Source organism: Corynebacterium lactis RW2-5 (genome assembly GCF_001274895.1).
Classification (GTDB): domain Bacteria; phylum Actinomycetota; class Actinomycetes; order Mycobacteriales; family Mycobacteriaceae; genus Corynebacterium; species Corynebacterium lactis.
Map to the genome: position 1 here is coordinate 288,358 of NZ_CP006841.1, position 115,343 is coordinate 403,700.

The window sequence follows — 115,343 nt, forward strand, 5'->3', positions numbered from 1 at the left end:
AGCTCCCGGTCGAAGGTAACGCGCAGCTTGCGCCCCGAATGCCGCCAGCGCTTCACATCAATCGGATGCGCCTGCGAATCCGACACCGCGTCGACCGAATCCACCCCGAGCGCATCAGCGAAGTCCAGCGTGATCTGGGTGCCCCATGCGTTGATCTCCATGAAGATCGTCGCCGTGGCCTTCAGCCTGTTCGGTCCGACCCGATAATCCAGGTCGAGGGCGTACTTATTCACCCGGAACCCCAGGTTGAAGGCAATGTCCGTGTACGGATTGGTCAAATCAGCGCTAGTCACGGCAATTACCTTACTTGCCCGCCCGGATTACTCGGCTCGTTCGGCCAACTTCTCCCACAACCACATCGAAATCAGCGACTCCACGAACGCCACCTGCCCGTTGTCCGCCGCGCCCGCGTGGCCACCCTCGGTGTTCTCGTAGTAGTCGACATCCTGGCCCGCCTCCTCAAGCAGCCACGCCAGGCTGCGCGCGTGCGCCGGATGCACCCGGTCATCTCGGGTGGAGGTGGTCACCAGCGCTGGCGGGTAGGCTCGCTGCTCACGCCTTACGACGCGCTGGACCGGCGAATACTGCTCAATCGCGGCGCGCTCGACCGGATCGTCCGGGTTACCGTACTCCGCCATCCACGAGGCTCCCGCGGAAAGTCGGTGGTAGCGCAGCATATCCGCAAGCGGCACCTGCGAGACCACGGCCCCGACCAGCTCCGGGTACAGAGTCAGGCACACTGCCGTGAGCAATCCGCCGTTGGAGCCGCCGCGAACCGCCAGCTGCTCAGTGGTGCAGTAGCCTCTCGCGACAATGTCGCGCAGCACCGCCTGATGATCCTCGTAGACACGCATGCGCTGGGTCTTCGCCACGGAGGAATGCCAGGCGGGGCCGAACTCCCCGCCGCCGCGCAGATTCGCCTCGACGAAGTGTCCTCCGCGCTCCAGCCACGCCAGACCGCGGGCAGGAGAGTACTGCGGCACCAGCGAGACCTCGAAGCCGCCGTAGGCGTGCACCAGCGTCGGGCGTGCCTGGTCGCCAGTGTCGAAACGGCCGGTGATCCGGTAGGGAATCTTGGTGCCGTCCGCGGAGGTCGCCCAGTGCTGGCGGGTCTCCATGCCTGCGCTGTCGAACAGCGCGGGCGCCTGACGCACCGGTTGCAGTCTCTGTCCAGCCTGCCCGTACCACAGCGTCGCCGGTTCCAGAGCCGAGGTGCTGACCAGCCAAATCTCGTCATCGCGGGTGGACGACGTGCCGATCACGCTGACCGTCGACTGTCCCGGCAGCTCGCCGAACATCTCGACCGTCTCCCAGGAGCCCTTGCGCAGCGCAGTCAGACGCGTGGCGACGTCATCAAGCAGCGTCAGCACAAGGTAATTCTCAGTCCACGCGAGCGACTGGAAGGAGGTGTGCGCGCCGGGCGTGAAGACGACCTCCACGTCGCGCTCGCCGGCCAGCCAGCCCTCAAGATCGGCCACTGCGACGCCGCCGGCGGGGATCCCGGCGAAGTCCGTGCGCGGCATCAAAACGAGCCACTGACGGTGCACGCTGGTGCGGCAATCCTCCGGGACCTCGAGGATCTGCAGCGAGAAGCTGCCCCCGAACTGGTTGGCCAACTTCCCGGGCCTCTCGGTAGCCACAAACTTCTGCGAATTGTAGAAATCCTGGGCGCGCTCCACGAAGAGACGCTCGAAGCCCTCGGTCGAGTCAAACCAGCCCCCAACTGCGACATCGTCCGAGTGGCCAGAGAAAATTACCTCCGAATCCTCCACCGCCTGGCCGCGGACCCAGCGGCGCACCTGGCGCGGGTAGCCGGAATCCGTCAGCGAACCGGGGCCCAAATCCGTGCCGATAAGAATCTCGTCGCGGCCCACCCAGCACACGTCCGACTTCGCCTCAGGCAGGTAAAAAGCATCCTGACCCGTGACGAACTCGCAGGTAGAAAGGTCAAACTCGCGCACCACCGTCGCGTCCGCCCCACCGCGGGAGAGCAGAATCAGGGCGCGGTCATAGTCCGGATAGCGACACACCGTTCCCTTCCAGACCCAGTTTTCCCCCTCGGCCTGCGCCAACGCATCGACGTCGATGACCGTCTCCCACTCGGTCTCCGCCGGGTCCGATTCGCCCGCCAGATAACTGTCCAAGCTGGTCCTGCGCCACAGGCCCTTAGGATGCGCGCCGTCGCGCCAGAAGTTGTACAAAAACTCGCCACGCCGCACCGGGTACGCAATCCTCGAATCCGTATCCAACGCAGCCCGAATCCGCTGTTCAAGGTCCTTTCGGTCGCGGGAGGCGTCGGCAAGCGAATCCAGCTTGACGACGGTCTGATCCGAGCGATTCCGCGCCCATTCGAGGGCTTTTTCCCCGGTAATCTCGTCGAGCCACGCGGGAAGGGCGTCGGTGCTGAGAAATGAGGGGGCGTCAGGGCCGTGAGCGGATTCGGAGAAATCGTTGTCCATGTCCACCACCGTAGGCAAAAAGCGGGACCTGCGGGTGACGTATTTTCCGCGCGTGCGTAAGCTTGGATGTGTGGCTGAACATTTTGATCTCGTAGTACTCGGCGGCGGTCCTGGCGGATACGTCGCAGCAATCCGCGCCTCCCAGTTGGGGCTCAAGACCGCAGTGGTCGAGAAGCAGTATTGGGGCGGCGTCTGCCTCAACGTGGGCTGTATTCCTTCCAAGTCTCTGCTGAAGAACGCCGAGGTGGCGCACATCTTCAACCATGAGGCGAAGACCTTCGGCATTTCCGGTGATGTCTCCTTCGACTTCGGTGCCGCACACGCGCGCTCCCGCAAGGTTTCCGCGGGCATCGTCAAGGGCGTCCATTACCTGATGAAGAAGAACAAGATCACCGAAATCAACGGCTTCGGTGAGTTCACTGACGCCAACACCATCGCCATCACCGACGGCGATGACAAGGGCAAGGAAATTACCTTCGACAAGGCGATTATCGCCACCGGTTCCGTCGTTCGCTCCCTGCCGGGTGTGAAGGTCGGTGGCAACATCGTCTCCTACGAGGAGCAGATTCTCTCCGACGAGCTGCCGGATTCCATGGTTATCGTCGGCGCCGGCGCCATCGGCATGGAGTTCGCGTATGTCCTGGCCAACTACGGCGTGGATGTCACCATCGTCGAGTTCATGGACGCGGTCCTTCCGAACGAGGACGCGGATGTTTCCAAGGTTATTGCCAAGGAATACAAGAAGCTGGGCGTCAAGCTGATGACCGGGCATAAGACCACCTCCATCGTCGACAACGGAGACTCCGTCGAGGTCAAGGTCGAGTCCAAGGACGGCGGCGACGAGCAGACTCTCACCGTCGACCGAGTTATGGTTTCCATCGGCTTCGCACCGCGCACCGAGGGCATCGGCCTGGACAAGGCCGGCGTCGAGCTGGGCGAGCGTGGAGAGATTCCGATTGGCGATTACATGCAGACCAACGTCGACCACATCTACGCCATCGGCGATGTGACGATGAAACTGCAGCTGGCGCACGTTGCCGAGGCTCAGGGCGTTATCGCCGCCGAACACATGGCCGGTCACGAGACCGAGACTATCCCGGACTACAACATGATGCCGCGCGCGACCTTCTGCAACCCGCAGGTCGCATCCTTCGGTAAGACCGAGGCCCAGGCCAAGAAGTGGGCTGAGGAGACCGGCCGCGAGATTAAGGTCTCCACCTTCCCGTTCTCCGCGAACGGCAAGGCGCAGGGCCTGGCAGAGCCGGTTGGTTTCGTGAAGCTGATCGCTGATGCTGAGTACGGCGAGCTGCTGGGCGGCCACATGGTTGGCGCCAACGTCTCGGAGCTGATGCCGCAGCTGGTCCTGGCTGAGAAGTACGAGCTGACGGCTGAGGAAATCGGCCGTGCCGTGCACATTCACCCGACCATGTCCGAGGCTATGAAGGAAGCCGCCGAGGGCATCCAGGGGCACATGATCAACCTGTAAAGGGAACCGTTTCCCCGGGGCCTTCGGGCTGCCGGGGAAACAATGAAAACCATGTCCGATGATTCCAGTGGAACCCGCAAACCGCGAAGGGTGCCGCAGCCCAAGTGCCCGATTCGTTTTGGGGAGCCGTGCACCGCGTGTCAGCCGGGTACGCGGGGCCCCGATGACTGCCAGCTAGTGGACTTGGTCATGGACGATCCCGACCTTCATGAACGTATGCTTGAAATGAACCGTCGTATGCGCCAAAAGAGGAGTTTCAAGCAGCCATAAACAGCTGGAAAGTTCTTTTTTAACGCCTGCCGATGCCAACCGCGTTCCGCCTAGTACGGCGAAACGGTGGATTTGTGCAGGTTGACGTCGATATCGCGGTGGATGGGTGGAAAAGCGCGCTGTGGGCATGCCTCGCGTGTGCATACGCGGCAGCCAGCGCCGATGGGGGTGGCGGCGTCGAGATCGCCGAGGTCGAGGCCGTCAGCGTAGACGGTCCGCTCAGCGTGGCGGGCCTCGCAGCCGAGGCCAATGGCGAAGACTTTGCCGGGCTGGCCGAAACGGGCGGCGTGATGCTCAACGGTGCGGGAAATCCACATATAAGGGCGGCCGTCGGGCATGAGTGCCAGCTGGCGCATCACTTTGCCTGGGTAGGAGAAGGTTTCGTAGACGTTCCACAGAGGGCAGGTACCGCCTGAGTGGGTGAAGTGGAAACCGGTCGCTGATTGACGCTTGGACATGTTTCCGGCGCGATCGACGCGAACGAAGGTCCAAGGAATGCCGCGCAGGCTGGGGCGCTGCATGGTGGACAGTCGATGGCAGATTGTTTCGTAGCCAACTCCATAGCGTTGCGAAAGCAGCTCGATGTCGTGGCGCTTCGACTCCGCCATGGTGTGGAAGGCCTCGTAGGGAAGGATGAGGGCCGCAGCATAGTAGGTGGCCACACCCCGCTGTGCCAGCTTGCGAGATTCTTCGGACATGAAATGGCCAGAGCCGACGGCCTCGGCAATGGTGTCCCCCTGCTCGAGGAACCCAAGCTCGGTGGCCATGCGGAATGCCCGCTGACCAGGGGAGAGGTGACGGGCGAGGTACAGAGTCTTCGTTCGTGGGTCTAGGTTGTGCTGTGTGTCCCCCAGATTTGAGTCCAGGCTAATGCGGACGCCGTGGGCGTCGCGAAGCCTATCGGAGAGAACAGCTACAACGTCGGTGGACTCCTCGGCGATGTTAAGTTTTCGGGCTAAGTCTTCTGCGGCGGTATCGACGGAGTCGATGTAGTTTTGGCGAGCGTAAAAGTAGTCGCGGACCTCTTCGTGTGGCATCGTGAGTGCTTGTGCTACGGACGATGACGCGGACTCATCTGCGAAGTTTCGTCCTTCCGTGGCGAGCGAGAGCTTGTCAGTGACATTGCGGTAGCGCCTGTGGATATCGACCATGATGCGTGCGATATCTGGGTGATTGCGGACCATCTCAGAAATTTCCTGGAGGTCCATGGGGGTCTTGGTGATTTCCTTGTCCATCACCACGTCCTGGACTTCGGCCAGCAGTCGGGAGTCATCGTCGCGTGAGAAGAATGTAGCGTCCACGCCAAAAGTGTCGGTAATCCGAAGAAGCACGGGGACGGTCAGCGGACGGACATCATGCTCAATCTGGTTGACGTAGCTGGCGGATAGACCGAGCGCTTGAGCGAGGGCGGCCTGGCTGAGGTCGCGTTCGCGACGCAGTTGGCGCAACCGGGAGCCCACATAGGTCTTCGACATAGAAAACAAGTTTAGTTGTTAGGGAGGGCAGGCGGGGCGGCAGGCAGCACAAAAACGCCCCTGCCCACCTCCTATTAATCGACGATGTTGAGCTCTCGGAATAGGAGGCGGCAGGGGCAGAGGTCAGAATCTTGCGGGCCTAAGCGGGGGGTATTTGCCCTATCGAGGTGATACAGCGGGGGAGGGAAGGCTCGGGGACTCCGGGAATTTCCAACCTGGAAGCCCGGGGGAGTTGAAGGAATCGAAGATGCTGGTAGAGCTGTTAACTGCTACCTCCGCCATATCCGACCTCACATTGTCGCGGGAGGCGGTTACCGAAATGGTGCCAGGAACTGCCGGTAGGTAGCCGAGATTGCAGGAGAAGTTGCCCTGCTCGTCGGTTACCGCCACACAGCGGGTGCCGCCCGGCCCAATCGCTTCAATGTACGTACCCGGTTCAGCCTTGCCGCTGATGGTCGTTTGGTTCCGGCCGTTTGCATTGGCGGGCTCAGCCTTCAGCTCGGTGGGAGTCTTCGGAGGGGCAACCGTGACATTGATGGTCTTGGCCTCAGAGCTGCTGCCAAGCACGTTGTCGGAGCCGTCGAACTTTGCTATGACGCTAACTTGTCCTGTCGTTTCCGGCTTCCATTCGCAGGCTGCGCTGCCATCTGCAGAGCTTTTCGCAACGCACAATTCTTTGTTAGTTCCTGTAGCAATGAACTTAACCGTGCGCTCGCTTAACGACGTCTTCTCGTTGCCGTCAGCCTCGACGATTGAGAGCTTTGCGTTAAGGATAATGGGTTCGTTGACGATAGCGCTTTCGGGAATGTCGGTGAGCGCAAGCGAGGTATGTACCTTGCCGGAGTCGACAACGGTTACGGATGGGCCACCTTTGAATAGAGCAGGCTTGTATTCACGGGTAGAAAACCACGTAGACGCACTCCACTTGTACCAGAACCCCGATTCAAGGGGCTTATCAGTGGAGCACCCCTCCGTGACCTTGTATTTAAGGCTAAAGGTGTAGGGCTGATCCTTCTTGTAGGTCCAAAAGCCTTCGGAATCATTGGAAGTTATGTGAGTCACTCCATCGGAGTGTTGTACCTTGTCAGTAGGAAGCGGCGCTGCCCCTTCGGATCCTTTTTGAACAGTCGCGGAGTCAGCAACGTATTCGAGACAACTGTCGACGTTGTTTTTCCACTCATAAATCTTCTGAGTGCCAGTGTCTTCAAACTTCTGGGTGTAGGTGATTTCGGAGCCAGGCTTGACTGATGTGGCACTAACGGTTCGAGTGAAGGTGGAACTTCCATCCTTGTGCGAGGCTGAAGCGCTATCAGCAGCTGCGGCAGGAGCCAGCAGCACGGCTAGCGTCAGGCCGCTTGCCAGAACCAACGAGGTTCGAGAAATCCTTTGATTTTTCATAAGCGAGTACTTTCCTGTCATGCAGAAGTGTGGGCTCTACTCGGTCACTGGAGCAGGTGGGGAGGATGGCTCGGCTGCGGTAGGCGTCGGGTTTTTGGGCTTGGGCAAGCTCGGGCTTTGAAGTCCCGGGCTGTTGAGTGAGGGGAGCCCCGGGGAACCGAAGAAAGCATCGCCTGGTTTACGAGTTCCCTCCTCGTAACCAGTGAAGGCATATGCGGCTTTGGTTTCATCGGTGCACATGATGAATGCCGCGGCATCGAAATCGGTGCGAGGCCCAGAGCTGGGGTTGTTAAGGTACGCGGAGAAATCGGCGGATTCACCTGGTTTGACCGTGAACTTATCAATCAGCCCGGCGTGGCCCTTGACTCGCTCATTCGAGTAGTCTTTGGCGATTTTGTTTCGGTCCGCATTTGGGTCTCCCAGTAGTCCGCCAAGCCCCTGAAGGAGCGGGCCTAGGCTTCCCAGGTCGAGTTCACCGAGTTTGATTGGACCAACGATCGGAATATTTCCGAACTGGATAGGTACCTTCGGTAGTTCACGGAAGGTGTTTTTGCGATAGTAATCTTCAGACTGAGCTACCAACTTTGCCGTGGTCACGTCTCCAGCGGTGGCTCCATTGCCGCGAGGACCGGCGCAAGTGAAAGTCTTATTGTCTGAGTTGTTTTTCACCGTTCCCTTGATTTCGGTTGCTGCAGCGTCAGCGGGATTGACGGTGACTGTCATGAGATTTGTGTCGGTGTGGACCACGATCGAAGTCTGATCTGCGCCAGGTATGACGTTGCCATAAGGTTGTGCGAGTGCGGGCGTTGCCGCAAGCAAAGAAGCGGACACCATCAGACCAGCTACTGGCAGAGATGTTTTTACTGCCTTGGGGATTAAGGGGGACATGAAAACCGAATCCTTTAGAAATTTAGCGTGACAAGAATGAGGGAGCGCAGCCGAGAGCGGCGGTTAGTTAGCCCTTAGTCCGGGGGAAGGAAGTCCCGGAGAAGGCAGGCTGGGAGAACCTAGTGAACCTCCAAAGCCGCCTACTGAGGGCGCTTTGCCGGATTCATAGCCGGCAAACACGTACTGCTGCTTGTGAGGCTCATTGTTATCGGTGCAGTAAATCAAGGCGGCCGCCTCGAAGTCCTTGCGCTCACCATTTCCGGGCGCGTTTAGTGTCACCGTCTTGGCCTCAGTGGCAAAGGGTTTAAGGTCAAAAACCTCAATCTGACCGTTATGTCCAGCCAATTTGGCCTGTTCCCAGGACCGGAAAAGCTCTGCACGGGTGGCTATTTGCTTGCCGAGAGCGGAGCCAAGAAGGCCGTTGGGGACGAACTCGAGCAATCCGTTGGTTGGAATGACGCCCAGAATTGGAACATTGATTCCGTCAGAGGGGACGTTTGGCCAGGTGCGGTAGTAGTCGACAGCCTTGGCTACAATGGCGGCTTCGGTGACAGTGTTGGGTAGCTTTGTGGGCTTTTTCTCGTCCGTCGATACTCCCGGTGCGTAGCACGAGAAAGTGCTGTCGTAATTGTTCTTAATAGTCACCTCGACGGTATCGCCACCGGTATTTTCTCCTACGGAAACGCTGACTCGAGGGCTATCTGTTACAACGACACTTCCGCTGGAAGAAGCGCCAGGGAGCAAGCTGGCCTGATCTTGAGCCGCTGCAAATGTTGTACAGCCCAAGGTGATGGCGGAGGCGGTAGCAATTGTTATGGCAATCTTTCTGGAAGCCTTATTGGTGGTGCGGAGCAATCGGGGGAATTGTCTCAGATTCATAGAGGATGTCTTTCGTTGTAGCTGGTGCTTTCCCCATGTAAAGGAGTTTGGTCGGGCTTCCTCCTGGGGGAGCTTTAGGTATTCCGCCAGGGATTTAGGAGCATTTCTGCATGGTGGCTAAGGAAATCCCAAGCAGAACATAATAAATGTTACCAGTGTTACAAAAGGGGGCGATTGGTGTTGGTGTGAATTTTGGGGGTAGCGTGAATTGCTGCAATAAAAAGACATTTATATTAAGTTGTCTATTTTTTTATCTGAAATATGTGGCACATTTCGCTGAATCTACAGCCGTCAACTAGCTCATTCTGAGGTGTTAACCATGGGAATCGTGCAGTTGCCGTTCAAGATTGGCGAGTTCAAGTCTGGAATAAGAAAAACGCCCAGCGAAGACTGCTTTCGCAATCTCGCTGGACGTTTTTGAAAGGCCCGGAGGGGGCATCTCTTAGTGGAACTGGCCTTCCTCGGTGGAGCCCTTCAGAGCGGTGGTGGAGGAGTTCGGGTCGACGGTGGTGGCAATCTTGTCGAAGTAGCCGGCGCCAACCTCACGCTGGTGCTTGACAGCGGTGAAGCCGCGCTCCTTGGCAGCCTCGAACTCGCGGTTCTGCAGGTCGACGAATGCGGTCATCTGCTCGCGAGCGTAGCCGTAAGCCAGGTCGAACATGCCGTAGTTCAGGGCGTGGAAGCCAGCCAGGGTGATGAACTGGAACTTGAAGCCCATCTTGCCCAGCTCGTTCTGGAACTTGGCAATCTCGTCCTTCTCGAGGTGAGCGGACCAGTTGAAGGACGGGGAGCAGTTGTAGGCCAGGAGCTGGTCCGGGAACTCCTCCTTGACGCCCTCAGCGAACTTCTTAGCCAGCTCGAGGTCCGGAGTACCGGTCTCCATCCAGATCATGTCGGCGTACGGAGCGTAGGACTTTGCACGGGCGATGCAGGGCTCGAGGCCGTTCTTGACGTGGTAGAAGCCCTCGGAGGTGCGGTCGCCGGTGATGAACGGCTTGTCGCGATCGTCGACGTCGGAAGTGATGAGGGTAGCGGCCTCGGCGTCAGTGCGGGCGATGATAACGGTCGGGGTGTTGGCGACGTCAGCAGCCAGGCGAGCAGAGGTCAGGGTGCGGATGTGCTGCTGGGTCGGAATCAGGACCTTGCCGCCCAGGTGGCCACACTTCTTCTCGGAAGCGAGCTGGTCCTCCCAGTGAGTACCAGCGGCGCCGGCCTTAATCATGGCCTTCTGCAGCTCGTAGACGTTCAGAGCGCCACCGAAGCCGGCCTCACCGTCAGCGACAATCGGGAGCAGCCAGTTGTCGACGGAGTTGTCGCCCTCGATGCGAGCAATCTCGTCGGCGCGCAGCAGAGCGTTGTTGATGCGCTGCACAACGTTCGGCACGGAGTTTGCCGGGTACAGGGACTGGTCCGGGTAGGTGTGGCCGGAGAGGTTTGCGTCACCAGCGACCTGCCAACCGGAGAGGTAGACAGCCTTCAGGCCAGCGCGGGCCTGCTGAACGGCCATGTTGCCGGTCAGTGCGCCCAGAGCGTTGATGTAGGAGTCATCCTTAACGTTGACGCCCTCCCAGAGGATTTCAGCGCCACGGCGAGCGAGGGTGTTCTCCTCGACGACGGTGCCCTGGAGCTCAGCAACCTGCTCAGCGGTGTAGTCGCGGGTGATGCCTTCCCAGCGCGGGTTCTCGTCCCAATCCTTCTGGATTTCGGCGGCGGTACGTGCCTTACCAACGTTAGACATAAAGGTGTCACTTCCTTCTGCTTGCTTTTTCTTGAGCGGGAACTGGCCGAGAGTGAATCAACAGCCTGACCCGTTAAGACCGCGGGACCGGTGGGGCAGGGGTATTAAACGTGAGGTAAAACCCCGTTCACACAAAGTCGCGAACCGTTCAATGTCCGCTTCCGCGTGTCATGCTTCACATTCTGGGCTATGAATCATGGTTCGTCAAGCGCCTCCCGCTGTGAATTCCAGTATGTAATCGAGGTAACACCTGTGAAGTTTGCAAAGAATGTGATGTGTAGCATGGACTCTGTTAATTTCCGGCCTGACCGGGAAGTACGTTTGTACTGTTTTTCTCGTGTTTTGCCGTCGCTAATGTTGTTACCCCCGGTATGGGGTGTGTGGAAAAACTTCAAACCGCGCGAACTTTGGCTAACGTCGTTCCTGTGCTGGGGGGTGTTACATCACCCCCCAAAATTAAGCTGGAAGTACGCCCCGGTAGGTGTGGTGAGTGCCCTCATTACTCCGCAAATCCGCTAAGTATTTCCTTGGCTTGAGGGGGTCAATTGGCCGTCGAGCGTGTCCCGTGTCTTGCCTTGTATCGCGATGAGGTGCAGGTCACAGGGGGGCTAACCCGGGGATTGGGACTCAGAGCCGTGGTCGAGCCTCGCCTTGCGAACTCGCGCCCGAGTAACGAGGTCTCCCATCTGTTGGGTTCGCGTGCAATCCCATACCCGAAGCCTCCCCCGCCTACCCGAGCGGGGGTGAGGGAAGGAGACGGAGGTGTCGTCGGCAAGCGGGGTTGCGAGGCGACTGATGAGAGGGAGGGGAGTGGAGAAACTGCGAAAGCGGGTTCAAAAGTAAGCCCAATCACATACAGTGAGGGCATCGCACCCCGGCAATCCGCTCCCGGAGCGCCAACTACGGTGCCGACTCGCGGCGGTCGGGGTGAGCAAATTGCAACCAATAATATTGAGGAGAGCAATGGCACAGCGCATTACCGCAGGCGGACTGCAGGTCGCGAAGGTTCTGTACGACTTCGTTAACGAGACCGCGCTCCCGGCTGCAGGCATCGAGGACAAGGAAGCATTCTGGAACGGCTTCGGTGACATCGTCGCCAAGTACACCCCGCGCAACCGGGAGCTGTTGGCCAAGCGCGATGAGCTGCAGGAAAAGCTCGACGCTTGGTACAAGGAGCACCCGGGCAAGCAGGACCAGGATGCTTACGTCGCTTTCCTGAAGGAGATCGGCTACCTGGTTGAGGACCCGGGTGAGTACCAGGTCACCACCGCCAACGTCGATTACGAGATTACTTCCACCGCCGGTCCGCAGCTGGTCGTGCCTGTGCTCAACGCCCGCTTCGCTATCAACGCTGCGAACGCTCGTTGGGGCTCGCTGTACGACGCCCTCTACGGCACCAACGCCATCCCAGAAGACGGCGGCGCAGAGAAGGACACCCCGGGCTACAACAAGGTCCGCGGTGACCGCGTTATCGCATGGGGCCGTAACTTCCTGGACAAGGCTCTGCCGCTGGTTGACGGCTCCCACGCTGACGTCACCTCCTACGACATCGTCGACGGCCACCTGCAGGTGACCCTCGAGGGTGGCGCGACCACTGGTCTGCGCGAGCCGGAGACGCTGGTGGGCTACACCGGCGACAAGGCTGCCCCGGAGTCGATTTACTTCAAGCACAATGGTCTGCACATCCAGCTGCTGATCGATGCCGAGTCCCCGATTGGTAAGACCGACAAGGCTGGTGTCAAGGATATCGTCCTGGAAGCCGCGGTCACCAACATCATGGATTTGGAGGACTCCGTCGCAGCTGTCGATGCCGCCGACAAGACCCTCGGCTACACCAACTGGCTGGGCCTGAACGTCGGCGACCTGAAGGTCGAGTTCGAGCGCAAGGGCAAGACCCTGACCCGCGAGATCAACGACGACCGCACCTACACCGCGCTCGACGGCTCCGAGGTCACCCTCCACGGCCGTTCCCTGAACCTGGTCCGCAACGTCGGCCACCTGATGCAGAACCCGGCTATTCTCGACCGCGATGGCGAGGAAATCTTCGAGGGCATCATGGACTCCGTCATCACCGCCGTCTGTGCGATCCCGGGCCTGGACCAGTCCAACGCCCGCAAGAATTCCCGTACCGGTTCCATCTATATTGTGAAGCCGAAGCAGCACGGCCCGGAAGAGGCTGCGTTCACCAACGAGCTCTTCGCTGATGTTGAGGATTTGCTGGGGCTCGAGCGCAACACCATGAAGGTTGGTCTGATGGATGAGGAGCGTCGCACCTCTGTCAACCTGGACGCCGCCATCAAGTCCGTCTCCGAGCGTGTTGTGTTCATTAACACCGGTTTTATGGATCGCACTGGTGATGAGATCCACACCTCCATCCACGCTGGCCCGATGTTCCGCAAGGCTGTTCAGAAGACCGCCCCGTGGATGCTGGCTTACGAGGACAACAACGTTGACGCTGGTCTGGCTCATGGTCTACAGGGCAAGGCTCAGATTGGTAAGGGTATGTGGGCGATGACTGAGCAGATGGCCGAGCTGCTGGAGCAGAAGATTGGTCAGCCGAAGCAGGGTGCTTCCACCGCGTGGGTTCCGTCCCCGACCGGTGGTGTGTTGCACGCGACTCACTACCACGAGGTTGATGTTTTTGGGGTTCAGGACAAGTTGCTTGCCGACGGCCGCCGCGACACCTTCGGTGACCTGCTGACCATCCCGGTTGCGGCCGCAAAGGCCGGTGACCCGGGCGCGGACTGGTCTGATGAGGACAAGGCCAACGAGCTGGACAACAACTGTCAGTCCATCCTGGGCTACGTGATCCGCTGGGTCGAGCAGGGCGTCGGTTGCTCGAAGGTGCCGGACATCAACGATGTCGATCTGATGGAGGACCGCGCTACACTGCGTATTTCCTCGCAGACGCTGGCCAACTGGTTGCTGCACGGTGTTGTCACCGAGGAGCAGATTATCGATTCGCTGCAGCGCATGGCTGAGGTCGTCGACCGCCAGAACGCAGGCGACGATGCCTACCTGCCGATGGCTCCGGACTTCGACAACTCCATCGGTTTCCAGGCTGCGAAGGAGCTCATCCTTGATGGCGTGAACCAGCCGGCTGGTTACACGGAGCCGATTTTGCATCGTCGTCGCTTGGAGTTTAAGAAGCGAGAGGGTATTGATCAGGACTAGAATCTGGACTAATTCTTCGGTTGCTGGCTGGTCGCTCTCGACGGTGCTAGCTAGTTAACTCGTGGCAGCGTGCTTCTTTTAAGGAGCGGTTTCATTGGTTTCCTTTTTCATTGGGAAGCTGGTGGGGCCGCTTCTTTTTGCGTATGCCGACGAGCTTTCATGCGGTTTCCGCACTCTTTCATCGAGCACCATTGTCTCTTCATTCCGTTTGAGCGATCTTCAAAGAGGATTCCGCAGCGTTCATGGGAACATTTCTTGAGGCGTTTGACATCTTTGCTGCCGAAGAACATGGCTGCATCTTGGGCAACAAACCCCAGTACTTGTTCAGGCGTAAGGGTTGGGCGAAGTAGAAAGCCTTCAAAGCAATCGTCGATTGACAAAAAGTGTTGAGGAGTCAGTTTGCTCCATCTATTAAGTGTATTTATTGCGGATTCAAGACTCTTGGGGCTTATACAATCGGCATCATTCAATCGGTGCTCGGCAAGAAGGATTATTGCTTCTCGGAGCTCTTGTATCGAAGAGATGGGTATTTCGGCTGCTACCTTCTGAAAATCCGGCAAGCTCTTAGCCCATGAAGCCCTGGTGCGACTGGCGCTAATCCAGTTTGTCAGATTCGCTGTTGAATCTAATAAATCCACCGTCGGGTGGAGGGGGTCTTTACGTCGTCTAAGAGTGTTAGCGAAATCCAGGCAGGGGCGTTCTCCGTAGAACACAAAGTTCAGCGATTCAGCTGGTTGTCTTGAAGATATTTTCATGAAATTGATTTTACACTCTTGAAGGAACCCCCTGAGGGGGTTAGTATATTTGCTTATGAGAGACCATCAGTACCCGCTGGGGATATATGCGCTTCCGTTGGTTACTGCCTTCATGCTGCCAAATCTTGTCACTCCGCTCATGGAGCTACTGAGGAATGAGATTGGCTTCTCATCAGGTGTGTTAACCGTGATTTTCGTGTTTTATCTAGGTGGTCTCGCCCCGGCATTTTTGCTCGCTCCGAGTCTCGGGAAGCTATGGGGCAGAAAGAAAACACAACTGATTGCTTGTGGGGTAGGGATCGCGTCCTGCGCTTTTTACATAGTTGGCGCAAATGTTGGGATGCTTCTTATCGCCCGTATTCTTACGGGGTTGTGTTCCGGGCTCATTCTGGTTCTAGGTCCTAGTGCGGTGCAGGCGGTTGCGGGAAAAGACCGTGCTAAAGAAGCCACTTTTGTGGCGACTTTGGGGATTGCGGTTGGTCTTGCTGGAGGTCCTTTATTTGCTGGTTTCTTAGCTGAGCTGTTGCCGTGGCCTACGAAAATAGTCTTCGTGCTTATGGCCGTGCTGTTGGCGCTATCGGCACTCGTCATTCTGACCGAAGAAGAATCCCCGACGGGACCCGTGAAATCTTGGTTGCCTTTTAAGGGGCTAGACACTCGAGCGGGTCGGACCATTAAAGCGGGCCTTGGTGCTTTCGGTCCTGGTATGACAGCAGCGGCAATTATTCTGGCACTAGCGCCGACACTTGTTGCTGGTCTCGGGGGGACAGCAGGGCCCTTGGGTGCAGGTTTGATGGCTGGTGGCATGTATGTGATGAGCCCTATTGCGCAGACGGTGGTTCGTCGATTTACAAGCATGACTCATATTCGTATGTCACTTGTACTGATAATTCTAGCGATGGTCGTCTTTATTGGTGCAGTTAATACTCACAACCTAGTACTTCTCGTATTTAGTGCTGTATTGATGGGCGCAGGCCAGGGAATTAGTAACTTGGGGAGTTTCGGTTTGATCCACCAGCATGTTAATCCGGCGCAGATTCCAGGTAGCACAGCCGTGTTGAGTTTAGGGGTTTACGCCAGTGCAAGCATCGTGCCACTCGCTGGGGGATTCCTAATTGACTCGGAAGGGTTGGAGAAATCCGGTTTTTACATGGCAATGGGGGTCATAGTCATGGTGCTTGTAGGTTCGGTTTTTGCTAGACAGAAGTATTTGAATCCTGCTGAAAAGGAAGCCTGATGAGAGTTGGAATTGTTGGAGCAGGAATAGCAGGTCTGGCGTTAGCCAATCAATTGCATCAAAAAGGCATCGAAGTTCAAATCTACGAAAAGGCTTCGCGGCTTGAGCCGGTTGGCGCCGGATTCACAATTCAACCTAGTGGCTTTAAGGTTCTCGAGGGGACTGTAGACACTGAATCAGTTCTTGCAACTGCTGCTTTGGTAAATCAATCTCAGATGATGGATGCTGAAGGGAATCTTCTCGCAGTTGACATAATGGAATCGTTAAGTTCCGGTGCGAAATCGTATTCGATACATCGTGGCGATATTCACGAGGCCCTGCTTAAAGACCTTTCGCATGGTGATGTAGTTAAAACCTCGATGAGGGCTACCAATATCAATTCGGACGAGTCTGCGGCGATTATTCAATTTGAAGATGGAACCTCAAGTAGTTTTGACCTAATAATAGGCGCAGATGGAATCCGAAGCGTTGCGCGAAAGTTTGTGAGCCCTGAAGCTAAACTCAACCAAAGTCACGGTATTGCCATTCGAACGTTGGTCCCAAGAAGTCGCGATGACCTACTATTTCACAATTTCAGAGCGTGGATGGGGCAAGGAAAGGTAGTCCTAACTTATCCGGTTAGAGGGGGCGAGTTTCTTAACATTGCATGTTATACCGACGGACTACCTCAAATCGACGGTTCATGGTCGCGCCCCGTAAAACCTGACTGGTTGCGGAATGAGTTTCGAGGTTGGGATCCCTCATTGACGAGCCTTTTAGCGCGAGCGGATAGTTGTTTTAGTTGGAATTTGGCCGACATCGAAAAACTCCAAAACTGGAATCGGAAGCGAGTGGTGTTGGTTGGTGATGCCGCACATGCAATGGTTCCGTACTTAGGCCAGGGTGCTAATCAGGCGCTAGTCGATTGCTATGAGTTGTCGAATTCTCTGGGCAAGGTAGCCGACGATCAAGGTACATTGGCTGAGGCTCTTCAAGAATATGAACAATCTCGGAAGCACTCCGTGGCACTTATACAGCAATTGTCTCGGAAGGCTGGGCATATTTTCAAATCAGATTTCGATGGAAATCGAGACATCAAAAACCTTGAGATTACGGCGCTTTTGAAAAAAGTTTCCGCTGTCCAGACAGGAAGTGCATAGAGATGAAAATTGAGATTGCTGAAATGCGGGCACGCGAAAAGCTCAGTTCTTTGTTGTCCAAGAGCATGACAAGTGGCTTCGATAAGAAGCTAAACCTTACATACCTAGAAGTACGTTCGGCTCGCGTTCACGCGACGGTATCGGTAGATGGCACTCTTCATCAGCCAGCGGGAATCGTCCATGGAGGCGTGATGGCTTCAATTGTAGAAGCAGTCGGTTCGGCTGGAGGATACGCGTGGCTTATCGACCGTGGCAGTGAAGATATTTTCGTCGGAACCACTAATACAACCGATTTCCTTAAGAGCACTTCTGACGGTGTTTTGGAGGCTATCGGGGAGCCAATTCACCAGGGTAAGCGTAGTCAGGTTTGGCGGATAGAGATTAAGCAGATTGAGACCGGAGCGACAATTTGCGTCGGAACGTTGCGCGGGCAGAATATTCCGTCGCGTCAAAGGGGATGAGATGCACGAAGAACTTAGGGACTTTGTTGGTAATTTAGTTAATCGGATCGTCGCACAATATGGCCGTGACTATCGACATAAAAAAATCTTGAATCACCAACCAGCTGAGGAGCTCTGGGATGATCTCTCAGCATCTGGCTTGGTGGGATTGGGGACGCCGGAGCGTTTCGGTGGCAGCGGACAGGGCATGGTCGGTCTGAGTTTTGTGGCCGAGAATTTAGCGAGACATGGTCATCTGCCAGTCTTGCTAGTGATGTCTCCGGGAATTGTTGGTTCCATCCTGCTAAAAGGAGGCTCAGCATCGCAGCAAGAAGCCTACTTGCCTGGCATTGCTTCAGGGAAGTTGAAATTTGCCTTTGCAATTACGGAGGCAGACGCAGGAAGCAACACTCATCGTATTAAGACGGTCTTATCGGAAGGAGATAGCGATAGCTATCGCCTCAACGGGAGTAAATGTTTTATTTCTGGTGTAGATGAAGCAGATTACGTGTTGGTAGTTGCCAAAGCTGCTTTTGATGGTGGCGAGGACAAACTACTCTGTTGCATCGTTCCCACTGATGCTGCAGGCGTGAACAAGAATCGCATTGCCACCGAGGTTTTTAGTGCAGATTCGCAGTGGCTGCTTCACTTCGATGATGTTTTGGTCAAGAAAACTGACGTAATAGGGGAATCGAATAGCGGTCTAAAAGCGCTCTTCGCGGGATTGAATCCTGAACGTATTTTGATGGCATCTTTCTGTGTAGGAATCGGATTGCGGGCACTAGATTTGGGTACTGACTACGCCCGCAATCGCAAGGTGTGGGGTTCGCCCATCGCCACACACCAAGCCGTCTCGCATCCGCTTGCCGAATCAAAAATAGAGCTTGAGCTTGCGAAAAATATGACCTACCAAGCGGCCGTTGCCTTCGATTCCGGTGACAACACGGGCGAGTTGGCAAACTATGCAAAATTTGCGGCGGCTCGGGCTGCAGTAAGCGCGGTCGATAAAGCACTTCAAGCCCATGGCGGTAATGGATTCACCAAAGACTATGAGGTTTCAGAATTGTACTGGCCAGCCCGCCTATTCCGTACCGCTCCAGTAAGCGAGGAGATGATTCTTAATTATGTCTCGAACCAGGTGCTGGGTTTGCCCCGCAGCTACTGAACCACCGATGAGAAAAATAATCCAACTCTATCGAATTAGAAATTAGAGGAGTCCTATTATGAAATATGAAAACGTCGGAATCCTGCGGGTGGCACCTCGGTTGCTTGCCTTTGTCAATGACGAGCTCTTGCCGGCGATTGGCAAGTCATCCGCAGCGGCTCAGTCCGAGTTCTGGAGTGGCTTCGGTGACATTGTTGCTAAGTACACCCCGCGCAACCGCGAGCTGTTGGCCAAGCGTGATGAGCTGCAGGAAAAGCTCGACGCTTGGTACAAGGAGCACCCGGGCAAGCAGGATCAGGATGCTTACGTCGCTTTCCTGAAGGAGATCGGCTACCTGGTTGAGGACCCGGGTGAGTACCAGGTCACCACCGCCAACGTTGACTACGAAATCACTTCCACCGCTGGCCCGCAGCTCGTCGTTCCACTATTGAATGCTCGATATGCAATCAACGCGGCGAATGCTCGTTGGGGCTCGCTGTACGACGCCCTCTACGGCACCAACGCCATCCCAGAGGACGGCGGCGCAGAGAAGGACACCCCGGGTTATAACAAGGTCCGCGGTGACCGCGTTATCGCATGGGGCCGTAACTTCCTGGATAAGGCTCTGCCTTTGGTCGACGGCTCCCACGCTGACGTCACCTCTTATGACATTGTTGACGGTGCGCTGCAGGCAACCCTTGAGGGTGGCGCAACCTCTGGTCTGCGTGAGCCGGAGACCCTGGTTGGCTACACCGGTGACGTTGCGAAGCCGGAGTCGATTTACTTCAAGCACAATGGCCTGCACATTCAGCTGCTGATTGACCCAGAGTCCCCAGTCGGCTCTACCGACAAGGCTGGTGTGAAGGACATCGTCCTGGAAGCTGCTGTTACTAACATCATGGATCTGGAGGACTCCGTCGCAGCTGTCGACGCCGCAGACAAGACCCTGGCGTATCGTAATTGGCTCGGCTTGAATATTGGCAATCTGAAGGTGGACTTCGAGCGAAACGGTAAACAGGTAAGCCGTGTACTTAATCCGGATCGTGTTTATGCCTCCGTCAAGGGTGAAAGTGTGCGCTTGCATGGGCGTTCGTTAAATTTGATTCGTAACGTCGGCCACCTGATGCAGAACCCGGCGATCCTGGATCGCGATGGCGAGGAGATCTTCGAGGGCATTATGGATGCGGTTATTTCTACTGCATGCGCGATTCCGGGTCTCGCTATTGATAGCGAGTTTTGTAACTCCCGCACCGGTTCCATCTACATTGTGAAGCCGAAGCAGCATGGTCCGGAGGAGGCTGCTTTTACTAATGAGCTTTTCGCTGATGTTGAGGATTTGCTGGGGCTCGAGCGCAATACTCTCAAGGTTGGTCTGATGGATGAGGAGCGTCGGACCACGTTGAACTTGGATGCGGCTATTAAGGAAGTATCCGAGCGTGTTGTGTTCATTAACACCGGTTTTATGGATCGCACTGGTGATGAGATCCACACCTCCATCCACGCTGGCCCGATGTTCCGCAAGGCTGTTCAGAAGACCGCCCCGTGGATGCTGGCTTACGAGGACAACAACGTTGACGCTGGTCTGGCTCATGGTCTACAGGGCAAGGCTCAGATTGGTAAGGGTATGTGGGCGATGACTGAGCAGATGGCCGAGCTGCTGGAGCAGAAGATTGGTCAGCCGAAGCAGGGTGCTTCCACCGCGTGGGTTCCGTCCCCGACCGGTGGTGTGTTGCACGCGACTCACTACCACGAGGTTGATGTTTTTGGGGTTCAGGACAAGTTGCTTGCCGACGGCCGCCGCGACACCTTCGGTGACCTGCTGACCATCCCGGTTGCGGCCGCAAAGGCCGGTGACCCGGGCGCGGACTGGTCTGATGAGGACAAGGCCAACGAGCTGGACAACAACTGTCAGTCCATCCTGGGCTACGTGATCCGCTGGGTCGAGCAGGGCGTCGGTTGCTCGAAGGTGCCGGACATCAACGATGTCGATCTGATGGAGGACCGCGCTACACTGCGTATTTCCTCGCAGACGCTGGCCAACTGGTTGCTGCACGGTGTTGTCACCGAGGAGCAGATTATCGATTCGCTGCAGCGCATGGCTGAGGTCGTCGACCGCCAGAACGCAGGCGACGATGCCTACCTGCCGATGGCTCCGGACTTCGACAACTCCATCGGTTTCCAGGCTGCGAAGGAGCTCATCCTTGATGGCGTGAACCAGCCGGCTGGTTACACGGAGCCGATTTTGCATCGTCGTCGCTTGGAGTTTAAGAAGCGAGAGGGTATTGATCAGGACTAGAATCTGGACTAATTCTTCGGTTGCTGGCTGGTCGCTCTCGACGGTGCTAGCTAGTTAACTCGTGGCAGCGTGCTTCTTTTAAGGAGCGGTTTCATTGGTTTCCTTTTTCATTGGGAAGCTGGTGGCGCCGCTTCTTTCTATTGTGGTCGGCCGTATATTTTGTGGGGTAATAGACAAAAAGTGTGTCCGGATTCCCAGATACCTGCTGGTCAAAACCCATAAAACGGGCTTATATAAGGTCTCATCCCTTATATAAGCCCATTTTTCATTCAATCCACCGGAATGGCACCCGCATGTGCTAGCCACACGTTGGTGTGCTTTCCAGATGACACGAAACAGACCCCGATGCCCCGTATGCGCTGGGCAAATGAAGAAAAACGGCACCACAACCAAAGGGAAAACCAGGTGGCGGTGTAAAAACCCTGACTGTGGAACCTCCACCACACGCCACCGCCCCGATCAGACCCACACCCTGGATTTCAAAGCGTTTCACGCCTACGTCACCGGCACTGCTTCTTTAACCGACGTGGCCGACAATTTGAACGTCTCCCGGCGCACGCTCGACCGCCGGTTCACCTCGTTGTGGCTTATCGATGTGCCCAATACCCCAGACCCCCACCGCATCTACGACCAAATCTTCATCGACGGCACCTACACCGACGCCGGATGCCTGCTTGTCGCCGCAAGCCGTGACCACGTCATCGCCTGGCAGTGGGCCAAACGCGAGTCAGCCCACGCTTACACACAACTACTGCATGGTATCGCCGAACCGTTATGCGTCGTCCTCGACGGCGGCCAAGGCGCCTACTCAGCAATCAAAGCCTGCTGGCCCAACACACGGATTCAACGCTGCCTTGTACATGCCCAACGCGTCATCCGCCGCTACACCACATCACGACCACGCACCGACGCCGGCAAAGCCATCTACGCCCTGGCTTTGAAACTGACCAAGATCACCACCTTGGACCAGGCACGCGACTGGACACTACGCCTGCACGATTTCGGAGTGGTCTACAAACGGTTCCTCAACGAAAAAACACCCCTGCCAAAACAACATCGCACACTGGGTAAACAGTGGGAATGGACCCACCTGCGAGTCCGTAAGGTATACCACTCACTGCTACACCTATCACGCAACAACTGGCTGTTTACCTACCTCCAACCCCCACCAGAAGCACTCGAACCAAAGCGCTGGGCATCAACAACAAACAGTCTGGAAGGCGGCATCAACGCCGGGCTCAAACGCATCGCTGATGCCCACCGCGGCAGATCCGGGGAACGTCAACGCAAAATGCTCGAGTGGTACCTGCACTCGAAAACGCAACTGCCTGACGACCCACTCACAATCGCCAGGCAGTGCAATTACGGACAAGATCAACTCGCCAAAGTATCCGATCTTGTCCCAGAAGACCACAACACAGCCGACCAAGAAACAGGACGACCAGCCTTCTTGGACAACGCTATCCCAACCGAATACCAACACAACATAGGAATCCGGAAAGGACCGATGCAATAAAAAGGGCCCACCCAGCGACACGCCGAGCGGACACACTTTTTGTCTATTAACCCTATTTTGTAGCGCTCCTGTGCCCGTATTAGTAGACGCCCGTGCTGTGGGGAGTGGGCGTCGTAAAGCGCGTCGTAAAGCGGAGGTATCAAGGCTTCCCGGCTACCAGGAGCGAATAGACGCGAAGTAAAACCGTCCTGGTCTCCCTGAAGCCTTGATGGAATGCGCATTCAGAGCCACCCGTATGCGATTGCCGACAAGAGGAAGATTCGTTCATTGGCGCTTACCTTTGTAGGCGTGGCCTCAGCGAGAGTTGCTAGCGTGGTTGGCAGTGACACCTGCGTTTGCGTCCCCGCGCTGACGCACCTGCGCTAGTGTCCGCTTCGCCGAGTTCTCGACAAGGAGCCATAACAATGACAGACGATCTCGACAACGTAAAGGGCTTTATCCGCCGCGCGGGTGCCGTGCTCTTTGACCTTGACGGTGTGATTACTCCGACTGCCGATATTCATAAGCTCGCCTGGGCAGACATGTTCCGCGCCTATTTCGCGGAAAAGGGCGTCTCCGAGTACACCGAAGACGATTACTTCAACTACCTCGACGGCCGACGTCGCGACGAGGGAATCGCCGCCATTTTGGAATCACGCCACCTTAGCATTCCGCATGGCTCCCAGTCCGATTCGCCTGACGACGAAACTATCGTCGGCCTCGGAAAACGCAAGAATGCGGACTTTTTGGCGCGCGTCGAGCAAGGCATTGATGCGTACCCGGGCTCAGTGAAGCTGCTGGAAAGCCTGGCTTCCGGGGATACCGAGACCTATCCCCGTCGGCCGCAGCTGGCGGTGGTGAGCTCGTCGAAAAATGCAGTCCCCGTGCTGGAGGCGGCGGGCCTGCGGGACCGTTTCGTAGAAATCGTCGACGGCGTCGTGGCCCACGACAATGACCTGCCCGGCAAGCCGGCTCCGGATACTTTCGTGTTTGCGGCTGAGCAGCTCGGGGTGGAGCCACGTGACGCAGTTGTCGTCGAGGACGCCATTAGTGGCGTCCAGGCGGGAGCCGCGGGGGCATTTGGCTTGGTTATCGGTGTGGATCGCGGTGCTGGCCGGGAGGCGCTGCTGCGTGCTGGCGCCGATGTTGTTGTCGAAGACCTCGCGGAACTGCTGTAATAGCGGCCCCGGCTTATACACCTAAAGCCCCTCGAAATATTCACCCAATCGAATCGGACATTGGAAGGTGCGATGACAGACAACGCCACTGACAAGGCGACCGGCCCCGCTGCTGAAGAGGACAAGGTCTGGGTGTCACCAATCCGTCGTAAAGCGCGTCGGAACTTCCCCGCGGACCGGGCGGACAAGCATCACCACCTGCTCGATGCGGAGGGGTTGATGGACCGTGACGTCACTCCTGTGGATGAGTGGCGGCTGATTGAGGCGAAGCCGGAGGGGCTGCCGCTGGGCCTGGCGGAGACGCTGTTTGCGCTGTCCAACGGGTATATCGGCATGCGCGGAAACCCGCCGGAGGGTCGCGATTCCTCTGAGCACGGCACCTACATCAACGGTCTGCACGAGACCTGGGCGATCAAGCACGCCGAGGACGCGTACGGTCTGGCGCGCGAGGGGCAGACGATTGTCAACGCGCCGGATGCGAAGGCGATGCGCCTCTACATCGACGACGAGCCGCTGCGCCTGGGCAACGCCGAGGTCTATGACTACGAGCGCAGCCTTGACTTCCGCGAGGGCGTGCTGCGTCGCCGGTTTATCTGGCGCACGCCGTCCGGCAAGAAGATCCGCGTGACCTCGGAGCGGATGGTGTCCTTCCAGGAAAAGCATGTCGCGGCAATGAGCATCGAGGTGGAGCTGCTCGACGCCGACGCCGCAGTGATGATTAACTCCCAGATTCTGAACCGACAGGACGGCGAGGACGAGTACCACGACGCGGCCAACGCTCAGGGCGCTGACCTGGATCCGCGCCGCGCGGAGGCCCTGGAGGAGCGCGTCCTGATCCCGGCGTTCCAGTCGAGCACTCCGGAGCGGCACCGCAGTACGTTGGCGTATCGCTGCGCACACTCGGGCATGACTGTCTCGGCGGCCATGGATCACACCTTCACCGTGACCACCCCGGACGGCACCGAGCCCTATGTCGAGACCTCGCAGACCACGGATCCGGACGCCGCCAGCGTGCTGTTCCACCTGGACGCCCCGCAGGGATCGGTCATTCGCTTGGAGAAGTTGGTCGCCTACCACTCGTCCCGCAAGGTTCGCGGCGAGGAGCTGGCCTTCCGCTGCGAGCGCACCCTGAATCGCGTCGGCCGCATCGGGGTGCTCGGGTTGATGGAGAATCAGCAGGAGTGGCTCGAGCGATTCTGGGAGCGCTCCGACGTCGTCATTCACAACCAGCCGGCTCTCCAGCAGGCGGTGCGCTGGAACCTCTGGCAGGTCATCCAGGCCTCGGCGCGCGCGGAGTTTCAGGGTGTCCCGGCGAAGGGTATGACCGGCACCGGCTACGGTGGCCACTACTTCTGGGACACCGAGATTTATGTGACGCCTTTCCTTACTTATACGTCTCCACAATTTGCTCGCAACGCTATGCGCTTCCGCTGGGACATGCTGGAGGCGGCCTGGTCGCGTGCCGACGAGCTGGCCCACGACGGTGCCCTTTTCCCGTGGCGCACCATTAATGGCCAGGAGTCCTCGGCGTACTATGCGGCGGGTACTGCCCAGTATCACATCGATGCGGACATTGTGTACGCCATGATGAAGTACGTCTACGCCAGCGGCGACCAGGAGTTCCTGCTCCACGAGGGCGCCGACCTGCTGGTGTCGACGGCCCGGTTCTGGATGTCGCTCGGGTTTTTCAACGGAGAGCGCACCGAGTTCCAGATTCACAGCGTCACCGGCCCCGATGAGTACAACACGGTCGTGAACAACAACCTGTACACCAACGTGATGGCGCAGTATAACCTGGGCGCGGCGGCGGACGTCGTAAAGCAGATTCAGAGGGACCGGCCTGCGGCGTGGAGGAAACTTCAGCACCGCTACGAGCTGACCGACGCGGAGGTTGGGGAGTGGGAAGAGGCCGCCGAGGCCATGTACATCCCATTCGACGAGAAGCTCGGCATTCACCCGCAGGACGACCAGTTCCTGCTGCGCAAGCGGTGGAACCTGGACGATCCCGAGACCGGCCCGAAGCGCCCCCTGCTGCTGCACTACCACCCGCTGACCATTTACCGGCACCAGATCATCAAGCAGGCCGATGTGGTGCTCGCCCTGTTTCTCATGGGCAATCGCTTTACGACGGAGCAGAAGCGGGCCGACTACAAGTACTACGACCCGCTCACGACGGGCGATTCCTCCCTGTCCGCGGTCGTCCAGTCGATTATGGCGGCGGAGCTGGGGTATGCCGAGCAGGCAATGGACTTCTTCGTGCGCGGCCTCTACGTTGACCTGGCTAATCTTCACGGCAATGCGGCCGATGGCGTGCACGTTGCGTCGGCGGGCGGAGTATGGCAGTCGCTGGTCTATGGTTTCGGAGGCTTCCGCGATCACGGCGGCCAGTTCAGTATTGACCCGAAGCTTCCTGATGGCTGGGAAGGCCTGACGTACCGGATCACCATTCACGGTTGCAGGATTCGCGTGACGGTGCGTCGTCGTGCGGTCGAGGTTGTTCTGGAGGAGGGGTCGCACCAGGTCGGTCCGATTATGGTGGCCGGGCACGAAGTGATTGTCGGCCCAGAGCCAATGACTGTTGTTGCTGGCGAGGCTTAGAGGGGCCCCTGATTCTGGTGTGAAAAATCGATACGCGGCTGTCTTACTTAAGAAAAGTAGGCGGTCGCGCATTTTCGTGCTATTTGTGTTGCGTTATTTGGTGCAAATAGATGTCTGGCGATAGTGAAAACCGGGGGTAGAGGGCATATTTCGACGGGGGAGATGTTGTAACAGGCGACACATGTGATGTCGCGGCCTGAGGCATAACCTGAGAAAATTTAGAGAAAATGCCTGGTTAAGCTGTGAAAATCCCCACCCAAATGGGGGAAAAATGTTTACCTGTGGCTGAGTGACTTTAGAGTGAATATGACACTGGAGGTGCCATGACTGTTACTAGTTCTAACCGTGACGCGATCGCGCACGGCAAAATTAATGTAGAGCCGCTGCGTGAGCAGCCTAAATTCCCATCGTGGGCCCTGAAGCTGACTATGGCTGTAACGGGCGTCCTCTTTGGGCTCTTTGTTATCGTCCACATGCTGGGCAACCTGAAGATTTTCACGGGGGCAGAGCACTTCAACGCGTACGCGACCTTCCTGCGTACCGTAGGTGCTCCGGCTATCCCGGATGAGGGTGTCCTGTGGATTTTCCGTATTGTCCTGCTGGTCGCTGTTGTCCTGCACATCTACGGCGCATTCGCCCTGTTTGGTCGTGCAAAGCAGTCCCGCGGTAAGTTCCGTCGCCAGGGCATGGTGTCCAGCTGGAACACCTTTACCGCGCGCACGATGATTGTCACCGGCGTTGTGCTGCTGGCCTTCATCATTTTCCACCTGCTTGACCTGACCCTCGGCGTCGCTCCGGTAGCTCCGGAAGCTTTCGAGCACGGCGAGGCCTACGGCAACGTTGTCGCTTCCTTCTCCCGTCCGGGCGTCGTTGTTTGGTACATCATCGCGCAGCTCGCTCTGCTGATGCACCTGTCTCATGGCCTGTGGACCGCTACTTCTGACCTGGGTATCACCGGCAAGCGCTGGCGCAAGGTTCTGCTGTTCCTGTCCGGCCTGCTGCCGCTGCTGGTTGTTGTCGGCAACATCATCATCCCCGTATACGTGCTGGTCGCGTTGTAGGTCGAGGAGGAATATTTACAATGAGCAACACTGAAGCAACTGTCGCTACCGACTTCAAGGCTCCTGCGAGCGCTGTCGACGGCGTTGTTATCGGCAAGGTTTTGACCGACAACTCCCCGGGCGACAAGGCCTCGATGCGCGATCACTGGCAGTACCAGAAGGATCACGCCAACCTGGTCTCCCCGCTAAACCGTCGTAAGTTCCGCGTCATGGTCGTCGGTACCGGCCTGGCAGGCGGCGCTGCGGCTGCAGCTCTGGGTGAGCTGGGCTACGACGTCAAGGTCTTCACCTACCACGATGCTCCGCGCCGTGCGCACTCTATCGCCGCTCAGGGTGGCGTCAACTCCGCCCGCGGTAAGAAGGTCGACAACGACGGTGCATACCGCCACGTCAAGGACACCGTTAAGGGTGGCGACTACCGCTGCCGCGAGAACGACTGCTGGCGTCTTGCCGTCGAGTCCGTTCGCGTCATCGACCACCTGAACGCCATTGGTGCTCCGTTCGCCCGCGAGTACGGCGGAACCCTGGCCACCCGTTCCTTCGGTGGCGTCCAGGTATCCCGCACCTACTACACCCGTGGCCAGACAGGTCAGCAGCTGCAGCTGTCGACCACCTCGGCCCTGCAGCGCCAGATTGGCCTGGGCAACGTCGAGATCTTCACTCATAACGAGCTGGTTGACATCATCGTCGCCGACGGCCGTTGCCAGGGCGCCATCATGCGCAACCTGATTACCGGCGAGCTGAAGGTCCACACCGCTCACGCCGTCATCCTGGCTACCGGTGGTTACGGCAACGTCTACCACATGTCCACGCTGGCGAAGAACTCCAACGCTTCCGCCATCATGCGTGCGTACGACCAGGGTGCTTACTTCGCATCCCCGTCCTTCATCCAGTTCCACCCGACCGGCCTTCCGGTCAACGCGCACTGGCAGTCCAAGACCATTCTGATGTCCGAGTCCCTGCGTAATGACGCACGTATTTGGACCCCGAAGAAGAAGGGCGACGAGCGTCCGGCCAACGATATCCCGGAGGACGAGCGCGATTACTTCCTGGAGCGTCGTTACCCGGCGTTCGGTAACCTCGTCCCGCGTGACGTGGCATCCCGTGCGAACTCCCAGCAGATTAACGCCGGCTACGGTGTTGGCCCGCTGAAGAACTCCGTTTACCTGGATCTGCGCGACGCAATTGAGCGTCTGGGGCAGCCGGTTATCAAGGAGCGCTACTCCAACCTGATTCAGATGTACGAAGAGGCAATCGGTGAGGATCCGTACAAGGTTCCGATGCGTATTGCACCGACCTGCCACTTCACCATGGGTGGCCTGTGGAGCGACTTTAACCAGATGACCTCCATCCCGGGTCTATTCACCGGTGGCGAGGCATCCTGGACGTACCACGGCGCTAACCGCCTTGGTGCTAACTCGCTGCTGTCCGGGTCGGTTGACGGCTGGTTCACCCTGCCGTTCACCATCCCGAACTACCTTGGCCCGCTGCTTGGCACTGAGCGCCTGGCAGAGGATGCACCCGAGGCTGTTGAGGCGCTCAACCGTGCCCAGGCTCGCCTGGACAAGCTGATGAGCATCCAGGGCAGCCACGGTGCTGAGTACTTCCACCGCCAGCTCGGCGAGATTCTCTACCGTGACTGCGGTGTGGCTCGTAACAAGGAAGACCTGGCCAAGGGTATCGAGGAGATCCGTGAACTGCGCAAGGCCTTCTGGTCTGACCTGTTCATCCCGGGTGACCCGAAGGAAATGAACCAGCAGCTGGAGTACGCAAACCGCGTCGCCGACTACATCGACCTCGGCGAGCTCATGTGTGTCGACGCCCTCGACCGTGATGAGTCCTGTGGCGCGCACTACCGCGATGACCACATCTCCGAAGATGGCGAAGCAGAGCGCGACGACGCTAACTGGTGCTTCGTCTCCGCATGGGAGCGCGGCAACAACGGTCCTGCCTGGGACCTGACAGGCAATGAGTTCATTCGCCACGCCGAGCCCCTGACCTTCGAAGCCGTCCCGCTCATGACAAGGAACTACAAGTAATGAAACTGCACCTTGAAATCTGGCGCCAAGCAGGTCCGAACGTCGAGGGACACTTTGAATCCGTTGACGTCGACGACGCCGTCCCGGAGATGTCGATCCTGGAGCTGCTTGACCACGTCAACAGCAAGTACGTCGAGTCCGGCAAGGAGCCGTTCGCGTTCGCTTCTGACTGCCGCGAGGGTATCTGTGGTACCTGTGGCCTGAACGTCAACGGCCGTCCACACGGCCCGGGCAAGAACACCCCGACCTGCCAGCAGCGTCTGCACCAGTTCAACGATGGTGACTCCCTGAAGATCGAGCCGATGCGCTCCGCCGCATACCCGGTCATCAAGGACATGGTCATCGACCGCTCTGCGCTCGACCGCGTCCTGGAGAAGGGCGGCTACGTTTCCATTAACGCCGGTACCGCTCCGGATGCCGACACCCTGCACCTCAACCACGAGAAGGCAGAGTTCGCTCTGGACCACGCAGCCTGCATCGGCTGTGGTGCCTGTGTCGCAGCTTGCCCGAACGGCGCTGCTCACCTGTTCACCGGTGCGAAGCTGGTTCACCTCTCCCTGATCCCGCTGGGTAAGGAAGAGCGTGGCAAGCGCGCCCGCAAGATGGTCGACGAGGTCGAAGGTACCTTCGGTCCTTGCTCCCTCTACGGTGAGTGTGCGGACGTCTGCCCGGCAGGCATCCCGCTGACCGCAGTTGCCGCTATTACCAAGGAACGCGCTCGCGCATTCTTCCGCGGTAAGGACGACTAAACTCTTTCCTCAAACAGGTTTTCCAGAAGGGACAAACAACAATGGCGAATGCAGTCGCAAAGCGCTACCCGGGCGAAGAGCACTTCGTGGACGGCTACGTGCCGCAGAGCATGAATGCTGAGTACTCGTCGCTCCACCGAAGCATCACCTGGATTGGCATGGGGCTGGTTCTTGCCTCTCTGGCAGCCTGGGGTACCTTCATCTTCGGTCTGGCCACCACCGTCTACTCTGACACCTCCAACTCGGCACACAGCCACGGTGTTATTGCTAATGGTGAGATGGACTACACCAGCTACTCTGATCAGTGGACCAACTTCGATGGCTCCCTGTTCCTGTGGGGTGGCTTGATTGTCGCTATCGTGCTGGTCGTTGCAGGTTTCACCTGCATCTCGATTGGCCGCCGAGCATACAAGGCCTACAAGAAGGAGTTCGGTGGACACCACTAGTGGCAGCATCCTTCAGGAATACGTTCCTGTAGCAGCGGTCCACTAGAGGTTGCCCGCGCACCTCCACACCAGACGCCACTGAGCTTGTCCTCGCGGTGAAGCAATCGCTTCACGGCAGGGGCGAGGCTCAGTGGCGTTTTTCTGTTTCGGGCGCTTAACCTGAGTACATGGAAAAAATTGCAGGGCGAAGTGAGCCTCGTCGCGGCCGTCACGCCAAGTCCGAGCCGGAAGCCCATCAGGCCCCCGAGCACCGCCTGGAGGTCCCCGGCCCGTCTCCCGAGGTGGAGGCGGAAAAGCGTAGTCAGCTCCGCAAGGCCAAGGCTTTTGCTACTGCGCTGCTCATTATTGCGACGGCCGTTTACTTCACCTGCCGCTGGATCGAATCCAGCCATACGTCGGCAGGCGAGGCGATTCCGGCGTGGGTGGGCTATGTTCGGGCGGCGTCGGAGGCTGGTATGGTCGGCGCGCTGGCGGACTGGTTCGCGGTGGTTGCTCTGTTCAGGCATCCGTTGGGAATCCCCATCCCGCACACGGCAATCGTGCGCCGGAAGAAGGATCAGGTTGGCGAATCGCTGGCGCAGTTCGTGGGCGATAACTTCCTGAATCCTACGTTGATTGTGGACAAGGTTCGCAAGGCTCAGATTCCGGAGCGGGTGGGGCAGTGGCTGGTCGAGCCCGGAAACGCTGACAAGGTCTCGGCGCAGGTCGGTAAGTTCACCGGCAATGCTCTGGAGGCCGTGGACTCTGACGATGCCGCGGCGGTTCTCAAGACGGCCGTCATCGATGAGGTGGCCGCGCCTGAATGGGGACCTCCGGCGGGACGCGTGCTCGGGCAGCTGATTGAGGAGGGGCGTACCGAGCCCATCGTGCAGCAGCTCGCGGACTGGTTGCACCGCAAGTCGCTGACCGCCCAGCCCCTTATCGACCGCATGGTCGGCGAGCGCGCCCCCTCGTGGGCGCCGAGCTTCGTCAATGACCTGATTGGTGACAAGGTCTACCGCGAGCTTGTCGACTGGACCTGGAACGTCGCGCACGATTCTCACCACGACGCCCGCCAGGCGCTGCACCGCTTCCTCACTCAGCTTGCCGACGACCTGCAGAACGACGAAGCGACCATTAACAAGGTGGAGGAATTAAAGAGCGATATTCTCTCCTCCGCCGCTGTTACGTCTGCGCCTGCAAAGATGTGGGAATCCACCTCGACAAAGCTCATCGACGCCGCCCGTGACCCGGAGTCGCTGCTGCGCCGGAAGATTTCCGAGACCGCGGCCCGCTACGGCCAGCGAGTCAATGAGGACGCCGAATTGCGCAGCAGAATGGGCGACCGGCTGGAGAAGGCTGTGGTTTTCGTATCGGAGAATTACTCCGGAGAAATCACATCTATCATCTCTGAGACCGTCGCCCGCTGGGATGCCGACGAGGCATCGGACAAGATTGAGCTGATGGTTGGCCGCGACCTCCAGTTCATCCGCGTCAACGGCACTGTTGTCGGTTCGCTCGCGGGTCTAGCAATCTACACTCTGTCTACGCTGTTCTTCGGCTAGCATGAAGTAGCCGCAGTTACGCGCTAACTACAAGAACCGTCCGCACTAAATCAAAGACATTTATAAGGAGCCAGCCCTTGCTGCCCGCACTGCCCAGCCTCACCTCCGCTCCGTTGGAAGCCATTTACGCCTACATGGAGCTGTTGTTCCGCTTCGGCATTCCCATGATTGTCGGGGTATTCGCGCTGGTTGGCGCGATCCTGGTGATTCTCACGCGTGCCGACGCCTTCGATGCAGCGGACCGCAAGAGCCGGAACGTATGGGCCGGCATCCTCGTCGGATCAGCCTTTTTCCTGCTGCTGCCGTGGCTTGGCTGGATGATGCTGGGCATTCCGGTTATTGCCGGGCTGGTTATTACCGGCGTGTACTGGCTGGATGTCCGTCCCCAGATCAAGGACATCCTCTCGAACGCCCAGGGCTGGTAGAGGTCCCGCGGCGGTCAGGTCGCGGATAGGTCGCGCGCAACCAAAAGCACTGTAGCGCTCGTCTATGACTTCAGCACAGCTGATAGCGTGCTCTAAAGTCACGGACGAGCGCTACAGTGCGTTGAGGCGGCGCAAGGGCAGCGCGCGCCGCCTAGCTGAGCCTAGCGGGACTAGCTGAATACGACCGTTCGGTTACCGTAAACCTGGACGCGGTCCTCTAGGTGCCAGCGCAGGCCGCGGGCCAGCACCTGTTTCTCCGCATCCCGGCCCTGGCGTTGCATGTCCCGAGCCGTGTACTTGTGCGAAACACGGATGACATCCTGCTCAATGATGGGGCCGTCATCCAGGTCCTGCGTTGCATAGTGGCAGGTAGCGCCGATGAGCTTAACGCCCCGTCGGTAAGCCTGCAGGTAGGGGCGGGCGCCCATGAAGGACGGCAGGAAGCTGTGGTGGATATTGATGGCGCGGCCTTCCCACTTCTCGCACAGATCCGGCGGGAGAATCTGCATGAAGCGGGCGAGCACGATTGCGTCGGGGTTTTCGGCGTCGACAATTTCGGCGACCTGGTCGAACGCCTTGCGCTTGCCCACCGCGTCCTTCGGGAAAGGCACGTGGTGGAAGGGGATTCCGTAGGCCTGCGCCAGCGGCTCCAGGTCACGGTGATTACCGACGATGGCCGCGACCTCCATCGGGTAGTCCGACTGCGCGACGCGGCCGAGCAGATCCTGCAGGCAGTGGCCCTCGCGGGTAACCAGAATGACGGCGCGCTTTGCGACCGCAGTATCCGTGACCTTCCAGCGCACCTCAGGGCCCCAGTCTGCGACTAGCTCGGCGAACTTTTCGCGCAGCTCGTCGACCCCCATATCCAGCTCGTCAGCACGAACGGCCTGGCGGGTGAAGAACCAACCGGTTTCCGGGTCGGAGAAGAAGTCGGCCTCGGTAATCCAGGCGCCGATGTCGGCGAGGAATGTCGACAGCGTCGATACGATACCGGTGCGATCCGGGCAGCCCAGCGAAAAGATGTACTGGCGCTGCGCGGGAATGCCGTTATTAGTGGTCAGAAGGGAGCGAGTCATTCTGATTACTTTACCTACTACTCAAAGTGCAGTTGAGACACGGTCGACAGTGGCAAATCCGCGCCGCTGAGAACGAGGGCCAGTCCCTCGTCGGTGACATTCGCCTCGTCCACGCTCAGGCCATGCCCGACGGCGAGACTGAAAACGTTGCCGTTGTTATCGCCGATGAATTTAGCCAGACCGTCGAGGTTCAGCCCCAGAACGGAGCCTCCCTCGAGGTTCACGCTGAGATTCCCGCCGTCGAGGACGGGGCGCAACTTCGAAGTGGCTATGCCGGAGGAATATTGCACGTCGAAGACTCCGTCGCCAGGCAGGGGAGTGACGGAGCTAATCCGAGCTCCGGTTTTCCTGTTGGCCAGTGCCTGCAGCAGCTCCGGGGATAAAGTCACCTCGATGCGGGCACTGCCAGCCACCGGATCGTCCGGATTGGCGGCGTTGACCTTGGCCATCACAATTTTCGCAGCGGGGTCGCCAATGACCTCCGGCTGGCCGGACAGCGCAGCGGGATCTTTGACCTCCAGCGTCGACGGGGTGTTTACCTCCAGGTGCGAAATCTCCTTCGTTACCAGCACAGGAAGAACCGGAGAGGACCCGAAGCTCGCCTTGGGGTGCAGCTGCGTCGCAACACCGCGGCGGGCCGACTCCTCCTGAAAACCTTCGGAGATTTTCTCGCCGATGAAGTAGCGGACACCAATCTCGGCCGCGATGGCGATGACGGCCAGCACAATGACGATGCCGATGATCGTGGGGACGACTTTCACTCCTGAGGAGCGCCTACGGGATGAACTCATAACACCCAGTGTCCACTACGGGCCGGATTCTGGCTAGCCTTCGCCCGTTTCCCCTTAGCCAGTCCAACCCTGTTCATACTCGGGGGCCACGAAGCCGAAGGGCACGGTGAGGACATTGTCGCGGATGTTACGGCGAGGCCGGGCGACCGGGGCATCGTCGGCAAGCAGCTCGAGAGCCTTGCGCCAGCGGACCCGGGGACCGTGCGGGGCCCACCCTGCTGAGATGTCCCACGCGCGGTCGGCGGCGGTGAGCAGGGCATGGATGGGTTCGCCGGGGATATTGCGGTGAATCAGCACCTTGGGGAGCCGCTCGGCAATGTCGGAGGGGCGTTCGGCGCCGAAGGGATCCCAGGCGAGGGTCAAGGTGCGGGGGCCGGAGGCGTCTAAAAGTACCCAGGCGGCGCGTCGGCCGATTTCGTCGCAGGTGCCTTCCAAGAAGAGGCCTCCTGGGGTCAGCCGGGAGGTTACCTCGCGCCAGGCGTCCTCGACGTCCGCGGCGTCGTATTGGCGCAGGACGTTGAAGGCGCGGGCCAGGTGAGGGGAGTGCCCGGCCATTTCGAAGCCGCCGAGCTCGAAGGTGACGCCGTCGCGGGGAGGCAGCACCCGAGAGGGCTCAATCTCCACGCCTGTGACGGTAATATCGGGGCGAATTTGGCGCAGCCACCGCGCCCACTCCACGGTGGTGGTGAAGCTGGCGCCGTAGCCGATATCGATGGCCAGGGGAGCCTCCGCGTGCCACAGCAGGCGCTGCACGTCCAGGTGATAGCGCAGCCAACGGTCGGACCTTCGCAGGCGATTGAACCCGGTGGTGCCGCGTGTGACGACGCCCTGTGGCCCCTGCGAGGCCCAGGACGCGCGGAGATTGTGATAGTGCGGCACAGCCGCTGAGTTTACGCCACCGGCCAGCAGACCAGGCAGGCCAGGCAGGCCAGGCGCTACTACGCCGCGTGCTCTGCCAGGACCGCGGTTTCGGCGTCGAGGACGCGCTCCAGGTACGGCGCGGCCTTGCCCTCGAGCATGCCGCCGACCAGTGGGACGGTAATGGAGAACTCGGAATCGGTGGTTAGCACTGACCCCTCGCCCTGGCCTGCGAGCTTCTGGGTCGCCTGGAACGTTACCGGGACACCCGAGGTCTCGGTGGTGACAGTGCTGGTTGCGGTGCCGTCGGCAAGTGGGCTGATGACGAATGTGCGGGTCAGGGAGACGCCGGACTTCACGAACTTCTGAGCCTGGTCCGGAATCTTGTCGGCCGCGACGGACTGACGGATGACGACGGTGGTGCCGGCCTCCGAGGTCTCAAACTTCTCGACCTTGCCCTCGGCTGCGGAGAAACGGTTGGCGACCTTCTCCCAGAAGCTGGCATCGGTCAGGGACGCGTAGATCTTGTCGACGGGCTGCGTGAAATTCACCGTATGGGTGTTGCGCGTAGTCATGCTGTAGATAATACGGGTTTGCCACTACGCTGGGGGCGTGCACGAAGTATCAGATTTTGCCGACCCCTCCCGTATCTCCGCTGTCGTAGACGGCCTCCGCTCGGTCGATGGGGCACAGGTCAGCACCGACACCGCCTTCTCCTCGCTGACTACGCTCCGCCTGGGCGGTACCCCGAGCGCCGTTGTGCGCTGCTCCACCACTGACGCCGTGGCCCAGGTGGTCCGTCGGCTTGACGACGAAAACGTGCCCCTGCTCATCGTTGGCGGTGGCTCAAACCTCGTTGTTGCGGACCAGCCGGGCGCCTTGGTCGCTGTGGTGATTGAGGCTGACGCCGTGACCATGAGCACGCGGGGCCACGGCCTGGAGTCCACGGCCGCGATTATCGAGGCCGAGGCGGGCGCGGTCTGGGACGAGATTGTGCAGATGAGCGTCGACGCGGGCTTCGGCGGACTGGAATGTCTGTCGGGCATCCCGGGGTCCGCAGGTGCGACACCGGTGCAAAACGTCGGCGCTTACGGCGCGGAGGTCTCCCAGGTTCTGGATGCTGTGCAGCTCTACGACCGGGCCTCCGGCGAGGTCGAATGGGTATCCCCGGAGAGCCTGGAGCTGTCCTATCGCTATTCGAACCTAAAGTTCACGGACCGCGCGGTGGTGTTAGCCGTGCGCTTTGAGCTGAGCATCGATGGCATGTCGGTGCCACTGCGCTATGGCGAGCTTGCCCGTCGTCTTGGCGTCGACGAGGCCGAGGCCGCCGCCGGAGAGATTCGCCGTCCCTCTGACCAGGTGCGCGAGGTGGTGCTGGAGCTGCGTCGGGGCAAGGGCATGGTGCTTGAGCCAGAGGATCGCGATACGTGGTCGGCCGGATCCTTTTTCACCAACCCGATTATCGACGAGTCCGAGGTGGAGACCGTTCGCGCCAAGGTCGCCGAGCGCCGCGGGGCAGACGAGGCTGTGACGATGCCGGTATTCCCGGCCGGCGCGGGGCAAGAGGGCAAAGCGAAGCTGTCGGCGGCGTGGCTGATTGAGCGCGCCGGGTTCCCCAAGGGCTACCCGGGGCAGGGAGCCCCGGCCCGTCTTTCCACGAAGCACACGCTGGCGCTTACCAACCGCGGCGAGTCAGGTGACGGCACGCCGACGACGGCTGACGATCTCGTGGCCCTCGCCCGAGACATCCGCGCCGGAGTCCACGCTGCTTTCGGCGTGACACTGGAGCCGGAGCCTGTGTGGGTCGGCGTCAGCATCGACGGTTAGTGGTTAGCGGTTAACGGCTAGCAGCCAGCTTCTAGCGGCGCTTGCGCACCAGCGAGTCCACGGTCTGGCCGCGCTCTTCAAGCTGTTTGAGCAATACGTCGCGCACGTCGCGTCGGCGCACCTTACCCATCTGGTCGCGTGGCAGGTCCTCCAGGTGGAAGAACGCGCGGGGCACCTTGTAACGGGTGAGGTTTGAGTAGCAGTGATCGCGGTAGGCTTCGGAGTCCAGGCGGGCGTAGTCGGCCAGTGTAATCGCCGCGACAACCATCTCGGAGCCGTCGTGCTTCGGCAGGCCGACGACAGTGGCGTCGGTGATGTCCGGGTGGGACAGCAGCACCTCCTCGACTTCGGCCGGGTACACGTTGAAGCCACCGGTGATGATGACTTCCTTGATACGGGCCACCAACTTGATGAAGCCGTCCGGTTCCATCACTCCGACATCACCGGTGCGGTACCAGCGCGGCCCCTCGGGAAGCTCGGCCGGGCCGTCAGTGAAAGACTTTTCTGTCGCCTCTGGGAGGTTGAGGTAGCCGCTGAAGACCTGCGGACCGCGGACGATCACCTCGCCCTCCTCGCCGTCGGCGCGCAGTGAGGTCGGATCTTCCGGGTCGACAATCGCTACTTCGGTGTCGGGGAAGGGGATGCCGACGTAGCCCGGGCGGCGGTTGCCGTCCATCGGGTTACCGACGATGATTGGCGAGGTCTCGGTCAGGCCATAGCCCTCCACGAGGCGTCCACCGGTTAGCTTCTCCCAATTCTCCACCAGGCTCACCGGCAGGGTGGAGGCGCCGCAGAATGCGTACTTCACGCCGGAGAGATTAGCGCCGTCGCGCTCGGCCGCCTCGACGATTTTCTCGTAGAGGGTCGGCACGCCCGGAACCCAGGTTGGGCGGTTGGACTTCATCACCTTCATAATCAGGGGAATCTCCGGCGCCGGAACCAGGACGAGCTCCGCGCCAATAAGCATTGTCAGGTTGGTGACGATGGTCAGGCCGTAGGCGTGGAACATTGGCAGCACGCCAAGCGAAATCTCACGCTCGCTGCCGAGGCCGGGGACCCATGCCTTGCCCTGCAAAATATTCGCGACCAGGCCTTTGTGGGTCAGCTGTGCGCCCTTGGGGGAACCGGTGGTGCCGGAGGTGTACATCATCACGGCGGTGTCGTCCGGCGTAATGGTCTCGTCCGCGACGATGTGGCGGCCGTCGCCGCCCACGGCGTCGTGAAGCAGGGCGTCGAAACCGAGGACCTGCGGGGCGGAGGCGTGCAGCTTCTCGCGGGAGGCACGCAGCTTCGGGATGGGCAGTGCGAGGGCGGCGCGCATGATAAGGGGGAGATCCTGCAGCATGTTGACTGCGATGATCGTCTCCAGCGGGGTGGTGCGGCGCAGCTCCTCCAGCACGGGCACTGTCTTATCCCAGCCGATGGCGACGCGCGCGCCGTGGTCGTTGAAGGGGTGCTCCAGTTCGTGTGAGGTGTAGAGCGGATTGTGCTCGACGGCGATAGCACCCAGGTGCAGGACGGCCCAGTAGGCGATGACGTGCTGCGGGCAGTTCGGCATCAGTAGCGCGACGCGGTCGCCCTTAGCTACACCGAGGGCGCGCAGGCCGGCGGCGGTGCTGCGGACCTTGGCGTCGAGCTCCGCGTAAGTGGTGGAGCGGCCGAAGAAGGTCAGCGCCTTGCGGTTGGGGTAGGAATCCAGTGTTCGGCGGTAGACATCCAGCAGAGTGTCGTGGCCGTAGTCGATGGATGGCGGGGTCCAGTCCGGATACAGGTCGAGCCAGGCCTTGCGCACGGCGGCGTTCGATCCCTGCTCGCCAGTGGAGTTCGAGGTATCGGTCATGGAGTCCTCCTATAGCGTTGCTCTCTAAAGCATAGGAGACACGACGAAAGGCCGTTGGGACCGTGCTTTCCGACGTAAATCCTTGCTATTTGTTTAGCGATACTAACCTACGAGAGCGTAGGTTTGGTGTCGACCGGGGGTGATTTTGCCGGGGAAATCCCGCGGGTGTGCAATCGGGTTGCCGCTGGGGAATAGGGGCGTTTGCGGCATTGTGGCTGCCGGGGGCAATCTAGGAGGCATGTCTGAAACATCGACGCCTGAGGTTACGGCGTTGCCTGAGCGCATCGCGATGATCTCCATGCACACCTCCCCGCTGGAGCAGCCAGGAATCGGGGATGCTGGTGGGATGAACGTCTACGTTCTGCGCACCTGCGAAGAGTTGGCGCGCCGAGGAGTGAAGGTCGACGTGTTCACCAGGGCGACTCGCTCGAGCGACGGCGAGATTATCCCGGTGGCGGACAACTTCAGGGTCGTCAATATCGTCGCCGGCCCGTACGAGGGGTTGGAGAAGTCAGAGCTGCCCACGCAGATGACGGCATTCGCCGGAGGCGTTCTCGAGTTCGCGCGGCGGGAGGGGGCCCGTTACGACCTCATCCACTCGCACTACTGGCTGTCCGGTCAGGTTGGCTGGCTTCTCAGCGACCTTTGGCGGGTTCCTTTCGTGCACACCGCACACACCCTGGCTGCGGTCAAGAACATGCACCTGGCTGCGGGGGATACGCCGGAGCCGGAGTCGCGGCGCATCTGCGAGCAGCAGATTGTGGATAACGCCTGCCGTCTCGTAGTCAATACCCAGGCCGAGGCGAACCAGTTGGCGGACCTGCACGACGCCAACCTTCAGTCCATCGACGTCGTGCCGCCCGGGGTGAACGTCGAGCTGTTCTCGCCGGGCAGTGACCGGGCGACGGAGCGCTCCAGACGCGAGCTGGGGATCCCATTGCACGCCAAGGTGATTCTGTTCGTCGGTAGGCTCCAGCGGTTGAAAGGTCCGCAGGTGCTGCTGCGCGGGGTCGGTGAGATGCTGCGCCGAAACCCGGAGGCTAACGTTCGTGTAATCGTCTGCGGCGGGCTGTCGGGTTCGGGGCTGGCCGCCCCCGACGAGTTCACAGGCCTGGCCGCGTCCGAGGGGATTGATCACCTGGTGCGCTTCATGGCCCCGCGCCCTCCGGAGGACCTGGCGCGGCTCTACCAGGCTGCGGACATCGTGGCGGTCCCCAGCTACAACGAAACCTTCGGCCTGGTCGCCATGGAGGCACAGGCCACCGGGACCCCGGTCGTGGCGGCCAATGTCGGCGGCCTGCCCATTGCGGTCGCCGATGGAATTAGTGGCCTTCTCGTCGACGGCCACGAAAAGGGGCCTTGGGCCGATGCGCTGGGCAAACTCGTCGAGGATGACGAGCTGCGCCTCAAGCTGGCCCGCCAGGCCCGCGAGCATGCGATGGAGTTTTCTTGGCAAAAGACGGTGGATCGTCTCGCGGATGTCTATCATCGGGCTTCAGCCGCGGGGGATTGTTGCCCCGGTGCTACCCGCGATGCCGGGGGTTCCACGGTCATGCGCGAGAACTAATTACTGACAATTAATGGCCCGCAGGGAAGGGTGGACGAGAAGATGAGAAATCAAGCCGGCAACGAACTGTTGGATCTCCTCGCCGAGCAGCTCGACCGAATTGGTGTCGAGTATGGCATCTCCGGTGGGGCCGCGGTCGTTGTCCTTCCCGGAAAGCGCAAGCTCAAGACGGTTCTTGGACTTATCCCCGCGCCGGATTCGCTGCGCGTCGAGGCGTTCGTCTGCCGCGCGGTAGACGAGAACCGCGAGGGCGTCTACCAGTGGCTGCTGCAGCGCAACCGCCGCCTGTTTGGCATCGCCTACACCATCGATGCCGACGGCGATATCTACCTGGTGGGCCAGCTTCCCGCTTCGCTTTCCGACGATGACCTCGATCGCTTGCTGGGGCAGGTCCTCGAAACGGCCGACGGGGACTTCAATCACATTCTGGAACGCGGTTTCGCCACCGCGATTAAGAAGGAGTGGGAGTGGCGCGTCGACCGCGGGGAGAACCTGGCAAACCTGGAGCAGTTCCGTCATATGGTCGAGTGAACTGGTCGACAGCCCATTTAGCGGGGAACGAAAAAGCGCGACCGGCGTTGTTCGGGCACAATTGTGAGTATGAGCAATGGAAAACTGATTCTTGTCCGTCATGGCCAGAGTGAGTGGAACGCATCTAACCAGTTCACGGGCTGGGTCGACGTTGCGCTTACCGACAAGGGACGCGCAGAGGCTGTCCGCGCCGGCGAAATGCTGGTCGACGCTGGGCTGAAGCCGCAGGTGCTCTACACCTCGCTGCTGCGTCGTGCGATCAACACCGCGCACATCGCACTCGATACCGCTGACCTGCTGTGGATTCCGGTCATTCGTGATTGGCGTCTGAACGAGCGCCACTACGGTGCACTGCAGGGCCTGAACAAGGCCGAGACCAAGGAGAAGTACGGCGAGGACCAGTTCATGTCCTGGCGCCGCTCTTACGATACCCCGCCGCCGGAGCTCGATGTTGACAACGAGTACTCCCAGGCGCACGACCCGCGCTACGCGAACCTGGACAAGGTTCCTCAGACCGAGTGCCTGCTGGACGTCGTTAAGCGTTTCGTCCCGTACTTCGAGGAAGAGATTCTGCCGCGCCTGAAGGCGGGGGAGACCGTGATGGTTGCGGCGCACGGCAACTCGCTGCGTGCGTTGGTCAAGCACCTCGACGGCATCTCTGATGAAGACATCGCTGGCCTGAACATCCCGACTGGCATTCCGCTGGTCTACGACTTCGATGTCGAGGGCAAGGTCCTCAACCCGGGTGGTACCTACCTCGACCCGGAGGCCGCTGCTGCAGGCGCTGCCGCTGTCGCTGCGCAGGGCAACAAGTAGTTTCTGCGAGGGCTTATCTGTAGGTTTTGAATCTACTCCTTACGGTGGGGGTACCCCGATTTGGTTTGTTTATGGCCTACATGGTCATGGAATTTCCGGTTGGGGTGCCCCTGCTTTTTAGTGTGGCGGGTGCTAGCCCGCGCGAAGCCGGCGAAAAGCCGTTAGGGTATTACGCGTGTTTAATGTCATCATCGCCGCTTTGATCGGCGCAGCCGCCATGGCTGCCGTGCTGATTCTGGGCGGCGTTGTCGGTGGGGTCTACCAGAAGGTAAAGAAGCGCCGCGCGGACGCGGACAACTCCGTGACAACGATGGCTCAGGTACTGCACTTGGCTATTCAGGGGTCTCCGACCGGCGTGGTGGTCGTGGATATTTCCCGCGACATCATTTTGTCGAACTCCCAGGCTCACAAGCTGGGCCTGGTTTATGAGCGTCGGCTAAACGATGTCGGCTGGGAAGTTGCCACCAAGGTTTTCGATACGCAGGAGGAGCAGGAGCTCACGCTCGTGCTTCCCGCCCGCAGGTCCGGTGCCCCGGACACCATCGTCCGCTGTCAGGTGGCACCGCTGTCGTTGGTGGATAACCGGTTTGTGGTTCTCTACGCCACCGACGAGTCGGAGCTGGCCCGCATGGAGGCCGCCCGTAGAGACTTCGTCGCAAACGTTTCCCACGAGCTGAAGACGCCGGTCGGCGCGATGAGCCTGCTGGTGGAGGCCCTGAGCGAGGCCTCGGATGACCCTGGAGCGGTGAAGCATTTCAGCGAAAGCCTACAGCGCGAATCCAAGCGCATGTCGACGATGATCACCGAGCTGATTTCACTGTCCAAGTTGCAGGGCGCTGAACCGCTGCCCGATATGGAGCCGCTCGACATCGAGGAGATCGTGACGGCCGCGGTGCGCCGCAACTCGATGCTGTCCGAGCAGGCGGGGATAGAGGTTAACGTCGACTGTCAGCCTGGGCTGGTCGTCAAGGGCGACCGCTCGCTGCTAGTTGCCGCAGTGTCGAACCTTGTGACCAACGCGATCAACTACTCGCCGGAGGCGACACCTGTATCCGTCACCGCGGTGATGGAGGACAACGACACCGTGGCAATTCGTGTCACCGACCGAGGTATCGGTATTTCCGTGGCCAACCAGAAGCGAGTATTCGAGCGCTTCTTCCGTGCGGACAAGGCTCGTTCTCGGGCCACGGGCGGCACAGGCCTGGGGCTGGCGATTGTTAAGCACGTCGTCGCTAACCACAAGGGCGCCATTAAGCTGTGGAGTCGACCCGGAACGGGATCGACTTTCACAATTGAGTTACCGCTTCTGGAGAAGCAGGATCAGCCATCGAAAAAGGCTGAGGACTGAGGAAGGACTGTTACAACTCGTGACTGAGGTACTGATTGTCGAGGATGAGTCGGCACTGGCCGAGCCGCTGGCGTTCCTGCTGGAACGCGAAGGCTTCCAGGTCCGCTTGGCAGCCGACGGGCAGGAGGCGCTGGCTGAGTTCAGCAAGGCCGAGCCGGACATTGTCCTGCTCGACCTCATGCTCCCCGGGATGAGCGGCACCGAGGTGTGCAAGAACATCCGCCTGAAGTCCGATGTGCCGGTCATCATGGTCACCGCCAGAGACAGCGAGATTGACAAGGTCGTCGGCCTGGAGATTGGCGCGGACGACTACGTGACGAAGCCGTACTCCTCCCGCGAGCTCATCGCCCGCATCCGTGCTGTTCTGCGGCGCGGGCGCGTCGACGAAGCCGAGGAAGAAGCGGCGGAGTACGAAGAGGTCCTGCGCGGCGGCTCTGTCATGCTGGACATCGAGCGCCATGTCGTCACGGTCGAAGGCAAGGAAATCTCCATGCCGCTGAAAGAATTTGATCTTCTCGAGTACCTGCTGCGCAACCGTGGGCGAGTCCTCACCCGTGGCCAGCTCATTGATCGGGTCTGGGGCTCGGACTACGTCGGAGATACGAAGACCCTCGACGTGCACATCAAGCGTCTGCGCTCCAAGATTGAGCGCAACCCCTCCTCGCCGGAGTATCTCGTCACTGTGCGAGGCCTCGGCTACAAGTTCGAGGACTAGCGCGGGACTTGAACCGAGCGCCGGACGCTAAACCTCGTCCGGTGCCAGTCCCTCCGCCGCGGCACGGGTCGCCGGGTGGATTGCCAGCAGCGGGTAACCACTCGGGCCGAAAGCTTTCGCAGCACCCGCCGCCTCGCGGGCGGTACAGTGTTGCGCCAGGATGTCGTAGCATTCTTCGCCGAGCAGCTCGACAAGTTCCGATTTGTGTGTCTTCCAGATAGGCTCGCCACCCGCGTGAGTAGCGGGGTCGCCGGTGCAGTACCAGTCGAAGTCCTCCCCGCCGTTGCCCCAACCTCTGCGGTCGTATTCGGTGATGGTGGTGCGTAGTATTTCCTCGCCGTCCGGGCGCTCCTCCCAATCCTCCAAGCGGCGCAGCGGCAGCTGCCAGCACACATCCGGCTTCACCTTCACCGGATCGATGCCCTCAGAGACGGCCCACTGGTGGATAGAGCAGCCCGGGCCGTTTTCCCATCCCGCGCGGTTGGCGAAAATACAGGCGCCGGAGACGACCTTGGTCTTTAGCGCCGGTTCTGGTTCTCCGTTTTCATCATCGAGTTCGTCCCAGACCAGCCACGGCTCCAGCTTTTCCTCCGGATCCGATTCGTAGTTTTCCAGCCACGCGGGGGCATCCTCGGGTCGGTTTTGCCACCACTTCGGGGCCGCCGCGGAGGAGCCCTCCATGCGGCGCACGACGTCGATAAGCCTCTCTCGGTCTTCCTCATCGGTGAGGAAGGCCCCGTGCCCGCAGCAGCCGACATCGGCGTTGTCGGCGTCAATCCCGCGGCAGGCGGAGGTGCCGAAGGCGCACGCGTAGGTGGACATCAGCCAGGTGAGGTCGCAGGTGATGATGTGGTTTGGGTCGTCGGGGTGGGCGAACTCGAACCATTCGCGCGGGAAATCGAAGGCTACCTCGCGCTTTGAGGGGGCTGGGCCTCGGCCGGGCCGGGGGTGGGGATAATTCACACCGATACAGGGTAGACCGTCTAACCTAGCAAGGGTGCGATTAGGTGTATTAGACGTAGGCAGTAATACCGTCCACTTGGTGATGGTCGATGCTCGTCGCGGTGGGCACCCCACCCCGATGAGCGATTCCAAGTCCACCATGAAATTGGTTGAGTACCTGGATAAGGACAACAACCTGTCCGCCAAGGGAATCGACAAGTTGACCGGCTACATCGCCGAGGCCAAGGAATTGGTCGAGCAGATGAAGTGCGAAGAGATGATTAGCTTCGCCACATCCGCAGTCCGCGATGCCGCCAACTCCGACGATGTGCTCGCGCATGTGGAGAAGGAAACCGGCATCAATCTGCAGATTCTCTCCGGCGAGGACGAAGCCCGGCTCACCTTCCTGGCGGTTCGACGTTGGTATGGATGGTCCGCGGGGCGCCTTATCAACCTCGATATCGGCGGTGGTTCCCTGGAGCTGACCTCCGGCACCGACGAGGACCCGGAGGCCGCGTACTCGCTGCTGCTCGGCGCTGGTCGCCTGACCCACGAGTGGTTCGACACCGACCCGCCATCGCGGAAGAAGATCGACTTGCTGCGCGACTACATCGACGCCGAGCTTGTCGAGCCGGCCCGCCACCTGCGCACCCTGGGTGAGCCCGACCTCGCGGTTGCGACCTCTAAGACGTTCCGCACGCTCGCCCGCCTGACTGGTGCGGCGCCGTCTGCCGCGGGTCCTAGGGTTCGTCGTACTCTCACCGCAGCGGGCCTGCGCCAGCTGATCGCCTTTATTTCCCGTATGACCGCGGCCGACCGCGCGGAGCTGGAGGGCGTCAGCTCGAACCGTTCTCACCAAATCGTTGCCGGTGCACTCGTCGCCGAAGCTAGTATGCGAGCATTGGGACTAGATAAGGTAGATATTTGTCCGTGGGCTCTGCGCGAGGGCATTATTTTCCGACGACTGGACAGCGACTTAAACGGAGAGGGATGAGATGAGCGAGGAAAAGCTCACCGTTGCCGAATTGATGGCGCGGCGGAAGCAGGAGGGCGCTTCCTCCGATGCTCCGCGGCGCCGTCGCCGCCGCAGCCTTGAAGAGGGCGGCATTTCCGTCAAGGAGCTCACTGGTTCCATTCCGCGCGTGAAGGCCGACGGTCCTCGCCGTGGCGCCCACGCCATGGGCAGCGCGGGCGAGGAAGTCGATGAGCAGGCTCAGCAGACCGAAAATCCGCTTGCCGACGACACCACGGCCCAGCCGGCCGAAGTGGTCGAGCCCGCGGTAACTGAGCAGGCTGCGGAAGCGCCTGACCCGACCCCGGAGCAGGTTCCGGAGACTGCCGCGGAGGAAGATTCTCCGAAGGTTGAAGCTGCCTCGAAGGCTGTGGCGACTCCGGCAGCGCCAGCTGCTCAGGACGCCCCGAAGGCGCCTGCTGCTCAGCCGGTGGAAACCTCCGCGCTTCCAATCGTCGTGCCGATGGCCCCGCGCCCGGTCATGATTAACAGCGAGCGCTCTGAAATTACCTACACGTTCACTGAGCTGCGTAACTCGGAAAACTCCGAGCAGACGGTCGGCAAGCCCGGCCCGGTCGCGCGAGCAGTCCTGGACGGCTCCAACTCCTACGACGACCGCCCGACCGCTTCCATCCCAGTCATTGAGGATGTCGAGCAACCGGTGAAGGTTGCGCCTCAGGTCGCTGCCTCCGTGGACTCCGCCGAGGGCCACGGGGGTGTCGCAGAGACCGAGAACGAGGTGGCCGTCGACAAGTCGAAGGTTGTTGAGTGGACTGGCGGTTCCTACGGGGCTGACGCAAAGCGAGAGCAGCGCCCGGCCGCTGAGGAGCCGCAGGCCGAGGATCAGGTTCAGGAGCCAGCTGAGGAGAGTGAGCCTCAGCGCGCTGAGAAGAAGGCGCAGGAACGGAAGTCGGACAAGCGGGCCGCCGCAAAGGATGCTAAGGAAGACCCCAATTACTCCGAGGACAACTCACTGTCGGTGCCGCTGCTTCTCATCCAGGTTTTCGTTGGCCTGATCCTCGGTGCGGTGGTGTTCCTGGGATTCACCCTGGCATGGCAGCAGCTGCCGACGGCCGTCGTTGTGATTCTGGCGCTGATTATCAGCGGTGGCCTGGCGGCGATTGCGAATTACGTGCGTCGTTCCAGGGATATCGCCACCCCGATTCTGGCTGGAGTTGTGGGGCTCGCGCTTACGTTCGGCCCGTGGCTGATCTTCCAGCTCTAGAACGGCGCATGAAGCCGCTGGTATAGCCGCAGGCAGGGTAGCGGGGAGTAGCGCTGGCAGTTCTTAAAAATACAGGGGACGGAATTGATTTTCCGGCCCCTGCATTCGCATGTGAGCGATTGTTTTGGCACACTTAGCCATCATGACAAGGATTGCTGTTATTGGTGGCGGAAAGATCGGTAGCGCCCTCATCGGTGGCCTAATCGACGGGGGAATCGCCCCAACCTCGATTTACGTGGTTGGCCGGACTCGCGAGAGCCTTGCCGGTCTGAAGGAGACCTACGGCATCGTTGACGCTGACGACGCCGTGGGGGCCGTGGACGGCGCCGATGTGGTGTTCCTGTGTGTGAAGCCGCACATCATCATGGACGTGCTGGAGGAAATCTCCGGGGTTCTGGATGACTCCGAGTCGGACACCATTGTCGTGTCCATGGCCGCCGGCGTGACGCTGGACAAGATGGAGGCCGTGTGCGCCGTCGGTACGCCCGTGCTGCGGGTGATGCCGAATACGCCGATGCTGGTAGGTAAGGGAATGTGCGCAGTCGCGCCGGGCCGGTTTGTCACTCAGGGGCAGACGCAGACGATCGTTTCGCTGCTGGAGAAGGTCGGTTACGTCGAGGTGGTCGACGAATCTCTGATGTCTGCGGTCACGGCTGTGTCCGGGTCTGGCCCCGCTTATTTCTTCCAGTTCGTCGAGGCGATGACGGACGCCGGTGTGACTCTCGGGCTCAAGCGAGATCAGGCCAAGCGGCTGGCCGCTGCGACCGCTGTGGGGGCCGCCGAAATGATGCTCCAGGAGGGCGCTGACCCCACCGCCTTGCGTGCCGACGTCACCTCTCCTGGCGGAACCACCGCCGCGGCGACGAGGGTGTTCGAGGAGGAGGGCATCCGCCGTGCGGTCCATCGTGCGTTGCAGGCCTGCTATGACAAGGCCAATGAGCTCGGCAAGTAGGGCGGCGCCGTAGGAAAGGTGCTTACAGAGCGCTAACGAGGGGATGCGACGGAGTCGGTTTCGGCCGGATTCCCGTCGTATTGCCCTCGTTTTTTCGTACGCTGGTAGGCATAGAAAATTCGATATACAGGCATAATGGAATTTTTCACAATAACCACAGCGTTAACCAGTGCCCCTATTTCTCACCATAAATCGCAACGGCCCCTTGTTTACCGGTAGGATGTTACAAGCACGTGCGTGTCACATTCTTCTGCAGGAGGGGAAGCCTGCAGCGCGTTGCGTGCGCTGAAGGGAATAGTTACTAATGCAGAATGCAGATAAGGGCACTTTTCTGACGGTTGCCGAAGTCGCTGAGATCATGCGAGTTTCGAAGATGACTGTCTACCGTTTGGTTCACTCCGGTGAGCTGCCGGCTGTTCGCGTGGGCCGCTCCTTCCGCGTCCACGAGTCGGCTGTGAAGGAATACCTGGACTCTTCCTTCTACAACGCGGGTTAATTTCGCCCTTTTCAGCGGGGCTGTTTGACCTGAATACCTGTCTCCCCGCTATGATTAATCCGATTAGCACGTGGTGTCGCGTGGCTCTGGGTGTTCCCCGGTGGGGAAAATTCAGTCGTGACGTCTCGTTCGTCTCCGCTTAGCGAAGGCGCCGCCACTGTGCATTTTGAAAATTTTCCAGTTAACGAATAGCGAGGTCGAGCCGATGGGTTCCGTCATTAAGAAGCGTCGCAAGCGCATGTCGAAGAAGAAGCACCGTAAGATGCTCCGCCGCACCCGCGTGCAGCGTCGTAAGCTCGGCAAGTAAGCCGTTTGCAGCGCGGTATCGAGGTAACGCCCGCGCTTTGCTCAAAAAGCCGCCTGGCCTTCGGTTGGCTGGGCGGGTTTTGCTATTTAGGGGAGCTCAAAGGGGAGGGGGTTATGCGTTTCTCCTGTCCCACAGCCACTTGCCGACGACCCCCGCCGCCGTCGCAGCAGACCCCGCAGCGGCGCCGATGAGAGTCCAGCGCACCGCTGCCAGCGTGGCCGTGCGCACGTGGCGATAGTCCCGTACGGCCCAGCCGCGCTTCATCGCATGGCGACGCAGGCGACGGTCGGGGTTAATTGCGACTGCGGTGCCGACCATGGACAGCATCGGGATGTCATTGGCGGAGTCGGAGTACGCGGTGCACTTGGCCAAGTCCAGCTCGGAGGAGGCCGCCAGCGCGGCGACCGCGTGCTTCTTGCCGGGGCCGTGGAGGATATCGCCCACGAGCCGACCCGTAAAGATGCCGTCCTCGACTTCTGCGACCGTGCCCAGCGCTCCGGTCAGCCCCATTCGCTTCGCGATAACCTGCGCCAGCTGCACAGGCGTCGCGGTTACGAGCCATACTTCCTGACCTGCTTCTAGATGCAGCTCCGCTAGCTCGCGGGTTCCCATGTAGAGGCGCTCGCTGATTTTATCGTCGAAGATCTCCTCGGCGAGGTCGACCATAGCGTCTACGCTGTGACCCCTGAAGAATTCGAGCGCCTGCTCGCGGGTTTTGGCCACATCCGCTGCGTTTTCTGCTCCGGAGACGCGGAACTTCAGCTGCTTCCAGATCATGCCGACTAGGTCGCGCTTGCTGATGAAACCGCGCTCCACCAGACCGACCGCGAATAGGAAGATGGAGGCGCCCTGCACCAGGGTGTTGTCCACGTCGAAGAACGCGGCGGCGCCGGGGTCGCGGGCTATCCCAGGTGTCGGCTGAGAGAGGATTCTTTCGCCACCAGCTGCGTCTTCCGCGCCGGCGACGCTCCGAAACCCGGTCGCGAGATCTGTCCCGCCGATTTCGTACATCCCTCCGAGTGCCTCGAGTGCGTTGCGGGCCGCTGCAGCGCCGGCTTCCTCCTGCGCTTCGTCGTTAAGCGGGGCGAGGGCCACCTGCTCGAGGAAGTTCCGAACGTTGCCGTGCGAGGGGATGATCTCGTTGAGGATGTCCATCGCGAGCGTTGGGTTGAAATCCTCCGAGTAGTTGCTCACTTCGCCCGGTCTCCTTAAGCGTTCAGTCTGCTTGCGCTGGAAAGTCTATGTTGCATAGTAATCGCTTGCCGACGCCGCGGCGCGCTGGGGCGAGCCCCGTTGCGGCAGCAGCTGCGGCGTAAGCCCTAGTCTCGAAAGCATAGGTACAGCCAAAGAGCACCAGCGCCAAGACCGCGTGAAGGCTCGGAATCTATCGGATTTTAGGAGAGAGGGGTTCGAATTGGGTGCGGTGAAGGTAACGATGATGAGCCGGTCGACTTGCGGTTCGTGTGCCAGAGTGGCGGCCCAGATTGAGCCCGTAGTGCGCGACCACGGAGGCTCGCTGGAGATTGTCGACGTCGACCGGAGCGCTGATCTCGCAGCGGAATTCGGCGACCGCGTGCCGGTAATCCTGGTCGATGATGAGGAGGTTGCCTGCTGGGAAATCGACGACGACGAGCTAATCGATGCGATGGAGAGGGCTCGGGGCGCTTGATACTCTCGGAGTAACAATCAAAAGTTGTAGGAAAAGCTCAAACTTAAGTTTGCCTTGGTTGTGAATGGTAGTTGCAACGGTCTACCGTTGAGAGCCATATGTGTTTTCGCATGGCGTAAATCAAGGGAGCGGTAAGCGGTGATCGAGCGGTGAGTGTGCTTCTCGTCGGAATGTCGTATCGGTCTGCGCCGGTGACCTTGTTGGAGAAGGTCTCGGTGGGGGACGCCGAAAGGGACGAGATTCTTGGCCGCCTGGTGGGCGAGGAGTCTATTTCGGAGGCGCTGATGGTCTCCACCTGTAACCGGGTGGAGTATTACGTGGAGGCGGACGGTTTTCACGCGGGCCTGTCAGCCGTGATCAGGGAAATTGTTGACCGCACTGGTCTCGAAATCGATGACCTAACGCCGCACCTGTACGTCCGTTACGCGCAGGCCGCCGCCGAGCACGCCTTTAGCGTTTGCGCCGGTCTCGATTCCATGGTGCTGGGGGAGCAGCAGATTATTGGGCAGATGCGCGCAGCGTACCAGGCCGCGGACAGTGTCGGAACGGTGGGGCGCACGCTCCACGATCTGGCCCAGAAGTCCCTGCACGCGGGAAAGCGCGTGCACAACGAAACTCTGATTGACAACGCGGGGGCCTCCATGGTCTCCGTCGCGGTGGACGAGGCGATTGCGGCTTTGAACCCGGGCTTTGTCGCGGGTGTCGACACGGCGGTCGATTCGAATATCCTCGCGGGTCGCTCGGCCCTAATCCTGGGCGCCGGCGCGATGAGCTCCCTGGCTGCCACCTACCTCGGCCGCTGCGGCATTGATCGCCTGATCATCGCCAACCGCACCGTCGATCGCGCGCAGAACCTCGCCGACCACTCCATCGAGGCTGGGATCCCCGCCCGCGCAATCGCACTGGAGGATTTCGCCGATGTGCTTGACGACGTCGATTTTCTCGTCAGCGCGACCGGGGCAATGACCCCGGTTGTCTACGCACAGCATGTCGCGGATCATGGGCCGCTGGCCATTGTTGACCTGTCCATGCCGCGCGACGTCGCTGAGGATGTCGCGGGTCTCGAGGGCATTGCGCTGTTCAATATTGAGCATCTGCAGATGACGCGCACGGATGTCCCAGGCAGGGACGACGAGTCCTCCGCCCGCGCCATTGTCGCGGAAGAGCTGGAGAGCTACCTGTCCGCGCAGCGCGCGGCGGAGGTCGCCCCGACCGTCCGGGCCCTGCGGGAGAGGGCGGCCGAGGTTGTCGATGCCGAGCTGGTGCGTCTGGAGGCGAAGACGCCGGGCCTTACCCCGAAGGAGCGCAAGGCGGTCGAGTCGACGGTGCGCCGGGTCGTCGATAAGCTCTTGCACACCCCGACGGTGCAGGTGAAGAAGCTCTCCAGCCAGGAGTGCGGGGGCAACTACGCAGTGGCGCTACAGCAGCTTTTCGATCTTCCGTTGACTTCGCCGAGCGGGTTGTACGCCGATACGGATATTCCCGCCGATTTAATGGTTCAGGGGCGCATAGGGCGCCTGGAGCAGGCTCTTAAAGGGACGGAAACTAACGGCCAGGACGGGTCGAGCGGCAATTTGATTCTCGGAGGACGAAATGCCTAATCCAGAGACTATTCGAATCGGCACGAGGGGATCGGAGCTGGCGACCACTCAGGCAGGGCATGTTCGCGATGCCCTAATCGCGCTGGGGCAGCCGGCGGAGCTGGTTATAGTCAAAACTGCGGGCGATCACAACCGGCACGATCCGGTAGAGAAGATCGGCGTCGGAGTCTTTACTCAGGCGCTGCGCCACGCCCTGCGCGAGAATGTTTGCGACATCATCGTCCACTCCTTCAAGGATCTGCCAACGGTGCCGGAGCACGACATGGTGGTGGCCTCTGTGCCGCAGCGCGTCGACCCGCGCGAAGTTTTGATCTCGCGTGGGCACACTCCGCTGATGGATTTGCCGGAAGGTGCGAAGGTCGGAACGTCGGCGCCGCGTCGCGTCTCCCAGCTGCGGGCCGTTCGCCCGGACCTGGAGATTCTCCCGCTCCGCGGGAACATCGAGACCCGCATGGGTCGGATCGCCGAAGACCTGGATGCCGTTGTGCTGGCGCGCGCCGGGCTGGAACGCACCGGGCGTCTGGACGCGGCGGCTGAGTCGCTGGGTGTCGACGTTTTGATGCCGGCACCCGCGCAGGGGGCGCTCGCCCTGGAGTGTCGCAGCGTGGATCAGCACATCGTGGAGATTCTGCAGCGCCTCGACGATCGAGCGTCCCACGCGCAGGCAATCGCCGAACGCGCGGTGCTGAACGAATTGGAGGCCGGCTGTACCGCTCCGGTCGCCGCTCATTCGTCCGTGACTGATGAGGGCGAGCTGACCCTTCGTGCGGGGGTATTCGCCGTTGACGGCTCTCGCCAGCTGATCGAGACCGTCACCGGCCCCCTGGACAGGGCTGATGCGCTCGGCCGACAGGCAGCTCGCGCACTGCTGGAGCGGGGCGCACTCGAGGTTATGGGTGATACCCTGCGCGAATCTCAAAACTGACCGGTTAGTGAATTTTGCTTAAAACCTTTATGCTAATAGGCCGGTAATTGTGCCGTTGGGATAAGGGGCTTCTTCTCGTGCCCGCCCGCGCTGTTGTGCATTCGTGTCCGACGGCGCTTCCCTCGCGGTGCTCACAAGTGAAAACTCCCCATAGAAAAGAAGCCTTTCCGACACGATGAACACCTCTCTACCCGCTGTTTCGGGGCGCATATTGTTCGTCGGCGCTGGTCCGGGTAACCCCGACCTGCTGACGCTGCGTGCCCGAGAGATCCTCGCCGACACCGCTGTTGCCTTTGTCGATAGCGATGTCATGCCGGGTGTCCGGGAACTCATCGCCACCGATGTTCCTGTTCCGCCGGAACTTCTGAAGGCTGCCGACGAGGAGTACGCGAAGATTTGCGCGGAGGCGAAGGCCAACGGTTCTCGCCGTAAGCCGCCCCGCCCGGCTCCTCCGACAGCAGCAGACCTGCGGGAGCCAGTTAGCGATCCGGAAAAGATGAGCGAGCTCATGGCCGCGGAGGTGGCCAAGGGTCACGATGTTGTGCGCCTGGTCGCCGGCAATCCGCTGACCAACGACACCGTGCTCGCGGAGATCAACGCGGTCTCGCGCACGGGGGCGGAGTTCCAGATTGTGCCTGGCATGTCCGTGCCTTCGACCGTCCCGGCCTTCGCCGGAATCGCCCTGGGGTCGACGTACACCGAGACGGACCTGGCTCGCGCCGATGTTGACTGGGACGAGCTGGCCCACGCACCGCAACCTCTCGTGCTGCAGGCAGTGCAGGATGACCTGACGGCGATTGCCAAAGAGCTCGGCTCCCGCGGACTGGCGCCGTCGCTGCCGGTGTCCGTAACGGTCAATGGAACGACGCGCTTGCAGCGCACCTACGACGTCACTCTCGGAACCCTGGCGCAGCTCTCGGGAGACCTCAGCGGCCCGCTCGTCGTGACCCTGGGTAAGGGCGTCGACAATCGTTCGAAGTACTCCTGGTGGGAAAACCGCGCGCTCTACGGCTGGAAGGTCCTGGTCCCGCGCGCTAAGTCCCAGGCCGGCCCGATGAGTGCCCGCCTCGTGGGCCACGGCGCCATCCCGGTCGAGGTCCCGACCATCTCCATTGAGCCCCCACGCAGCCCCGCACAGATGGAGCGCGCTATCAAGGGCCTGGTCGATGGCCGCTATCAGTGGGTTGTCTTCACGTCCGTCAACGCGGTTGAGGCCGTGTGGGAGAAGTTCCAGGATTTTGGCCTCGACGCTCGCTCCTTCGCGGGCGTGCGCATCGCCGCAGTGGGGCACCGCACCGCTGCCGCTATCCGCGACCGAGGAATCACCCCGGAGCTGCTTCCCGACGAGTCCCGCCAGAACGCTGCGGGAATCGTGGAGGTGTTCCCGGAGTACATCGAGGACCTCGATCCGGTCAATCGCGTGCTGCTTCCGCGTGCCGACATTGGCACGGACGTGCTCGTCGATGGCCTGATTGACCTCGGCTGGGAAGTCGACGATGTGGTTGCTTACCGAACCGTGCGCGCGGCCCCGCCGAGTGCCGAGATTCGCGACATGATCAAGTCCGGTGGCTTCGACGCGGTGTGCTTCACCTCCGGGTCGACGGTGAAGAATCTCGTAGGTATCGCGGGCAAGCCTCATTCGCGGACTATTATCGCCTGCATCGGGCCGATGGCTGCGGCGACTGCGCGCGAGTATGGTCTCCGCGTCGACGTGGTCCCGGAGCGGGCTGGTATCACGGATCTCGTCGATGCGCTGGCAGAGCACGTCGCACACCTGCGCGCGGCGGGTCAGCTGCCGCCTCCGCGCAAGAAGCGGCGCCGTTCTCGGAAGGCGAAGGATAAGGCCTAGAACCGGTCTGATTGCGGCTCACTCGGGTCAATCCGGCGGATTGGTTAAGGTGGTGGCTATGAGCAATTCCGGCACTGAAAAGCCTTTCGATATTAACGAGTTCAACGTTCCCACCCCGGTGCGGCGCCCGCGCCGCCTGCGCACCAATCCAGTGATGCGCTCGATGGTGGCGGAGACCCGTCTGACCCCGAAGAACCTGATTCTGCCGATGTTCGTCGCGGACGGCATCGATGAGCCAAAGCCGATCAGCTCTTTGCCGGGCGTCGTCCAGCACACGGAGGACTCGCTGGTCGAGGCTGTGCGGGAGGCTATCGAGGTCGGAATTCCCTGTGTTGATCTATTCGGTGTTCCGAAGGATGAGGACAAGGACCCGGAGGGCTCCGATTCCTGGAACCCGGAGGGCGTCTTGAACCGTGGGCTGCGCCGCCTGCGCAAGGAGTTCGGGGACGATGTGCTCATTATGGCGGATACGTGCTTGGATGAGTTCACCTCGCACGGCCACTGTGGTGTCCTGAACCAGGACCGCTATGGGGCGACGGTGGTCGACAATGATCACACGCTGGAAAACTATGTGAAGATGGCCGTCGCGCAGGCCGATGCCGGTGCTCATATCCTGTCGCCGTCGGGAATGATGGACGGGCAAATCGCGGCGATCCGCGCGGGGCTCGACGCCGCGGGCCACCAGAATGTGTCCATTATGGCGTACTCAGCGAAGTACGCCTCGGCCTTCTACGGCCCCTTCCGCGAGGCCGTTGGCAGCTCTCTGCAGGGAGATCGCCGCACCTACCAGCAGGACCCCGCTAATCGACGGGAATCGTTGCTGGAGGTCGAGCTCGATATTGCAGAGGGGGCGGACATGGTGATGGTCAAACCAGCCATGAGTTACCTGGACATTCTGCGTGAAGTCGCGGATATGTCGGCGGTGCCCGTCGCCGCCTACCAGGTCTCCGGCGAGTACGCGATGATTCACGCTGCCGCCGCCAACGGGTGGATTGACCTGGATGCTGCGATGATGGAGGCTGTGCTGAGCATTCGGCGCGCGGGCGCGGAGCAGATTCTGACTTACGCGGCTGTCGACCTGGCTAAGAAGCTCTAGCCATCTGAAAAGTATTTTTTGAAAAGTGGAAGATGACAGAACACAAGACTGACAAAGCGGGGTCGGGGCACCTGCCCGAGCCGACCGCCGCCACCCCGCCTGCTGGCGCTCCCGGCAAGCTGCCCGCCGGAGCCCCTGGCGAGGGCACAGAGCGAGTGGACATCGTTGTTCCGGACGAGGTGCAGGGGGCGTGGCAGGCGTGGAGAGTGACCGCTGTGCTCCAGCTGCTGCTAAGCGTAGCCACTGTCACTGTGTATTGGCTCGCGCCGGGCGCGTTCATGTCGGACATTGGGGCGCGGGAGGCTTTCCCGACGTTCACGCCGGAGCAGTTCGATGTGCTTGTTAAGTCGACGCTGGTGCTCGCTGTCGTCGCAGCTGCAATAATCTGTGTCATTTTTGTCGCGATTGCAGGCCAGATGCGCAAGGGCGGGTTGTGGGCTCGATTCGTCCTGTCCGCAGGGTCCGTGTATCTGATTATCCTCGCTGTGACGCTGTTCTTCTCCCCGGGGACTTCGGCCGTGTTGGACGCTCCGACATGGCTGCAGTTCGTCACGGGCGCGTTGCAGATTGCATCGGCTGCGGCGGCAGGCGCGGGTCTAGTCCTAGCGTCGACGAAGGCCGCTGCAAAGTACTTTGAGCAAAAGAACCCCGATAAGAAGTGGGGGCCGGGGGAGAGGCCAAACCGATGAACGTTTTCCCGAATCGACCGTGGAAGTGGGTCGTCTACGTCGGTGTTATCGCGCAGTTAGTACTGACGATGATGCTGGCGACCGGCGACTACTCTGCAGCCCCCAGCGGGTTAGCCCGCGATATTTTTATCGCGGCGGGCATCGGAGGCGTCGGGGCTCTGGCCCTAAGCGTCTGTGTGCCGCTAGCGGAGAATACCGGCCGGGTGCGGTTGGTAATGGTCGGCATTGTCGCCGTGATTATTTTGATTAAGCTATTCGCGGTCGCCACGCAGGCGCTGACCGCGTGGGTGGTTATTCCCGGCATGATTATGGCCGTCGGCGTGCTGCTGCTGTACCGCGAAGTGCGGGGCAACTCCGTCGGAATTTCGAAGAAGGCAAGGTAGTTGTAGGTATGAGTACCGCGGAGGAACCGGCAGAGGCTGCCCCCGAGGAACGGGCAAACGTCGACGAGCGAGTTTCGCAGGCGATCGCCGAGGCCAAGAGTGCCGCCTTGAAGGCGCTGCCCCGCAGCCGCCGTGTCCACGACGAGGAAAGCGCGCATCAGCGTCTTGCCAAGCGCAGCGGCCGCAGCAACACAGCCTTTGGCCTGGTACTTGAAGGCCTGGAAACCGCGGAGGCTGCGGAGAGGGCGGAAAGGGCTCTCGAAGCCTTCCCGAACGTCACGGCCACCGTGGTCTACAACCCCGGACGCGCTTGGATCACGGCACCGGATGACATTAATCCGAACGAGTTCATTGAAGTCCTGAAGAACGTCGGCATTGATTCCTACCTCACTCGGAGCACGCTGCGTAGGCGAGCAACTCGTCTGGATGCGGCGCCTCTGCGACGTCCATCTGTTCCTGCAGCAGCGCAGCAGGTCACGGAGGAGCGTATCAGGCGTCGTGAAGCGGCGTTGCGGCACAGCGGTGTGAACAGCGAGGTGCTTTTTACGGCACGGGAGCTGGTGACCAAAAAGCGTTTCTGGGTCTCGGCGGTGCTGTCGATTCCGGTGATTGCGGTGTCTCTGAACGTGGCGTGGCAGTTCCCCGGGTGGCAGTGGATGTGTGCGGTGCTGACGTCCATTGTGGCGCTGTGGGGAGGGTGGCCATTCCACAGGGCGATGGTGGCCTCGCTTCGGCGCCGCATGTCGGCGCTGGACGGAGCGAGCTCGATTGCGATTCTGCTGGCCTGGCTCTGGTCGATGAGTCAGCTGATTCTGGGACATGCGGGAACGATTGGGTACAAGACCTCTCCGACGTGGTTCGCCTTCAACTACCGCGAATCGGCCGCGGCGGAGGTTTTCTTCGACGTGGCCTGTGGTGTGACGGTTCTGCTTCTGACCGGTCGCATGTTTACCCGCTACAACCGGGTGCGGTCGGGGCAGATTATGAGGATGCTCCGAATTCCGGCGGAGAGGCGCGTTACGGTTGTGCGCAAGTCGGCGAAGTCGGCGGAGCCGAAGCGCCTTCGTGTGACGGTGGCGGAGCTCCATATCGGCGATGACATCGTAATCCCGCCGGGTGCTGTTATCCCGGTTGACGGAACGGTCATTGGCGGTGCCTCGCGCATCGACGCCCAGCTGCTCGGCATCGGAAACGAGCCGCAGAAGGTGAAGGTCAACGCCAAGGTCTGGGCCGGCGCCCTGAACATGGACAACGAGCTGAAGGTCCGTGTGTGGCGCACGGGCTCGAAGACTCGCGCCGCGGCGATTGCCCGGTGGCTGAGGATGGCCATTCGGGAGGAGACTGCGGTGCACCAGACCGCGGTTCGCTCGGCATCGGTGTTGGTGCCGTGGGCGTTTTCACTGGCGGTGGTGGCCTTCGGCGCGTGGTGGTTGGCCTCGGGAACCGCAGGCGGAGCTTTCGCTGTGTCACTTGCGATTCTGTCGGGTATTGCCCCCGTGGCACTGGCAATGTCCACCTCCACAGTGCAGCGCATCGGCATTCTGGCCGGAGCCAACAACGGCATTCTGATCCGCGGCAACGATGCCTTTCGCGCTCTGGCGAAGTCCGATGTGGTGATGTTCAACCGCGTCGGCACTCTGACGGAGGGGGACATGCACGTGCTGCGGGTAGCAGCAGAGGACGGGGAGAACCCCGACCTGGTTTTGCGCGTTGCCGGTGCCCTGATGATGGAGAGCAACCACCCGGCATCCGCCGCAGTCGTGCGCGCGTGCCGTGTCTCCCGCGATGCGGGCTCCGGTGGCGGAGACGTGCCGCACTGGATTGAGACCGTCCACGTTGAGATTACGGAGGATGGCGCGTTCGTCGGCCAGGTGGAAATTCCGGTGAAGGACTCCGAGGGTAAGTCGGAGCTGCGCTTCATCGAGGCGCGGGTGTGGCGCCCGCGTGATTTGTCTCTGCTGAGCGAGCGCATGGCCGTGGCCGCCCTCGGCGGTGGCGCGCCGCTGATGGTGTCGTGGCGCGGTAAGGTCCGCGGCGTCATCACCGTGGGTGAGGACATCAAGCCCGACGCCGTCGAGAGTATCGACGCACTGGAGGACATGGGCGTAGACACCATGATGATTACGCGAGATCCTTACCCGGTGGCCCGCCGTTTCGCGGATCGGCTGGGAATCTCCCGCGTGTTCGCGGGCATTATTGCCAGCCGAAAGGCCGGGGCTGTGCGTTCGGTGCACGCCGGCGGCGAGACCGTCGTCATGGTCGGAGACCAGGACGTGCAGGACTGCCTGCGTGCGGCCGACGTCGGCATCCTGATGGACAACACCGAGGGAACCGCAAACGTCGATATGGAACGCTCGGACGTCGTCGCGCTGCGCAATACGGTGTTCTCGGTTCCCGAGGCCATTGAGATCTCCCGCGCGGTCGTGCGAACCATGGACGCGAACATTTACATCGCCTGGTTCTACAACGCGGCGGTGTTGGCACTGAGCATCACAGGTCTGATTCACCCGCTGCTCGCGACGCTGCTGATGATTATCTCGAGCCTGTTTATCGAGTGGCGCTCGCGCCGAGTGTCATCGCGACGCAAGCACCTGTTCAAGGTGAAGCTGGGGCGCTGGTAGACCGGTTTGCGCCCGGTTGTCTACGATGGTCAGCGTGACTCAAGACACCAACGCATCCCACATTCCGGCAAACGTCGAGCTCACTGATCGCTCGGCCCAGTTCTTCGAGCAGGCCCAGGCGGTGACCCCGGGCGGCGTGAACTCCCCGGTCCGCGCGTTTGGCTCGGTCGGCGGCACCCCTCGGTTCATTGACCACGCCACGGGTTCCCGCCTGGTCGACGTCGATGGCAACGAGTATGTGGATCTGGTGTGCTCCTGGGGCCCGATGATTCTGGGCCACGCCCACCCGGCAGTCGTCGAGGCCGTACGCTCCGCGGCCACCAAGGGCCTGTCCTTCGGCGCCCCGACGACCGCTGAGACCGACCTGGCCCGCCACATCGTAGAGCGCACGTCGGTGGAGGAGGTCCGCCTGGTCAACTCCGGTACCGAGGCGACCATGTCTGCGGTGCGCCTGGCCCGTGGTTTCACCGGTCGGTCGAAGATCATCAAGTTCGCCGGCTGCTACCACGGCCACGTGGATGCGCTGCTGGCGTCGGCAGGCTCGGGTGTCGCGACCTTCGGCCTGCCGGACTCTCCCGGTGTGACGGGCGCGTCGGCAGCGGACACCATCGTGGTGTCTTACAACGACATTGAGGCGGTCAAGGCCGCGTTCGCCGAGAACCCGGGCGAGATTGCCTGCGTGATTACGGAGGCGGCCGCCGGCAACATGGGTACGGTTGCGCCACAGGACAACTTCAACGCGAAGCTGAAGGAGGTCTGCCACGCCGACGGAGCGCTGCTGATTCTCGACGAGGTTATGACCGGCTTCCGCACCTCCTACAACGGCTGGTACGGCATCGATAGGGTAGCGGGTGACCTGACCACCTTCGGCAAGGTTGTCTCCGGTGGCCTGCCGGCTGCGGCATTTGGCGGCCGCCGTGACATCATGGAACACCTCGCCCCGAACGGGCCGGTCTACCAGGCCGGAACGCTGTCCGGTAACCCCGTGGCTATGGCCGCGGGCCTGGCTAACCTGGAAAACGCTACCCGCGAGGTCTACGACGTGGTCGCCGCCAACGCCGACCGCCTGGCGGGGATCCTCTCCGACGCCCTGACAAAGGAGGGCGTGGCGCACCATATCCAGCGTGCGGGCACGATGCTCTCGCCACGCTTCGCCGAGGGCGAGGGCCACAATTTCGAACAGATGCAGGCAGCCGACACCTTCCGCTTCCCGGCGTTCTTCCACGCGCTGCTGGCCAACGGCGTCTACCCGCCGTCGTCCTGCTACGAGACCTGGTTCGTCTCCTCGGCTCTGACCGATGCAGACTTCGAGATCATCGAAAACGCCGCCGCCCACGCCGCCAAGGCCGCTGCCGCGGCGAAGCCGGAGTAGGTGGAACGTGGCGAACGAAACCCTGCGGCAGCCGCAGCACGCCAAGACCACAGTTGTCCACCTGGTCCGCCACGGCGAGGTCTACAACCCGGACAAGATTCTCTACGGCCGCCTGCCCGGCTGGCACCTTTCGGAGCGAGGGCAGCGTCAGGCTGCGGCCACGGCTGCGTCGTTTAGCGGACACGAGGTGTCCTACTTCGCGTGCTCCCCGCTGCAGCGTACCCAGGAGACCTCGCGCCCCTTCACCGAGGTACTGGGGGTGGAGCCGGTTCTCGACGAGGATCTGCTTGAGGCCGGCAACACTTTTGAGGGGCTGCACATCAAGGGAATCGACTCGGCCCTGTGGAATCCGAAGTACTGGCCGCGGCTGCGCAGGCCCGGTGTGCCGAGCTGGGGCGAGCCCTACGAGGAAATCGCCGACCGCATGTTTGAGGCCATCGAGCGCGCTCGCCTGGCAGCGGAGGGCTCGGAGGCGGTCCTGGTGAGCCACCAGCTGTGCATTATCGCAGCGCAGCGGCGCGCGCGACGCCTGCCACTGGCTCACAATCCAGCCGTGCGCCAGTGTGATTTGGCGAGCGTCACCTCGCTGGTTTTCATTGGCGACACCATCGTGGACGTGCGCTACGCGGAGCCGGCCGGACACCTGTAGCCACTCCGGTGGCGCCGAACGTCGCGGGTATTGCGGGCGTCGCGGGCGCCACACGGCCGTCGTGAACCTGAATCGCGCGGCCTACAGGCGTGGCAGCGGGCTGTCTTTTTGTCCGGCGGTGTGATTAATCTATAGAAGCTGACATATACGCAAGTGCCGGAAAGTGTGTGGGAATGCGCGTTGCGTTCCGGCGCCGACTCACAATAGATTTCTGACTCGGAAGGTGGCGTGAAGGTGACTGGATCTCGGTTTTCGAAGGTCTCCTCGTCCCGAATTTCCGCGGCGCTGGCCGCAACTGCACTGACCCTGACCTTGGTCTCCTGTGGAGCCGGGGACTCGGTGGGCCACGATGCCGTCGCCATCGGCGGGCAGTTCGAGTTCGTCTCTCCGGGTGGCCAGCAGGTCATCGACTACGCCCCGGCCGACCGCAAGCCTGTTGGTAAGGTTTTCGGCGAGTCGCTTGAAGATCCAAAGAAGGAAATCTCCCTCGACGATTTCAAGGACCAGATTGTGGTCTTGAACGCCTGGGGCCAGTGGTGTGCGCCGTGCCGCTCCGAGTCGGATGACCTGCAGGCAGTGCAGGAGAAGATGGACGCCGAGGGCATCGGCACCATCCTCGGGATTAACGTCCGCGACAACGTCCGCCAGGCACCCATCGACTTCGTTAAGGACAACGGGATTACCTACCCGTCCATCTACGACCCGGCCTTCGTCAACGCCGGAGCCCTTGGCGGCATCCCGGCTTCGGTCATCCCGACCACTATCATCCTGGACAAGCAGCACCGCCCGGCGAAGGTTTTCCTCCGCGAGATCGACGAGAAGACGCTGATGGACGCCGTCAACAAGGTCAAGGCCGAGGCGTAAGTAGAGCTGCCGTGACTGACCTACCTTCAACGACACTCCTGGCCTCCGACATCGGCCAGCAATTCGCCGACGCCGCCACCAGTGGCCCCATCATTCTGGGGCTTCTCGCCGCCGCGCTCGCGGGGCTGGTCTCCTTCGCCAGCCCGTGCGTCATCCCACTGGTGCCGGGGTATGTCTCCTATCTCACCGGAATTTCTGGGGCTGCTCAGGAGCCTGGCTTGCCGACGGGTGCTACGAGCCCGGCTGCAGGCGGCGTCGGCAAGCGTCGCGGCGATAATGCCCGCGTGGGCCTGGCCGCCTTCCTCTTCGTCGTGGGGTTCACGGTGATCTTCGTACTGGGCTCGGCGTCGATTTTCGGCCTGGTATCGACGCTGCGCGTGCAGGCGCGGACGCTGACAATTGTCGGCGGCGTGGTCACCATCGTGATGGGGCTTGCGTTTATGGGTCTGGTCCCGGCGTTGCAAAAGGACACTCGCATGGCCCCGAAGCGGTGGACGACCTGGCTGGGTGCGCCGTTGCTCGGAGCGGTTTTTGCGCTGGGCTGGACCCCGTGCCTGGGCCCGACGCTGACCGCGATTATCTCGGTGTCGGCGGGCACGCAGGGAATGACGGCCGCGCGCGGCGTGGCGCTGATTATCGCCTACTGCCTGGGGCTGGGCCTTCCTTTCATTCTCGTGGCGTTCGGTTCGGCGCGCGCGGTGCGGGGCGTGGACTTCCTGCGCAGGCACTCGCGGACCATCCAGATCATCGGTGGCGTGCTGCTCGTGGCGGTGGGCGTTGCTCTGGTGACTGGCCTATGGGATATGTTCGTAGCTTGGGTCCAGGCCGCGTTTATTACGGATACTGTGACGCCGATCTAAGACGCCGATCAAAACGGGTCACCGCCGATTTAGGGGAAAGAGTTCATGTCGGTTAATTGGGCAAAGGCCCACAGGCCTTTTCAGCAGATGTGGCACTGGCTGACGAGCATGCGCACCGCGCTGATTCTGCTTTTCATCCTTGCGTTCGCGGCTATCCCGGGCGCGCTGCTTCCGCAGCGGTCTCTGAATAAGGACAAGGTTGACCAGTACCTGGCCGCTAACGGCACGACTGGCAAGATCTTCGATAAGCTGCAGCTCTTCGACGTTTTCTCATCCTTCTGGTTCATCGCAGTGGTGGTGCTGCTGCTGATCTCGCTGGTCGGCTGCATCATCCCGCGCACCATTGACCACTACAAGGCCATGAAGACGCCGCCCGCTAAGGCACCGCTGCGCTTTTTTCGCCTCCCGCATAACGACGAGGCCGTCGTCGACATGCCCGTCGAGGAGGTGTCGGAGCGAGTCCGGCAGCGCCTGGGCAAGTGGTTCCTGACGGAGACCCCGGCGGATCAAGACCGCGCGAAGGCGCTTTCTTTCTCGGCGGAGAAGGGGTACCTGCGCGAGTTCGGCAACCTGGTGTTCCACCTGGGGCTTGCGGTGTTGATTGTCGTGGTCGGCTGGGGCAGCCTGACGTATTACGAGGGTCAGGTCATCATGGTTACCAATACGGGCACCGATATTGACGATGACGGTGTTAAAGGCGCCGTTGGTGTGCCCTTCTGTAATACGGCGGCGGCGAACTACGACTCGATGCGCTCCGGCAACACCTTCGACGGTACGACCCTGAACCCGTTCTGTATCCAGGTCGAGGACTTCAAGGCCGACTATCTGGGCAACGGCCAGGCGAAGATGTTCACCTCGCATATCCGCTACGCGGAGGAAGAGGATATGCGCAAGCCGGTTGACCAGTGGAAGGAGAAGACCCTCCAGGTCAACCACCCGCTGCGCATCGCGGGCGATCGCGTCTACCTACAGGGCCACGGCTTCGCACCGGCCTTCAAGGTGACCTGGCCGAATGGTGAGTCGCGCACGTCGATTGTGCAGTTCCGCCCGGACGACCCGACCTTCTTCCTGTCCTCGGGCGCCTTCCGCTTCGACCCGCCGGCGGGCATGTACCCGGACCTGTTTGAACGCCGCAAGAACCAGATTGCGATCGAGGGCCTGTTCGCCCCGACCGCCGAGTTCACCGGCGAAAAGGGCGCCCTGCTGCAGTCCTCCTTCCCGGCCATGAATGACCCAGCCGTGGCGGTGGACATCTACCGTGGCGACGCCGGCCTGGATACAGGACGCTCTCAGGGGCTGTTCTCGCTGGATCGCGAGTTGATTCACACAGGCCAGCTGAAAAAGGAAGACCGCGTCAACCTGAAGATGGGCGAGACCACCGAGCTCGCCGACGGCACGAAGATTGAATTCCTGGGCGCCAAGGAATTTGTCAACCTGCAAATCTCCCACGACTCGACGCAAATTTGGGTCCTCGGAGCTTCGATTATGTCCCTAATCGGCATGGTCCTGTCTCTGGGCATTAAGCGCCGCCGCGTGTGGGTGCGCCTGCATCCGACTGCCGACGGCGGTACCCGCGCCGAGTTCGGTGGCCTGGCGCGCACCGACAAGGCCGGATGGGGCGACGAGTTCCAGGACATCGTCGATGACATTCTGGATCGCGATAGCGACGACTAGGAAACCATCGGAGGCGGCGGCGAAGGGGCCGACTACGAGCGGACCTAACCGGTAAAGTACCCCCGCCACCGGCTTCGACCGGTCGCTGCCCCTTTTGCGTTGCCCCATTTTAGGACTAGGGTTTGATGAAAGCGCTGTGCATCGGCGCAGCGAGAGTTTTCCCTTTTCACACCTCTTTGGAGCTAAACCCATGCCCGTCAATCAGACTTTGGCGCAGTTTTCGGATTGGTCCTATTTCACGGCTTTCGCCTTCTACCTTTTTGCCTTCGTCGTCGCAATCGCGTTTTACGCCCGCCGTATCTCCGCTGCAGACTTGGCGGCGAAGTCTAACGAGCGGGAGCTCGTAGGCGTTGGCGCAGGAGCCGGGTCCGCCGCTGTGGATGTGGACGCGCCGGAGGGGCCGTCGGTAAGCGAATCCACCGCGGTAATCGACGGTAAGCCTGCCGCAAGCGCTAAGGCGGAGAAGCAGCTGGCACTCGCTCACAAGTTGGGCGTGACCGCCGAAATGCTGATTTACGTTGGTGTGGCGGTGCACTTCGCATCGGTGCTGCTGCGCGGTCTGGCGACCCAGCGTTTCCCGTGGGGCAACCTGTACGAGTACGTGTCGGTGTCAATTCTGTTCTCAATGGCCATCGCGGCGGGCGTGCTGCACCGCGAGTCCATGCGTGTGTTCTGGCCATGGCTGCTTGCCCCGGTGCTGGCGCTGATGTTCTATGGCGGTAAGAACCTCTACGTTGAGGCCGCCCCAGTGGTTCCGGCGCTGCAGTCGATCTGGATTCCGATTCACGTCACGATTATCGCGATTGGTGCGAGTATCGCGCTGGTCTCCGGTGTCGCATCGATTCTGTACCTGCTGCGTATGCGCCAGCCGGTTGGTAAGGAAAAGGGTGTACTCGGCAAGATTGTCCTGCCGTTGCCGAGCGCACAGACGCTGGACTCTATTGCTTACCGCACCGCAATCTGGTCGTTCCCGCTGTTCGGCCTGGGCATTGTGCTCGGTGCGATCTGGGCTGAGGCCGCGTGGGGCCGCTACTGGGGCTGGGACCCGAAGGAGACGGTGTCCTTCATTTCCTGGATCATCTACGCGCTGTACCTGCACGCGCGTGCTACCTCGGGTTGGCGCAACAGTAAGGCGGCGTGGATTAACATCGCAGGTTTCTCCACGATGGTGTTCAATCTCTTCTTCATCAACATGGTCGTCTCCGGCCTGCACTCCTACGCTGGCCTGAACTAGGGCGCCACATTTTTCAAAAGCCGGCATCGCCGGGTGAACTAGAATCGCACTCATGCGAGTACTAGTCACCGGTGGTGCCGGCTTTATTGGTTCGAACTTCGTTCTGCGAACGCTGGCGACCCGCACGGACGTGGACGTCAGCGTGCTCGACGCCTTCACCTATGCCGCAAACCCGGCAAGCCTGCTGGGGGTCGATGGCAAGGAGGTTTGCGAGGTCATCCGCGGGGACATCCGCGACGCAGAGCTGGTCGAGCGACTGGTACAGCGCTTCGATGCCGTGGTCCACTTCGCCGCCGAGAGCCACAACGATAATTCGCTGGTGGACGCCGACCCCTTCGTCAGCACCAATGTGATGGGCACCGTGAACCTGGCGAAGGCCTGCGCCGCGTCAGACGTGCGCCTGCACCATGTCTCCACCGACGAGGTCTTCGGCGATTTGGCGCTCGACGATCCGACCCGCTTTACGACGACCACGCCGTATCGGCCGTCCAGCCCGTACTCGGCGTCGAAAGCTAGTGCCGACCACTTTGTGCGTGCGTGGGTGCGCAGCCTGGGGCTGGCGGCGACGATCAGTAATTGCTCCAACAACTATGGGCCTAGGCAGCACCCGGAGAAGTTCATCCCGAGGCAGGTGTGCGGCCTGATTCGGGGGCGGCGCCCGCGCGTGTATGGCACCGGCGATAACGTCCGCGACTGGATTCACGTGGACGACCACAACGACGCGGTCTGGGCCATCCTGGACCGCGGCGAAGTGGGGCAGACCTACCTGATCGGTGCGGACGGGGAGCGCTCGAACCTCGAGGTCGTTGGCGATATTTTGGCGGGCTTCGATCGGAGCCGGGATGACTTTGTGCACGTGACCGATAGGCCGGGGCATGACCGTCGTTACGCGATCGACCCGGAGTCGATGGAGGAGCTGGGCTGGGAGCCTCGCTACCGGGACTTCACGGCGGGCCTGGCCGCGACCATCGAGTGGTACCGGGACAACGAGGACTGGTGGGCGGATGCCTACGACGCGGCCGAGGCGGGCTACGCCCAGCGCGAGCGGGAGCTGTAGGGCTTGCGGAAGGGTTTGCGGCAGGCGCCCCAATCCGCCTGCCCGTCTACACTGGTTGACCATGAGCACCTTTGAGCCCACCACCATCGACGGCGTCTTCACCTTCGACCCCACAATCCACGGCGACAGCCGTGGAAGTTTTCACGAGTGGTACCGCCTCGACGCATTCTCTGAGGCCACGGGCTACCCCTTCTTCCCGGAGCAGGCGAACATGAGCGTCTCCGCCGCGGGTGTCGTGCGCGGCCTGCACTTCGCCGACGTTGATCCGCAGGGTGCGCCGGGCCAGGCGAAGCTGGTCACCTGCCCGTCCGGCCACATCCTCGATATTGCGGTTGACCTGCGCCGAGGTTCGGACACGTTCGGCCAGGTGGAGATCTTCGAGCTCGACTCCACCACCCGCCGCGTGGTCTATCTGCCCAATGGGATTGGCCATGGCTTCGTTTCGCTTGCTGACGGCTCCGTCCTCACGTACTTGACCTCCACTGCGTACAATCCGGAGGTCGAGCGTGCTGTGAGCATTCTCGACCCGGAGCTGGGCATTGACATTGCGAAGCTGCTGGCCCGGGGTGGGCTGGGCGAGTCGGACATGATCCTGTCGGAGCGTGACCAGGCCGCGCCGACTATTGCCGAGTTTGAGGCACAGGGCCTGAAACTGCCGAGCATTTTTGACTGCAAGGACCTGGAGAACCTGGCCCGCGACGAGTGGGCGATGGCCAACGAAGAAGCAGGACAGTAGGGCACCATGAAGGGCATCATTCTTGCAGGTGGCACGGGCTCGCGGCTGTTTCCGATCACCCTTGGGGTGAGCAAGCAGCTGGTTCCGGTGTACGACAAGCCGATGGTGTACTACCCGCTGTCGACCCTGATGCTCGCCGGTATCCGCGACATCCTCATCATCACTACAGAGCAGGACGCGCCCCAGTTTGAGCGCCTGCTGGGTGACGGTTCCCAGTGGGGCGTCAACCTCAACTATGCAACGCAGGACCAACCACGGGGCTTGGCGGAGGCATTCATTATCGGCGCCGACCACATCGGTGACGACTCGGTGGCCCTGGTGCTCGGCGACAATATCTTCTACGGTGCGGGGCTCGGCACGCAACTGCGCCGCTTCCACGAGGTCGATGGTGGCGCCATCTTCGCCTACTGGGTCGCAGACCCCAGCGCCTATGGCGTGGTGGACTTCGACTCCTCCGGACGAGCCATCGCGATACAGGAAAAGCCGAAGCAACCACGCAGCCATTTCGCCGTTCCCGGCCTGTACTTTTATGACTCCGAGGTCGTTGAGATTGCGGCGGCGCTGGAGCCGTCGGCACGCGGGGAATTGGAGATCACCGACGTCAACCGCGCCTACCTCGAACGCGGAAAGCTACAGGTAGAAGTACTGCCACGCGGGACAGCCTGGCTGGACACAGGCACGGTCGACAACCTGATGGCGGCCGGGGACTTCGTGCGGACCATCGAGCAGCGCCAAGGCCTGAAAATCGGTTCGCCAGAGGAAGTCGCGTGGCGGATGGGCTTCATCGACGATGAGGTGCTCGCCACGCGCGCCGAGGCCCTGCGTGCCAGTGGCTACGGCGAGTACTTAGCGCAGCTGCTGCAGCGCGGCAAGGACGTGTAGTCGGGGATACCTCGGGCGGCTGCTGCTAGCGGATTAGTTGGAGGTGCTGGACCCGTTGCCTGGGCCGTCTTCTGGGTTGTCTGGGGTTTCAGGCCTGTTGTGCGTGTCCTGCTGAGGATTGTCCTGTCGGCGCTCCTGCTCAGCGCGCTTGTGCTCAGCCTGGCGTTCCTGTTCTGCCTGCTCCCGCTTGCGGCGGTCGAACTCGGCCTTCTTCAGTTTCCAGAGGAAATCCGGGTCATCATCAGGCGCGATGGGGCGGCGGTGCTGATTCACGCCGCGGTTAGTCGGCCAACCGTTGCCGCCCTGGGATCCTGGGAACCCCGATAGCCCCGAGCCCCGGGAACCTGAGCGAGCGCCGGGGCCGAAAGCCTTCCACAGCACGACGATAACAACGATGATGAACAGCAGCAGAATCAGCCGACCCATGTGAAAGATGACCTCCTAGAGTTACCGACTAGAATACGCAACTAGTGCGTGGCAGCGAGAAACGCTGGAATGAAAAGCCACGCAAAACGACGGTAGGAGAGATCAGTTCACATGGCGGACTCGGTAGGAAACAATCCGGCGGATCAGTCGCAGGTCGAGGCGACCAAGACGGCACAGCCGGTGGCTGTCGGCGATAAAGACCGTGGACAGGTGGATACCCACGGAGGCGACAAAGGCCGAGGTAAGGCGCTGAAGGGCCTGTTCTGGTACGGCCTGGCTCGCCTCGTGCTGTTCCTGGTGATTTTCTTCGTGCTGCTTGCAGTCACGTACTTCGTGGGCGTGCAGATTCCGGCTGCTATTACCGCCGTGTTCGCCCTGATTATTGCGATGCCGCTGTCCGTGTTTGTATTCCCGAAGCTGCGTGTCGAGGCCAATGAGTCCGTCGCCGCGTGGTCCGCAAATCGCCGCGCTCACAAGGCCTACATCGCCCAGCAGATTAAGGACCGCGAGGAAAACTAGCGGGCTAAGCGGCCACGAGCGGCTGGGGTGCAATGTATCGCGGCACTTTAGCGCAAGTACGTGACTGTAGCGCAGGTGCTCGGCTGCGCTACAGTCACCAGCCAGCGCTAAAGTCCGTTGCCGGGCGCTCAGGAAAGCGGCTTCCTACTCGTCTGCCGCCGTCTGTCGCGCCACCCGCTCAATCGCCTCATTTACTGCTGTAGGGACCTCGAGCGGCAGCATGTGCCCGGCATCGTCGACCTCAACCAGCTCGGCATCCGGCCACTGCTCCAAGATCAGGTCGGCCTGTTCGCGCGGGGTGACGTCGTCACGCGTGCCGACGAGCACCACACCCGGCCTCCCCTCAAGATACGGCGCGGCAGCGAGTTCATCGTGTTCCTGCAGGTCATCAAGGTAACCAACAAAGGTTTCCAGCGGAGTTTCGTGAATCATAGCCGCGTGGAACTCGATGACTTCGTAGTCGGTCGGGCGTGAGAACACCGCCACCGCCAGCGATGGCGCCATCAGAGAGGCAATGGTCTCGCGGAACTTCCGCACCTGTCTCGGCGACGACTCAATCGTCTCTCGCACCGCGTCCGCTACCGGAGACGCCAGCACCTGCGGCACCCCCTGGGCCGCCAACCGGTCGATGGACGTGGCAATAAGAACGAGGCCCGCTATACGACGGCGCAAGGTCTCATCCGCCGTCCGCAAAATATTGAGGGCGACGAGCCCTCCGAGAGAATGCCCGACCAGCACGATTGGCCCCTCGGTGGCGCGCTCGTTGATGACCGCGAGGGCGTCGTTGGCGGCGCCCTCCACAGTGCAAAGTTCAGCCGGGACAGCGCCGGTCTGACCGTGTCCACGCAGATCCATCGTAAGCAGCCGGGCCTGTGGCATCGACTTTCGCAGTGCCGCGAACTGGCGGTACCAGGACTCGCCGGCCAAGGTGAATCCATGGACGAACACAATGGTCAGGGGTGCTTTGGGGGTTTGATGTGCTTTGGGCGCTTGGCTTTGTGGCGCATCGGCGGTGCTCGGGCCGACTTCGTACCAGTGCACGGGGATTGTGCTCGTTGCAGTTCCAGCCGCGCTGACGTACACAATTCCGGTGGCATCCAGGTCGGTCAGGCCGGGCTCGCGGGTCTGCGAGTGAAGTTTCCCGTGCTCCAAGGCGAGACGGCGTCGGCCTCGAGGCGTTAGCCGCAGAGTCCAGCTACGTACGAGTGCTCCTGCCTTTGTCACGGCTTCGGGTGGTCGCCCCGCCAGGTCTTCGGCTTCTGATATCGCCTTAGCTAGAGCCGACTGGGCGGCGGGGGCTGTGTCGGCAAGCGTTTGCTGGGCTTGCTCGGCGAGCTTTCGGATCGGCTTATCGTTCATTGAGGGGCCTTGCATCGTGGGAAGAATCGAGGTTTGAAGAAATGATTTCAATTTTAGAGACTGTGTGGAACCGGCGGGGATTGTTCCGGCAGGATGTGCGCCGATAGCGACAGCAATAGTTGTTTCGGTGGGGTAAGTCGTTTTGGTGGGATAAATTGGGCTCTGTTTCGGTTAACTCTCAAATTTGTGACAGTTTTTCGCGAATACAGGAATCGTGACCTGGGGTTTTGTAAATTGTAGTGGCACAAACTTGAGAAGAAGCGCTTTTTTGACCCGTTTTGAATCCAGCTCGTGGTACTCGTGGTGCTGATAGGGCTGGAGTGGCCGGTGGGAAGATGATCCCGACCAAAAAGTCTAGAACCTGACCGAAGAGTCAAAGGAAAATTCCAATAACTAGCGGCTAAACCAGCAGTACGAAACCCAGACCGCAAACGCCCATCCCCCAACGCCCTAAGCGCCAAACCCCAATGCCCTAAGCGCCCAGCCCTAACGCCAGCGCGCTAAGAACAGCCCAGGCCAGCATCATTTTTCCGGTCAGGCCCAAAACTGGAATGAGTGCCTTGCCCTGCGCGCCACTGCGCACCGGTGCCGAGGCCTTCACCCACAGCGGCGCCACAATCAGGCTAACCAGCGCCCACGGCTGCCAGAAGCTAATAAAAACGCTCGCCACCAGCGGCATCGCGGACAAAACCTGCCAGACAACGCGAGTGCGCCCGTCGCCAAGGCGCACCGCCAGCGTGATCTTGCCGGTCGCGGAGTCGGTGGGAATATCGCGCAGGTTATTGGCCAGGTTCACCGCCGACGACACTGAGCCGATTCCCACCGCGCACGCCAGCCCCACCCAGGAAAGCGTCCCGGCCTGCGTGTATTCCGTGCCCAACACGGCGACGAGGCCGAAGAATATGAACACGGACACCTCGCCAAGCCCGCGGTAGCCGTACGGTTTCTTGCCTCCCGTGTAGAACCACGCCGCGAGGATGCACACGGCGCCAACCAGGATGAACCACCACGCGCTGAGCAGCGACAGCGCCACGCCCGCAACACCCGCCACGCCGAACGCCGCGAACGCCGCGTACTTCACGTGCTTCGGCGGCACCAGGCCTGAGCCGGTCAGGCGCAGCGGGCCGGAGCGGTCGTCGTCGGTGCCGCGGATGCCGTCGGAGTAATCGTTGGCGAAGTTCACGCCGACAATCAGCGCCCACGCGACAATCAGCGCGAGCGCCGCCCGCCCCCAGGAAACTGGCGCATGCGAGGCCGCCGCGCCGACACCCACCACAACCGGCGCAAACGCGTTCGCCCAGGTGTGCGGGCGGGCGCCTTCCATCCAATCGCTTAACGACGCACCTCCCGCGCCCTTTCCTCCCCGTCCCTTGGTGTGGCCGGTGGAGGGGGTACTCGCCGACGGCGAGGAGGACGAATGTGGTGCATCAGACATGGGTTCAATAATAGGGCCCTAACCCAAGCCGCGACCTAACCTGCGTCCCAAGCCCCTAAAACAACTCCGCGACCTTTTGCCGATCGACCTTGCCCGGCCCCGTCAGCGGTAGCGCGTCGACGTGCCGGAGGTCCTTCGGAATCATCCAGTGGTTCAGCCTTCCCGCATCTTCGGCGTCACCAAGGCCGTCCATGACGTCGCCAAGCGTGGCGGAGCCTTCATACGCTGCGACGATGGCCTGGCCGAGCCTAGCGTGCGGCACCCCGACCACACACGCGCCGGTGACACCGTCGATGGTCAGCAGTTCCTGTTCGAGTACTTCCGGGTGGAGTTTCAGCCCGCCCGAGTCGATGACGGTGTCCAGTCGCCCGGTAAGCACCAGCAGCCCATCAACCAATTTGCCGCCGTCGGAGGTGCCGAACCATCCGGGTCGGGAGAAGGCCTCGTGACCGGGCGCGTTCCGGTAGCCTTGCGCAATCATCGGTCCGCCTAGCCACACTCGCCCGTTCTCCACGGCGATCTGCGCGCCGGGGATTGGCTGACCGTCGTAGACGCAGCCGCCGGCGGTCTCGCTGGAGCCGTACGTTGCTACGACGTTGATCCCCTCCGCCTCAGCGCGCGCCGCCACCTGCGGATTAATGGCCGCCCCGCCGACGAGGACGGCGTCGAAAAGCTGCAGCGCGGCGATACCCTCGCGCGTCTGAATCGCCTTGGTCAGCTGCAGCGGTGCCAGCGAGGTGTAGGCGCGGTCGCCCGTCAGCTGCGCCGCCCCGTCCGCGAACGCCGCCACGCTGAAACCGTCGGTCACGTCCACGCACACCGGCTCCGTGCCCGCAATCAGCGAGCGCACCAAAACCTGCAGGCCAGCGATGTGGTAGGCGGGCATCGCCAGCAGCCACTGCCCGGGCCCGCCCAGCAACTTGTGGGTCGCGCTTGCCGACGCTTCCAGGTTGCTCGCCGTAAGCTGCGCCCCCTTCGGCGTTCCAGTCGACCCTGAAGTACCGACGACGAGTGCGACCGAGGCGTCGATAGGCTCGCCTGCGCGCTGAGAGTTGCGGAGGATGGAGGAGCGGGCGGCGTCGTGAAGCGGAACTGGCAGGTAGGAGGCGCGACCCTCCAGTGCGGCGGCAAGCTCCGGGAGGATGGCGGCGGGGTCGTGCGGGTTGACGGGCAGGACGTTGAGCGTGGTCACAATGAAAACCTTAGTCCGTCCAATCCGCAGGCGAGGCCGCTCCGTAGATACCTATGAGCGCGGGGCACCGGAACAATCGGGATGGTGGCCGCGTTGCGGAGAATACGTACACGCTGAAAGGACATGCTCATGGGTTGGCTATTTGGCAAGACTGCACAGTTGGTTTCCGAGGATGAGGCGTTGAAGGGCGGCTCGCACCCGGTATTAGAGAATCCGAGGCCTCATGCGGTGCTCGGCACGCCGATTACGGGGCCATGGGAGGAAGGCCAGGAGGTCGTCTACATCGGCATCGGCTGTTATTGGGGTGCGGAGAAGCTGTTCTGGCAGACACCGGGCGTGGTGTCTACCTCCGTGGGGTTCGCGGGCGGTGTGACTCCGAACCCGACTTATCGCGAGACCTGCACCGGCCGCACTAACCACACCGAGGTCGTCGAGGTGGTCTACGATCCGGCGCAGGTTAGTTTCGACCAGCTCGTGGCCAAGGCCTTCGAGGCGCACGACCCGACGCAGGGGTATCGCCAGGGCAATGACGTGGGCACGCAGTACCGCTCGGCGATCTACACCACCACCGAGCAGCAGGCCGAGCGCGCGCGTGCCATCGCCGCCGCGTACGCACCTCGGCTTGCCGACGCAGGCCTCGGCCCCATCACCACCGAGATTAAGCCACTGTCCGAAACCCCGGCGGGGGAGTACTACCGTGCTGAGGACGAGCACCAGCAGTATCTTCACAAGAATCCGCACGGATACTGCCCGGTGCATTCGACGGGAGTTGCATGTAGCCCGGAGGTGTAGGGCCGGGGTCTAGGGCTGGCTTGGTGCGAACTTTCGCCATTCTGGCCAGCCCCGCGCGGCGGCGGTCGTAATGTTAAAAGCCGTGGAGGCATTGAGCCTTCGCGGCTTTGACCGTTTTTATCACCGTGCAATAAGGCAATAGGGCAATAAGGGGAGTTACTCCTGTGGTTATGAAAGTGCTGCGGGTCGCGTTCGCGTTCGTCGGAATTATCGTCGGCGCGGGCTTTGCGACTGGCCAGGAAATCATGCAGTATTTCGTCGCATTCGGCATCAACGGCATCTGGGGTGCGGTGCTTTCGGCGGTGATTATGAGCGTGTGGGCCATGATCATCCTGCAGCTTGGCAGTTACTTTCGTGCCGCCGAGCACGGTGAGGTTTTCCGGCGGGTCTCGCACCCGATTTTCTCCCGCGTTCTGGATATTGGCGTGGTGATTACCCTTTTCGCCACCGGGTTTGTGATGTTCGCCGGCGCCGGCGCGAATATGAATCAGCAGTGGGGAACGCCCGTGTGGGTCGGTGCCGTGATCATGGTGGCAATCACGATTGCGGCTGGGTTCCTGGATGTTGATCGCGTCACCACCGTGATTGGTTCGATCACCCCGTTCATCGTGGCATTTATCGTACTGGCCAGCATTTATACTCTGGCATTTACGGATCCGACTCCCATGGCCGAGCGTGCCGACGCCGTCGCAGCCGTTGCGACCACCCTGCCACATTGGACGGTCGCGGCTGTTAATTATGTTGGCTTCAACCTAATGGTGGCGGTGTCGATGGCGATTGTCATCGGCGGAAACATGTTCCACCCCCGCGTCGCCGGAGTCGGTGGCTTTTTTGGCGGCCTGATTTATTCGGCACTGCTGCTAATCTCTGCACTTACGCTGTACTACACCGTCGGGACGGTCGCGACGGATGCGGTGCCGATGCTCAGTGTCATCAATCGTCTGCACCCGTGGTTGGGACAGGCCATGGCGGTGGTGATTTTCGGCATGATCTTCAACACCGCGCTCGGCATGTTCTATGCACTGGCCAGGCGCCTGACCGCGTCGCGTCCGGAGCGTTTCCATGTCGTCTACGTCGCGACTGTGGTGCTCGGCTTCATTCTGAGTTTCGTTGGCTTCCAGAACCTCATTGGCTGGGTGTATCCGGTGCTCGGCTATATCGGCCTGCTGCTGATTGCCGTCATGTTGGTCGCGTGGCTGCGCGGGCGCGGACGCATTAGCGAGGAAGCCAGCCGCCGCGGCCGCATCAGCCGACTGCTTGCGGTCGGTGACCGCTCGGAGGCGCGCCGCGAGATTGAGGACTCGAATCTGTCGGCGGCGCAGGTCCGCGAGGCAATCGAGGACGGTCAGGTCGGCGGGGCTTAACCTGCGGCGAGGGGTGAGCGTCGTAAAGCGTGCGTCTTCAGCCCTCGAATTTACCGGGCGTTGCACCATTTCGAGCCTGAAAAAAGGGGCCGAAAATAGTGCAACGCCCGGTAAAATTTTTGGTGGAAACTGCCGAAAGCGGTAATGCCGAAGCGGCAACAAGTGCAATGCACGAAGGAGATGGCAATGACTGTCACCGCCACGTTCGCGGGTGTTGCGAATGTGCTGATTACTGATGGTGAAACGTCGATTCTGATAGACGGCTATTTTTCCCGGCCCTCGCTGCTGAAGGTGGCGTCGGGAAGGCTGCGGCCGGACGAGCGGAAGATTAAATACGCGCTGAACCACTTGGGTATGAACGGGGCAGGGCAGACGCAGCCAACTTCGGGGCATCTCGACGCGGTGCTGGTGTCGCATTCGCATATTGACCACGCTTTTGATTCGCCGATTGTGGCGGATTTGACCGGCGCGAAACTCTACGGCTCGCGGTCGACGCGGCTGATTGCGCTGGGGTATGGCCTCGAGCGTGTGCCCTTCCACGAAATTGGGCACGGCGAGCCTTTCCAGGTCGGGGCGTTTTCGGTGACTCCCATCATCGCGCTGCATAGCGACGGCGACCGCTTCCCTGGCGAGATTACTGAGCCCGTGACGCTGCCGGCGTCGGTCAAGGATTACCGCACGGGTGGGTGTTTTTCTTTCCACATCGCGCATCCCGACGGCACTGTGTTCGTGCACCCGACTGCCAATTACATTTCCGGCATACTCAGGGAATACGGTGCTGACCTGCTATATCTCGGGGCGGGAACGGCGGGGACGAAATCGCAGTCGTGGATTGAGGCCTACTGGCGTGAGACGGTGGAGACTCTGGGCGTAAAAACTGTGCGTGCGGTGCACTGGGATGCGTTCTGGCGGCCGTTGACCAAGCCTTTGAAGCCGATTCCGCGACCCTTCGACCGGGTGGATATAACCATGAGCGAGTTCGGGCGCCTTGCTGAGCGCGATGGTGTCGATGTTCGCCTGGCCGGTCTGTGGGAGCGCGAGACGGTGTTGGGGTAGGTTTTTCGATTACTTCTTCAGCCGCAGCAGTCGATTGTTCAGCACCATTACAATGGCTGCGATGATGGTGCTGACCAGCACGATCATGACCCACCGCTCGGGATAGTCGCGCACCGTCCATGTCCACGCCCACGGGCTCGTCCACCACAGCGGCCCGGCGCTCAGAGCGTCGCCTCCCACCAGGATTGACCAGGCACCCACCGCAACCGACGTGGCAATCGCGGCGGTAGTCGACCTCATCGCAACCGCGCCAACCACGGCCAGAATCAGCGCCGCGACGAAGGGCGTGACCATCGCCTGGTAGACCCAGCGGTAGCCGCTGCCGACCCCCGTCGGCGCCACCGCTGCGGCAATTCCCATGCCGAGCACCAGCACCGGCGCCAAAAACGCGATGTCCAGCAAGAACAGCCTACCGATAATCTTTCCCCGCACCCTCCGGTACATTAACGCGGGCCACGCATCTGCTTGCGCCGTCACGGTCATCACTGCAATGATGGTGGCGGCCGTCGGCACGCAGACAAAGCACATGAGCGCTGAGGCAATCTCTACACCTCTCCACGCGCGCACCCCGGCCAGCGCCACGAGCATCAGCGTCGCAAGAATCACCCAGGTCCACCAGGGCAGGGTGGGTAGGAGCCCTCTGCTTAACGACGAGCTGGTGGACAACCGGGCTGTCGTTACACGGCGGCGGGCCAGGTGCCGTGACGGGACCGACGGGCGTGGAAGTTCGGTTCGAGGCAGGAGTGTGGCGGCGAAAAACAACAGGCCAAGCGCGGTTTGAAGGGTAAGCGGTGCGGCGATGGGGAGGCTCCAGACGGGACTGTCGGCGGGTGCGGCGACGGAGTTGGGCAGCACGCCGTAGACGGGGAGCGTCGGGAGAATTGCCCATGACCAGGGGTGGAGCAGGAGCTCGGGGAAGCTGGTGGAGTGTGCGAGGGAACCCGCCATCGATAGGGATGCCGCGCCCGCGAGTGACCATGCGAAGGCGATCAGCGGACCGAGCAGGAGTGCCGCGCGGCCGAGGAAGCGCCAGGTGGCAAGGCCGAACGCCCACATGCTCATGAAATTTAGTGTGTTGACCAGAGTGAATAGGCCTATGGTGCGTGCGTCGGTGGTTAGCGTCAGGGCCATGAGAAGGTGTCCGAGCAGCACGTACCCGGCCACGACACCGGCACGGGCAGCGAGAACCCGCGAGCGTGAGACATTGCGCCAGGCGGTGCCGCCGTGGCGCAGGCGCTCCTCGCGGCGTTGCCCGGCGATTGCGGTGAGTGCAGCGAGTGGGCCTAGAAGCGCCACCGCGTAGAGGTGCGCGCTGGCTAGGCGAGTCGCGTTGACGCCCAGGGAGAGCAGCGTCGATACGGCGGAGATGACAAGGAAGACGGCAGGAAGCCACATCGCAAGGCTATACCGGCTGCGGAGCAGCTCCGCGCGGACGTAGTGGCGGGTCATCGCTGGCCTCCTTTGTTGCGGGTAGGCGATGTGGCGCGCACCGAATTTGCGGAGTGAACCGCTTCAAAGAACGCCTGTTCCAGGGACTGCCCGGGGCTTGCGAAGTCTCCCAAAGCGCCCTCGTAGACGAGGTGGCCGCCGGCGAGGACGCCGAGGTGATCGACAGTTTTCTCGACCTCTCCAAGCTGGTGCGAGGACACCACGACCGCTTTGCCTTGGTCCGCCAGGCTTCGCAGAAGTTGTCGCAGGCCCACGATGGCTTCGGGGTCGAGGCCGTTGGTGGGCTCGTCGAGAAGCACAATGTCGGGGTCGGTGAGCAGCGCCATCGCCAGCGATAGGCGCACTTTCATGCCGGTGGAGAAAGCTTTGGCGTGTTTTGTGCCGGAGTGCAGGCCGACGGTATTGAGAACTTCGTCGATGCGGCTCGGCTCAGTGCCGGTCAGACGCGCGTGGACCAGCAGGTTGTGCGCAGCCGATAGGTGTGGGTAGAACGCCGGGCCATTGATGGCGGCGCCGACGCGGTCGAGGTGGTGGCGCTGCCAGGGCTCGCCGTCGATGGTGACGGTGCCAGAGTAGGGGACAAGGCCGAGGACGGTGCTCATAAGGGTTGATTTACCGGCGCCGTTGAGACCGAGCAGACCGTAGACCTCACCGGCACGGACACTCATGTTAAGGCCGTTTAGGACGGTATTCCTATGGTGGCCGCGGCCGAAGGAGACTTCAATGTCTCGCAGTTGGACTAGGGGCGGTGTGGTAGGTGTCGCGGGTGGAGGGGTAGGGAAAGGCGGCGTAGCGGTAGGTGTCGCGGGTGGAGGCGTGTTCATGCCCTTTTTGTATTCCTTAACTGGGTAAACGCACATCCTCCTAGGGGAGGAGATTCGCCGAAAATCCTCCCTGGGGAGGAGGGGCTGAGAATGGTTTCAGGCCGCGATTACACCAGCCCGCGCCGGGCGGCCCAAATGACAAGGTCCACCCGCCCCCGCGAACCGGTCTTGGTCAGCAGCGACTTAACGTGGCTCTTGACCGTCGTAGTGGCAACGAAAAGGCGCCGGGCGATCTCATCGTTGGAGAGTCCCTCGCAGACGAGGCCCAAAATCTCGCGCTCGCGGGGCGTGAAGTCCGGCAGTTCCGCCTGAGCGGCGCGGTGGCCGGCGCTGCGGCCAGAGCTGCGGTTAGCATCGCGACCCGATCCGTGACCCGACCCGCGGCCCGACCCGCGACCAGCGCCCGCGCCCGCATGCGTAATGTGGCGCAGCACCATTGGCGTGACCTTTGGGTCCAAAACGCCCTCGCCACGGTGGATTCGTGCAATCGCCGAGAGTAGCTCCGCCGGGTCGGAGTCCTTCAGCAGGAACCCGGAGGCTCCCGCGTCGAGCGCCCCGAGCACGAGGTCTTCCTCGCGGAAAGTGGTCAGGACCAGGACTTTCGGGCGGGGTGACGCCGCGCCGCCGGCTGAACCCGTGCTCCCGACACCGCGCACAATGCGCCGCGTCGCCTCGATGCCGTCCATGATCGGCATGCGAATATCCATCACCACCACATCCGCGCCCGCAGCGTGGCGCACGGCACCTGCGCCATCGCCGACGGCGGCAATGACGCGCATGTCCGGGTGCGCGTCGATAAGCCTGGCGAAGGATTCGCGAATCAGCGCCTGGTTTTCGGCGACCACCACTCGTATCACAGCGCTACCTCCACTCGGAACTGCCCGTCTACCTCACCATATGTCACGCTGCCGCCGAGCTCGCCGACGCGCTCGCGAAGGCCCGCCAGTCCAGTTCCGGCCCGCTTTCCGACGCCCGCTTCCTCGACCTCCGGCGTTGAAAAAACTCGGTTGACGGCTACGACTGTGGCGCGGGCCATGCCCGAGGTATCCGCATCCTCTGGCTCTCCCACGGTCACGGTCAGGCTTGCGGGCCCATCCGAGTGCTTGGCCATGTTCGTCGCCACCTCCGCGACCGCGCGCACCAGCGCCAGACGCCTGGCCAGCGGCCACGTGGCCAGGGGCGCGAAGGACTCCGGCAGCTCGACGTGGACGTGTCGGTGCGCGGGCAGCGCTGCCGAGACGATTCGCGGAATCTCTTCCGCGTCGGCACTGACCTCGCCGCCACTGCGCAGCGCATCGACCAGCGCGTGCACATCGCGCAGCGAATGGTCGGCCGCCTCGACGACACTGCGCAGCGCCGAGTCCGATTCCCCCAGGAAAAGTGCCGTTTGAGCTTGCACTTTGATGGCAGTGAGCCCGTGGCCGACGACGTCGTGAAGCTCCCTGGACAGCTCCAACCTGCTGCGCGAGATGGCGGCGGCAAGCTCGGCCGCGTGGGTTTCGGCGTTGGTCCGCAGCCACGAGGCAACGGCGTAGCACAGTGCAATGATGAGCACCGCCGGCAGCCCGAAGATCAGCAGTCGCTCGGCCGCGTATCCGAACGCCGGGACTGCGGGGTTGAACAGACTTCCGATGAGCCCCAGTAGCAGTCCTGCCAGGCCCCACCCCCGGCTGCGCGCCCAGCGCGTCACCGCCCACAGCGACAGCGGTGCCGCGATCACGATTGGGCTCAGTCCCAGATTGACCGGGGTCGCCCACACGAGCGCTGCCAGCCCCGCCAGGGCCAGGTACGTCACCACGAAGGACCCGACCACCGCTTTACGACGCACCGCAGCCGCCCCTGCAATCGCCAAGGTCAAGGCGGTATTCGCCACGTAAGTGAAAGAGGCGCCGTAGTCCACGATGAACGATGCCTCCACGCACGCAACAAGGAAGAAAGTGGCGGCGATGGCGACGTCGGCAAGCGGGAGGCGGCCGATGAGAGGCAGCGAAATCCAGCGGCGGACGGGCGCGCGCCAGTCAAGGGGAGTGGCAGGTGGAATGGGCTCAGGCGGAGAGAGTATAGAGCGAGGATTCGGCACACCAAAAGGTTTACCAGCGGGGGCGGATTGGGTTCGTTCGGAAACTACATTCGAAACGGCTATCCAGGAATCCGGGGCACGGCATAGTATGAACGTCATGAACCAAAGCCCCCCCCCGAGTCTTCAGAATGCTGAGAGCAAGAATCAATTAAAGAATGAAATTCGTCGCAGGGAAGCGGCGCGACTCTTTACTGAGCAATGGGAAGGGCGTGGGTACGAAAAAGGCGATACCGGCTCATTTTGGCTCTCCCTGCTGTCTGACGTGGTCGGGATGCAGGACGTCACCACAAATGTGCGCTTCGAGAAACGCACTTCTGCACGAGGTTTTATTGACGTCGTTATTGCGGACGCCAAGACTTTCATCGAGCAGAAATCGCTTGGCGTTGACCTCGATAAGGCGGAGGTACGGCAGGGCGTCAAGGTCACCCCTTTCCAGCAGGCACGCAATTATGCGAATACCCTGCCGAATTCACAGCGGCCGGATTACATCATTGTTTGTAATTTCGGCGAGTTTCGGATTCATGATCTCAATAAAGAAGACTCCGAGAACGATTATCTTTCTTTCCAGCTCTCGGAGTTGGCAGAGCAGCTCAATCTTCTTGACTTCCTCGTTGACCCGCAGCGGGCGCGCCAGGTGCGTGAAGAGAAAGTCTCGATGGACGCCGGTGTTCTCGTCGGCAAGTTGTATGAGGGCCTGCGCAAGCAGTACCTGGACCCGGATTCGGAGGAAAACCAGCACGCGCTGAATGTGCTCTGTGTGCGCCTGGTTTTCTGCCTCTTTGCCGAGGATGCTGGCCTTTTTCACAAGGATGCCCTCTACCGTTATTTGCACGGGGCTCCGCCACACTTGGTGCGGGGGATGCTCAAAGAGCTTTTCCAGGTTCTCAATACACCTGTTGGGCAGCGCGATCCTTATCTTGATGAGGCGCTTAAGGCATTTCCGTATGTCAATGGCGGTTTGTTTGCGGAGGAGGCAGAAATTCCTCCGTTTACCGAGGGGCTTATTGACCTGCTTCTTCACGAGGTTTCTCAGGACACCGACTGGTCCACAATCAGCCCGACCATTTTTGGCGGCGTATTCGAGTCGACCCTGAACCCGGAAACACGCGCCAAGGGCGGAATGCACTACACCTCGCCGGAGAATATTCACAAGGTCATTGATCCGCTTTTCCTCGATGGGTTAAAGGCCGAGTTGGCGGAAATCCTCGAAGATGCAACGCTCGGGCCGGTCAAGCGCAAGAATGCGCTGACGAAGTTCCACAACAAACTGGCAGGTCTTAGGTTCTTCGACCCGGCCTGCGGTAGCGGTAACTTTCTCACCGAGACGTATATTTCGCTGCGTCGCATGGAGAACAAGATTCTCTCCGTGCTTGTCGGTGACCAGAACGTGCTCGGCTTCGACGACATCGGCGCGACGCCACTGAAGATTTCCCTCAATCAGTTCTATGGCGTGGAGATCAATGACTTTGCGGTCGCCGTTGCCTCGACTGCGCTGTGGATTGCACAATTGCAGGCCAACATTGAGGCGCAGACAATCATCACCTCGAACATTGAGGACCTTCCGCTTCACGACGCCGCCCACATCCACCACGCCAACGCCCTCTGCGTCGATTGGGCGGATATTCTTGCCCCGGGCGAATGCAATTACATTATCGGCAATCCGCCGTTTTTGGGTGCCCGCAATCAGTCCAAGGAGCAAAAGGCCGAAATAAAGGACGTGTTCCCGGCTGGGACCAAGAACGTTGGAAATATTGACTATGTTGCCGGTTGGTATATCAAGGCCGCCGAATACATCGGTGACAATCCGGTGCGCGCAGCTTTCGTCTCCACAAACTCCATCTGTCAGGGTGAGCAGGTGGCGAATATTTGGTTTCCCGTAACGCGGTTGGGATTCCATATCGACTTTGCTCATGACACCTTCCGGTGGGGCAATGAAGCCAGTGACCAGGCGCATGTGTTCTGCGTAATTGTGGGTTTTTCCAAGCAGGACGATTCGGTGCGCCTATTCCACTACGCGCACCCCGACGCCGAGCCGGAATTGCAATTCCCGTCGCGGCTGAACCCATACCTTGCGGATGCCGAGGATGTGTTTGTGTGGAATCGCAGCAAGCCGATATGTGATGTGCCGAAAATGGGGATTGGTAACAAACCCATCGATGGCGGACATTACCTTTTCACCACTGAGGAAAAGGAAGAATTCCTCGCTCAAGAACCGTATGCGGAAAAATTCTTCCGGAAGTTTCTTGGTTCTCGAGAATTCATCCAGGGGCTAGAGCGATGGGTGCTGTGGCTAGGCGAAGCGACACCAGCTGATTTTAAAAAAATGCCAAAGGCCCGAGAGAAGGTTCAGGCAGTCCGCGATTTCCGTCTGGCTAGTAAGAGCGCTCCCACACGGAAGTTGGCCGAGAAACCGACACGTTTCCATGTGGAGAATATGCCGGAAGGAACATCCATCGTCGTGCCGCAGGTGTCGTCTGAAAAACGGAATTATATTCCGATAGGGTTCAGCGGACCTGAGGTATTGTACAGCGACAAAATTCGATTAATTCCCAATGCTCGTCTATACCACTTCGGAATTTTAACGTCGCAGTTTCACAATTCGTGGATGCGGACGGTTGGAGTACGGCTTAAATCGGACTACAGCTATTCCAACGGCATCGTCTACAACAACTTTGTTTGGCCCGAGCCCGATGCAGAGGTAGAGGCGGACGTCGTAAAGCATGCCCAAGCGGTGTTGGACGCGCGCGAGCTGTACACAGGTTCCACCTTGGCGGACATGTACGACCCCGACAACGCGTTCCTGTACCCGGAATTGGTGAAGGCCCACAAGGAATTGGATGCGGCGGTCGAGCGCGCCTACGGGGTCGACTTCTCCGCGCTCCATGATGATGCGCGGGAGCAAGAGATTGTGGCGCACCTATTCGAGCTCTACAGCGAGGCAGTGGGGTAACAGAAGACCATAGGCGCGTGTTGCTTTCGTGTTTTCTTTGGTGGGCCGTTAAATACGTTTCCATTTGAGCGTTTGTGTGGGTAGAGTTATCAAAACGAAGGAGGCCGGAAATGAACACGCAGCAGCTGCGCAAAAACAGCGTTGAACAGGCAAAACATTCAAGCATGTTGGAAGGTCTCATTACGAGTAGGGCCTACGACGAAGATGCTGAGCGCTATGTCGTCGGAGAAATCTCTGCAACGCAGCTAGTGGAACGCACTCGCGCACGATTCGGGTTGGCCTAGAAACTGTGGCGCCTCTTGACCCGTATATCGAGCCAGGCACATCTACACTGAAAAACCTTCTCGGATTACGTAACCTGCGGGAGCTCGCTGCAGCGGAGGCTGACCTAGTTAATGCACGTACCGTTCAGCTCGGGGATTTAGAATTTGAAACCTTTATTCCGAACTCTCGAGATGAGCGGGAGCTAAGAGCTATCCACCATCATCTTTTCCAAGATATTTATCCTTTCGCTGGTGAGATTCGAACAATCGATATGAGACGTGGCGAGGGTGAATTATTCGCTCCATGCGCGGGAATATCTCAGAACCTATTTTCGCTCGCCGAGCAGCTGAACGACAAGAATCTGCTGCGTAACCTCGGCAGGAATGAATTCCTCAAAGAGCTGGTGTACTTCTACTCGATGCTGAATTGGATCCATCCTTTTCGGGAAGGAAATGGTCGGACCCAGCGTCTTTTCTGGTCGCGAGTTGCCCTCGATGCCGGATGGCTACTGGATTGGCGTCAGTTCGGCACTGACCTGAACGAAGCCAGCCGGATTTCTCGTGAGCAAAACGATGACTCATTACTCTTCGAGGGCTTTGAATCGATGCTTTTTCGAGCTGCAGATTGTGAACTTGACGGTCGTTAGTTGGTAGCAATAACCAGCTGTTCGTCGTCGGTACTGTTCGTGGTCGGTAAAGGTTCCGAACCCTGGCTCAGTCACCTATGCCTACGAAACTCACTTATGTGTAGCACTGGGCGTAAGCATAAGTGAGAATCGCCGACACAAGTGAGCGGTGCAGGTCAATGACAGACTGCGGCACGACTGCCTTGACGGTAGCTATTCCGCATACCCCATAAAACTGAAATACGGGACCTGGCCGCATGGTAGGGAAATGGACTCCTGTGCCGCTGCGAAAACAGCATCACTAATAGGGTCAATCTCGGCTTCGTCGAGGCTAGCCACTTTGGCCGAAAAGTGCTGCGAAATGACATAAAGCCTTGGTGCCTCGCGAATTTTGCGGGAGAGCACAGCGTTGACAGCCATGTCGTTCCATTCCGCTGATAGTCCGCCCACAATGCCGAACTCGTCCTCTTCATCAGTGGCGATTGTGAAGGTATCCGCGACAAAGACATCGTTGTTCCGTTCTGTGAGGTGCTGATACAAGCACTGATTCAAGCGTTCTGCTACTTCATGGGCGATAGCCTTGGTGCAATACACTCGTAGTTCTTCAATAAAACTTTGCATAAATTCTTGTCCAGATTCACTCCGTTCGGGCGACACCACTTCGTCCCCTCTATCTATTGATGCGGAACAGTGCCTCGTCGCCGATTGACACCGACATGACCGGCGGTACGCGGTGGGTTCTTAACTGAGTGACGTAGCAGTTCGGATTGGTCACCCAGTGCGGGGTAGGCGAGTAGGAAGAAGCGTCAGAGTTGCCGCCAGGAAGACTTGATATCTAACGCTTCTTTTTATCCCTTACTATCTTGTTAATCTTTACTATCTGTGTCTTTCTGCCCCTTGAAAACGCTCACAGCCGCGTGTTCTCGGAGATATTCCCGCATGTAAGGAAGTTCGAAATCCACGAATCCGTATCTGGAACTCACGATGATTTCGGCTTCAATTAGCCGGCGTCGATAATTTCCTGCATACTGAGGGTTCGCGCCCAGTCTTTCGGCGATATCAGACATTGATGAGGGTCCGTCGTCTGCGGCCATCGCAACGAGGAATGTCCGGTCAACCTCCGATAAATCAGCTAGGGCAGGCTCATGGACAAGTTGTCCTAGCCGTCGCTTGGCCACGGTTGCCCCTTCGCTCACCGACCTGGCAGTAATTACAGTGCCTTCGCTGCGTTTAAAACATTGCTGTCCAATGAGCTGAATCATGAATGGGTAGCCGCCACAGGCTTCGACAGCGTCATCTAGGGCATCGGGCTCCCATGAAAAACCTGCATTCTCCACAGGTTCGGTAAGCGCGGCCTTAACTTCGTCTTTACCTATCAGCCCCAAATCAATACGGTTGGCGCGGCGTAGGAACGTTACGGGGTTCTTGCCTTCTTGACTAGCAAGCAGAGGTCTTATGGACTGAGGAATACCGGCCATCGCGACGGCGATGTTGCGTTCTTCACGAACGAGATGTTGGATTGTCGTGCCAAACTCAATTACTTCATCACGACGGTGGTAGTGGAGTTCATCAAGGGTAATCAGGAGACCAACTGGTTCTTGCCCGAGCTGGCGGTCAACCTTTTCTTGCCAGTCGAGTAAATCAGTTAGTGCTGATCGAAGGGTAACCTGCGGTTGGTGCTGTAGAACATCGGAGAATTGGATTCCACCGATAGTCGGCAGAGTGACACCCGAGAGTCTCCGCTTGTGTGTACGCAAGGTGTCTTCGGCAAGCCGGAACAGCGTGTCCACAATACGCCCCGAAAACCCCGCTGTCGCAGTCTCCGAAATAACCCACCAAGATCGACTTCTGGCCTCGTCCTCGAACGCGTTGAGCAGAACTGTTTTTCCTACGCCACGCAACCCCGTAATGAGTGAGATTCGCTCGTGACTTCCCGGACCGTCATCGAGGGCATCAGCAAAATCGGCAATCTCATTCTGACGACCTGCGAGGTAGGGAGGAGTCGATCCGAGAGTGGCCCGAAACGGGTTGGACGTGCGGTTCATGTCTAGAATGCTAGCGCCCTTTACTATCCCTTACAATCTTTTTAATCTTTACTATCTTGTTAATCTTGAGGGGCGGGGCACTCCATTTAATCTCGTGACGCGGGGTACTCAATCCGGCGCGCATAAAGCCTTCCCGGTAACCAAAGGTAGGCAACCGACAGCTCCACCTGTCGAAAGGTGATGTTAAGGCGCCCTTTTTCCAGCCCGCAGCTCTCCCGCAGAGCTTCCGGTAGCGTACCTGGTCGGGTCTGCGGCACCCCGTGAAAAGCCAGGCGCTTCGGCCCACCGAAGACAATCACGTCGCCGCTAGCGAGCGTCACATCATCCCATGGTTTGTTCCGATTCTCGGTGCCACCGATCCGGAACAGCGCCTCATCGCCGATTGACAGCGACACAATCGGTGCGGGTGAATCCTCATTGAGGTCCTGATGCAGGCCCATCGTGGCACCCGGCGGGTAGTAATTCACCAGCGCCATGTCAGGGCGGAAGGACGTGGCCCAGGGGGCGAGGGTTTCGTCGTAAAGCGAGGCATCCTTAAGGGCAGTGCTAGCGAGACTTACAAGATTTGCGGGGATGGGCGGCACTCTGTGTCCGCCGACATCAGTGACGTAGCGGTACGGGTCGGTCGCCCAGTAGCGGCCCAGGTGCAGCATAAACACCTGCATCTGGCCGCTTTTCAGTTGTGGGCGCGACATCTGAAAAGGCGTGCCAATCAGCGTGCGGGCGATGTCGCGAAGCTGGCGCACGATGCCTGCTTGGTTCTGGAGGGACAGCCAATTCGGCAGGTGAACGATGCCCGGGGTGATGCGATCATTGTCGCGGGGCAGAGCGTCGAAGAGCATGAGGCTAAGTGTAGGTGGACATGCTTTGAAACGTATTATATGGTTGAAGTAAAGTAATAATTGCAAAAAAGAAATTAGCGCGATATGGAAAATAACATGAATGCTGGTGCGTGCCTTAGGTCTTCCTTGGCTAGTTTGCAGTGTGAGCTGGTTGCAGAACGAGCCTTAGCGAATCCGGACGGCATCACCTGGTTGCAATACGATGTGCTTTTTCAGTTGAGTAAAGAGAAACAAATCGTCCCTTCCAGTCTCAGCGCGGTTCTGGGGATATCGCGAGTAAAACTCTCCAAGGCACTAAAGGAGTTAAAGGAGTCAGGCTATATTGTTCAAGCTCCCAATCCGCTAGATGGCCGTGAACTGCTAACTTCCATTACGGAAAAAGGAGAGCAAACGCTGAGGAATATCTCTGCTAAGCACGAATCTTTGTATCAGGCAGCTGTAGCGGCGCTGCAGGAAGAAGACCTGTTGATTTTTGTGGGCCTGGCCGAAAAGCTAAGCAATGCGCTAAGGGCGAAGCGTCTTGAACAGTCATAGCCTTCCGTCGCGTCATGGAATCGGTCAAGGGGATGCGCGGGTAGGCAATTGCCAAGCAATCAATATTTTTGGGGCAAAAACTCATAATTTGCACGATGTCTCAGTAGCTATCCCAAAGCATCACCTGGTCGCAATTACCGGAGTTTCTGGATCCGGAAAGAGCTCCTTGGTATCTACCTTGGCTGCTGGAGCTCAGCAAGCAGTAGCGTCACTATTTCCACCTTTTGTGCAGGCCAGGATGAAAACCGAGAAGTCGGGAGAGGTCGGCAGACTGACAGGGTTAACTTTCACCGCGATAGTCGGCCAAAAACGGTTTGCCAAGAATGCCCGTTCAACTGTCGGTACATTAACAGGAATTGCGCCTTATCTTAGGCTAATGTTTTCGCGCGCAGCGCAGCCGCCGGCAGGTTTCTCGCCAAATTACTCTCCGAATGATCCCCGGGGCATGTGCGAAAAGTGCTCTGGGCTCGGGTATGTAGACGATATTGACCTTGATGCGCTGATTGATTCGCAACGAAGCATTGATGACGGCGCTATCCGATTTCCCACATTTGAGCCTGGGACTTACCGCTGGAAAAGGCTCGCATACTCCGGAATTGCTGATGTGCATACTTCCTGGCGCGATTTACCGGAGCAAACGCGGAATATATTGCTCTACGGAGAGCAGGTGAAGCTTCGTAATCCGATGCCGGGATATCCGAAGCACGCGATATTCGATGGTGTAATTCCGCGGTTGCGTAGTTCATATTTAGAAAAACCGGAAGCCAAGATAACGGCCAAAGAAAAGGCTGCATTGCAACGAGTGGTGCGAAGAATCGTTTGCCCAGAATGCGAAGGGCAGCGTGTCAACGCCGCAGCTCGTGCAAGTCGTCTCAGCGGCCTCAATATCGCTGAGGCGTCCCGGCTAAGTATCAAGGGACTTACTCACTTCGTAAGTGGAGTAACGGACAAATCGATTGAAGCACCTCGTCAGCAGATTCTTACGCGTTGCAAATACGTAGAAGAGATTGGTCTGGGCTACCTGTCACTTAACCGCCTGACCGATACGCTATCTGGCGGTGAGTCTCAGCGGTTGAGAATCGTTGAGTTGTTGGGTGCATCTATTACGGATGCAACTTTTGTTTTGGATGAGCCTTCGAGTGGGCTGCACCCTGCTGACGTAGACAGGTTGCTTGAGTCATTAAAACGCCTTAGAAATGTGGGAAATACGGTAATCGTGGTGGAACACAATCCTCAAATTATCGCTGCAAGTGACCATATTCTCGAGTTGGGGCCAGGGGCGGGAATTGACGGTGGATCAGTAATTTTCGAAGGCCCGCCACATCGCTTAGCGGTTGCCAGCACACCTACCGCGAAGGCCCTTCGTCAAAGGGTGAAGATTGCTGGTCGCGCGTTTTCAACTTCACACTCGATAAGCGTTGTTCATGCTAGCAGCAATAATCTCCGAGATATATCAGTCAGTTTCCCATTGAAGGCGCTCAGTGCGGTCTCTGGAGTTGCAGGTTCAGGGAAAAGCTCTTTAGTAGCCGCACTTGCAGACCAGCATTCAGGTGTGGCAGTAATTGACCAGAAACCGATTGCAGCGAGTAGCCGCTCATCGCTGCTGACTGCGCTCAATTTAGCTATTCCAATTCGGAAAATGTTCGCTCAGGCGTCGGGAATGAAGCCGAGTATGTTTAGCCCAAACGGCCAGGGAGCATGTCCCCTCTGTAAGGGGCGCGGGAGTATCCGTATTGACATGGCATTTATGGAAGATATCGAAGTCGAGTGTGAACAGTGCGGCGGAAGGAAATTCAACGAAACTGCTCTTTCTGCGCGTGTGGCGCGAGGAGAAAAGAAACTATCCATTGCAGACGTTCTTAGCGCGGATTTAGGCCAGTTGCAGTGGGTCTTCAGTGAACAGGCTGATATCGCGGATGTCCTTAATCTGCTGCGCAATGTGGGGCTGGGTTACCTCACTCTCGGGCAGACGCTTGATAGTTTGTCCGGAGGGGAACTGCAGCGAATCAAGCTCGTTCGTTTGTTAGCGCAACGCCAAGACTCAGAAAGCATTATCGTGCTTGACGAAGTCTTTGACGGCTTGCATCCGCAAGATGTAAATCGTCTGGTGGCATTTCTGCGGAATCTGTCCGAACAGGGCCGTACCATCATTGTTGTGGAGCATAACCCGCTGGTCATCGGTCAGGTAGATTATGTTGTTGATCTCGGCCCTGGAGCTGGCGATGAAGGCGGCAACGTTGTCTTCAGCGGCACACCGACAGCACTTGCTGAATGCGAGGAGTCCACTACGGGAAAGTGGCTTCGCAGGCTTTCGAAAAGAACAAAGCTAGCGCGTTGACTTCACGCAGACAGCGTGGTGTCAACATGTTTCTTGCGGAGCCGCTCCAGCGTCGCTAAGAAATTCGGTAGATCAATTGCATAACAAGCGCACGCAAGTGCCTTCAGCTCGTGAGACCAATGGGTGTCCGCTCTCACAAGCCCACCTCTACTTACCTGTACCCACCCGTACACTTGGCCCCATGGAACCCCTGATTATCGCGCCGGGCCCCGGCATCCCGCACGGCCTCATCATCCCCGCCGCCGAGCTGCGGGAACGCTTCGCGCGCTCGGGTGGTCCCGGCGGTCAGGGGGTCAACACCACCGACAGTAAAGTCCAGCTCTCCGTCGACGTAGCCAGTCTTTCTTCGCTTTCCGACGCCCACCGCCGCCGGGCGCTTTGCAGCCTGGGGCCACGTCTTAACGGCACCATTCTCACCGTTTCGGTGAGCACGCAGCGTTCGCAGGTGCGCAACAGGGCGGAGGCGCGCAGGCGTCTAGCGGATTTGCTTCGTGATGCTGTTGCTCCGCCACCACCGAAGCGCCGGCGGACTAGGCCGACCAAGGCGGCGGAGCGGCGTCGTAAAGTGGCGAAGCAGAGACGATCTGAATTGAAGGCGAGCAGGCGGCGGCCGAGTCTGTAGTTACCGCTGTCCACCTGTTGGTGCGCGATTTCGGGTTTTTGCTTACCTGCGTTGCACAATAGACGCATGAACGAAAACCAGTCCGCCACTAACACCACCGTCGCCGCGTCCACCGCGTCCGGCGCAGCCGCGACCGCCAGCTCCGCAGCCGAGGCGATTTCGCGTATTCCCTCGATTATGTCCATCCAGTCGCATGTGAGCTTCGGCCACGTCGGCAACTCCGCCGCAGTGTTCCCGCTGCAGCGCGCGGGCTTCGAGGTCTGGCCGGTCCACACCGTCGCATTTTCCAACCACACCGGTTACGGCAAGTGGCAGGGCCCGCTGATTCCTGCCTCCGATGTGCGCGCTGTAATCCAGGGTATCGACGAGCTGGGCCGCCTGGGTGACGCCGACGCAGTCATCTCCGGCTACCAGGGCGGAAGCGACATCGCGGACGCTATTGTCGAGGCGGTCGCGCTGGTCAAGCAGCGGAACCCGAAGGCTATCTACTCCTGCGATCCGGTGATGGGCAATGCCAAGAGCGGCTGTCATGTCTCCGACGAAATTCCGCCGTTGCTGCGCGACAAGGTGGTTCCGGTGGCGGATGTCATCACGCCGAACCAGTTCGAGCTGGGTTACCTGACCGGGCGTGAGGTCAGCGACCTGGATTCCACTATCGCCGCAGCTCACGCTGCCCGCGAGATGGGTCCAGAGGCTGTGTTGGTCACCAGTGTGCTGCGTCCCGATGCTCCGGAGGGCACCATCGAGATGGTGGCAGTAAACGGCGTCGGTGCGTGGCTGGTGTCCACTCCGTACTTGCCGTTCAAGCGCAACGGTTCGGGCGACGTGACCGCTGCTCTGTTTGCGGGCAATCTGGTCCGTGGTGCCGGCATCGACGGTGATCTGTCCGTGGCCCTTGGCAACACGGCCGCCAGTGTCTATGAACTGCTGAAGGTGACCTACGAGTCCGGCTCTGATGAGCTGGAGCTGATCAAGGCGCAGGAGGCGTACGTGAACCCGGAGCGTCGCTTCGAAGTCACGAAGATTGCGTAGGTGATTTTCTACGAAGGTCGCGCAATCTCGCCGATGTGACCATCGGCATGTGTAGAGGTGCGTAAATTGGGGGAGGGGAAAGCGGCAGCGCTCTGTGTGCTGCCGCTTTTTGTGCCTGGTAGGCGGCGATTTCATACTTAGAGGCCTAAATAGCAGAGATTGCGCAACTGGAAAACAAGTATTCACACTGTTGAAACCGTTTCCCTTATCGATAAATAATGAAAACGATTTCTATTTTAGTTGCGCCTATCCTTAAATAAAGGGGGAACGCTATGTTCGCTACTGACCTACGTCGAAATCCCACCTTCCGCCTGCATCGAGCAGCTGCAGTCTCGGTTTCGGCTCTCGCAATCTGCGGTCTTGGCCTGACTGCCTGTTCAAACCCGGATGACAAGTCCGCCGCAGGCGGTTCCGGTGCTGACACCGAGCACACTCTTGTCCTGCTGGACAACAACGAAACCGGTGCCTACAACCCGGTGTCCGGATACAGCCGTTCGGGTGATTCGCCGGTGTACGAGGGCCTTTTCCGACTCAAGCCAGTGTCGGGTGACACCTCCACGAAGCCCGTCGACTTCGAGCCTCTGCTAGCCTCCGGTCCCGCCGAGCCGAGCAACGGCAACAAAACCTGGACCGTTCCTATCAAGGACGGCATCACCTTCTCGGATGGCACCACCTTTGGCCCGGAGGATGTCGTAGCCACCTACAAGGCAATCCTCGACGAGCGCTCTGCCTCCTCCGAGGCTCCCAATTGGGAAATGCTCGATGACGTGCGTGCCGACGGCGACAAGGTTGTCTTCGAACTGAATATCCCGTACGCAGAGTTTGACCACCAGCTTCTCAATGGTATTGCCCCGTCGGAGGCGTTCAACTTCGATGATTTGAAGCCCGCCGAGGACTCCGACCTCAACACCAAGCCCGTGGGAACTGGTCCGTTCAAGCTCGAAGCTCTGCGTGCCGACGAGGCCATCTTCACGGCCCGCGAGGATTATCACGGCGGGACCCCTGAGCTGAAGAAGGTCATCTACCGAGTCAATCAAGACGAAAACTCCCGTGCCCAGCAGCTGCGCGGCGGCGAGGGCGACGGCACCATTATGGAGCCGGCGCTGGCGCAGGAATTCGAAGGCCAGGAGGGATTCAAGGTTGAGTCGGCACATTCGGCGGACTGGCGCGGAATCACCCTGCCGGCGGGCAACCCGGTCACCGGCGACCAGGCGATTCGCAACGCCGTCAACCTGGCCGTCAATCGAGAGGCCATGGCGAAGGACGTGATGAAGGGCCACGCGAAGCCGAACTCCACCTTCCTCGCGGACTTCTACGGCGACGCCTACGACCCGACCGCTGAAATCAAACACGACACCGCGAAAGCCGAGAAGCTTCTCGACGAGGCCGGGTGGAAGAAGGGTCCGGATGGCATCCGCGTTAAGGATGGTCAGCGCGCCACATTCGATGTCATCTATTTCCCGAACCGCGATCACGCCCGCACCGATTTGACCTTGGCGACAGCTTCTGACCTGAAAAAGGTGGGCATTGAGGTCAACCCGGTAGCCCGCGACTCCAAGTCGGTTACCCGTGATGATTACGCTAAGACCCCTGTAATGCTGGGTGGTGGTGGAACGCCGTATTCGGTGGACGGTCAGATTTACTCGATTCTGCATTCGAAGTACGCCGAGCCCGGCGCTGGAGCCAAGTGGGATAACGGTTCCGACTACGTCAATCCGGAGATTGATAAGCTGCTCGACCAGGCTCGTGTCGAGTCTGATCAGTCCAAGCGTGACGAGCTCTACCGCAAGATTCAGAAGCTCTACGCTGACAAGCCTGCCATGCTGCAGCTGGTCTACGTTGACCACGTGTATGTTGAGCGCGACCGCGGTTACACGCACCCGGAGGCAATTCTCGAGCCCCATGCCCACGGCCTGAACTTCGGCCCGTGGTTCAACCTGGGGGCATGGCGTAAGTAAATGACAAAAGCCGAGTCACACCCACACCTACAACCACGCCCAGCCCCCACTGCACACCAATCCCGGTTTAGGAGCCGGAAACGGCAGGTCGCGGGGATCGTCGTAAGGCGAGTGGCGGTCGCAATTCCCATTCTGGTGATAGTGACGGCCGCGGTATTCGCACTAGCGTCGGTAAGTCCCTTCGACCCCCTCGATGCCTACCTCAAAGGGCAAGCGGGTAACTTAACCGACGCGCAGAGGGCCTCCATTTCTCATCAGCTGGGTCTGGACCGCTCCTGGTGGGAGTCGTGGCTCGTGTGGCTGCAGGGCCTGGCAACAGGAGACCTCGGCATCTCACGGTCCTACTCGCAACCGGTCACGCAGGTGCTTGCCGAGCGCCTACCCTGGACGATGCTACTCGGCGCCTGCGGGCTAATCGGTGCCATTGCTCTAGCGTTCGTGCTAGCCCTGTGGTCTGCAGTGCGTCGAGGGGGAGCGGTGGATCGGCTGGTCCTATCGGTCTCGACGGTAATCCAGGCGACTCCACCCTTCGTCGTTGCGCTCGGCGGGCTCGGCGTATTTGCCTTAGCCTGGAAGCTGTTTCCCACCGGAGGCTTGACCTATCCGGGGCAGCCGGTGACCTTTTCCTCTACGCTGGCGCACCTTACGCTGCCGGCGGTCGTCCTTGCAATCACGCAGGTACCATGGCTGGTGTTGTCGCTGCGCGAATCCATCGTCGAGGTCATGGATTCCGGCGCGGTCACCGGTGCGCAGGTCCGCGGAATCCCGCGCCGGACAATCATCTTTTCCCATATTCTGCCCACCGCAGTGCCGCCCTTCCTTGCTCTGATTGGCGCTCGTCTGTCGGAGCTGGTCGTCGGCTCGACGCTTGTAGAAGCGGTTTTCGCGTGGCCGGGACTGGGAACCGCACTGGTCAAATCGGCTCAGAGCTTAGACTTTCCGCTGCTGAGTATTCTTACCATCGCGACAACGGGCATCGTCTTGCTCGGTAACTTGCTTGCCGACGTCGCCTTCGTCGTCCTCGATCCACGGGTGGAAGCAGATGCTTAAAACGACAAATCGCAAGCACATCAAAACGGCACTGCCCGCCCCCGTGACTCCAATAGTGGCTGTGGTGTGCCTTGTTCTTATTGCCGCCTATGCCTTTCTAACTCCGCTGCTCAACGACTCGGATTTGGTTCTCACCGACTTTGCCAATTCCGGTGTCGCCCCCGGTGCTGAGCATTTCTTCGGTACCGACTCCAAAGGCCACGACATCTTCGTTCGTGTCGCCGCTGGCATGCGGATTTCGCTGTTCATTGCAATTGTTACGGCGGTGTGCTCGGCGATTGTCGGCATCGTCCTCGGTGTTACCGCCGGTATGGTTGGAGGGCGAGTCGACCGTGTCATCATGCGCAGCGCGGATGTTACCAATGCATTGCCGCACCTGCTGCTGGGCCTGCTGATTGTCAGCCTCTTCCGCGGTTCCGTCCCGGCAATAATCATTTCTTTGGTGCTGACCCACTGGGTCACTATCACCCGAACGGTCCGCGCATCCGTGCTGCACCTGCGGAGCGCCGAGTTCGTTGAGGCCGCGCTTCTGTCCGGAATGAGTCGCGTTCGCGTGCTGGTTCAGCACGTCGTCCCGGCGGCGCTCGGGCAGTCCCTCGTCGGCCTTATCCTGCTGATTCCGCACGCAATTTGGCACGAGTCTACGCTGTCATTCCTTGGGGTGGGGCTGCCCCCGCACAAGCCCTCCCTCGGCACTCTGCTTGCCGACGCCGAGGGTGCCCTGCTCCTGGGACATTGGTGGATTTTGGTGTTTCCCTCGTTCTTCCTCGTTGCGACCACGTTGTGTATTGCGGCCGTCGGCACGCATTTGAAGGAACGGGTGACCGGACAGGAGGTGCTGGTATGAGCGCTCGGGCAGGAGCCGACAAGCGTGAGAAGCTGCTGGAAATTGACGAGCTCACCGTTCGGATTCCACTGCGCGGCGGCGACGTGGTTCACGCCGCGACTGATGTGTGCCTGACGGTGCACAGAGGCGAGGTCGTTGCAGTGGTGGGCGAGTCTGGGTGTGGTAAGTCCATTATCGCCTCGGCGGTGGTTGGCATGCTGCCTCCGCACGCGAGTGTGGAGGGCAGGGTGCGTTTCTATCCCCACGGCAAGACAGAGAGCGGCGGAAGCGGTGTAGACGGGGGTGCTGAGCCTATCGACATTCTTGCTCGGCGGAGGATGGGCGCAGGTTTGGCCCGCACTGACAAGGAGCTGGCGGGGCGGAAGATTGCGCTGGTGCCGCAGTCGGCAGCGACGTTTTTAACGCCCGTGCGCACTGTTGGAGCACAGCTAAAAGAGACTATTTCCGTCCTAGGTAGTGAACACACGGTGGAGGGGCTGATGCGGCGCGTCAAGCTGGACGCGGATGTTGTTGCACAATACCCCCACGAGCTTTCCGGAGGTATGGCGCAGCGCGCCGCAGTGGCATTTGCTCTGGCCGGGGATCCCGAATTGGTGATTGCCGACGAGCCGACAGCCTCTCTAGACCCCGACCTGACGATGACACTGCTGGGTATGCTTCGCGAGATTGCTGACAGTGGGGTGGGAGTCATGCTCATTACGCATGACATTTCTGAGTTGCGCGACAGTGGCATCGCCGATTGGATCTCGGTGATGTACGCCTCGCGTTTCGAAGAGACGGGACCGGCTCAGCAGGTACTGGAGGCCCCTGCCAGCGCATACATGCGTGATCTGCTGGCAGCGTTACCCGAAAATGGCATGCGCCCCATGCCTGGCGTGGTGCCGTCGCTGACGAATTTGGATGAGGACTACTGCTACGCGCGCAGGCTCGAGGAGGCTGGCAGGTGAGTGACAAGGCACTGGTTGCGGAACATATCTCAAAGTCCTTCGGAGCCACGGATGGTTCGGCAAAAGATGTTTTGATGGATGTGTCGCTTCGAGTTGAACCGGGGCAGATTGTCGGGTTGCGCGGCCCCTCGGGAGTCGGCAAGTCCACGCTTGGGCGCATCCTCGCAGGGCTAGAGGTGCCAGATGCCGGCCGTTGCCTCTGCGACGGAGTTCAGATCGAAGCGGTACGCAGCCGCGCTGGTCAGCGCGTTCGAGGTCGGATTGGGATGGTGTTTCAATCTCCCCGCAGATCGTGTGATCCGCGGATGACCCTGGGGCGTACGATTCGCTCGGCCTTGCGGCAGGGCGAGCGCGAAGACATCGCCGGGCTTATTCAGAAGGTTGGCCTGACACCGGATCTGTTGGACCGATTCCCCAGCCAGGTCTCCGATGGGCAGCTCCAACGCGCTGCCGTTGCCCGCACCCTGGCGGCACGCCCGCGCTATCTCGTCTGTGATGAGATGACCGCGATGCTTGACGCTGCCAACTCCGCAGCAATCGTCGAGGTCATCCGTGGCTTCGCCGCCAATGGCGGTGGCGTACTCATGATTAGCCATGAACACAGGCTTCTCGACGCCGTGTGCGACCGCGTCGTACAGCTAGACGGCGATATGAGAGCTAACGTCATTCAGTTTTAACAATGGCTACCCTAAAACGTTAAGCGTAGGGTAATCTTCTCGTCGGGTTGGGCGGTGCCACAGGAGGGCAGTGCTCGCGTTGTCCAGTGGCGCGTGCTCTGTGAGACCTTGTTTGACGTCTCATAACTCGTTCGCGCATCGCTCCAACCTCCAACCGAGTTCCTGCAAGAACCGACCGACGAGAACGAGTGATGAAAGCGTGACCTACCGTGATGTTTATTCGCTTGCATTGCCAATCGCGGGCGTACAGCTGGCTGGGGTCGCGTTGACAACCACCGATGTGTTGATGCTGCAGACCCTTGGCGTGATAGCAATTGCCGGCGGAGGACTTGCGATGCAGTTCTACAACCAGGTCCGCACCATGTGTGTGGGGATGGTCACTGCCGGCGGCAACCTAGTAGCCGAGGCAGCATCGGAGTGGGAAAAGACCGGTGACGACGCTGCAGCAGAGCGGATTCGTCAAGCCGTGCGCAGCTGCATGTTGGTTGGCACTGTGACCGCCACAATCGGTGGTCTCATTGTGGTCTCCCTGGGCGTACTAGCGCTGGTGTTGCCAATCCACGAGTCCGTCGCCCATCTCGCCTTTGCAATGACGGTTGCCCTCGCGCCGGGGCTGCTGCCGATGATGTGGTTAAACGTCTTGCGCCAGTTCGCGGTCGGCATGCGCCGTCCTGGATCCCTGCTGGTTGTTACTCTCGTATCAATTGCCGTCAACGCTGCGCTCAATGCCGCATTCCTGTGGCTGGCCAGCGTAAACGGTTGGGGAGCAGTCTGGGGGCTGGCGGGCATCGGCTTTTCCACGACATGTGTCCAGGTCTTCACGCTCCTGTCCTTCGCCGGGCTGGTCCGAAAGGACCGGCAGCTGCGACGATTTTTCGCTGTTATTCCGAGACCGGGCGACGCGGTATGTGTGAGTCGCATTGTCCGGCTTGGGGTCCCAGTGTCGCTGACCTACGGCTCAGAAGCCGCAATTACCACCATTGCAGGAGTCGCCATGGGATTGGTCAGTCCGGCCATGTTAGCGGCGCACACTGTCGTCAATCAGATTGCCTACATCGTCTACCAGGTCTGCATCGGATTTTCGCACGGTGGGTCGATTTTGGTCAGCCGCGCTCGCAGCGCTGGGGCTGAGGCCGTGAAACGGGTTGCGCGGCGCGTCCTCGTTTCCGTGGTCACCTACCTCGGCGCTATCGGATTGGTGTGGCTGCTGTGGGGCAAGTACGTCGTCGGGCTTTTCCTCGCAGATACAAATCCGGACGTTGTTCACATCGCCACGGTTCTGCTCTGCCTTGCAGTGCTTCAGCAACTCGCCAAGGGAGGCCAGAACGTACTCGTGGGACTCCTGCGTGGGCTGCGCGACACCAAGTCCGGCCTCACCGCGACGCTATGGGGCTACTGGGTGGTGGGCGTTCCGGCACTGCTATTTTTTGGTCTTGGCCTGCGTTGGGAAGGCTATGGCGTTTGGACTGGCCTTATCTTGGGATTCTCCACTACGGCAGGCCTGCTCTATCTCTCTTTCCGACGTCACCTCCAACGCGTAAATTCCGCGTGATGTCTTTAAGTTGTCTCACGCCCTCACCCAGAATTTCACCGAACCAGCCTTTGAATTGACAATGTGTCTCCTTCTTCGAAGGGGCCCATGAGGAGTTGAAAGCGCCGTCACATGACTGCGGGCTCCGGAAAGACAAATATGAAAGCTAGTTCTCCTTTTTCCGCAAATGTTGTGCTGCGCGAAGCGTCTGCAAAGATGATTTTCGCGGCACTCCTAGCCGTATCACTGGTCCTTTTAGCGGCCTGTTCCGGTGGGAATGAAGGCGCTTCCGCTGGCGGCGAAAAACGCACCGTCGTCGATGCGCTTGGCCGAGAGGTTAACGTCCCGAAGAATGTTGAGCGGATCTTGATGGGTGGGCAAAAAATGCTCTACACCACGGCACTTCTCAATCCGGAAAATCCCACTGAGAAGATTGCCGCGTGGCCGGAGGATCTTAAGGAAAACGACAAAGCCACCTACGACCGGTATGCCGAGAAGTTTCCGCAGATTAAGGACATCCCGACCACGGGGGAAGTCTACAACAACACAATGTCTCTCGAGCAGGCGCTTGAGTCGCGTCCCGATGTCTTCGTCGTCAATGCTGGCGTTTTCGACGCAGCTAAAGACGCCGGCATTGTCGATGGGCTAGAAAAGGCAGGCGTGCCGACGGTAACCGTCGACTACTTCATCGACCCGGTAAAGAACACGGTGCCCAGCATCCGAATGATGGGACAGCTCTTGGGGCGTGAAAAGCAGGCTGAGGACTTCATCACGTACTACGAGCAGAAGGTTCACAGTGTCACGGATCTCCTCGCCGAGAAAAAGCCGACACCAACGCCGACCTTTTTGTGGCGCGCACCTGGCTACTTCGACTGCTGCTCGACCTTCGCGAAGTCCAATCTGGCACAGATCGTCAACTTTGCCGGAGGCAAAAACCTCGGTGATGACATGATCGATGCGAAGCAGGGGCAGGTATCCCCAGAGGCCCTGGCCGGAAAGAATCCCGAGGTCATCATTGCTACGGGCGCGGATTGGGATCAGGGCAAGACCCCGGTTAAGGAAGGGGCCTACGTTCCGCTGGGTTATTCGGAATCGAAGCCGGAGGCGCAAAAGGCGCTAGGTGAGGTCGTCGGCAAGCAGCCCGCTGTGCGTGAGGTCAAAGCGGTGAAGAACAAGCGCACCTTCGTCGCGTGGCACCATTTTTACGATTCGCCCTATAACTTCCTGGCGGTTGAGATGTTTGCAAAGGCAATGCATCCAAGCCTATTTAGTGACATTGATGTGGACCGAGAAGTACGTGATCTCCACGACAAGTTCCTGCCAGTCGAGGCTACCGGAACCTTCTGGGCTGGACTGGAGTGATACCTATGGCGCAGGATCGGCAAGAGTGTCAGCCAATGCATTGGTACCGGCGTGCGGCGCGGAAGAAGTGGGCGATAATCGCGCTGATTGCTTTGGTGCTGGCCATGGCGTCGCTTGCGGACTTTCTGCTCGGAGGTGGCAGCATGCCCGCGCGTGATGTTCTGTATACGCTGCTGCACCCAACCAGCGCTCGGCCCATTGACCATCAGATTGTTTTTGAGATCCGGCTTCCCATGACGGTAACTGCGGTACTCATCGGAGTGGCGTTGGCTGCAGCGGGCTCACAGATGCAGACTATTTTGGGAAATCCGCTGGCTGAGCCGTACACCTTAGGCGTGTCCGCTGCAGCGGGCTTCGGTGCAGCTCTTGCTGTGGTTACGGGTTTTGCGTCGGAAGGGCTTGGCGCAGTTTTTGGTATGGCCGGAACCGCGTGGGTTTTCGCGATGCTGGCGTGTGCCGCAATCTTGATTTTCTCGCGGTTCCGCGGCCCCGGTGTGGAAGGCATGATTTTGCTTGGTATTGCCATCGTGTTCTTCTTCGATGCGCTGCTGGCACTAATGCAGTACTTGGCATCAGAAACGCAGCTTGAACAGGTGGTGTTCTGGACCATGGGCAGCCTGACTCGTGCCAATTGGGTCCAGATTGGCCTGCTCGCGGTGATAACTGTGTTTGGTCTGCTCTTCTTCTATAGGAATGCATGGTCGCTGACTGCGTTTCGAATGGGCGATGACCGTGCCCGCTCCCTCGGCATTGACGTCGCTAGAATGCGTGCATTAACGCTGGTTGTGGTTTCTTTTATGGCCGCCACCGCAGTGTCGATGGCCGGCACGATTGGCTTTATCGGCCTGGTGGGCCCGCATGTGGCGCGACTGCTGGTGGGGGAGGAACAACGATATTTTCTCACCGCGTCGGCGCTTACAGGGGCTCTGCTCCTGGTTGCGGCATCGGCAGTGTCGAAGGCGATTCAGCCCGGCGTGATTTTGCCCGTGGGGATCATCACCGCGATTGTGGGCGTGCCGGTTTTCGTCGCCATTATTGCAGGGCAAAGGAGGGAAGCGTGGGCAGGTTAGGTACTTGTAGTTCGGATCTTGCCGACAAGGGGGTAGACACCGGCGAAACTAGGGACAAAAGAGCTGCTCATGCTCGCAGCAGAGTCAGCTGTCAGGCACGCGGTGTGACCTTTTCCTATGGGAACCGGAAAATCCTAGACCAGGTAGATATTGGACCGCTGGCGCCGGGCAGTGTGACCGCGCTCGTAGGCCCCAACGGGACTGGTAAATCGACTCTGCTCAGGTGCCTTGCCGGATTGGAATCTTGCACTGGCGAAGTCGCCATGGATTCCGTGCTTTACCTGCCCCAAGATCCACCGCCACTGAGTTCTTTGACTGTGTATGAGAGTGTGCTGCTAGCTAGACAGCAATCGTTTTCGGGATTTGCGGGGCTGCGTATCAGTTCAAAAGTGCGTGCCGACGTCGAGGAGACCCTCGACCAACTAGGACTAAGCGTGTTGGCCTCTCGGATGATGTCGCAGCTTTCCGGCGGGCAACGGCAATTGGTGAGCTTCGCGCAGGCCGTCGTCAGGCGTCCAGAGGTCTTGCTTCTCGACGAGCCCACCAGCGCCCTCGATCTGCGCAATCAGCTGATGCTTCTGGAACAGGTCCAAAAAAATGCCCGGCAGCTGCCATGTGCTGTTGTCATGACATTGCACGATCTTGCCCAGGCAGCTCGATTTTGCAGTCAGGTGCTGGTGATGTCGAAAGGGCGGATATACAGTCAGGGCAAACCGGAGGAGGTTATCACCGATCAGATGCTGCGTGAGGTCTATCAAGTGCATGGCTCTGTGTTATCGACAGCTGACGGCGGCCTGGCTGTCGAGGTAGGGGAGGCGATTTAGGTTTTGTTTCCCACGGGGGCGGGGCGGTAGCTCGGCTAGCAAAGGGATCCTGTAGTGATGCCCCCCCCTGCTCGCGCTGGCACTAACAGGCAGCGATGCTCACTAAAAACACGTCATTGTACTGCCTTTTGTTGGGTGTGGTGGTCGCGGGCATAAAATAACCCCGGTCCTTCGGCGATAAGCCGAAATATGAAGTTTCGAGAATGCGTGATGAGGAGTGCCCCAGTGGAATACAGCGTTTTTGATTTGTTGATGGACGTGGGGCTGATCTCCGTCCTGCTCATTGTGGGAACGTTCATGCGCCGACACTTCAGATGGTTTCGTAATCTGCTGATTCCCGCGCCGATTACCGCAGGCCTGCTCGGCCTGTTGCTCGGACCGGAGGTGCTGGGAATCATGCCATTCTCATCTGCCCTCGGTAGCTACTCCACGCTGCTCATCGCGGTGGTATTCGCTGCCATGCCGTATTCGATGACTTTTGCCTCTCGAGATATTTCCAAAGCGAAGAACATGTGGGCGTACTCAGCTGCGATGTTTTTAGGGCAGTGGGGCATTTTCGTCCTTCTCGGCATACTGGTATTCGCGCCGCTGTTCGGTACTGATGACTGGTTCGGGATGATTCTTCCCGTCGGTTTCGTCGGTGGCTTTGGTACTGCGGCAGCTGTCGGTGGCGCACTGGATTCCATCGGTATCCAGGAAGCCGCATCCCTGGGCTTTACCGCCGCTACGGTTGGAACGCTGGCTGCGATTGTGGGCGGAATCATCTTCGCAAACTGGGGTATCAAAACAGGCCGCACTTCTACTCTTCCGGAGAAGCTGCCATGGGAGCTGCGCTCGGGTGAGATTACGAAGAAATCTAGGCAGCCGTCAATTGGTAATGCGACGACCAATCCATCCTCCATTGAACCGTTAGCTCTGCATGCGGGTTTCATCGCGGTGACGGTGACCATCGCATACATTATCCAGCAGTTGATTCAGGATTATTTTGAGAACGTCTCCATCCCGCTGTTCGCTCTGTCTTTCGTGGTTGGCATTGGTGGCCGTATCTTCCTCAACATCATTAGGCGGCCGGAGTACCTAGATCCCACGACTGTGAGGTCTATCTCTGGCGCATCTACGGATTTCCTCATCGCCTTCGGTGTGGCCTCGATTGTGCCGACCGCAGTAGCTAGCTACTGGGTTCCGTTGCTTATCCTGTTTGCCCTGGGGGTGGTGTATTGCACGCTGTTCTTCTTCGTGGCTTCACCACTCTTCTTCGGCGAAAAGTGGCTAGAGCGTGGCATCTTTGGCTGGGGATGGTCAACTGCTGCGGTGGCAACTGGTATCGCGCTTTTGAAGATTGTCGACCCGGAGCTAAAGTCCGGTGCCCTGAACGAATACGGCATCGCATATGTGGGCTACGCGCCGATTGAAATTGCCGTCAATATTTTCGCGCCAATTGCCGTCATCGCAGGTTTCACGCTGGGTTTCGGTGCGATTACTACGGTTGCCGCAGTGGTGATTTTCTTGATTCCGTTCTTCCTCGGTTGGCGGCCGGGTAGGGGAGAAAGGGGCGTTAGGAAGGGTAGAACAGCTGCTGCCAACGCTTAAGTCGCGCTCGTTTCCACAAGCCGGGTCATCCAGCTGCATACCACCCCGTTACGCATTCGCCCCCCAAGGTTCCGCTTGTCATGGGGCGTATTAAACAACGGAAAACAGCGCAGGTAGCCAAGCGGGGCAACTATCGCAAAGCGACCTCATGACCAGGCGAAAGAAGGGGCAAAGGGCCTGCTAATGAGGTAAACGCCTCTAGTAGTAGAAGGGAAACTCGTCCCAGTTCGGGTCGCGCTTTTCCAGGAAGGCCTCCTTGCCCTCAACGGCCTCATCTGTCATGTAGGCCAGGCGCGTTGCTTCACCTGCGAAGACTTGCTGGCCCATGAGGCCGTCGTCGGTGAGGTTGAAGGCGAACTTCAGCATGCGCTGCGCAGTTGGGGACTTGCCGTTGATCATGCGGCCCCACTCGACGGCGACGTCCTCCAGTTCGCCGTGATCGGCGACCTCGTTAACGGCGCCCATGCGGTGCATCGTCTCAGCATCGTAGGAGCGGCCGAGAAAGAAAATCTCGCGGGCGAACTTCTGGCCGACCTGCTTTGCCAGGTACGCCGAGCCGTATCCGGCGTCGAAGGATCCGACGTCGGCGTCGGTCTGCTTGAAGCGGGCTTCTTGGCGCGACGCCAGGGTCAGGTCGCATACCACGTGCAGGGAGTGACCGCCGCCGGCAGCCCAACCGTTGACCACGGCAATGACAACCTTGGGCATGGTGCGAATCAGGCGCTGCACTTCCAGGATGTGGAGGCGTCCGCCCTCGACTTTCGCACGCGCCTCATCGACGCTGGAGGCGTCGGCATGCACTACGTCGGAGTCGTGTGAGGTGGCGTACTGGTAGCCCGAGCGGCCACGAATGCGCTGGTCACCGCCGGAGCAGAATGCCCAGCCGCCGTCCTTCGGCGAGGGGCCGTTGCCGGTCAGCAGCACCACGCCCACGTCCGGTGTGCGGCGCGCGTGATCGAGGGCGCGGTAGAGCTCGTCGACTGTGTGCGGGCGGAATGCGTTGCGAACCTCCGGGCGGTCAAAGGCAATGCGCACGATGCCGTTGACACGGCCCTCGCCGGCGTGGCGGTGGTAAGTGATGTCTGTTAGGTTCTCGAAGCCATCGACGGTCTTCCACTGCTCGGGACGGAATGGATTGTCGGTGGAGTATTCACGGTTTTCGGTGTGTGCCATGTGTTTTAGTGTGCCACGTGTTTGGCGTTACTTTGGGTGGCGCGACCGGCGCACCCCAATCCGCCGCTGCCTCTAGCATGAGAGTTATGTCCGCCAACGCCAACAATCCCTCCAGCCTCACGCCGAAGCCCTCCCTCGACGACATCCTCTCCCGCGCTCACGTCGTCGCGCTTCCGATGGCTGTGAAGTTCCGCGGTGTCACTACCCGCGAGGCCCTCCTAATCGACGGCCCCGCCGGATGGGGCGAGTTTGCCCCCTTCCTCGAATACGATGCCCGAGAGTCTGCCACGTGGCTGCGCTCGGCTATCGAGTGCGCCTATTTTGGCCTGCCCACTCCGCTTCGCGATTCGGTCGAGGTCAATGCCACCATTCCTTCGGTATCGCCGGGTGAGGTTCGCAACGTCGTAAAGCGCTACCCGGGCTGCCGCACTTTCAAGGTCAAGGTTGCGGAGCGTGGTCAATTGCTTGCCGACGACATCTCCCGCGTCCACGCCGTGCGCGTAGCGGTGCGGGATCTCTACGGGATTGAGCCGGTTATTCGCGTTGATGCGAACCGTGGGTGGAGCGTGGCCGAGGCGATTCGCGCAGCTCACGAGTTAGGCGAGTTGGAGTACATGGAGCAGCCCGTGGCAAGCGTTGCGGAGCTGCGCCAGGTTCGCGATGCCGTGGGGGATTTCTGCCGGGTGGCGGCGGATGAGTCGATACGCAGGGCGGACGATCCGTACCTGGTCGTGCGGGAGAAAGCTGCGGACGTCGGCGTGATGAAGGTCGCGCCGCTTGGCGGTCCGCGGCGCCTGCTGCGCCTGGCGGGGGAGTTGTCGTTGGACGTCACGGTCGCCAGTGCCTTGGACACCGGGGTGGGGATTGCGGCGGGGCTGTACACGGCGGCGGCGCTGCCTGCGACTGCGACGCAGCCCATGCCCGCCGCAGCTGGTCTGGCCACGTCCTCGCTGTTTGTGGAGGATGTTATCGAGCCGCGCCCCCTCGTCGATGGCCGCCTTCCGGTGGCGAATCCTGTTCCGGACCCCGCACGCCTGGCGGAGCTCGCTGCGAGCCACGAGCGCCGCGATTGGTGGTTCGAGCGCGTGCGTCAGTGCTATCCGTTCCTGTAGGACAGCCCCTAGGGAAGGTTTAGGAATTTTTCTTTTGAGGGTTCCCTAAACAACGTTCATGCCTTAGTGTTTGTATGACTACGCAACAATGCAGTGAGTTGGGTGGGTTTTCAGCCGTGCAACCGCACTTAGCCCCAGGAGGGCCACCATGACAAACACGCTAAACCGGCCAAGCACGCGAACGCGGCCAGTCCGGCCAGACGAACCAACAGCGCCGAACGCGTCGACCATGTTCAGCGTCTTGCAGGGCCCCACCTTTAGAAAGCTCTTTGCGGCCCAGGTTATCGCACTAGTCGGAACCGGTCTCCTCACAGTCGCCCTCGGACTCCTGGCCTTCGACATCGCAGGGGATGCGGCAGGCGCGGTCCTCGGCACGGCCCTGACGATCAAGATGGTCGCCTACGTCGGACTTTCCCCGGTGATCTCCGCAGTCGCCGCCCGCATCCCGCGCAAGCCCCTGCTTATCGGCGCCGACCTCGTGCGCGTCGGCATTGCCGCCTGCCTGCCGTTTGTCACACAAACCTGGCAGATTTACGTTCTGATCTTTATCCTCCAATCCGCCTCCGCCGCTTTCACTCCGGCCTTCCAGTCAACGATCCCCGCGATCCTGCCGGAGGAGCGCGACTACACCAAGGCCCTGTCGCTGTCCCGCCTCGCTTACGACCTGGAATCCGTCGTAAGCCCAATGCTGGCGGCAGCCCTGCTGACGGTGATGAGTTTCCATAATCTCTTCGTCGGCACCGCTCTCGGCTTCGCAGCTTCTGCGCTTCTTGTGGCCCGAACTGTCCTGCCTGCCGCTCCAATGCGCGCCGAGTCTCCGTTCCGCGAGCGCCTGACCTGCGGTGTTCGCCTCATGTTCGGCCTCCGGGAGCTGCGCGGGATCCAGGGCATCAACCTCGCCGTCGCCGCTGTGCAGTCGATGGTGATCGTTAACACCGTGGTCCTCGTGCGCGACTACCTCGACCGCCCGCAGTCGGACGTCGCGGTGCTGCTTGGCGCGTTTGGTGCCGGCTCGATGCTGGTGGCGCTCGCGATGCCGCGGCTATCGCGCACGTTCCGCGACTTCCGCATGATGCTCGCCGGGGCCACCGCCGCCGTCGCGCTGTTGGGCGTGTTTGGGCTCGCCGTCCCTTCGCTTGCCGACGCCCCCTCGGCCCCAACCGCCACCACCTCCTGGGCGTTGGTGCTGGTTGCCTGGCTTGTTCTCGGTGCTGCGGTGTCGTTGATGCTGACACCATTGTCGAACGTCATTGCCGGTGCAAGTACCGAGTCGACCCGTCCGGCACTGTTTGCGGCGCAGTTTTCGCTGTCGCACGCGTGCTTCCTCATTACCTACCCGCTGGCTGGTCTGGCGGGCTCAGTGCTGGGACTTTCGGCGACGTGCGCAATTTTGGTGGGTGTCGGTGCCCTTGGCGTCGCAATTGCCGCACGAAATCGGTAAGCACCGTCCTCACCGCCCACGTCGCCCGCGCTGCCCACAATTTTTGCCAGCTTTTTGTAGGAAGTAGCGCCAAAAATCGGGTTACTTCCTACAAAAAGCTGGCAAAAAGTGAATGAGGAGAGGGGGACTCCCGAGTAGGCGCAGTAGCCTATGAAATGTGAACGAAAACCAGGAAACGTCTAACCAGGCAGACTTCAACCAGTCCACCTCTCAGCAGTTCCCCTCGGAGGTAACGGCAGCCCTTATCGTCGATGAGCTGGTCCGCCTCGGAACCGTCGATGCTGTGGTGTGCCCGGGGTCCCGCTCGGCACCGCTGGCCCGCGCACTGGTTCAGGCCGCCGACGCGGCCCGTCTGCGTCTGCACGTGCGCATTGATGAGCGCTCCGCAGCCTTCCTCGCCCTGGGCCTGGCGTCGCAGACGCGCCGAATCACCCCGATTATTACGACCTCGGGCACGGCCGTCGCCAACTTGGCCCCCGCTATGGTGGAGGCCACCGCGTCCGGTATCCCGCTGCTGGCCCTGACCGCGGACCGTCCCGCGCACTACCGCGGCACCGGAGCAAACCAGACCATCGTGCAGGATCGACTCTTCGCAGATGCCTCCGTCGTGGAGTTTGACCTGGACGGCACCCACGAGGTCACCGCCGCCGTCGCCGCGCAGATTCGCGCACGCGTCGATCGCCTGGCCGCCGCGATGCTCGGCGGGGTCGATGCTTTCTCGGGGGCGGGGCACCTCAATGTCCGCTTCGTCGAGCCGCTCGTGCCTAACGACGACCACGTCGCCGCCATCCCCGAAGGCCGCGCAGACGGAGGTCCCTGGACTCGCATCGGCGCAGGTGAGGTCGGTTTGGACAGCGCCATTGCGGCCAATGCTCCGGCAGTCGCAACAATCGACCTTTCCCGCCGCACTCTCGTGATCGCGGGCTCGAACGCCCCACACCTGCCCGCCCTGGAGGATGTCCCGACCATTGCGGAGCCGAACTCGTATGCTCCCGCAGTGCCGGTGCATCCGCTGGCGGCTGGTACCTTCGCGCAGATCCCTCCGGAGCAAATCGTGCTGGTTGGCCGTCCGACGCTGCACCGTGGCATCGCCAAGCTGCTGGCGAACCCAGACATCGAGCTGACGGTAGTGGCGCCCGCCGCAAACCACGGCTCCGGCGCGGAGTATCCGGACGTGACAGGCAATGCCCGTGCCGTCGTAAAGCAGGTAAAAGCAGTGGGCGAGCAGGACCCGCAGTGGCTGAAGATTTGCGAGGCGGCGAGCGAACTGGCGGTCAACGCGGTGCGTCAGACGCTCACCGAGTCGATTGAGGCTGACGAGCCGCTGACCGGCTTCCACGTGGCGGCGGCGCTGACCGACAGCCTGCGCACCGGCGATAACGTGGTGCTGGGGGCGTCGAACCCGGTGCGTGACGTCTCCTACACGGGACTTCCGTTTCCCGGTGTGAACACCTACGCTGGGCGCGGCGCAGCGGGCATCGACGGTACGGTCGCGACGGCAATTGGCGTGGCGCTGGCCTCCGACCGGACGCATGCCGACGACATCCGTCCCCCGCGCACCCTGGCACTCATGGGCGATCTTGCTTTCCAGCATGACTCGGCGGCGCTCGCGATTGGTCCGGGGGAGCCGCGGCCGGAGAACCTCACGATTGTTGTGGCCAACGATGGGGGAGGCGGGATCTTCGAGACGCTAGAGGCCGGGGTGCCTGCGCTGCGCGGCAGCTTCGAACGAATCTTCGGCACCCCGCAGGACGTGGACTTCTCCGCGCTGTGCGACGCCTACGGCGTCGACTACGTCCACGTGGACCGACTGCCGGACCTGCTGGCGCAGCTGCACCCGGACACCGACGTGGAAGGAATCCGCGTCGTGGAGGTGCGGACTACCCGCGCGACGCGTCGGCAGCTGCACGCGAAGCTGGCCTACAATTCTCAGTTGGATAACGCCAGCTAAGGCGTGCCCGCTAAAGAATCGACTGTGAAGACTTAAGGAGGGAGGAACGAGATGCCGTCGTGGAGAATGTCCCTGGCGGGCTGGCCGCGCAGGCTGCGGCAACTGATCCTGTTCCTCCTGATCTGCTTGATGGTGTCGTGCGCCGGGATGATTGTCGGCAGTTTCCTCAACGACCGGGCTATCAACGCGAACATGGGTGAGGCCATCGCGAATGTGCGCTCGGTGGAGCTGCTGCGCACCACGGTGGACTTCGTCGACGACAACGGTGACTTCCAGTCCCCGCCGACGGGGTTGCTCTACCCGGTCGGCCTCGAGGAGGGACAGCGCGTGCGGGTTGAGTACGACCGCCTGGACCCGAATGTCGTGCGCGTGGCCGGGCGGGCGTGGACGTTGTCGATCATTCCCGCTGGCAGCATCGCTGTCGTAGGTCTGCTGGTCGCGGCGCCGCTGTGGTGGCTGTCGGTGCGCGCAACCTTGCGTTCACGAAGAACTTCCGAAAAGGTCAACGGCGGGTCACCGGAGCTTCGAAACGAGTTGGAAAACTAGCACCATGCGCGTTGCCATCATTGCCGAGAGTTTCCTGCCGAACATCAACGGAGTGACAAACTCCGTGCTCCGGGTGCTCGAGCACCTGCGCGAAAATGGGCACGAGGCCCTGGTTATCGCGCCGGGCGCCCGGGACTGGCAGGAGGAGGCCGAGTTTTACTGCGGCTACCGCATCGAGCGCGTTCCCACGGTGATGGTTCCGCTTATTGATTCGCTGCCGATTGGCGTACCTCACGGCAAGGTCGCGGTGGCGCTGGCGAAGTTCAAGCCGGACGTGGTACACCTGGCCTCCCCATTCGTGCTCGGAGGAGCGGGGGCGCTGACAGCGAAGGCGATGGGCATCCCGGTGGTGGCGGTCTACCAGACCGATGTTGCGGGCTTCGCCAAGAACTACAAGCTCGCCGGGTTGTCGACCGCGGCGTGGTCGTGGACGCGCGTGATTCACAACGCGTGTGCGCGCACCCTGGCGCCGTCGTCACCGACTATTGAAGATCTGCGCAGCCACCGCATCCGCCACGTCCATCGCTGGGGTCGCGGTGTCGACGCGGTCCGCTTTACTCCGACGAAGCGCAACGGCAACCTGCGCCGTAAGTGGAGCCCGCAGGGCAAGTTCATCGTCGGCTACGTCGGGCGCCTCGCCGCGGAGAAGTCCGTGGAGCGACTAGCTGTGCTGCGCCACCGCGAGGACATCCAGCTGGTCATCGTCGGCGACGGCCCGGAGCGGCCACACCTGGAAAAGCTCATGCCCGAGGCCGTCTTCACCGGCCAGCTCACCGGCGACGATCTCGCCGAGGCCTTCGCCAGCCTCGACGTATTCGTCCACACCGGTGACTTCGAAACCTTCTGCCAGGCTGTCCAGGAAGCCCACGCGTCCGGTGTCCCGGCCATCGCCCCCAACGCCGGTGGCCCCCGCGACCTCATCACCAATGGAGTCAACGGGCGACTGCTCGAGCCTTCCTCCTTCGCCCGTGATCTTCCGGCCGCCGTGGATTCCCTCCTGCTTGCCGACGATGTCCTTGCCCGCAAGCAGCTCCGCACCCGATGCAGGGAGACGGTGGCCGAGCGTACGTGGACCGCACTCTGCGAGGAATTGTTGCGTCATTACGAGGCGGTCTCTGGTGTCTCGGCAGCTCCGGTCGTAACGGCCGCTCCAGCGCAGCGACACCCTGCGTCCGCGATGTCTTCTGCCGCCTCTATGCAGTCCTCCAAATCCCCTGCGGTGTCCCACGGTAAGGTGACGGACGCGCAGCGGAAGACCGTCGCGTAATCTGGAGTCCGTGTCTAGGGCTGATTTAACAAAGAACCCGCGCGATGTCGCCTCGATGTTCGATGGTGTGGGCAAGAATTACGACATCACCAATACCGTTCTCACTGGCGGCATTGACCACTACTGGCGTGTTCGTACGGCGAAGCGCCTGAATCTTCAGCCCGGCCAGAAGGCTCTCGACCTGGCAGCTGGAACCGCGGTGTCGACTGTCGAGCTAACTAAGTCCGGCGCCTATGTCGTCGCCTGCGACTTCTCCCGCGGAATGCTCAAGGCCGGTGCGCACCGCGATGTGCCAAAGGTCTGCGGCGACGGTATGCAGCTTCCTTTCCCGGACAACACCTTTGACTCGGTGACCATCAGTTTCGGCTTGCGCAACATTGTCGACTACAAGGCCGGGCTGGCTGAGCTGGCGCGGGTGACCAAACCCGGCGGTCAGCTGACAGTGTGTGAATTCTCCACTCCTGTGGTTCCGGTTTTCAGTACCTTCTACAAGGAGTACCTGATGCGGGCTCTGCCGCAGATTGCGAAGGTCGTCTCCTCGAATCCAGAGGCCTACGTATACCTGGCGGAGTCCATTCGCGCATGGCCGAACCAGGCCGAGCTGGCCCGTGATATCAATGCCTCCGGATGGGTTGATGCCGGGTGGCAAAACCTTACCTTTGGCATCGCTGCGCTGCACTCGGCAACCAAACCCGCCTGAGCCACAATTACGCCCAGGGTTTACGCCCGGCGATGCCGTCAAATCCCAGCGATGCCCGGCCCGCAGCCTTCCACAATCGCGCCACGGCATCTCGGTCCTCCTCAGCGACCAGGTTGCCCATCAGTCGCGCAGCCACACCCATGAGCGGCTCGCCCCACGGGGCGCCAATTGTCATCGGGCCAACCGCGGGCAGGAACTTCGGGTAGGTCAGCGTCAGCGCGAGTTTTCTCGCCAACGAGAATCCCTCCCCGTAGTGTCGCTGCAGCAGTGCTGGCCAGGCATGCGTCAGGCCGTCTCGGCCCGCGCCAATCGCGCTGATCAGCTCAACCGCCAGCCGCGCGGATTCCATTCCGTAGTCGATGCCTTCGCCGTTGAGCGGATTGACTAGGCATGCGGCATCACCGAGCAGTGCCCAGTTGGACCCTGCCACATTCGACACCGCGCCGCCCATCGGCAGCAGCGCAGAGGTCACCATCTCGGGTTCGCCCATGGACCATGCCCCGCGCACCTGCCCGTGGTAGTCGCGCAGCAGCTTCTTTACGTTCGCCCGCGCGGGACGCGATGCCGTCGCAAGTGCGCCGCACCCCAGGTTTGCGCGACCGTCGCCAAGCGGGAAGATCCAGCCATAGCCTGGGTGGGTCTGCCCGTCGGCGCCCCGCAGCTCCAGGTGGGAGTGGATCCACTCATCATCCGCGCCCGCTGACGCGTCGGCACGCACGTCCACATAGGATCGCGCCGCCACCCCGAATACACTGTCACGATGCCAGGTCCGCCCCAATTGCTTGCCGACGACACTTCGGACCCCATCGGCCACCAGCAGCCAGCGAGTCCGGATGTGGTGCGTCGAGGTTTCGTCGCCGGGCTTTACGGTGACCCCTGTGACGCCCGGCACTCCTGCGCCGGCACCCGCCTTGCTGATGCTGCCGCGCTCCACGCCAACGACGGGCACGCCGTCGAAAACCTTCGCACCCGCCTCGCGCGCGGCATCTAGGAGAAACGCGTCCAGTTCGGTGCGCGGCATGGCTGAGCCCTCGGAGGGGAAGGGCCCGCTCGGCCACAGCGCGGTGATCGAGCCTCCGAAACCGTGCAGCTTCAGCCCGCGATTACGGGTGCGGCCGAGGATGGCGTCGGCAAGCCCTAGGCGGCGGAGCTCCGCGATGGCGCGCGGCGTGAGGCCGTCCCCACAGGTCTTGTCGCGAGGAAAGACTTGAGAATCGAGCAAGACTACGTCGAGGCCCGCGCGGGCGGCGTGGATCGCGGCCGCGGAACCCGTAGGCCCTGCGCCGACAACCACTACCTCGGCGGAGGAGGGCAGCTGCGCTGAGGAATGGGCACTGCTCCTTGCGACGGGTTTCGGGGAGGGCACGCACTCGTTCGGGCTCGACATCATTGCCCCAGCGTATAACGTTGCGTTGCTAAATATGGGAACTGGCCCCATAGCAACTATGCTCGTAGGGTATCTTCATTTAGCAGATTCTTATCATTTAGACGTGGGTTAGGCAGGACTCGAATGCGTACTGGAGACTACTCCGGGCTTGGTTCCGGAAGTGCTCAGGGCACTGGTGCAGAGAAAAGCGCCGGTTCTTTCTTCGTTGACGAGGCGCTGGAGGCCGCGATCACCGAAGGAATGCGCAAGAGCGAAGAGCTCCTGATTAACGAGCTGGACCAGGGCGAGGAGTTCCTCGTCGAGCGAGTTTCGCATCTCGCGAAGGCCGGCGGGAAGCGCTTCCGCCCCATGTTTACAATGCTGGCCGCGCAATTCGGTGAAAACCCGAAGTCCGAGAACGTCATCACCGCCGCGACCGTGCTGGAGATGACGCACCTGGCGACCCTCTATCACGACGACGTGATGGACGAGGCCGACAAGCGCCGCGGTGTCGACTCCGCTAACTCCCGCTGGGACAATACCGTGGCGATTCTGGCGGGCGACTACCTCTTCGCCACCGCGTCCCGGCTTCTGTCGCGTCTGGGTTCGGAGACTGTTGCCCACTTCGCCGAGACCTTCGGCGTGCTGGTCACGGGCCAGATGCGCGAATGTCTTGATGATTCCGATCTGCAGATTGAGCAGCGTATCGACCGTTACATCAAGGTCATCTCGGAGAAGACCGGCGTACTGATTGCGTCGGCCGGCTACCTCGGCGCGCTGCACGCGGGAGCAAGCGAAAACGTCACTGCCGCGTTGCGCCGCTACGGCGAGCTGATTGGCATCATCTTCCAGATTGTCGACGACATCATCGACATCTCCTCCAACACCGATCAGTCCGGCAAGACCCCGGGCACGGATCTTCGCGAAGGCGTGTTCACCCTGCCGGTCCTCTACGCCCTCCAGGAGGACAGCCCCGCCGCCGCCCGCCTACGCGAGCTTCTCGTGGGCCCTATCACCGATGATGCGCTTGTCGACGAGGCCCTCGACCTCCTTGCGCAAACCAAGGGCGTTGAGCGTGCGCTGGACATGGTCCGCGGGTTGCTCGAGGAGTCGGATCAGGTCATTGCCGAGCTCCCCGATGGGGCGGCGAAGGAGTCCTTGCGCCAGGTGGCGCGTTACACCGTTGAGCGTGTGGGGTAGTTCAAGCCTCGGCCGGTGTAGTTGTGGCGTGCTTGGCGATTGTTGCTTTTAGTGTGCGTTGATCCTAGCGCGTGTCGTTTCTAGCGTGCGTCGTTTCCGAGTTGTGCCGCTGTCGTTTAGTTTATGCTTCCTGACCAGCCGATTTGCTTAGTTTGTTGCTTAGTGGGTAGCATTCCATTCGCACCGTTTAAGAGTGCACGCCAGAT

Annotated in this window: 102 protein-coding genes and 1 tRNA gene (2 of these 103 only partly in view); 75 read left to right on the forward strand and 28 right to left on the reverse strand. The window is 60.5% G+C overall.

Annotated features, from left to right (window positions below):
• Together CLAC_RS01195 and CLAC_RS01200 are read right to left on the reverse strand one after the other, a co-directional pair.
• Nucleotides 1-293: the start of a M1 family metallopeptidase gene (locus CLAC_RS01195; protein WP_053411356.1), read on the reverse strand. Its footprint begins 1,168 nt before the window's first position; 293 of the gene's 1,461 nt are visible here — the first part of the coding sequence; the start codon lies at nucleotides 291-293; its stop codon lies off the left edge, out of view.
• A 27-nt stretch (nucleotides 294-320) separates the two neighbouring features.
• Complete coding sequence (locus CLAC_RS01200) at nucleotides 321-2,459, reverse strand: prolyl oligopeptidase family serine peptidase (protein WP_082312965.1); 2,139 nt, start codon at nucleotides 2,457-2,459, stop codon at nucleotides 321-323.
• Nucleotides 2,460-2,529: 70 nt separating this feature from the next.
• Between CLAC_RS01200 and lpdA the strand changes: the two genes are divergently transcribed.
• Both lpdA and CLAC_RS13110 read left to right on the forward strand, forming a co-directional pair.
• The gene (lpdA, locus tag CLAC_RS01205; RefSeq protein ID WP_053413167.1) at nucleotides 2,530-3,945 is read left to right on the forward strand and encodes a dihydrolipoyl dehydrogenase; all 1,416 of its coding nucleotides are present in this window, start codon (nucleotides 2,530-2,532) and stop codon (nucleotides 3,943-3,945) included.
• A 51-nt stretch (nucleotides 3,946-3,996) separates the two neighbouring features.
• Nucleotides 3,997-4,215: a DUF6767 domain-containing protein gene (locus tag CLAC_RS13110; RefSeq protein WP_082313470.1), complete on the forward strand. Its 219-nt coding sequence runs from the start codon at nucleotides 3,997-3,999 to the stop codon at nucleotides 4,213-4,215.
• A gap of 50 nt (nucleotides 4,216-4,265) precedes the next feature.
• Here CLAC_RS13110 and ramB read toward each other — a convergent pair whose 3' ends face one another.
• The 5 genes from ramB to aceA form a co-directional block, all read right to left on the reverse strand.
• A complete protein-coding gene (gene ramB, locus CLAC_RS01210) occupies nucleotides 4,266-5,690 on the reverse strand; it encodes an acetate metabolism transcriptional regulator RamB (protein WP_053411357.1) in 1,425 nt (474 codons plus the stop codon).
• 159 nt (nucleotides 5,691-5,849) lie between these two features.
• Nucleotides 5,850-7,088 (reverse strand): Ig-like domain-containing protein, encoded by a 1,239-nt coding sequence (locus CLAC_RS01215; protein ID WP_053411358.1) that lies wholly within the window; start codon nucleotides 7,086-7,088, stop codon nucleotides 5,850-5,852.
• 36 nt (nucleotides 7,089-7,124) lie between these two features.
• Complete coding sequence (locus CLAC_RS01220) at nucleotides 7,125-7,976, reverse strand: hypothetical protein (RefSeq protein WP_156324729.1); 852 nt, start codon at nucleotides 7,974-7,976, stop codon at nucleotides 7,125-7,127.
• A 63-nt stretch (nucleotides 7,977-8,039) separates the two neighbouring features.
• Complete coding sequence (locus CLAC_RS01225) at nucleotides 8,040-8,831, reverse strand: hypothetical protein (protein ID WP_156324730.1); 792 nt, start codon at nucleotides 8,829-8,831, stop codon at nucleotides 8,040-8,042.
• Between the two features lie 466 nt (nucleotides 8,832-9,297).
• Nucleotides 9,298-10,593: an isocitrate lyase gene (aceA, locus tag CLAC_RS01230; RefSeq protein ID WP_053411361.1), complete on the reverse strand. Its 1,296-nt coding sequence runs from the start codon at nucleotides 10,591-10,593 to the stop codon at nucleotides 9,298-9,300.
• Nucleotides 10,594-11,556: 963 nt separating this feature from the next.
• Between aceA and CLAC_RS01235 the strand changes: the two genes are divergently transcribed.
• Entirely contained in the window at nucleotides 11,557-13,767 is a 2,211-nt protein-coding gene (locus CLAC_RS01235) for a malate synthase G (protein ID WP_053411362.1), read from the forward strand.
• Between the two features lie 107 nt (nucleotides 13,768-13,874).
• Here the strand turns inward: CLAC_RS01235 and CLAC_RS12195 are convergent, their stop codons facing one another.
• A complete protein-coding gene (locus CLAC_RS12195) occupies nucleotides 13,875-14,522 on the reverse strand; it encodes a CGNR zinc finger domain-containing protein (protein ID WP_082312967.1) in 648 nt (215 codons plus the stop codon).
• A 55-nt stretch (nucleotides 14,523-14,577) separates the two neighbouring features.
• Between CLAC_RS12195 and CLAC_RS01240 the strand changes: the two genes are divergently transcribed.
• The 15 genes from CLAC_RS01240 to CLAC_RS01305 all read left to right on the forward strand — a co-directional run bounded on the left by CLAC_RS01240 (nucleotide 14,578) and on the right by CLAC_RS01305 (nucleotide 32,313).
• Nucleotides 14,578-15,759 (forward strand): MFS transporter, encoded by a 1,182-nt coding sequence (locus CLAC_RS01240; protein WP_053411363.1) that lies wholly within the window; start codon nucleotides 14,578-14,580, stop codon nucleotides 15,757-15,759.
• On the forward strand, nucleotides 15,759-16,898 hold the full coding sequence (locus CLAC_RS01245; protein ID WP_053411364.1) for an FAD-dependent oxidoreductase: 1,140 nt from the start codon (nucleotides 15,759-15,761) through the stop codon (nucleotides 16,896-16,898). Before CLAC_RS01240 ends, CLAC_RS01245 begins: the two co-directional genes overlap by 1 nt.
• Before the next feature lie 2 nt (nucleotides 16,899-16,900).
• The gene (locus CLAC_RS01250) at nucleotides 16,901-17,359 is read left to right on the forward strand and encodes a PaaI family thioesterase (protein WP_053411365.1); all 459 of its coding nucleotides are present in this window, start codon (nucleotides 16,901-16,903) and stop codon (nucleotides 17,357-17,359) included.
• 1 nt (nucleotide 17,360) lies between these two features.
• Nucleotides 17,361-18,503, forward strand: a complete 1,143-nt coding sequence (locus CLAC_RS01255; RefSeq protein ID WP_053411366.1) for an acyl-CoA dehydrogenase family protein — start codon at nucleotides 17,361-17,363, stop codon at nucleotides 18,501-18,503.
• Nucleotides 18,504-18,561: 58 nt separating this feature from the next.
• Nucleotides 18,562-20,778 (forward strand): malate synthase G, encoded by a 2,217-nt coding sequence (locus CLAC_RS01260; protein WP_053411367.1) that lies wholly within the window; start codon nucleotides 18,562-18,564, stop codon nucleotides 20,776-20,778.
• A gap of 325 nt (nucleotides 20,779-21,103) precedes the next feature.
• Entirely contained in the window at nucleotides 21,104-22,294 is a 1,191-nt protein-coding gene (locus CLAC_RS01265; RefSeq protein WP_053411368.1) for an IS1249 family transposase, read from the forward strand.
• A 213-nt stretch (nucleotides 22,295-22,507) separates the two neighbouring features.
• Nucleotides 22,508-22,660 carry a hypothetical protein gene (locus CLAC_RS12560; RefSeq protein ID WP_156324731.1) on the forward strand — a complete coding sequence of 51 codons (153 nt, stop codon included), beginning with the start codon at nucleotides 22,508-22,510 and terminating at the stop codon, nucleotides 22,658-22,660.
• Nucleotides 22,661-22,698: 38 nt separating this feature from the next.
• The gene (locus tag CLAC_RS01270; protein ID WP_053411369.1) at nucleotides 22,699-23,451 is read left to right on the forward strand and encodes an HAD family hydrolase; all 753 of its coding nucleotides are present in this window, start codon (nucleotides 22,699-22,701) and stop codon (nucleotides 23,449-23,451) included.
• 72 nt (nucleotides 23,452-23,523) lie between these two features.
• The gene (locus tag CLAC_RS01275) at nucleotides 23,524-26,049 is read left to right on the forward strand and encodes a glycoside hydrolase family 65 protein (RefSeq protein ID WP_082312973.1); all 2,526 of its coding nucleotides are present in this window, start codon (nucleotides 23,524-23,526) and stop codon (nucleotides 26,047-26,049) included.
• A gap of 323 nt (nucleotides 26,050-26,372) precedes the next feature.
• Complete coding sequence (locus CLAC_RS01280) at nucleotides 26,373-27,110, forward strand: succinate dehydrogenase cytochrome b subunit (RefSeq protein ID WP_053411370.1); 738 nt, start codon at nucleotides 26,373-26,375, stop codon at nucleotides 27,108-27,110.
• 20 nt (nucleotides 27,111-27,130) lie between these two features.
• Complete coding sequence (locus CLAC_RS01285) at nucleotides 27,131-29,149, forward strand: fumarate reductase/succinate dehydrogenase flavoprotein subunit (protein WP_053411371.1); 2,019 nt, start codon at nucleotides 27,131-27,133, stop codon at nucleotides 29,147-29,149.
• Entirely contained in the window at nucleotides 29,149-29,898 is a 750-nt protein-coding gene (locus CLAC_RS01290; RefSeq protein WP_053411372.1) for a succinate dehydrogenase/fumarate reductase iron-sulfur subunit, read from the forward strand. Before CLAC_RS01285 ends, CLAC_RS01290 begins: the two co-directional genes overlap by 1 nt.
• 41 nt (nucleotides 29,899-29,939) lie before the next feature.
• On the forward strand, nucleotides 29,940-30,344 hold the full coding sequence (locus tag CLAC_RS01295; RefSeq protein ID WP_053411373.1) for a hypothetical protein: 405 nt from the start codon (nucleotides 29,940-29,942) through the stop codon (nucleotides 30,342-30,344).
• A 167-nt stretch (nucleotides 30,345-30,511) separates the two neighbouring features.
• Nucleotides 30,512-31,888, forward strand: coding sequence for a DUF445 domain-containing protein (locus CLAC_RS01300; RefSeq protein WP_082312975.1), 1,377 nt, complete (start codon nucleotides 30,512-30,514; stop codon nucleotides 31,886-31,888).
• Nucleotides 31,889-31,965: 77 nt separating this feature from the next.
• Complete coding sequence (locus CLAC_RS01305; RefSeq protein WP_053411374.1) at nucleotides 31,966-32,313, forward strand: DUF2516 family protein; 348 nt, start codon at nucleotides 31,966-31,968, stop codon at nucleotides 32,311-32,313.
• A gap of 170 nt (nucleotides 32,314-32,483) precedes the next feature.
• On the opposite strand, the gene purU is transcribed toward CLAC_RS01305, so the two are convergent.
• From purU to CLAC_RS01325, 4 genes are read right to left on the reverse strand one after another with little or no spacing between them, the layout of a single operon-like run.
• Nucleotides 32,484-33,389 (reverse strand): formyltetrahydrofolate deformylase, encoded by a 906-nt coding sequence (purU, locus tag CLAC_RS01310; RefSeq protein WP_053411375.1) that lies wholly within the window; start codon nucleotides 33,387-33,389, stop codon nucleotides 32,484-32,486.
• A 17-nt stretch (nucleotides 33,390-33,406) separates the two neighbouring features.
• On the reverse strand, nucleotides 33,407-34,180 hold the full coding sequence (locus tag CLAC_RS01315) for a hypothetical protein (protein ID WP_053411376.1): 774 nt from the start codon (nucleotides 34,178-34,180) through the stop codon (nucleotides 33,407-33,409).
• Between the two features lie 54 nt (nucleotides 34,181-34,234).
• Complete coding sequence (locus CLAC_RS01320) at nucleotides 34,235-35,059, reverse strand: hypothetical protein (RefSeq protein ID WP_053411377.1); 825 nt, start codon at nucleotides 35,057-35,059, stop codon at nucleotides 34,235-34,237.
• 59 nt (nucleotides 35,060-35,118) lie between these two features.
• Nucleotides 35,119-35,613: a DUF2505 domain-containing protein gene (locus CLAC_RS01325; RefSeq protein ID WP_053411378.1), complete on the reverse strand. Its 495-nt coding sequence runs from the start codon at nucleotides 35,611-35,613 to the stop codon at nucleotides 35,119-35,121.
• Nucleotides 35,614-35,686: 73 nt separating this feature from the next.
• Here CLAC_RS01325 and CLAC_RS01330 point away from each other — a divergent pair, with 73 nt between their 5' ends.
• Nucleotides 35,687-36,865 (forward strand): UDP-N-acetylmuramate dehydrogenase, encoded by a 1,179-nt coding sequence (locus tag CLAC_RS01330; RefSeq protein ID WP_053413170.1) that lies wholly within the window; start codon nucleotides 35,687-35,689, stop codon nucleotides 36,863-36,865.
• 31 nt (nucleotides 36,866-36,896) lie between these two features.
• On the opposite strand, the gene CLAC_RS01335 is transcribed toward CLAC_RS01330, so the two are convergent.
• Nucleotides 36,897-38,705, reverse strand: a complete 1,809-nt coding sequence (locus tag CLAC_RS01335; protein ID WP_053411379.1) for a long-chain-fatty-acid--CoA ligase — start codon at nucleotides 38,703-38,705, stop codon at nucleotides 36,897-36,899.
• Nucleotides 38,706-38,943: 238 nt separating this feature from the next.
• Here CLAC_RS01335 and mshA point away from each other — a divergent pair, with 238 nt between their 5' ends.
• From mshA to CLAC_RS01360, 5 genes are all read left to right on the forward strand, one after another.
• Nucleotides 38,944-40,272: a D-inositol-3-phosphate glycosyltransferase gene (gene mshA / locus CLAC_RS01340; RefSeq protein ID WP_053411380.1), complete on the forward strand. Its 1,329-nt coding sequence runs from the start codon at nucleotides 38,944-38,946 to the stop codon at nucleotides 40,270-40,272.
• A 42-nt stretch (nucleotides 40,273-40,314) separates the two neighbouring features.
• Nucleotides 40,315-40,803 (forward strand): type III secretion system chaperone family protein, encoded by a 489-nt coding sequence (locus CLAC_RS01345; RefSeq protein ID WP_053413171.1) that lies wholly within the window; start codon nucleotides 40,315-40,317, stop codon nucleotides 40,801-40,803.
• Between the two features lie 69 nt (nucleotides 40,804-40,872).
• Nucleotides 40,873-41,619 (forward strand): phosphoglyceromutase, encoded by a 747-nt coding sequence (locus CLAC_RS01350; protein WP_053411381.1) that lies wholly within the window; start codon nucleotides 40,873-40,875, stop codon nucleotides 41,617-41,619.
• A gap of 175 nt (nucleotides 41,620-41,794) precedes the next feature.
• The gene (locus tag CLAC_RS01355) at nucleotides 41,795-42,967 is read left to right on the forward strand and encodes a sensor histidine kinase (protein ID WP_156324733.1); all 1,173 of its coding nucleotides are present in this window, start codon (nucleotides 41,795-41,797) and stop codon (nucleotides 42,965-42,967) included.
• Between the two features lie 19 nt (nucleotides 42,968-42,986).
• Nucleotides 42,987-43,682, forward strand: coding sequence for a response regulator transcription factor (locus tag CLAC_RS01360; RefSeq protein ID WP_053411382.1), 696 nt, complete (start codon nucleotides 42,987-42,989; stop codon nucleotides 43,680-43,682).
• A gap of 27 nt (nucleotides 43,683-43,709) precedes the next feature.
• Here the strand turns inward: CLAC_RS01360 and CLAC_RS01365 are convergent, their stop codons facing one another.
• Nucleotides 43,710-44,645 (reverse strand): DUF3109 family protein, encoded by a 936-nt coding sequence (locus tag CLAC_RS01365; RefSeq protein WP_053411383.1) that lies wholly within the window; start codon nucleotides 44,643-44,645, stop codon nucleotides 43,710-43,712.
• Nucleotides 44,646-44,679: 34 nt separating this feature from the next.
• Between CLAC_RS01365 and CLAC_RS01370 the strand changes: the two genes are divergently transcribed.
• From CLAC_RS01370 to CLAC_RS12200, 5 genes are all read left to right on the forward strand, one after another.
• Nucleotides 44,680-45,618, forward strand: a complete 939-nt coding sequence (locus tag CLAC_RS01370; protein ID WP_211255362.1) for a Ppx/GppA family phosphatase — start codon at nucleotides 44,680-44,682, stop codon at nucleotides 45,616-45,618.
• A gap of 1 nt (nucleotide 45,619) precedes the next feature.
• On the forward strand, nucleotides 45,620-46,861 hold the full coding sequence (locus tag CLAC_RS01375; RefSeq protein WP_053411385.1) for an SLC41A family transporter: 1,242 nt from the start codon (nucleotides 45,620-45,622) through the stop codon (nucleotides 46,859-46,861).
• 142 nt (nucleotides 46,862-47,003) lie between these two features.
• Nucleotides 47,004-47,813, forward strand: a complete 810-nt coding sequence (gene proC / locus CLAC_RS01380; protein WP_053411386.1) for a pyrroline-5-carboxylate reductase — start codon at nucleotides 47,004-47,006, stop codon at nucleotides 47,811-47,813.
• 304 nt (nucleotides 47,814-48,117) lie between these two features.
• Nucleotides 48,118-48,309, forward strand: coding sequence for a helix-turn-helix domain-containing protein (locus CLAC_RS01385; RefSeq protein ID WP_053411387.1), 192 nt, complete (start codon nucleotides 48,118-48,120; stop codon nucleotides 48,307-48,309).
• A 205-nt stretch (nucleotides 48,310-48,514) separates the two neighbouring features.
• On the forward strand, nucleotides 48,515-48,616 hold the full coding sequence (locus CLAC_RS12200) for a 30S ribosomal protein bS22 (protein ID WP_003855542.1): 102 nt from the start codon (nucleotides 48,515-48,517) through the stop codon (nucleotides 48,614-48,616).
• 111 nt (nucleotides 48,617-48,727) lie between these two features.
• Here the strand turns inward: CLAC_RS12200 and CLAC_RS01390 are convergent, their stop codons facing one another.
• A complete protein-coding gene (locus tag CLAC_RS01390; protein WP_082313474.1) occupies nucleotides 48,728-49,771 on the reverse strand; it encodes an HAD family hydrolase in 1,044 nt (347 codons plus the stop codon).
• Between the two features lie 280 nt (nucleotides 49,772-50,051).
• Between CLAC_RS01390 and CLAC_RS01395 the strand changes: the two genes are divergently transcribed.
• From CLAC_RS01395 to rfbA, 17 genes are all read left to right on the forward strand, one after another.
• The gene (locus CLAC_RS01395) at nucleotides 50,052-50,285 is read left to right on the forward strand and encodes a glutaredoxin family protein (protein WP_053413173.1); all 234 of its coding nucleotides are present in this window, start codon (nucleotides 50,052-50,054) and stop codon (nucleotides 50,283-50,285) included.
• Nucleotides 50,286-50,434: 149 nt separating this feature from the next.
• Complete coding sequence (locus tag CLAC_RS01400) at nucleotides 50,435-51,886, forward strand: glutamyl-tRNA reductase (RefSeq protein WP_053411389.1); 1,452 nt, start codon at nucleotides 50,435-50,437, stop codon at nucleotides 51,884-51,886.
• Nucleotides 51,879-52,811: a hydroxymethylbilane synthase gene (gene hemC, locus CLAC_RS01405; protein WP_053411390.1), complete on the forward strand. Its 933-nt coding sequence runs from the start codon at nucleotides 51,879-51,881 to the stop codon at nucleotides 52,809-52,811. The genes CLAC_RS01400 and hemC overlap by 8 nt, the downstream gene beginning before the upstream one ends.
• Before the next feature lie 175 nt (nucleotides 52,812-52,986).
• Nucleotides 52,987-54,660: a bifunctional uroporphyrinogen-III C-methyltransferase/uroporphyrinogen-III synthase gene (locus CLAC_RS01410; RefSeq protein ID WP_053411391.1), complete on the forward strand. Its 1,674-nt coding sequence runs from the start codon at nucleotides 52,987-52,989 to the stop codon at nucleotides 54,658-54,660.
• Between the two features lie 58 nt (nucleotides 54,661-54,718).
• Nucleotides 54,719-55,756 (forward strand): porphobilinogen synthase, encoded by a 1,038-nt coding sequence (gene hemB, locus CLAC_RS01415; RefSeq protein ID WP_053411392.1) that lies wholly within the window; start codon nucleotides 54,719-54,721, stop codon nucleotides 55,754-55,756.
• A gap of 32 nt (nucleotides 55,757-55,788) precedes the next feature.
• Complete coding sequence (locus CLAC_RS01420; protein ID WP_053411393.1) at nucleotides 55,789-56,445, forward strand: hypothetical protein; 657 nt, start codon at nucleotides 55,789-55,791, stop codon at nucleotides 56,443-56,445.
• The gene (locus CLAC_RS01425; RefSeq protein ID WP_053411394.1) at nucleotides 56,442-56,828 is read left to right on the forward strand and encodes a hypothetical protein; all 387 of its coding nucleotides are present in this window, start codon (nucleotides 56,442-56,444) and stop codon (nucleotides 56,826-56,828) included. Before CLAC_RS01420 ends, CLAC_RS01425 begins: the two co-directional genes overlap by 4 nt.
• A gap of 8 nt (nucleotides 56,829-56,836) precedes the next feature.
• A complete protein-coding gene (locus tag CLAC_RS01430; RefSeq protein ID WP_053411395.1) occupies nucleotides 56,837-59,449 on the forward strand; it encodes a heavy metal translocating P-type ATPase in 2,613 nt (870 codons plus the stop codon).
• 25 nt (nucleotides 59,450-59,474) lie between these two features.
• Nucleotides 59,475-60,821, forward strand: coding sequence for a glutamate-1-semialdehyde 2,1-aminomutase (gene hemL / locus CLAC_RS01435; RefSeq protein WP_053411396.1), 1,347 nt, complete (start codon nucleotides 59,475-59,477; stop codon nucleotides 60,819-60,821).
• 7 nt (nucleotides 60,822-60,828) lie between these two features.
• A complete protein-coding gene (locus CLAC_RS01440; protein WP_245621924.1) occupies nucleotides 60,829-61,470 on the forward strand; it encodes a histidine phosphatase family protein in 642 nt (213 codons plus the stop codon).
• A gap of 273 nt (nucleotides 61,471-61,743) precedes the next feature.
• Entirely contained in the window at nucleotides 61,744-62,334 is a 591-nt protein-coding gene (locus CLAC_RS01445) for a TlpA disulfide reductase family protein (RefSeq protein WP_053413175.1), read from the forward strand.
• Nucleotides 62,335-62,345: 11 nt separating this feature from the next.
• Nucleotides 62,346-63,194, forward strand: coding sequence for a cytochrome c biogenesis CcdA family protein (locus tag CLAC_RS01450; protein ID WP_245621925.1), 849 nt, complete (start codon nucleotides 62,346-62,348; stop codon nucleotides 63,192-63,194).
• A gap of 45 nt (nucleotides 63,195-63,239) precedes the next feature.
• The gene (gene resB, locus CLAC_RS01455; protein WP_053411397.1) at nucleotides 63,240-64,868 is read left to right on the forward strand and encodes a cytochrome c biogenesis protein ResB; all 1,629 of its coding nucleotides are present in this window, start codon (nucleotides 63,240-63,242) and stop codon (nucleotides 64,866-64,868) included.
• Nucleotides 64,869-65,058: 190 nt separating this feature from the next.
• Nucleotides 65,059-66,102 (forward strand): c-type cytochrome biogenesis protein CcsB, encoded by a 1,044-nt coding sequence (gene ccsB / locus CLAC_RS01460; RefSeq protein ID WP_053411398.1) that lies wholly within the window; start codon nucleotides 65,059-65,061, stop codon nucleotides 66,100-66,102.
• Between the two features lie 52 nt (nucleotides 66,103-66,154).
• Complete coding sequence (rfbB, locus tag CLAC_RS01465) at nucleotides 66,155-67,159, forward strand: dTDP-glucose 4,6-dehydratase (protein ID WP_053411399.1); 1,005 nt, start codon at nucleotides 66,155-66,157, stop codon at nucleotides 67,157-67,159.
• Nucleotides 67,160-67,220: 61 nt separating this feature from the next.
• A complete protein-coding gene (locus CLAC_RS01470; protein WP_053411400.1) occupies nucleotides 67,221-67,895 on the forward strand; it encodes a dTDP-4-dehydrorhamnose 3,5-epimerase family protein in 675 nt (224 codons plus the stop codon).
• Nucleotides 67,896-67,901: 6 nt separating this feature from the next.
• On the forward strand, nucleotides 67,902-68,777 hold the full coding sequence (rfbA, locus tag CLAC_RS01475; RefSeq protein ID WP_053411401.1) for a glucose-1-phosphate thymidylyltransferase RfbA: 876 nt from the start codon (nucleotides 67,902-67,904) through the stop codon (nucleotides 68,775-68,777).
• 33 nt (nucleotides 68,778-68,810) lie between these two features.
• On the opposite strand, the gene CLAC_RS01480 is transcribed toward rfbA, so the two are convergent.
• Nucleotides 68,811-69,203, reverse strand: coding sequence for a hypothetical protein (locus tag CLAC_RS01480; RefSeq protein ID WP_053411402.1), 393 nt, complete (start codon nucleotides 69,201-69,203; stop codon nucleotides 68,811-68,813).
• A gap of 111 nt (nucleotides 69,204-69,314) precedes the next feature.
• Between CLAC_RS01480 and CLAC_RS01485 the strand changes: the two genes are divergently transcribed.
• On the forward strand, nucleotides 69,315-69,722 hold the full coding sequence (locus CLAC_RS01485) for a DUF4229 domain-containing protein (protein WP_053411403.1): 408 nt from the start codon (nucleotides 69,315-69,317) through the stop codon (nucleotides 69,720-69,722).
• A 144-nt stretch (nucleotides 69,723-69,866) separates the two neighbouring features.
• Here CLAC_RS01485 and CLAC_RS01490 read toward each other — a convergent pair whose 3' ends face one another.
• The 3 genes from CLAC_RS01490 to menE form a co-directional block, all read right to left on the reverse strand.
• Nucleotides 69,867-71,081 (reverse strand): alpha/beta fold hydrolase, encoded by a 1,215-nt coding sequence (locus CLAC_RS01490; protein WP_082312981.1) that lies wholly within the window; start codon nucleotides 71,079-71,081, stop codon nucleotides 69,867-69,869.
• Between the two features lie 472 nt (nucleotides 71,082-71,553).
• Nucleotides 71,554-72,405, reverse strand: a complete 852-nt coding sequence (locus tag CLAC_RS01495; protein WP_053411404.1) for a 1,4-dihydroxy-2-naphthoate polyprenyltransferase — start codon at nucleotides 72,403-72,405, stop codon at nucleotides 71,554-71,556.
• Nucleotides 72,406-72,571: 166 nt separating this feature from the next.
• On the reverse strand, nucleotides 72,572-73,711 hold the full coding sequence (gene menE, locus CLAC_RS01500; protein ID WP_425388810.1) for an o-succinylbenzoate--CoA ligase: 1,140 nt from the start codon (nucleotides 73,709-73,711) through the stop codon (nucleotides 72,572-72,574).
• 126 nt (nucleotides 73,712-73,837) lie between these two features.
• Here menE and msrA point away from each other — a divergent pair, with 126 nt between their 5' ends.
• From msrA to CLAC_RS01515, 3 genes are all read left to right on the forward strand, one after another.
• Complete coding sequence (gene msrA / locus CLAC_RS01505; RefSeq protein WP_053411406.1) at nucleotides 73,838-74,500, forward strand: peptide-methionine (S)-S-oxide reductase MsrA; 663 nt, start codon at nucleotides 73,838-73,840, stop codon at nucleotides 74,498-74,500.
• 164 nt (nucleotides 74,501-74,664) lie between these two features.
• On the forward strand, nucleotides 74,665-75,864 hold the full coding sequence (locus CLAC_RS01510) for a YkvI family membrane protein (protein ID WP_053411407.1): 1,200 nt from the start codon (nucleotides 74,665-74,667) through the stop codon (nucleotides 75,862-75,864).
• A gap of 186 nt (nucleotides 75,865-76,050) precedes the next feature.
• The gene (locus CLAC_RS01515; RefSeq protein ID WP_053411408.1) at nucleotides 76,051-76,920 is read left to right on the forward strand and encodes an MBL fold metallo-hydrolase; all 870 of its coding nucleotides are present in this window, start codon (nucleotides 76,051-76,053) and stop codon (nucleotides 76,918-76,920) included.
• A 9-nt stretch (nucleotides 76,921-76,929) separates the two neighbouring features.
• Here the strand turns inward: CLAC_RS01515 and CLAC_RS01520 are convergent, their stop codons facing one another.
• From CLAC_RS01520 to CLAC_RS01535, 4 genes are all read right to left on the reverse strand, one after another.
• Entirely contained in the window at nucleotides 76,930-78,369 is a 1,440-nt protein-coding gene (locus CLAC_RS01520; RefSeq protein WP_053411409.1) for an ABC-2 family transporter permease, read from the reverse strand.
• A complete protein-coding gene (locus tag CLAC_RS01525) occupies nucleotides 78,366-79,193 on the reverse strand; it encodes an ATP-binding cassette domain-containing protein (RefSeq protein WP_053413178.1) in 828 nt (275 codons plus the stop codon). The genes CLAC_RS01520 and CLAC_RS01525 overlap by 4 nt, the downstream gene beginning before the upstream one ends.
• Before the next feature lie 107 nt (nucleotides 79,194-79,300).
• Nucleotides 79,301-80,050, reverse strand: a complete 750-nt coding sequence (locus CLAC_RS01530; RefSeq protein WP_053411410.1) for a response regulator transcription factor — start codon at nucleotides 80,048-80,050, stop codon at nucleotides 79,301-79,303.
• On the reverse strand, nucleotides 80,047-81,273 hold the full coding sequence (locus CLAC_RS01535; RefSeq protein WP_245621927.1) for a sensor histidine kinase: 1,227 nt from the start codon (nucleotides 81,271-81,273) through the stop codon (nucleotides 80,047-80,049). Before CLAC_RS01535 ends, CLAC_RS01530 begins: the two co-directional genes overlap by 4 nt.
• Nucleotides 81,274-81,361: 88 nt before the next feature.
• Between CLAC_RS01535 and CLAC_RS01540 the strand changes: the two genes are divergently transcribed.
• From CLAC_RS01540 to CLAC_RS01545, 3 genes are all read left to right on the forward strand, one after another.
• Entirely contained in the window at nucleotides 81,362-84,223 is a 2,862-nt protein-coding gene (locus CLAC_RS01540) for a DNA methyltransferase (RefSeq protein ID WP_245621928.1), read from the forward strand.
• A gap of 110 nt (nucleotides 84,224-84,333) precedes the next feature.
• A complete protein-coding gene (locus tag CLAC_RS12780) occupies nucleotides 84,334-84,507 on the forward strand; it encodes an antitoxin VbhA family protein (RefSeq protein WP_169750318.1) in 174 nt (57 codons plus the stop codon).
• 5 nt (nucleotides 84,508-84,512) lie between these two features.
• On the forward strand, nucleotides 84,513-85,133 hold the full coding sequence (locus CLAC_RS01545) for a Fic/DOC family protein (protein ID WP_053411411.1): 621 nt from the start codon (nucleotides 84,513-84,515) through the stop codon (nucleotides 85,131-85,133).
• 192 nt (nucleotides 85,134-85,325) lie between these two features.
• Here CLAC_RS01545 and CLAC_RS01550 read toward each other — a convergent pair whose 3' ends face one another.
• The 3 genes from CLAC_RS01550 to CLAC_RS01560 form a co-directional block, all read right to left on the reverse strand.
• Complete coding sequence (locus CLAC_RS01550; protein WP_156324734.1) at nucleotides 85,326-85,772, reverse strand: hypothetical protein; 447 nt, start codon at nucleotides 85,770-85,772, stop codon at nucleotides 85,326-85,328.
• 206 nt (nucleotides 85,773-85,978) lie between these two features.
• A complete protein-coding gene (locus CLAC_RS01555) occupies nucleotides 85,979-87,157 on the reverse strand; it encodes an ATP-binding protein (RefSeq protein ID WP_053411413.1) in 1,179 nt (392 codons plus the stop codon).
• A gap of 86 nt (nucleotides 87,158-87,243) precedes the next feature.
• Nucleotides 87,244-87,999 (reverse strand): alpha-ketoglutarate-dependent dioxygenase AlkB family protein, encoded by a 756-nt coding sequence (locus tag CLAC_RS01560; RefSeq protein WP_082312991.1) that lies wholly within the window; start codon nucleotides 87,997-87,999, stop codon nucleotides 87,244-87,246.
• An 84-nt stretch (nucleotides 88,000-88,083) separates the two neighbouring features.
• Between CLAC_RS01560 and CLAC_RS01565 the strand changes: the two genes are divergently transcribed.
• The 14 genes from CLAC_RS01565 (at nucleotide 88,084) to CLAC_RS01630 (ending at nucleotide 104,381) form a co-directional block, all read left to right on the forward strand.
• Nucleotides 88,084-88,533 (forward strand): MarR family winged helix-turn-helix transcriptional regulator, encoded by a 450-nt coding sequence (locus tag CLAC_RS01565; RefSeq protein WP_211255363.1) that lies wholly within the window; start codon nucleotides 88,084-88,086, stop codon nucleotides 88,531-88,533.
• Complete coding sequence (locus CLAC_RS01570) at nucleotides 88,520-90,871, forward strand: ATP-binding cassette domain-containing protein (protein ID WP_211255364.1); 2,352 nt, start codon at nucleotides 88,520-88,522, stop codon at nucleotides 90,869-90,871. Before CLAC_RS01565 ends, CLAC_RS01570 begins: the two co-directional genes overlap by 14 nt.
• Before the next feature lie 181 nt (nucleotides 90,872-91,052).
• The gene (gene arfB / locus CLAC_RS12205) at nucleotides 91,053-91,493 is read left to right on the forward strand and encodes an alternative ribosome rescue aminoacyl-tRNA hydrolase ArfB (RefSeq protein ID WP_082312993.1); all 441 of its coding nucleotides are present in this window, start codon (nucleotides 91,053-91,055) and stop codon (nucleotides 91,491-91,493) included.
• A 177-nt stretch (nucleotides 91,494-91,670) separates the two neighbouring features.
• Nucleotides 91,671-92,525, forward strand: coding sequence for a pyridoxal kinase PdxY (pdxY, locus tag CLAC_RS01580; protein ID WP_053413183.1), 855 nt, complete (start codon nucleotides 91,671-91,673; stop codon nucleotides 92,523-92,525).
• A gap of 272 nt (nucleotides 92,526-92,797) precedes the next feature.
• Nucleotides 92,798-94,483 (forward strand): ABC transporter substrate-binding protein, encoded by a 1,686-nt coding sequence (locus CLAC_RS01585; protein WP_053411415.1) that lies wholly within the window; start codon nucleotides 92,798-92,800, stop codon nucleotides 94,481-94,483.
• A gap of 111 nt (nucleotides 94,484-94,594) precedes the next feature.
• Nucleotides 94,595-95,533 carry an ABC transporter permease gene (locus CLAC_RS01590; RefSeq protein ID WP_245621930.1) on the forward strand — a complete coding sequence of 313 codons (939 nt, stop codon included), beginning with the start codon at nucleotides 94,595-94,597 and terminating at the stop codon, nucleotides 95,531-95,533.
• Nucleotides 95,526-96,380: an ABC transporter permease gene (locus CLAC_RS01595; RefSeq protein WP_053411416.1), complete on the forward strand. Its 855-nt coding sequence runs from the start codon at nucleotides 95,526-95,528 to the stop codon at nucleotides 96,378-96,380. The genes CLAC_RS01590 and CLAC_RS01595 overlap by 8 nt, the downstream gene beginning before the upstream one ends.
• On the forward strand, nucleotides 96,377-97,327 hold the full coding sequence (locus CLAC_RS01600) for an ATP-binding cassette domain-containing protein (RefSeq protein ID WP_053411417.1): 951 nt from the start codon (nucleotides 96,377-96,379) through the stop codon (nucleotides 97,325-97,327). Before CLAC_RS01595 ends, CLAC_RS01600 begins: the two co-directional genes overlap by 4 nt.
• Nucleotides 97,324-98,004, forward strand: coding sequence for an ABC transporter ATP-binding protein (locus CLAC_RS01605; protein WP_245621931.1), 681 nt, complete (start codon nucleotides 97,324-97,326; stop codon nucleotides 98,002-98,004). Before CLAC_RS01600 ends, CLAC_RS01605 begins: the two co-directional genes overlap by 4 nt.
• A 199-nt stretch (nucleotides 98,005-98,203) precedes the next feature.
• Nucleotides 98,204-99,556, forward strand: coding sequence for an MATE family efflux transporter (locus tag CLAC_RS01610; protein ID WP_053411418.1), 1,353 nt, complete (start codon nucleotides 98,204-98,206; stop codon nucleotides 99,554-99,556).
• 195 nt (nucleotides 99,557-99,751) lie between these two features.
• Nucleotides 99,752-100,897: an ABC transporter substrate-binding protein gene (locus tag CLAC_RS01615; protein ID WP_245621932.1), complete on the forward strand. Its 1,146-nt coding sequence runs from the start codon at nucleotides 99,752-99,754 to the stop codon at nucleotides 100,895-100,897.
• Between the two features lie 35 nt (nucleotides 100,898-100,932).
• Nucleotides 100,933-101,967, forward strand: a complete 1,035-nt coding sequence (locus CLAC_RS01620) for a FecCD family ABC transporter permease (RefSeq protein WP_245621933.1) — start codon at nucleotides 100,933-100,935, stop codon at nucleotides 101,965-101,967.
• A 104-nt stretch (nucleotides 101,968-102,071) separates the two neighbouring features.
• Complete coding sequence (locus CLAC_RS01625) at nucleotides 102,072-102,791, forward strand: ABC transporter ATP-binding protein (protein WP_053413187.1); 720 nt, start codon at nucleotides 102,072-102,074, stop codon at nucleotides 102,789-102,791.
• A 210-nt stretch (nucleotides 102,792-103,001) separates the two neighbouring features.
• On the forward strand, nucleotides 103,002-104,381 hold the full coding sequence (locus CLAC_RS01630; protein ID WP_425388799.1) for a sodium/glutamate symporter: 1,380 nt from the start codon (nucleotides 103,002-103,004) through the stop codon (nucleotides 104,379-104,381).
• Between the two features lie 198 nt (nucleotides 104,382-104,579).
• On the opposite strand, the gene CLAC_RS01635 is transcribed toward CLAC_RS01630, so the two are convergent.
• A complete protein-coding gene (locus tag CLAC_RS01635; protein WP_053411421.1) occupies nucleotides 104,580-105,554 on the reverse strand; it encodes a 1,4-dihydroxy-2-naphthoyl-CoA synthase in 975 nt (324 codons plus the stop codon).
• 77 nt (nucleotides 105,555-105,631) lie between these two features.
• On the opposite strand from CLAC_RS01635, the gene CLAC_RS01640 reads away from it, so the two are divergent.
• The 6 genes from CLAC_RS01640 (at nucleotide 105,632) to CLAC_RS01665 (ending at nucleotide 112,571) form a co-directional block, all read left to right on the forward strand.
• Nucleotides 105,632-106,666, forward strand: a complete 1,035-nt coding sequence (locus CLAC_RS01640) for an o-succinylbenzoate synthase (protein WP_053413188.1) — start codon at nucleotides 105,632-105,634, stop codon at nucleotides 106,664-106,666.
• A 229-nt stretch (nucleotides 106,667-106,895) separates the two neighbouring features.
• Nucleotides 106,896-108,107 carry an MFS transporter gene (locus CLAC_RS01645; protein ID WP_053411422.1) on the forward strand — a complete coding sequence of 404 codons (1,212 nt, stop codon included), beginning with the start codon at nucleotides 106,896-106,898 and terminating at the stop codon, nucleotides 108,105-108,107.
• Between the two features lie 157 nt (nucleotides 108,108-108,264).
• Nucleotides 108,265-110,058, forward strand: a complete 1,794-nt coding sequence (gene menD / locus CLAC_RS01650) for a 2-succinyl-5-enolpyruvyl-6-hydroxy-3-cyclohexene-1-carboxylic-acid synthase (protein WP_053411423.1) — start codon at nucleotides 108,265-108,267, stop codon at nucleotides 110,056-110,058.
• 51 nt (nucleotides 110,059-110,109) lie between these two features.
• Nucleotides 110,110-110,604, forward strand: coding sequence for a DUF3592 domain-containing protein (locus CLAC_RS01655; RefSeq protein WP_053411424.1), 495 nt, complete (start codon nucleotides 110,110-110,112; stop codon nucleotides 110,602-110,604).
• A 4-nt stretch (nucleotides 110,605-110,608) separates the two neighbouring features.
• Nucleotides 110,609-111,871 (forward strand): glycosyltransferase family 4 protein, encoded by a 1,263-nt coding sequence (locus tag CLAC_RS01660; RefSeq protein WP_053411425.1) that lies wholly within the window; start codon nucleotides 110,609-110,611, stop codon nucleotides 111,869-111,871.
• A 10-nt stretch (nucleotides 111,872-111,881) separates the two neighbouring features.
• Nucleotides 111,882-112,571 (forward strand): demethylmenaquinone methyltransferase, encoded by a 690-nt coding sequence (locus tag CLAC_RS01665; protein ID WP_053411426.1) that lies wholly within the window; start codon nucleotides 111,882-111,884, stop codon nucleotides 112,569-112,571.
• Nucleotides 112,572-112,578: 7 nt separating this feature from the next.
• On the opposite strand, the gene CLAC_RS01670 is transcribed toward CLAC_RS01665, so the two are convergent.
• Complete coding sequence (locus CLAC_RS01670; protein WP_082312995.1) at nucleotides 112,579-113,961, reverse strand: geranylgeranyl reductase family protein; 1,383 nt, start codon at nucleotides 113,959-113,961, stop codon at nucleotides 112,579-112,581.
• 120 nt (nucleotides 113,962-114,081) lie between these two features.
• On the opposite strand from CLAC_RS01670, the gene CLAC_RS01675 reads away from it, so the two are divergent.
• Together CLAC_RS01675 and CLAC_RS01680 are read left to right on the forward strand one after the other, a co-directional pair.
• Nucleotides 114,082-115,137: a polyprenyl synthetase family protein gene (locus tag CLAC_RS01675; RefSeq protein WP_053411427.1), complete on the forward strand. Its 1,056-nt coding sequence runs from the start codon at nucleotides 114,082-114,084 to the stop codon at nucleotides 115,135-115,137.
• A gap of 199 nt (nucleotides 115,138-115,336) precedes the next feature.
• Nucleotides 115,337-115,343 (forward strand) — tRNA-Tyr (locus tag CLAC_RS01680); it runs 75 nt beyond the window's last position.

Coding starts and splice junctions, on each gene's coding strand:
- CLAC_RS01395 (WP_053413173.1), top strand. CDS start 50,052: ATGATGAGCCGGTCGACTTGCGGTTCGTGTGCCAGAGTGGCGGCCCAG.
- CLAC_RS01430 (WP_053411395.1), top strand. CDS start 56,837: ATGAGTACCGCGGAGGAACCGGCAGAGGCTGCCCCCGAGGAACGGGCA.
- proC (WP_053411386.1), top strand. CDS start 47,004: ATGACAAGGATTGCTGTTATTGGTGGCGGAAAGATCGGTAGCGCCCTC.
- CLAC_RS01485 (WP_053411403.1), top strand. CDS start 69,315: ATGGCGGACTCGGTAGGAAACAATCCGGCGGATCAGTCGCAGGTCGAG.
- CLAC_RS01470 (WP_053411400.1), top strand. CDS start 67,221: ATGAGCACCTTTGAGCCCACCACCATCGACGGCGTCTTCACCTTCGAC.
- CLAC_RS01620 (WP_245621933.1), top strand. CDS start 100,933: ATGCATTGGTACCGGCGTGCGGCGCGGAAGAAGTGGGCGATAATCGCG.
- ccsB (WP_053411398.1), top strand. CDS start 65,059: ATGCCCGTCAATCAGACTTTGGCGCAGTTTTCGGATTGGTCCTATTTC.
- CLAC_RS01425 (WP_053411394.1), top strand. CDS start 56,442: ATGAACGTTTTCCCGAATCGACCGTGGAAGTGGGTCGTCTACGTCGGT.
- CLAC_RS01265 (WP_053411368.1), top strand. CDS start 21,104: ATGACACGAAACAGACCCCGATGCCCCGTATGCGCTGGGCAAATGAAG.
- CLAC_RS01595 (WP_053411416.1), top strand. CDS start 95,526: ATGCTTAAAACGACAAATCGCAAGCACATCAAAACGGCACTGCCCGCC.
- msrA (WP_053411406.1), top strand. CDS start 73,838: ATGGGTTGGCTATTTGGCAAGACTGCACAGTTGGTTTCCGAGGATGAG.
- ramB (WP_053411357.1), bottom strand. CDS start 5,690: ATGTCGAAGACCTATGTGGGCTCCCGGTTGCGCCAACTGCGTCGCGAA.
- rfbB (WP_053411399.1), top strand. CDS start 66,155: ATGCGAGTACTAGTCACCGGTGGTGCCGGCTTTATTGGTTCGAACTTC.
- CLAC_RS01200 (WP_082312965.1), bottom strand. CDS start 2,459: ATGGACAACGATTTCTCCGAATCCGCTCACGGCCCTGACGCCCCCTCA.
- CLAC_RS01560 (WP_082312991.1), bottom strand. CDS start 87,999: ATGCTCTTCGACGCTCTGCCCCGCGACAATGATCGCATCACCCCGGGC.
- CLAC_RS01520 (WP_053411409.1), bottom strand. CDS start 78,369: ATGACCCGCCACTACGTCCGCGCGGAGCTGCTCCGCAGCCGGTATAGC.
- CLAC_RS01515 (WP_053411408.1), top strand. CDS start 76,051: ATGACTGTCACCGCCACGTTCGCGGGTGTTGCGAATGTGCTGATTACT.
- CLAC_RS01410 (WP_053411391.1), top strand. CDS start 52,987: ATGAACACCTCTCTACCCGCTGTTTCGGGGCGCATATTGTTCGTCGGC.
- hemB (WP_053411392.1), top strand. CDS start 54,719: ATGAGCAATTCCGGCACTGAAAAGCCTTTCGATATTAACGAGTTCAAC.
- CLAC_RS01420 (WP_053411393.1), top strand. CDS start 55,789: ATGACAGAACACAAGACTGACAAAGCGGGGTCGGGGCACCTGCCCGAG.
- CLAC_RS01635 (WP_053411421.1), bottom strand. CDS start 105,554: ATGGCACACACCGAAAACCGTGAATACTCCACCGACAATCCATTCCGT.
- CLAC_RS01655 (WP_053411424.1), top strand. CDS start 110,110: ATGCCGTCGTGGAGAATGTCCCTGGCGGGCTGGCCGCGCAGGCTGCGG.
- CLAC_RS01525 (WP_053413178.1), bottom strand. CDS start 79,193: ATGAACACGCCTCCACCCGCGACACCTACCGCTACGCCGCCTTTCCCT.
- CLAC_RS01335 (WP_053411379.1), bottom strand. CDS start 38,705: ATGACCGATACCTCGAACTCCACTGGCGAGCAGGGATCGAACGCCGCC.
- CLAC_RS13110 (WP_082313470.1), top strand. CDS start 3,997: ATGTCCGATGATTCCAGTGGAACCCGCAAACCGCGAAGGGTGCCGCAG.
- CLAC_RS01600 (WP_053411417.1), top strand. CDS start 96,377: ATGAGCGCTCGGGCAGGAGCCGACAAGCGTGAGAAGCTGCTGGAAATT.
- pdxY (WP_053413183.1), top strand. CDS start 91,671: ATGTCCATCCAGTCGCATGTGAGCTTCGGCCACGTCGGCAACTCCGCC.
- CLAC_RS01375 (WP_053411385.1), top strand. CDS start 45,620: ATGAGCGAGGAAAAGCTCACCGTTGCCGAATTGATGGCGCGGCGGAAG.
- CLAC_RS01250 (WP_053411365.1), top strand. CDS start 16,901: ATGAAAATTGAGATTGCTGAAATGCGGGCACGCGAAAAGCTCAGTTCT.
- CLAC_RS01220 (WP_156324729.1), bottom strand. CDS start 7,976: ATGTCCCCCTTAATCCCCAAGGCAGTAAAAACATCTCTGCCAGTAGCT.
- CLAC_RS01280 (WP_053411370.1), top strand. CDS start 26,373: ATGACTGTTACTAGTTCTAACCGTGACGCGATCGCGCACGGCAAAATT.
- hemC (WP_053411390.1), top strand. CDS start 51,879: ATGCCTAATCCAGAGACTATTCGAATCGGCACGAGGGGATCGGAGCTG.
- CLAC_RS01640 (WP_053413188.1), top strand. CDS start 105,632: ATGAGAGTTATGTCCGCCAACGCCAACAATCCCTCCAGCCTCACGCCG.
- CLAC_RS01295 (WP_053411373.1), top strand. CDS start 29,940: ATGGCGAATGCAGTCGCAAAGCGCTACCCGGGCGAAGAGCACTTCGTG.
- CLAC_RS12200 (WP_003855542.1), top strand. CDS start 48,515: ATGGGTTCCGTCATTAAGAAGCGTCGCAAGCGCATGTCGAAGAAGAAG.
- CLAC_RS01290 (WP_053411372.1), top strand. CDS start 29,149: ATGAAACTGCACCTTGAAATCTGGCGCCAAGCAGGTCCGAACGTCGAG.
- purU (WP_053411375.1), bottom strand. CDS start 33,389: ATGACTCGCTCCCTTCTGACCACTAATAACGGCATTCCCGCGCAGCGC.
- CLAC_RS01325 (WP_053411378.1), bottom strand. CDS start 35,613: ATGACTACGCGCAACACCCATACGGTGAATTTCACGCAGCCCGTCGAC.
- CLAC_RS01255 (WP_053411366.1), top strand. CDS start 17,361: ATGCACGAAGAACTTAGGGACTTTGTTGGTAATTTAGTTAATCGGATC.
- CLAC_RS01350 (WP_053411381.1), top strand. CDS start 40,873: ATGAGCAATGGAAAACTGATTCTTGTCCGTCATGGCCAGAGTGAGTGG.
- aceA (WP_053411361.1), bottom strand. CDS start 10,593: ATGTCTAACGTTGGTAAGGCACGTACCGCCGCCGAAATCCAGAAGGAT.
- CLAC_RS01495 (WP_053411404.1), bottom strand. CDS start 72,405: ATGGAAGGCGCCCGCCCGCACACCTGGGCGAACGCGTTTGCGCCGGTT.
- hemL (WP_053411396.1), top strand. CDS start 59,475: ATGGTCAGCGTGACTCAAGACACCAACGCATCCCACATTCCGGCAAAC.
- CLAC_RS01275 (WP_082312973.1), top strand. CDS start 23,524: ATGACAGACAACGCCACTGACAAGGCGACCGGCCCCGCTGCTGAAGAG.
- CLAC_RS01215 (WP_053411358.1), bottom strand. CDS start 7,088: ATGAAAAATCAAAGGATTTCTCGAACCTCGTTGGTTCTGGCAAGCGGC.
- CLAC_RS01385 (WP_053411387.1), top strand. CDS start 48,118: ATGCAGAATGCAGATAAGGGCACTTTTCTGACGGTTGCCGAAGTCGCT.
- mshA (WP_053411380.1), top strand. CDS start 38,944: ATGTCTGAAACATCGACGCCTGAGGTTACGGCGTTGCCTGAGCGCATC.
- CLAC_RS01555 (WP_053411413.1), bottom strand. CDS start 87,157: ATGAACCGCACGTCCAACCCGTTTCGGGCCACTCTCGGATCGACTCCT.
- CLAC_RS01260 (WP_053411367.1), top strand. CDS start 18,562: ATGAAATATGAAAACGTCGGAATCCTGCGGGTGGCACCTCGGTTGCTT.
- arfB (WP_082312993.1), top strand. CDS start 91,053: ATGGAACCCCTGATTATCGCGCCGGGCCCCGGCATCCCGCACGGCCTC.
- CLAC_RS01240 (WP_053411363.1), top strand. CDS start 14,578: ATGAGAGACCATCAGTACCCGCTGGGGATATATGCGCTTCCGTTGGTT.
- CLAC_RS01490 (WP_082312981.1), bottom strand. CDS start 71,081: ATGAACGATAAGCCGATCCGAAAGCTCGCCGAGCAAGCCCAGCAAACG.
- CLAC_RS01675 (WP_053411427.1), top strand. CDS start 114,082: ATGCGTACTGGAGACTACTCCGGGCTTGGTTCCGGAAGTGCTCAGGGC.
- CLAC_RS01315 (WP_053411376.1), bottom strand. CDS start 34,180: ATGAGTTCATCCCGTAGGCGCTCCTCAGGAGTGAAAGTCGTCCCCACG.
- CLAC_RS01615 (WP_245621932.1), top strand. CDS start 99,752: ATGATTTTCGCGGCACTCCTAGCCGTATCACTGGTCCTTTTAGCGGCC.
- CLAC_RS01480 (WP_053411402.1), bottom strand. CDS start 69,203: ATGGGTCGGCTGATTCTGCTGCTGTTCATCATCGTTGTTATCGTCGTG.
- CLAC_RS01245 (WP_053411364.1), top strand. CDS start 15,759: ATGAGAGTTGGAATTGTTGGAGCAGGAATAGCAGGTCTGGCGTTAGCC.
- resB (WP_053411397.1), top strand. CDS start 63,240: ATGTCGGTTAATTGGGCAAAGGCCCACAGGCCTTTTCAGCAGATGTGG.
- CLAC_RS01345 (WP_053413171.1), top strand. CDS start 40,315: ATGAGAAATCAAGCCGGCAACGAACTGTTGGATCTCCTCGCCGAGCAG.
- CLAC_RS01285 (WP_053411371.1), top strand. CDS start 27,131: ATGAGCAACACTGAAGCAACTGTCGCTACCGACTTCAAGGCTCCTGCG.
- CLAC_RS01235 (WP_053411362.1), top strand. CDS start 11,557: ATGGCACAGCGCATTACCGCAGGCGGACTGCAGGTCGCGAAGGTTCTG.
- CLAC_RS01390 (WP_082313474.1), bottom strand. CDS start 49,771: ATGGACATCCTCAACGAGATCATCCCCTCGCACGGCAACGTTCGGAAC.
- rfbA (WP_053411401.1), top strand. CDS start 67,902: ATGAAGGGCATCATTCTTGCAGGTGGCACGGGCTCGCGGCTGTTTCCG.
- CLAC_RS12195 (WP_082312967.1), bottom strand. CDS start 14,522: ATGAAAATATCTTCAAGACAACCAGCTGAATCGCTGAACTTTGTGTTC.
- CLAC_RS01585 (WP_053411415.1), top strand. CDS start 92,798: ATGTTCGCTACTGACCTACGTCGAAATCCCACCTTCCGCCTGCATCGA.
- CLAC_RS01630 (WP_425388799.1), top strand. CDS start 103,002: ATGAGGAGTGCCCCAGTGGAATACAGCGTTTTTGATTTGTTGATGGAC.
- CLAC_RS01645 (WP_053411422.1), top strand. CDS start 106,896: ATGTTCAGCGTCTTGCAGGGCCCCACCTTTAGAAAGCTCTTTGCGGCC.
- CLAC_RS12780 (WP_169750318.1), top strand. CDS start 84,334: ATGAACACGCAGCAGCTGCGCAAAAACAGCGTTGAACAGGCAAAACAT.
- CLAC_RS01300 (WP_082312975.1), top strand. CDS start 30,512: ATGGAAAAAATTGCAGGGCGAAGTGAGCCTCGTCGCGGCCGTCACGCC.
- CLAC_RS01670 (WP_082312995.1), bottom strand. CDS start 113,961: ATGATGTCGAGCCCGAACGAGTGCGTGCCCTCCCCGAAACCCGTCGCA.
- CLAC_RS12560 (WP_156324731.1), top strand. CDS start 22,508: ATGCGCATTCAGAGCCACCCGTATGCGATTGCCGACAAGAGGAAGATT.
- CLAC_RS01565 (WP_211255363.1), top strand. CDS start 88,084: ATGGAAAATAACATGAATGCTGGTGCGTGCCTTAGGTCTTCCTTGGCT.
- CLAC_RS01270 (WP_053411369.1), top strand. CDS start 22,699: ATGACAGACGATCTCGACAACGTAAAGGGCTTTATCCGCCGCGCGGGT.
- CLAC_RS01660 (WP_053411425.1), top strand. CDS start 110,609: ATGCGCGTTGCCATCATTGCCGAGAGTTTCCTGCCGAACATCAACGGA.
- CLAC_RS01540 (WP_245621928.1), top strand. CDS start 81,362: ATGAACGTCATGAACCAAAGCCCCCCCCCGAGTCTTCAGAATGCTGAG.